Origin of the sequence: Aestuariivirga sp. (genome assembly GCF_047600585.1) — a bacterium.
In the GTDB taxonomy this organism is placed as follows: Bacteria; Pseudomonadota; Alphaproteobacteria; order Rhizobiales; family Aestuariivirgaceae; genus Aestuariivirga.
The window spans coordinates 1358177-1470676 of record NZ_JASGKP010000001.1 but is presented as its reverse complement, the minus strand read 5'-3'; the positions used below and the strand labels follow the sequence as shown (position 1 = coordinate 1470676).

Genomic DNA, 112500 nt, shown 5'->3' with positions numbered 1-112500 from the left:
CAGGCCGCCGCCGCGATAGCTGCCGTCGCCACCGAACAGCGAGGAGCAGGACGTCTTGCCGCTGTTCCACTTGTTCCAGGCGATGCACAGCTTCTGCCCCTGCACGCGCCACACGCCACTGTCCTGCTCGCCCTTGGCGATGCCGACAATGACGCCGTTCGGGCGCATGGAGACCGTCATGTTCACGAGGCCCATCACATTGACTGCGTAGCGTCCGGGCGCCAGCTGGCGCAGTTCGGACGGTGAAAGAGCTTCGCCTGCGAACGCAGCCGAGGAAAGGAGGCAGGCCGCTGCGGCCGCCAGGAGCGGTTTACGAAGATTCATGCTGACCTCTAAACTTTGAGCCGTACTATGCTGCGGCGCACAAACATGTCAATTGTGACGACAGTTTGACCCGGAATTCGGTGACAAAACTGGGGATTGTGGCAACAAAGTCACTCTTCCGGCAGGGCCTCGGGCTCGGCCAGAACCTTCCCGTCCCGGATGAGTGCGTAAGGATTGATCTTCTCGTCGGTTGTGGGGTCCACATCGTACTTCACCAGCACGAAGCGGCCGTCCTTGAACTGGTATTCGCCGCTCGACGCCGCATCGCCGATGCCCCGCCACTTGGAGAAGAAGCCGATGCTCTTGCTCTGGGCATCATATTCCGAGTTCACCAGCATCTCGTCCGACTCGAAGCCGTTCACGGCCATGGACTTGAGCTTGGTCTGCTCCTCGTCCTCATAGGCGATGTCGAGATGGGGTGCCGCAAAGGAGAGGCGGCGAATGCCCTCCACATCATCGAAACCGTAATAGACTTCGGCCGAGTTATAGGCCGCCATGCTGCAGGCAAAGGCGAAGAGCGTGAAGGTGCGCGGCGGTTCGTCCGCCCCGGCATCGGTTGCCTTGTATTCGATGGGGTAGACCTCGGGCGGGTTGGCGCCGCCTGCAGTATCCGCGGCCTTCTCGCAGGAGGCCGACATCTCGCGCACGAAGCGGGCGCTCACCTGCGCCAGCAAGGTGTCCGCATCGGGCGCGCCCTGTTCCGCCGTGCTCTCGCCGCCCTCGCCGCATGTGGGCAGGTTAGCTGCGCTGTAGTCTTCTTCCTTGGCAGGCTTCAGCTTGGCCGACTGGATCTGCAACGGACGTGACGGCGGATCCTGGATCGCTCCGTTCACTGCCTTGATGGTGTAGCAGCCGGCGAAATAGCTGGTGCCGCCCTTGCCCTTGGCGCGAATGGCGGTGGGAACAGTGTAATAGGTGGAACCGGCGGCACCATCGGCCTTCACCTCACCGGTCAGGACATCGACAAACTCGGTGTCCTCGTAGCCCTTCACATAGGCGTCGTAGGATTTGACCGGCGGGGTCACGAAGTAATCATAGGCGCGCGCATATTCATGCCTGTTCACGGCATTGTAGAGCGAGCGGACGAGTTGCGCCGCGTCCGAGCGGTCATCGAGATAGGCAGGATCGGCCTGTGCTGCAGATCCGCAGGCCGCAGCAACGATCAGTCCGGCGAGAATGCGCTTCATGGTTCGGATCTCCCAATTGCTTCGGCCATAAGCTGCGGCCGCTGAACCCCATATGAATAAGGCCCCGCCTTGCGGCGGGGCCACCCGGCACAGAGACGTGCCGATGAGATCAGAACGGAACCTCGTCATCAAGGTCGCGGGCGAAGCTCTGCTTGGCACCGCCACCACCGCGCGGACGCTCCATGGGCGAGGAGGCGCCGAAATCATCACCACCGCCGCCGAAGTTCCCGCCGGCGCTGTCACCGCTGCCCGGACGTCCGCCCAGCATGGTGAGTTCGCCGCGGTAGTTCTGCAGCACCACTTCGGTGGAATACTTCTCCTGCCCGGACTGGTCGGTGTACTTGCGCGTCTGGAGCTGGCCTTCGATGTAAACCGTAGACCCCTTTTTGAGGTACTGTTCGGCCACCTTGGCCAGCGCCTCGTTGAAGATCACCACGCGGTGCCACTCGGTCTTTTCCTTGCGCTCGCCGCTGTTGCGGTCGCGCCACGATTCGGAGGTGGCAATCGAGAGGTTGACGATCGGCTTGCCGTCCTGGGTGTGGCGCACCTCCGGGTCACGCCCCAGGTTGCCCACCAAAATCACCTTGTTCACCGATCCGGCCATCACACGTCTCCCTTTTCTGCGGCTGTCATAGTCCCGCGGCCCCTCTCAGGCACGGTCCAACTCACCGCCATCCACAACCCTTGTGTTCGCCATATGTTCCATTCAAGGACAAAAAACAAGACCCTGATTCGAAAACCAGGGTCTCACTTTGCTGCATATGCGAAGATGAGCAGTCCGTCCGGCTTATCCACGATGGAAAAGGCGGGCAATCTTGGCGATGGTCTTCGACTTGCGGGTGGCCGGCGCGTGGTGGCGGGCCTTGACGTCATGCATCATCGCGGTGCTGTAAACGTCGGAATATGTTTCAAGAATCCAGTTCATGTCGTTCTCCTGTGTTGCGGCTTCGGAACCGTTGTTCCGATATGTTTGATCTACATTCGCAACCGCAAAATCACAAACGGCGAAAAGTGACATGACGTGTTAGAAAAAGTTACATGCTTTGTGCTACGGTGCCTCCATGGCACGCCGACTCCCCTCCCTCAACGCCCTCAAGGCCTTTGAAGCCGCCGCCCGGAACGAGAGTTTCACGGATGCGGCGGGCGAACTTTTCGTCACCCACGCCGCCGTCAGCCGGCATATCCGGGAGCTCGAAGAATATCTGGGAACGGAACTGTTCACTCGCACCGGCCGCGGTGTCGAACTCACCGATGCAGGCCGCCTCTTCGGCCAGAAGCTGACCCCCCTCTTCGACCAGCTTGCCGATGCCGCCCGCGAAGCCGCCGCCGTGGGCGCCGCCCGCACCCTCAAGGTCTCGGTCGAACCCGCCATCGCCTCCCGCTGGCTTGTCGGCCGGCTCGGAAAGTTCAGCGAGCTTCACCCCGATATCGAACTCTCGATCGACGCCTCCAACCGGCTGGTCGACTTCCATGTCGAGGACTACGATCTCGGTATCCGCTACGGCCGGGGTGGCTGGGAAGATGTGGAGGCCTTCAAGCTTTCCGACGTGGTGATGTTTCCCATCTGTGCGCCGAAACTGCTGCGCGATCACAGCGCCATCCAGCCTGCCAACCTCGCCGACTTCACCCTGCTCCATGAAAGCCGCAAGGAATACTGGGCTGACTGGCTGAAGGAGGCGGGTGTGCAGGCCGAGATGGACTGGCGCGGCACCGTTTTCCAGAACCATCTGGCGATCGAGGCAGCGGAGGCGGGCCAGGGCTTTGCCCTCGGTGACCAGATCCTGTGCACCAACTCTCTTGTGGAAGGATGGCTTTTGCGCCCCTTCTCAATCGACATGAAGGATCACGGCAGCTATTGGATTGTGAGAAAGAAAGGGTCGAAGGAGCAGGCCACGGCGAGGGCTTTCCGTGAATGGCTGATGGGCGAGATGGTGGAAACCAACCGCCGCTTCCAGCTCATCAAGGCGAAGGACCAGAAGACCGTGGCAAAGACCGCTCCCGCAGCGTGAGGCACGATGGCAAAGACGAAGACGGCAAAAACCACGAACGGCGCAGCGAAGCCCCGCAAGAAGAAACTGAAGTACGACTGCCTGAAATGCCCGGGATACTGCTGCTCCTATCCCGTGATCGAGGTGAAGGACCGCGACGCTGCCCGCATCGCCAAGCACTTCGGCCTGTCGCTTCCTGCCGCAGAGAAAAAGTATTTCAAGGCCACCCACGGCTACAAGCGCATCATGCGCCGCAAAGCCGATCCGCACTTCGGCAAGATCTGCCAGTTCTTCGATACCGAGGCGCGCCGTTGCACCATCTATCACGCCCGCCCGTCGACCTGCCGCGAGTTTCCCGGTGACGACAATTGCGGTTATTATGATTTCCTGAAGTTCGAGCGCGAGACCCAAGAAGACGAAAGCTTCATCTCGTCGACCTGGAACATCGAAAATTGACGGCATGGGGGGCCTTGTTCAACGCCCCATTATCGTCAAATTAGGAGGCCAAGCGTTTCTGCCGCGACGGGACGAGTTTTCCGGCCGGCCGGAATTTGGACTGGATGATGGCACGCACACCGCTTCGACTGCTGATGACCTCCGGATTTGCTGCGCTGGCGCTTGGCCTTGCGGAGGCGTCAAGTGCGTCCGCCGGCAACCTTATCGAAATTTCCTACGTGGCTGACATCGCCGGAGCGACCGTACTGAAGGTCGACTACCGCGCGGAGATTGGAGCCGACCGCTTCGAGGCCAGCCTCTCGGGCAAGACTTCCGGCATGTCCAGCATGTTCAGCGGCTACAAGATGGACCTCTCGGCGAACGGCAAGATAGATCCCGGCGGCTTCCGCTCGGTACTCTACGAGAACGACCGGAAGAAATCCGGAAAGAAGAAAAAATCGACCGACATTCTCTGGCAGCCGGATGGCAGTGTGACGATCAGCCGGGAAGGCCAGAACGAAGCTGTGCCGCCTCATATCGCGTCGGCACTGGGCGATGCCGCGTCAGATCCTCTTACAGCGATCCTGAAGATGGCCAACAGCCAGCAGGGCAAGCCCTGCTCCGGCAAGTACCGTGCCTATGACGGCAAGGATGTCTTCGATCTCGCGCTCACCCTTGATGAGGCGCAGGACAACAAGATCAAGTGCAAGCTCACCTGGACGCCCGTCGCGGGCGATGCTGTCGAGAAGGGCGAAAAGGCTGAGAGCTACGGCCTTTCACTCGCCCCAGTGCAGCTCTCTTCAGGCCGCGTCCTGCATCTGCCGCTGCAGATCACGGGCCGCAGTAATGGACTGAAGGTCACGATCACCGCCTCGTCCGTCAACATTGACGGCCGCGAGATGACCAAGAGCCAGAACTGAAGCGGATCAGAAGCGGTAGCGGACGCCGGCCGTTATGAATGTCGAACCGCTGACCACACCATCAAACAGGCCGAACACGCCAGAGCGGTGATGGTAGCGGATCAGGAACTCGAGGTTCTTGTTGTCCGGATCGGCAAACGTGATTTCCGGTCCCATGTAGTGCAGGAATTCGGAGGCTTTGCCCTTCGAATCGCGGCTGCGCTCGAATTCGGAGATGTCGGTCAGCAGACTGACGCCGGTGTTCACGCCAATGGTGGTGTAGACGTAATCGTTCCAGGGCAGGTTGTCATAGCGGAGATAGGCTGCGGCCCACCCCTCGCCCAATTGCTCGTTACCGAAGCGACCGGAGATCCCAAGCTCGCCTTCGATGAACAGATGATCGCCGATGCCCGATGGAAGATTCCAGCCCGTGATTTCATTGACGGAGCCAAAACGATGAGAATAGGCCCCCGCGACCACGCCAATGTTACGCATATCCATCGTCCAGGGCGAATAAAGCGACTGGAGATAATTTGTGTAGGTCACCTGACCCGCGAAAATGGCGATAGAATCCTTGCCGGGTTCACTGTCGCCCGCGCGCGCTGGCATGAATGCAGCCATCAAAGCTGCAATTGCTATGAAGAGCCGGACAAGTGCCACGATGATTCCGCCAGAGGTTACCAGAAATTGTCTGTGAATCAGCTTTTAGGGTCTGCAGAGTGCGTTGCAAAGCGGATTTTTTGATGCGCGGATAAGCGGAAAGCCCCACGAAAGGTGGCGTGCCGGATGCATGAATTTCCGGCACGCCAAGGAGGAAAAAGGCTCAGGCTAGCGCCAGCCCCAGACGTCCACATAGGCCGCACCGTTGCCATTCAGCAGCTTGCCGTAGGTAAAGCTGACGTCCTGGATGAAACGGCGGTTGTAGCGCAGGTTGATGCGGCGGGAAGATGTACCTTGGGCGATCTTCAGGCGGGTATTGAAATGCTCGGCATTGCCGAAGCTGTAGTCCACCCGGACATCGAAGACAAACACGTCATTGCCGACGGCGTTGAAGGAAATGCGGCGGAACAGTCCCTGGCTGGCGCCGACATGCAGGCTGTCGTGATCCAGCGGCCGGACGCGGCGGCGGCCCAGATAGACGGGCGCAGACGCTTCGGCTTCGGGGGTTGTGACGGCGCCTGTGGCAAGCACAGCAGCACCGGAAAGGGCGGTCATCAGGAAATTGCGGCGGTCCATGTGTCATCTCCGTTTGGTGCCCACCTCGGAGTCATTCACCGGCTGGTGAATGAGACAACCATGACGGGCAGCGCCTGAACCACCCATGAACAGAGAGCGCCGCCCACAACTGGCACGACCCCGCTCCCCGCCCTGAACCTTGTCAAGCCACGGCCAATCGCCTAGGCCCGCGAAAACCCGATTTTCCGGCGGCCTCCCATGACTGCGCAAGATTCCCACAGCTCCAGCACGACCAAGGGCCTGCTCCTTGTGGGTGGTGCTGCCCTGACCTGGAGCTTCGGCGGCACCATCGCCCGCTTCCTCCATGTGGGTGACAGCTGGACGGTGGTGTTCTGGAGATCGGTCTTCGCCACCCTGTTCCTGCTCGGCTACATGATCGTGCGCCACGGCATCAGCGGTACGATCACCCACTTCCGCGCCATGGGCTGGCCCGGCGTTGCCGTCGGCGTCTGCTTTGCTATTGCCTCGACCGCGTTCGTCGTCGCCCTTGCCCATACCACGGTCGCCAACATCCTCCTGATGCAGGCCGGCGCGCCGCTCTTCGCTGCGCTGATCACCTACCTGCTCTTCGGCGAGTACATCAGCCGGGGCACATGGATCGCCATCGCCGCGGTGATTCTCGGCGTCGCGATCATGGTCTCGCAATCCTTCACCGGCGAGGTCTCGCTGATCGGCGACGGCCTCGCCCTCCTCATCACCATCGCCTTCTCGATCGCAACGGTCGTGGCGCGCCGCCACAACAACGTGGAGATGGTTCCTGCCGTCTGCCTCGGAGTGATGATCGCCGCCGCCTTCTCCGGCAGCATGGCCTCGCAGTTCATTGTCAGCACAATCGATTTCGGCTGGCTCGTTCTCTTCGGGGCCGTGAACCTGGGCTTCGGCCTTGCCATCTTCATTACCGGCGCCCGCATGGTGCCCGCGGCCCTTGCAGCCCTCATCAGCACGCTCGAGCCCGTGCTGGCCCCCATCTGGGTCTGGCTCATCCATGGTGAGATACCCACCATCACCACCATCATCGGCGGCAGCGTAGTATTCCTCGCCCTCCTCGGCCATGTGCTGATGCAGCTTGCCCCTGCGCGAAACGCGGATCGTAAACCGGCGGTCTGATCCCTATCATCTGTGGAAATCCCGAAGGCTGCTGACACCGTACTGCCAGTGACGGAGTAGAGTCGCGCTTCTTGTCTTTGTTCCTGTTTTATTCTAGTCGCAGATGTCATGGCCGAACAGAAACGTGTGATCTCCGTTCAGGGTGCCCGTGAGCACAACCTGAAGAACGTCTCCCTCGAAATTCCGCGGGACAAGCTCATCGTCTTCACGGGGCTTTCCGGCTCCGGGAAGTCGTCGCTTGCCTTCGACACCATCTATGCCGAGGGCCAGCGCCGCTATGTCGAGAGTCTGTCGGCCTACGCCCGGCAGTTCCTCGAGATGATGCAGAAGCCGGACGTCGACCAGATCGACGGCCTCTCACCAGCCATCTCCATCGAGCAGAAGACGACCTCGCGGAACCCGCGCTCCACCGTCGGCACAGTCACCGAAATCTATGACTACATGCGCCTGCTCTTTGCGCGCGTGGGCGTTCCCTATTCGCCGGCGACGGGCCTTCCCATCGAAGCGCAGACCGTCACCCAGATGGTTGACCGGGTGATGGCGCTGCCGGAAAACAGCCGCCTCTACATCCTTGCCCCCATCGTTCGCGGCCGCAAGGGCGAGTACAAGAAGGATCTGCAGGAACTGCAGAAGAAGGGCTTCCAGCGCGTCAAGGTGGACGGCGTCTTCCACGAGATCGACGCGGTTCCCGCCCTCGACAAGAAATACAAGCACGACATCGACGTGGTGGTGGACCGTATCGTCGTGCGCGACGACATCGCCACCCGCCTGGCCGATTCCTTCGAGACTGCTTTGAAGCTGGCCGATGGCCTCGCCATTGCCGAATTCGCCGACAAGCCGCTGCCCAAGTCCCAGACCTCCGAGGAAAGCGCCAACAAGAGCAAGAACGAGACGCATGAGCGGATCATCTTCTCGGAACGCTTCGCCTGCCCCGTCTCCGGCTTCACTATTGAAGAGATCGAGCCCCGGCTTTTCTCCTTCAACAATCCCTTTGGCGCCTGCCCGACTTGCGATGGACTTGGAACGGAACTGAAGTTCGAAGCCGAGCTTGTCGTTCCCGACAACACGCTGAGCCTCCGCGAAGGCGCCATTGCCCCTTGGGCCAAGACCGGCGCCACGTCGCCCTACTACATGCAGACGCTGGAAGCCCTGGCCAAGCATTTCAAGCAGTCCATGACCACGCCATGGAAGGAACTGCCCAAGAAGTTCCGTGACGCTGTGCTGAACGGCACGGGCGAGGAAGAAATCGCCATCACCTATGACGATGGCCTTCGCACCTACAAGACCAAGAAGGCCTTCGAGGGCGTGATCGGCAACATCGAACGGCGCTGGCGTGAAACCGATTCCGAATGGATGCGGGAAGAACTCTCCCGCTACCAGTCCGACCACCCCTGCCATGCCTGCAACGGCTTCCGGCTCAAGCCGCAGGCGCTCGCCGTCAAGATCGACAAGCTGCACATCGGCGAAGTCTCGCTCATGTCGATTGCCGATGCCGACCGCTGGTACACCGATCTCGACAGGAAGCTGACGCCCAAGCAGAAGGAAATCGCCGCCCGCATCCTCAAGGAGATCCGCGAGCGCCTGCGCTTCCTCGTCGATGTCGGCCTCAACTATCTGTCGCTCAACCGTGTCTCCGGCACGCTCTCGGGTGGAGAGAGCCAGCGCATCCGCCTCGCCTCACAGATCGGCTCCGGACTCACGGGCGTTCTCTACGTGCTGGACGAGCCATCAATCGGCCTCCACCAGCGTGACAACGACCGCCTGTTGAAGACCCTCCTCCATCTCCGCGACATCGGCAACACGGTGATCGTGGTGGAACACGACGAAGATGCCATCCGCCTGGCCGACTATGTGGTCGACATCGGCCCGGGTGCCGGCGTGAACGGCGGGCGCATCGTCGCCCAAGGCACACCCGAACAGGTGATGCAGTCGCCCGATAGCCTCACCGGCAAATACCTGATCGGCCTCGAACAGGTGCCTGTGCCGCGCAAGCGCCGGACTTGGGAAAAGGGCCGCTCCATCCGCGTCCATGGGGCACGCGCCAACAACCTCAAGAATGTCTCGGCGGAGATTCCGCTGGGCGTCTTCACCTGCATCACCGGTGTCTCGGGCGGCGGCAAGTCCACTCTGCTCATCGACACGGTCTACCGGGCGCTTGCCCGCAAGCTGATGGGCGCGCGTGAAGCGCCCTCTGAACATGACCGCATCGAGGGCATCGAACACCTCGACAAGATCATCGACATCGACCAGTCGCCCATCGGCCGCACGCCGCGCTCGAACCCGGCGACCTATACCGGCGCCTTCACGCCGATCCGTGACTGGTTTGCCGGCCTGCCGGAAGCAAAGGCGCGCGGCTATGAGCCGGGGCGCTTCTCCTTCAACGTCAAGGGCGGCCGCTGCGAAACCTGCCAGGGTGACGGCGTCATCAAGATCGAGATGCACTTCCTGCCCGACGTGTATGTGACGTGCGATGCCTGCCACGGCCATCGCTACAACCGCGAAACCCTCGAGATCCGCTTCAAGGACAAGTCGATCGCCGACGTGCTGGAAATGACGGTGGCGGAAGGCGCCGACTTCTTCAAGGCGGTGCCCGCCGTACGCAACACGCTGGAGACGCTGCAGCGCGTCGGGCTCGGCTACATCAAGATCGGCCAGCAGGCGACCACTCTTTCAGGCGGCGAGGCGCAGCGCGTCAAGCTCTCCAAGGAACTGTCACGCCGCTCCACCGGCCGGACGCTTTACCTGCTCGACGAGCCGACGACGGGCCTTCACTTCCATGACGTGAAGAAGCTGCTCGAGGTGCTCCATGAGCTTGTCGAACAGGGCAACAGTGTTGTGGTGATCGAGCACAATCTCGAAGTGATCAAGACGGCGGACTGGATCATCGACCTCGGCCCCGAGGGCGGTGACGGCGGCGGCGAGATCGTCGCCTGCGGCACGCCGGAGGATGTGGCCCGCGAGCCCCGCTCCTACACCGGCCATTACCTCAAGGACGTGCTGAAGCGCGGCCGCAAGGAAGCGGCGGAGTAATTGGTCCGCTATCCGGCATCGGGCATCCGTGCGGCCTTGCGAAAGGCCGCACATTGCGCCTCGGCGCTGGACTTGTCTTCGTGGGTTTCTCCCATGAACGGGATGCGCCTGCCCTTGACCCTGGCCCGCACGGAATAGCTGGTGCCGGAGGTGGTGGAGTATTGCTCGGCCACTACAACGCTCTCCAACCGGTCGAGCGGCAGCGTGTCGCTCCTCCGCCCGAGAATTCCATGGGTGACGACGCGCAGTTTTTCGCCGTCCGCTGAGAGGAATGTCGACGGCATGAAGACAAAAATGCCGATGACCAGAAGTCCGAAGAGGATGAAGCCGGTTCCGACGAGCATGGCTTTGGCATCGGCCGCGTCCGGAAAGCCGCCCTTGATGAAAGGGTAGGCAATGCAGGCACCCCCCAGCAGGCATCCCACGAGCCGTGTGCCCAAACTCATGCTGCTGCCCAGTATGATGGCCTGCCCGTCATCAGTCATGGCCGTTCTCCCAACCCCGTGATGCCATGCCCCGCAAATCGTTCTAGCGCGCGATGACCGGCGCGGCTACGGGGGACTCTTCCTACTGGTTGTTCACGTCAGCCTGCGTCACCTGATAGGTGGAACTGAAGGTCGCCGTTGCGGCAGGCGCCAATGTGGCAACGATCGGTGGCGCGGGCACGGGTGGCGATCCTGTGCCGCTGTGCACGTCCGCCACCGAGACGTTGCTCAGGGTCACGTTGCCGGTGTTGGTCACAGCATAGCTGTAGGTGATGACGTCCCCCACGTCGGCCTTGCCGGGCGTGCCGTTGTCGGTGGTGATCGCAAACGTCTTGTCCACGAAAATGTTCGGCGTACGGGTGATCGTCGTTGTGACGGTATTGGATGTCTTGGCAGGCACCTGCGCACAGGACCACGTCGCGACGTTGGTGAATGAGCCGCCACCGTCGATGTTTGCCTGCGTGACGCTATAGGTCACGGTGTAAAGCCAGGTCTCGGTGTCCTGCAGGATGCCGTCGGCGTTGGTGTCGCCGGAGGTGAGCGTGGGCCCGCTGGTGGGCGAAATCGGCGTGCCGTTGAGGCGGAGCGTATCGCCGATTACCGGTGCGGTGAGAACGGCCGTGCCGTTGTTGTCTACCGTGATCGTGTAGGTGAGCGTTCCGGGTGCGGCGATGCTGGGGGCACTCACCGCCTTGGCGATGGTAAAACTCGGGTTGTCGTTGTCGAAGAGGGTGAGCGTCGGCGGTGTGGCGGTGACACCGGCATAGCCCGTGCCCGCCGCCGTGATGCTGGCGGGAGCGCAGGAGTGCGTGCCTTCGGCTACCGCATCGTCAATCGCCGTCACGGTCACGGTTTGCGGCGTCGTGAAGTTGGCGGAGGTGAAGGTGAGCGTCGACGGCGAGAATGTGCACTGGGTGCTGGTACCGATTGTCACCGTGACAGCCGAACTGCCGGCGGGCGGGCTTGTGGGCCGCACGGTAAAGGAGGCGGTGTCGCCGCCTTCCGTCGCGGACGCATCGGTCACGGCTACGGTCAGTGCCGAAAGACCATAGCGAAGAACGAAGCTGCCCGTGGTGCTGCTCGCATAGGTATCGACCTGGAAACGGTAGGTCTGCCCCGCAACGGCGGTGAAGGTAAGGAAGCTGCCGTAGCTGGCGTTGACGGTGCTGTTGCAGCCCGTCGTGTCGTCATTGGTGCCGACGGCCACAAGCGCATTGACGGCATTGCCGGTGTAAGCCGCGAGCGTGGTGTCCGTGGCCGTCGTGGTTTCGCCCGTGAGATTGCAGGTGGCGATGGTGAAGCGGCCCGCGGCCGGCGCCGTCCAGGAATACCAGTCGGACGTCGTGGCGCCGCCGATGAAGTTGGGTTCGCCCACCTCACCCGTCATGCCGGTGGTGGTGCCCACCACCGTTCCGCTGCTGCCCGTCAGGACCGTGCCCGGAAAGGTGTCGGCCGCCCATGCGGCGGCGGCCGAGGCAGCAAGCCACAGCACCGTCACGCACAGCCAACGCACACACCGGACAACCATGGACCAACTGTCCTTAACTCAATCTGCTTCACTAACAGGTCCTTGGTTAAGAATCGGTAGGCGACTGCCCAAAACGAAAAAGCCGCCCCGAAGGACGGCTTTCCGAAGGTGTTGGCAGAAGCGGCTTAGCGCTTCGAGAACTGGAAGCGGCGGCGTGCCTTGGCACGGCCATACTTCTTGCGTTCCACCGAGCGGCTGTCGCGGGTGAGGTAGCCACCCTTCTTGAGGGCGGGGCGCAGTTCCGGCTCGAAGTAGGTGAGCGCACGGGCGAGGCCGTGACGGACGGCACCGGCCTGACCCGAGAGACCGCCACCGACGACGGTGCAGTCGATGTCGAGTTCCGAGAGGCGGTTCGCGGTCACCAGCGGCTGCTGCACGATCATGCGCAGAACCGGGCGGGCGAAGTACTGTTCGATCGCCTTGCCGTTGATGGTGATCTTGCCCTTGCCGCGCTTCACCCAGACGCGCGAGGTGGCGTCCTTGCGGCGGCCCGTGGCATAGGCGCGGCCCTGCTTGTCGAGCTTGGGCTTGGCGGGCGTTGCAGCGGCGGCAGCCGGCTGAGCGCCGAGGCCCATGGCCTGGCCCAGATTGGCGAGAGTGGTTGATTCAGCCATTGTCGGTTAGCCCCTTGCAGCGTTCTTGGCGTTCATGGCCTTCACATCGAGCTTCACGGGGTTCTGGGCCTCGTGCGGATGGGAAGCACCCTTGTAGATGCGGAGGTTGGTGAGCTGCTGGCGCTTCAGCGAAGCACCCGGCAGCATGCGGCGGACGGCGGCTTCGAGCACACGGTCAGGATGCTTGCCGTCGAGGTAGTCCTTGGCGACGCGCTCCTTGATGCCGCCGGGGAAGCCGGTGTGCCAGTAGTACTTCTTCTGGTCGCGCTTCTTGCCGGTGAGAAGAACCTTCTCGCAGTTGATGACGATGACGTTGTCACCGCAATCCATGGAGGGCGTGAAGGTGGTCTTGTGCTTGCCGCGGAGGCGGTTGGCGATGATGGTGGCGAGACGGCCCACAACAAGGCCTTCCGCGTCGATCAGCACCCACTGCTTCTGGATGTCCGCAGGCTTTGCGGTATAGGTTTTCATCTTTCGAACTCTCAAAAGTGGCCATAAAACAAGAAACGCCCGTCGGATGGGCGCCTGTTCGTGGCGGCTGATAAGCGAGCCCCCCTTCCCTGTCAATGAAAAGCAGCGGATTCGGCCATTCTTTTTGTGTGGTAAAATGATACCTCACATATGGCGTGAACGCCAGGCTCCCGAGACCGGCGGCAAACACCGGCGTGAAACTGCCGGAAAACCGCCTAACCCCTCTGGTACTGACGGATTTTGTCCATTAACCTGCCACAGACCCGAGGTAGGAGACAGGCTCATGCGTTCCGTGGGCTCAAAGGCTGGTCTGGCAGGTGTGACGCGGCTCTTGGCCGTGGGCCTTGCCATGGGCCTTGCGACAGGGCTGGCACTTCACCCCGCCGCGGCAAGCACCTCCGGCAACAACGAGCCCGACCGCTTCAAGGGCGACCACTGGAATTGGCCGACCCTGAACACAGAAGAGCTGGCCCAGCAGGACACCACGACACCACCGGCCGTTCCGCCTGCGGCGACGGCGCCTGCCACGCCTCCGGCCACCACGGCACCGGCGACAACGCCGCCCGCGACACCTCCGGCCACAACTGCACCAGCAACACCCGCGCCTCCTGCTCCCGCTGCCGGGACAACGGACGGCCAGACGCCGCCTGCCGGCGAGGCGCAGACTCCCGAGGAGGTGCTGCCGGACCTCACGCCCGACGGCCAGGGCCAGGGCCAAGACGATTTCAGCGTTGGCGAGATTCCCTCCGTCGAGGTCGTGGAGCTCACGCCCGACATGGCGAAGAAGGCCCTCGATGGCCTCGCCCTCGTGCACGAGAAGTACAAGGACTCGCCGCTCGAGAACTACGAGAACCTTCAGGACTTCGTCGACAAGGACCCGATGGGCAAGGGCTTCGAAGCCGATCTGCAGTCGTTCGGCTTCAAGACCGCCAATGAGTGGAACGTGGCCGTCACCACCATCGGCTTCGCCTACTCCAATTTACTCGACGACCAGACCGCCGACCTGAAGCAGCAGATCGACGAAGTGAAGAGCGACACCGAAATGGCGCAGGACATGCGCGACCGCATGATCCAGGCGCTGAGCGCCATGATCCCCTCCGACAACAATCGCAAGGTGGTGGAAGACCTGATGAAGGATCCCGCCTACACCGACAAGCTCAAGCTGCTCGAGACGGAAGAGGAATGAGCCAGCTCCTGCGCCGCACGCGCGAAGGCGCCGTGCTGCGACTGACCCTCGACGATGACCCCACGCGGAACTCGCTCTCCGAGGAAATGATGGCGGCCCTTCAGAATGCGCTGGACGAAGCCGCAGCGGACAAGACTGTTGGCGCCATCGTCATTGCCGCCGCGGGAAAGGTGTTCTCCTCCGGCCATAATCTGAAGCAGCTCACCGCCCGCCGCGCCGATGCCGACAAGGGTGAATCCTACTTCAGCGCCGTCTTCGCCCGCTGCACCAAACTCATGACCACCCTCGCCCGGCACCGCTGCGCCATCATCGCCGAGGTGGACGGTTTGGCAAGTGCCGCCGGCTGCCAGCTCGTGGCCACCGCCGATCTCGCCTATTGCTCGCCGCGCGCTTCTTTCTGCACGCCGGGAGTCTCGATCGGACTGTTCTGTTCCACGCCCATGGTGGCGCTCTCGCGCAACGTCTCCAGCAAGCACGCCATGGAAATGCTGCTGACGGGCGACGTGATCACCGCGGAGCACGCCGCCCGCATTGGCCTCGTCAATGCCGTCGTTCCGCAGAACGAACTCGCGGCGCATGTGTCGGCCCTGGCGGCGCGTATCGCGGGCAAATCCCAGGCAGCCATCACCTATGGCAAGCGCGCCTTCCTCGATCAAACGCACCTGCCGCTGGAAGAGGCCTATGCCCTCACAGCCGGAATCATGACGCGGAACATGCTGGATGGGGCAGCCTGCGAGGGCCTCGATGCCTTCATCAGCAAGCGCCAACCGAAGTGGCCCGGCCAGGCATGAGCGCGTCTCCTTCCCCCCGCATCAACTTCATCACGCTGGGCGTGCGCGATCTGGCCGTGTCGAAAGATTTCTACCAGCGGCTCGGCCTTGTCCCCCACGGCATGAGCAACGACAATGTCGCCTTCTTTGACGTGAATGGCACCGTGCTCTCCCTCTTCGGCCACGACGCGCTCGTAGCAGATGCCACACTCGCCGCAGATCCCCCACCTCGCTTCCGCGGCGTGAGCCTTGCCTGGAACGGAACAAGCGATGCGGAGGTCGATGCCATCATCGCACACGCGCGGGCCTGCGGCGCAACCATCGTCAAGGAGCCGCACAAGGTTTTCTGGGGCGGCTATTCCGGCTACTTCTCCGACCCCGATGGACATCTCTGGGAAGTGGCGCACAATCCTTTCATCACATTCGATTCCGACGGCCACGTCATCCTGCCTGCATCATGAACCACGACAGCTATTCTCCCGACTACATCCGCTCCGTGCTGCAGGACGTGAAGACGATCGCCCTTGTGGGGGCATCCGCCAACACGGTGCGGCCCTCGTATTTCGTGCTGAAGTACCTTCTGGACAAAGGCTACGACGTCCATCCCGTCAATCCCGGCCTTGCGGGACAGGAGCTTCTGGGGCGCACCGTCTATGGCACGCTCGCCGACATTCCGGGCGCGATCGACATGGTCGACATCTTCCGCAACAGCGAGGCGGCTGCCGAGATCGTCGATGAGGCACTCACCCTTCCGGTGAAGCCCAAGGTGATCTGGATGCAGTTGCAGGTCAGGAACGACGCCGCTGCGGCGAAGGCCGAAGCCGCCGGGCTGCGCGTCGTCATGAACCGGTGTCCGAAGATGGAGTATGGCAAGCTCTCCGGCGAATGGGGCTGGGTGGGCGGCAATGCCGGTGTCATCTCGTCGCGTCGTCAGCAGCTTCACGAAAGTGGCAGGATGCAAAGTCTGGGAATCGGACCACGCAAGACTTGAACCAGGGGAAAGACATGAGCACGACAACGGCTGCACAAGTCCAGAAATACAACAATGTCTCGATTGCACTGCACTGGATCATCGCCATCCTGATGATCTACATGCTCATCCTCGGTGAGGACCTGATCAAGGTGCCGCGCGGCGAAACGCTGTCGCTCAACGGTCCCACGCTGCACGCTTCGCTTGGCATCCTCGTCCTTGTGTTCTCGGTGCTGCGGATCATCTGGCGGATCATGAACCCGGCGCCGCCGCTGCCGCCCATGCCCGCCTGGCAGGTGAAGGCCACGGCAGCCCTCCATGGCCTGCTCTATGTGCTGATGCTGGCGATCCCGATCCTCGGGCTGCTTGCCATGGGCCCCTATGGCGCCGAGCGCGCCGATGCCGACTCCGTCAGCTTCTTCTGGCTCTTCTCCGTCAACGTCTTCCCGAACCTCGGAGACTGGGCCGGTGACGCCCATGAAATCACCGGCAACATCGCAAAAATCCTGATTGTGATTCACGTTCTTGCCGCGCTGAAGCATCAGTTCATCGACAAGGACAACCTGATCCGGCGCATGACCTTCCGCTGACTACGCCGCTGATCAAACGTTGCGCAAATCCCGGTGCCGTTCTAGCTTCATGATCCCTTTGGAGGATCAGGAACATGGCTGAGAAAAAACCGGGATTTGACACCCTTGCAATTCATGCGGGCGGCTCGCCCGACCCTGCAACCGGCGCCCGCGTCACGCCCATCTATCAAACCACGGCCTACGTCTTCAATGACGTGCAGCATGCCGCCGATCTCTTCGCACTGCGCGCCTTCGGCAACATCTACACCCGCATCATGAATCCCACGCAGGCGGTGCTGGAATCGAAGGTTGCGGCCCTCGAAGGCGGCACGGCAGCACTTGCGGTGGCCTCGGGCCACGCGGCCCAGCTGCTTGCCTTCCACACCATCATGCAGCCGGGCGACGAGTTCGTGGCGGCGCGCCAGCTCTACGGCGGCTCGATCAACCAGTTCAACCACTCCTTCAAGTCTTTCGGCTGGCATGTCGTATGGGCCGATGCGGAAGACCCGTCTTCGTTCGAGAAGGCGATCTCGCCCAAGACCAAGGCGATCTTCATCGAGTCCATCTGCAATCCCGGCGGCCGCATCACCGATATCGGGGCCATCGCCAAGGTGGCGCAGAAGGCGGGCGTTCCGCTGATCGTGGACAACACGCTGGCCACGCCCTACCTCTGCACGCCCATCGCCCACGGCGCCAACATCGTGCTGCACTCGCTCACCAAGTTCATGGGTGGTCACGGCAACTCCATGGGCGGCATCATCGTCGACGGCGGCAACTTCGATTGGGGCAAGAGCGGCAAGTATCCCCTGCTCTCCGAACCCAACGAGAGTTATCACGGCATGAAGCTCTACGAGACCTTCGGCAATATCGCCTTCGCCATTGCCTGCCGCGTGCTGGGGCTGCGTGACCTGGGACCGGCCATTGCGCCACTCAACGCCTTCCTCATCCTCACCGGCATGGAAACCCTGTCGCTCCGCATGCAGCGTCATTGCGACAATGCCCTCAAGGTGGCGGAATGGCTTTCCAGGCATCCGAAAGTGGCGTGGGTGAATTACGCCGGCTTGCCGTCCGACAAACAGCACGCACTTCAGAAGAAGTACGCGCCGCGCGGTGCGGGCGCCGTCTTCACTTTCGGCCTGCGCGGCGGCTATGACGCCGGCATCAAGCTCGTGTCATCGGTGAAACTCTGCTCGCATCTCGCCAACATCGGCGACACGCGCACGCTCATCATCCATCCCGCCTCGACCACGCACAGCCAGCTGAGCAAGGATCAGCTGGTGAAGGCGGGTGCAGGACCGGACGTCGTCCGCCTCTCGATCGGCATCGAGGACGTTGCCGACATCATCGCCGATCTGGATCAGGCGATGGCGTGAACCATGCCGGGGCTCACGGGCCTCAGCAGCAGACGATGAAGGTGCCACAGGGCGAGGGCGAGCAACACGAGCGCCCCGCCCTGGTGCACGAGGGCAACCGGCAGCGGCACGCCGAGCACGACCGTCATGATCCCCAGCGTGGCCTGGGCCAGCACCGCCGCCATCACCACCCAGGCGCTGCGGGGACCGCGAAGCGCCATCACCAGCACGTAGAGCACGATGGCATAGGCCAGCAGCCGGTGATTGAACTGCACGGTGAGAGCATTCTCGAAGATGTTCCGCCACGAGGGCTGTGCTGAGTAAAGCCCCGCCGGGATCCATTCGCCGTTCATGGTGGGCCAGGTGTTGGAGGCAAAGCCCGCATCAAGCCCGGCGACAAACCCTCCGGCCGCAATCTGCAGGAAGATGAGAGGGATCAGCAGCAATGCCATCACATTTTCCCCGGCGGATTGCCACACGCGGCGGGTGTGAATGCCAAGGGCCGTCCAGACCACGCCCGCAAACAGGGCGACGGCCAGAGACAGATGTGCCGCCAGCCGGTACTGGCTGACGTCGGTGCGTTCGCTGAGGCCCGAGGCCACCATGAACCAGCCGAGCGCCCCCTGGGCACCCCCCAGCACGAAGATCAGCGCAAGTCGTGGCCACAGCCGCCGCGGGATGGCCTTGGTGACGACGAAGTAGAGGAACGGCACGAAGAAGACGATGCCGATGGTGCGCCCCAGGAAGCGGTGCGACCATTCCCACCAGTAGATGAACTTGAAATCTTCCAGCGACATCCAGCGGTTCTGGATCTGATATTCCGGGATGAGCTTGTATTTCTCGAAGGCCTGCATCCAGTCCGCCTCGTTGAGCGGCGGGATGGCACCCAGCAAAGGTTGCCATTCCGTAATGGAGAGGCCGCTGTCGGTGAGGCGCGTGGCCCCGCCGACGATCACCATGCAGAAGATCATCGCCGCCACCACCCAGAGCCAGATGGAAACGGCGGCGGGAACGGGCCTGTTCTGATCGAGGGATTGCGCAGTCATGGCCGCCACATAGGCCTTCGCCACGGCCCCATCAAGACAGTCGGAACGCCGCAGCCCTGCCCCCTTCGCGAAGGGAAATCCGGGCCCTTCCGTGACACGTAGCGGAAGGCTAAGCAGTCGGCCATGACCATCCGCACCCGCAAATTCATCGGCACCTTCGCCATGTTCTTCTGGCTCGTCTTTTACGCCCTCGTCGTGATGGCGGTGGGCGGGCAATATGTTGTGGGGCACGGCATCCTGATCGAACTGCCGTTCTACATTCTCGCTGGCCTCGCCTGGCTGCCCGTGGCCATGATCATCATCCGCTGGATGTCGAAGCCAGATCCTGCGTAGGGGATCAACGCACGTTCAGCTTGCGGCCGAGATTGTTCATCCGGCCCGGCAATCCCGAGGCGAGAACCTTGAGCCAGCGCGGCTCGGCATACTTGCTCGACACCATGACACGCGGCAGCGCCTGCAGGTGCCGCACATGCTGGGGATACACGGTCCCCATGCGCGTGGTTACGGCTGTGGCATAGCCCGCTTCCGCCGCAAGCCGGAAATCCCGCACGCCGGCGTGAGCAACATTTCCATAGGGGTACGCGAAGTGACGAACCGGCCTGCCGAGTTCGCGTTCCAGCGCCTTGCCGGAGACGGTGATCTCGCGCCGCGCCTCCTCTTCCGGCAACCGCGATACGGCGAAATGATTGAGCGTATGCGCCCCGATGGTGGCGAGCGGATGGGCGGCCAGCTTGCGCACCTCGTTCCAGCTCATGATCAACTCCTGGCACAGCGCTGCAAGGTCGAAACCGAAACGCGCCGACGTCTCCCTGATCCATGTCCGCTGCTCGTGCTCCGGCATGCCCTGCACCACAGGCGAGAGGACCGACCAGGCCGCCCACTTCGACGCCGCAGACCCATCGAGAACGGCAGAGACGTTTCCAGCCTCGAGGCGGCCCGTTTCTTTGTCGATGATGCGCTCAAGCGCCAGCCACCACATTTCGGTCGAGGCTTCGACGAAACCCGGCGTCACGTAGACGACGAAGGGACAGGAATGCTTTTCAAAGACGGGCAAGGCGTGAACGAGATTGTCGCGGTATCCGTCATCGAGCGTGAACACGGCGAAGGGCTTCGCGCTCCGGCCCTCCTCGATGCGCAGCAGGGCATCGTCAAGCGAGATGAGATCATAGCCCGCCTGCCGCAGCATGGTGAGCGCGGCATCGAGAAACTCCGGCGTCGAGGTCAATCCCGCGTTGGGCGTGAAGCCGTCGGCGCTCGGCTTCTCCGGCTGCACGGAATGCATGCAGAAGATGACGCCGAGACCCTGACTCCATGGACGGAGAGCTGCCGCAACGCCGGAGCGATGCAGGGTCTCGAAGGTCAGACGCAGGAGTTTTGTGCCCGTGGACATGAGGGCCCGGACCACATCACAATGACGGTAAGATTGTCTTAACGGCTAGCCCGTGGCGCGCAGGTCCGCACCACCCTGGTCACGCGGGTTGATGCGGATGTACGACACGCGCTGCACGCCACGCGAGGTGAGCGAACGCGCTGCAATGGCGGCATCCTTGTGGCGCGCGGCAGAGGCCAGCAGCAGCACGGAAGAAACGCCCTGCACGGCATCCGGCGTTGCCGCCGAGGCTTCACCGGCATTGAGGATGACCACATCGTAGATGCCCGCAAGCGAGGTCAGGATCGCCGGCATGCGCTCACCCAGCACATGGGACGGATGGGTGGCCTGGCCAAGGCGGATCGCGTGCACCGTGCTCTTGGCATCGCGCACAAGAATTTTCGAGACATCGGCCGTGCCGGCGATGAGGTCCATCAGCCCCGGGCCTGCAGGATCACGCAACAGGTCCTGCACGGTGGGCCGCGCCGGGGTGACATCGATCACGGCGGTCTTCACCTTGTGCGACGAGAGCATGCGGGCCAGCGCAAGGCTGGTGAAGGCCGCATCGAAGGTGCCGCCGATGCTGGCGAAGGCGAATGTCTTTGCGCCCTTCGAGGCTGCTTCCGTCACGGCAGCGGCGATGCGGGTGAGCGGCTCGGACAGTTCCGGATGATCCGAGGCGCTGTCGAGCATCTTCAGCGCGGTCATGAGCTGGGGCACGGCGGGAAGCGAAGCCAGAAGCTGCGGCATCTGCTCCTGCGGTTGCGGCACGGGGGCAGCTGCAGCAGGCGGCGGCGAAGGAGGCGATGGCGGTTGCTCCACAATGGCAGGTGCCACCACAATCGGCGGAATGACGACGTTGCTGTTGCCCTGCGCCACATGCACGCGTTCCGGCTGCGGCGGCGTGGGCGCGGTCTGGCGTGTGGCAAGTTCGGCAATGCGGCCCGACTGCTTCACCACTTCGAACAGGAAGGCAAGGCCAAGACCCATGGCAAGGCCAGCGAGTGTCGTCAGCAGGAACGTCGGTCCCGCCTTCGGGAAGAAGGGAACGGCAGGCACGCTTGCCGTCTGGATGATACGGGCGTAGCCCGGCTGGAGGTTCAGGTCCTGCCGCGCATTGGCGTCGGCAAAGCGGGCCAGCATGGTTTCAAGAAGCTGGCGGTTCGCGGCGGCTTCGCGCTCAAGTTCCTTGAGCTTCACGTCGCTCTGCAACGCTTCACCTTCGCGGGTCTTCAATTCCTCAAGGCTCTGCTTCAGGCTCGCAGCGCGGGCTTCAGCGACCTTCGCCTGGCCCTGCAGCGAGTCCACGACCTTCAAAGCCTCACGTCGAAGCTGTTTCTCGATCCCCGTCAGTTCGCGGTTCGCCGCAATCATCTTGGGATGGTTGGGGAGATAGGTGGCGGAAAGCTCGGAAACCTTGCGCATGGCGGCAACCTGCTGCTCGCGCAGGCGCTGCACCACGGCATTGTTGATCACGTCGGCGGAGGTATCGACCGAGCCCTTGCTGGCGAGCATCTCCTGAATGGCATCGGCCTTGGCGCGGGCCTCGCTGCTTGCCGCCTCGGCGAGCGTGATCTGGGTATTGAGTTCGGAAATTTCCTGCGTGCCCAGCGTCGCGTTCTGCCCCTTGAGCAGGCCTGCATCGGCGCGGAACTTCTCTGCAGCGGCTTCCGACTCCGCCACCTTGGTGCGGAGGATGTCGATTTGGCCGCTCAGCCAGTCGCGGGCCCGGGCGTTGGTGCCGGATTCATTCTCGCGTGTGGAGAGCACGTACGTCTCGGCCAGCGCATTGGCCACGGTTGCGGCCGTCTTTCCATCAAGAGCCGTGTAGCGGACCACGATCACGTTCGACTGCGGCACCTGATAGATCGAGGCATTATCTTCGAGATGCAGGACGGCGCGCTGCTGCTTGTCCATCAGGCGCATGTCCGTGCCGAAGCCGAGAGCGAGCAGCTTCTGCTTGATCTTGCCCACGCCATTGCGGATGGGATCGAACTCGCCCTGTCCTTCCAGCTGCAGCTGCTTCACCACGCGCGTTGCCAGGTCTTCCGACTTCAGCACCGAAACCTGCGAGGCGACGAAACGGTCATCGATCGGATCCGCTTTCACGTCCTGTGCCCCGTTGGGCTGGTCGAAAGGTGTCGAGAGATTGCTGACGAGGATCTGCGCCTCGCTCGCATACTGCGGCTTGTTCACGGAGATGATGCCGAAGCCCGCCACGCCGCCCAGGATGAGGCAGGACAAGACCAACAGCGGCCGGCGCAGCATGCCGCGCGCGATATCCGCGATGCTGAGACCGGTCATCACTTGGGGAGGCTGCTGCATATCGTCCCTGAACACTCGTCACACGCAAGAATAGCGACTCGCCCCAAGGGCTTGTCTGCCGTTTGACCCACCTTTCGGGCCTTATGGTTTCCATTCCATTAACGCCTTCATAACCATGGCGTTTAAGTGATTGTTCACCATAACCGACGTATGCCTGTAGGCGTCGCGCGAGGGCTGACCTCGCGCACGGGTCTGTTTCAAGCGTGGTGTCAAATGCGTCTTCCTCTCCTCCTTCTCATGGCTGTCTCGCTGCAAGCCTGCGCCAGCACGTGGGAAACCGATGGGCCCACATCGCCCGCCGGCGGCACGGGAGTGACCGTGAATGACACCCTCGCCGAAGGCCCCGACGCCGTTTCCTCAATTTCACAATTGCCCACCCGCAATGCGGCAGGCGCCATCCCGCCCTATGCCGCGAAGGGCGAAGCGGCGGCCTATGAGTATGGTGCCGGCTACCGCGTTGGCGCCGGCGACCGCCTGAGCATCCGCGTCGCAGGCGAATCCGATCTCACGGGCGAATATGTTGTCGATCCCGCCGGCATTCTTTCCATGCCCTATGTGCAGTCGGTGTCCGTGGCCGGCATGACCAGCGCCCAGATCGAGAAGGTCATCGTCCAGCGCCTGCAGGCGGGCTACCTGCGGGATCCGCAGGTCTCGGTGCAGACCATCAATCTCCGCCCCTTCTACATCATGGGCGAAGTCACCGCCTCGGGCTCCTTCCCCTACCAGGGCGGGCTCACCATCCAGCAGGCCATCGCCACGGCAGGCGGTTACAGCCCGCGCGCCGATCAGGGGCCGGTGCTGCTCACCCGCCGCACCGCCGCCGGAACCAAGACCTACAAGGTCCCGGTCACCACGCAGGTTTACCCTGGTGACATCGTTTTCGTGCGTGAACGCTGGTTCTGACGCAAAGCCGCCCCATGCGCATTCTCCATGTCTTCCGCAGCCCCGTCGGCGGGTTGTTCCGTCATGTCCGCGATCTTGCCAAGGGCCAGCACGCGCTCGGCCATGAGATCGGCCTGTTCTGCGATTCCACGACCGGCGGGCCCTTGGCCGAAAAGACCCTCGCCGCCTGCGCCGCCTTCTGCACGGCGGGCATCACCACCGAAGCGATCAGCCGCCTGCCCGCGCCCTCCGATCTCTCCGCCATCCGCGAGGCTGGCGCCATGGCGAAGCAGGGCCGCTTCGACATCATCCACGGCCACGGCGCCAAGGGCGGCCTCATCGCCCGCGTGGTGGGCTGGCAACAGGGCATTCCCTCGCTCTACACGCCCCACGGCGGCAGTCTGCACTACCGCTGGCAAAGCCCCACGGGGGCGGCCTTCCTCTCCACTGAAAAGCTTCTTGCCCGCATGGGCTCGGGCTTCGTCTTCGTCTGCGATTTTGAGCGCAATGCCTTTGCCGGAAAGATCGGCCTGGCAGGCAAGCCGTCGGTCGTTGCGCAAAACGGCCTGTGGCCGGAGGAATTCGAACCAGCGCAGGCCAACCCGGATGCGACCGACCTTCTGTTCGTGGGCGAGGTCCGCCACTTGAAAGGCATCGACATTCTACTGAACGCCCTCACCACGCTGCGGGGCGTCAGCCTTACGATCGTCGGCGATGGGCCCGAACTTGCGGATTTCACCGCCCTCTCCCAGTCCCTGGGGCTCGCCGACCGGGTGCGCTTTGCGGGCCGCCTGCCGATCCATGAGGCGATGAAACTGGGCCGGGTCATGGTTGTGCCGTCCCGGAACGAATCCTTCCCCTATGTCGTGCTGGAAGCAGCGGCCGCCGCCCTCCCGCTCATCGCCACCCGCGTGGGCGGCATCCCCGAGGTCCTGCCCGCCGACAGGCTCTGTGCCCCCGATGCAGGCCAGATCGCGAGCCTTATCCGCAGTACGCTCGCCGACCCGGCGCTTGCGGCCCAAAAGGCCTCAGCCCTTGCCGACAGCATGCGCAGTTCGACCTCGGTTGAAGCCATGACCCAGACAATCACCAGCTTCTACACGGCCTTGCAGCGTTAACCAAAGGTTACGGCCGGGCCCTCGCCTTGCTCTGTGCACCACAGAACAGAACCCTCTGTTCCAAGTTGGTACACGGCGACACGGCAATGAATTATCTTCCTGGTCCTATCGAGAAGGCGACATCCGTCGACCTTTCGAACCTCACTGCAACCATTCCCCCCCGCGGCGAAGACGACAAGGGCGCGGCGAAGCCCTTTGTCTCCCCGCGCGTTGTCATCACGCTTCTGCGGCTCGCGGAAATGCTGGCGATTGCCACAGTGGCCATCGTGCAGCTGGCGATCTATCCCTCCCTCGCGCAGGCCAAGCCCGCTTCCATCTATGCGGCCATCATCCTGACCATGGCCGTGGGCGTGCCCGCCGTGGCTCAGATGATGGGGCTTTACCGCCTCGAGAACCTCCTCAATCCCTTGCGCAGCGCGCCGCGCCTTGCCGCCATCTGGGTGTGCTTCATCGGTGTCCTCGCCCTGGGCGCCTTTGCCACCCAGCTCGGCGAAAGCTTCTCGCGCGGCTGGTTCCTCACCTGGAGCGTCTCGGGCTTCGGCTGGCTGCTCGCAGCCCGCTTCGCCGCAGCCGCCGTGGTGCGCTATTTCAACGCCAACGGACAGCTCAACCGCCGCGCCGTGATCGTGGGCGGCGGCGAGGAAGCGGAGGCCGCCATTGCTGCCCTCCAGCACTCCCACAACACAGCCATCACCCTCGTCGGCATCTTCGATGATCGCAACGACGACCGCAGCCCGGCAGAAATGCGTGGCATCAAGAAGCTTGGCACCATCGCCGACCTCATCTCCTTCGTCCGCAGCTCGCGCGTCGATACCCTCATCGTGACGCTGCCTGTCAACGCCGAAAACCGCCTGATGCAGATCGTCTCGCGCCTCTGGGTGCTGCCGGTCGACATCCGCCTCAGCGCCGCCTCGCAGCGCCTGCGCTACCGGCCCCGCGCCTATTCCTACATCGGCAACCTCGCCCTGCTTGACGTCTTCGACAAGCCGCTCGGCGAATGGGGGCCGTTCTTCAAGGCAATTGAAGACCGCGTGATCGCCTCGCTCGCCCTTCTCCTGCTCTCCCCGGTGATGGCGCTTGTCGCACTTGCCGTGAAGCTCGACAGCAAGGGACCGGTGCTCTTCAAGCAGAAGCGCTACGGCTTCAACAACGAGCTGATCGAGGTCTACAAGTTCCGCTCCATGTACACCGACCAGGCGGACGTGGACGCCCGCAAGCTCGTGACCAAGGACGACCCCCGCGTCACCCGCGTGGGCCGCTTCATCCGCAAGACGACGCTCGATGAATTGCCGCAGCTGTTCAACGTGCTGAAGGGTGAACTCTCGCTCGTTGGTCCGCGCCCCCATGCCACCCGGGCGAGTGCCGCCGGCACGCTCTACGAGAACGCCGTTCAGGGCTACTTCGCCCGCCACCGGGTGAAGCCGGGCATGACCGGCTGGGCCCAGGTGAACGGCTGGCGCGGCGAGACCGACACGGAGGAGAAGATCCGCGCCCGCGTCGAGCACGATCTCCACTACATCGAAAACTGGTCGTTAACCTTCGATCTTTACATCTTGGCAAGAACTCCGCTGGCCCTGTTCAACACCAGCAACGCCTATTGAGGCGGCCTGCCCGCGGAGGGTCAGACGAGGATGTAAGATGCACGGGCAGATGGGGCGCGAATGGCCGCTTGTTGCGGGGTTTTCCGCCGAGCAGATCCGCAACGGCCTCGTCTGGCTCATGTTTGCCGTCTCGTTCGTCGTCTTCGTGGAGCCGGCGCCTGTCGATCTGATGTTCCTGCTGGTGCTGGTCGCCTTCTTCACGGGCCGCTTCAACCCCGCCATCACCATCATGCCGCTGATCATGATGCTGCTCCTCTACAACATCGGCGGTATCGGCAGTTTCTTTGCCGAGACACCTGACCCGAAGGCGGTGATGTTCGTCATTACCTCCTTCTACATGGCCTTCTCCGCCATGATCCTGGCGCTCTACATCTCCGAGGACACCGACCGCCGCTATGCCGTGATCCGCTCCGGCCTCATCGTCGGCGCCACGGTCGCGGCCTTCTTCGGCCTGGCCGACTATTTCCACATCGCCGGCATCATCAAGAACCCGGCGATGCCCGGCCGCGCCACAGGCCTCTTCAAGGACCCCAACGTCTTCTCCACCTATCTGATCCTGCCGGCAATGATGATCGTCCAGGGCCTCATCGCGGGCACGCTCCGCCGCCCTGTGCTTTGCCTGCTCTCCCTCTGCCTCATCGCCCTTGCCTTGTTCGTCAGCTTCTCGCGCGGCGCCTGGGTCAACTTCTTCGCCGCCGCCATGATCGTTGCGGGGTTGTCGTTCCTCTTTCCGCCTCGCCACGACTCCCGCATGCGGGTCATCTACTTCATCATCGGTGGCCTGTTCGTGGGCTTCATCGGCTTCTCGCTGGTGATGAGCATCCCCTCGACGCGCGCCATGTTCATCGAACGCTTTGCGCTCCTGCAGTCCTATGACGCTGGCGAGACCGGGCGCTTCGGCAACCAGCTGCGCAGCCTGCCGGTGCTGATGGTGAGCCCGCTCGGCTTCGGGCCGCTCAATTTCCACAAGCTCTTCGGCCAGGACCCCCACAACACCTTCATCAATGCCTTCGCCTCCTATGGCTGGCTCGGCGGCGTGAGCTACTTCACCCTTATCATCAGCACGCTCTATGCCGGCGTTCGCGCCGTGTGGATGAAAACGCCGTGGCAGGGGCAGGCCATTGCCGTCTTCGCGCCCACCCTCACCACCATCCTGCAGGGCATCCAGATCGACACCGATCACTGGCGGCATTTCTACTGGCTGATCGGCCTCACCTGGGGCTACTTCGCGCTCACCGCGACCGACACGCTCCGCTACCCGCAACACCTGCAGGCCGCGAGCGCGCAATGAACCCCGTTGCCCGCGTCAAGGCGCTCCTCGACGATCCCACCATCAAGGGTGTGCTCGGAAAAGGTCTCCTCGCCCTGGTCATCAAGGTGGGGGCGGCGGTCCTCAGCTTCCTCATGTTCGTGGTGATTGCCCGCGCTATGGATGAGGCCGAGTACGGCCGCTTCGCCATCGGCTTCAGCCTTGCCATCACGCTGTCGGTCTTCGCCAACCTCGGCCTCGGCACCGCCATCCTGCGCTTCTATGCGCAATACTCCTCCGCCGGACAAACCCGGCTGGCGCATGGCTTCGTCCGCGCTTCGGCCGCCGTGAACCTGCTCTTCCCGCTCGCGATGGGCGGGCTTGTGGCACTGGCCGCCTGGAGTTACGGGCTGGTCTATCCCGAACAGACCACGGGCTTCATCTACGCAGCCGCCATCCTGTTGCCGGTCGTCGCCTGGAGCGAATATGCGGCAAGCTCGCTCCGCGCCTTCGGCTACACGCTTCACTCCATGGCGCCACGCGACATCTACTGGCGCACGCTGCTGTGCCTCGTGATGCTCTATGTGATCACCCGCCACATCCGGCTGGATGCCACTGAGGTGCTGCTGCTCGCGGCCGGCATTCTGCTCGTCATCGTCTTTGCCCAGTTCATGCGCGCGGCACCGCAGTTCCTGCCGGCCTTCCGCGAGCCCTCGCCGCAGTATGACTATCCGCTCTGGATCAAGACCAGCATTCCCATGTGGGGCGCAATCACGCTCACCTCGGCGGCCCAGCAGTTCGACGTGGTGGTCCTCGGCTTCTTCATGTCACCCGCCGATGCGGGCCCCTACTTCGCCGCACTGCGCACCGCCAACATCCTCAGCCTGCTGCTGATCGCGGGCAATCTCATCAGCGCGCCGCTCATCGCCAAGTATCATCACAACGGTGATCATGCAGCACTCCGGCGGCTCGTCCGTCTGCTCACTGCGGCCATTGCCCTCCCGACCCTGCTCGGGCTTGGTATCCTTGCCCTCATCGGCAAGCCGCTGCTCGGGCTTTTCAATCCGGCCTTCGTCAGCGCCTATTCGGTGCTCTTGATCCTCGGCGTGGGCTTCACCTTCGATGCCATCGCGGGCCCCACGGGCTTCATGCTGCAGATGATCGGGCGCGAACGTTCCTACCTCAAGATCATGGCGGCGTCCTACGCCCTCACCATCGTGCTGCAGTGCCTGCTCATTCCGTGGTTCGGCGTCTATGGCGCCGCCGTGCCCAACACGCTGGGACTGATCTTCGCGAACCTGCTGATTGTGCGCACGGTGAAGGCCACGGCAGGTTTCGACCCGTCTCTGCTGGGATTGTTCGCCCGGAGAGCCTGAAGGCGCCATGGCGCGGGTGTTGGGGGAACCGGGGTGAAGGGGTAGAAAAATGGTCGGAGCGACTGGATTCGAACCAGCGACCCCTACCCCCCCAGAGTAGTGCGCTACCGGACTGCGCTACGCTCCGACTTGCGCCAGCGTGTAGCTTGGGGCCTTCGCCTTGTCCACCTTGAAATTCGCAGCCTCAGGACGCGTGGTTACTTCACCGCCTGCTGGGCATTCCGGGCCAGCCAGAGCAGGTCTGCCCGCCGCCCGCACAGGCTGTTGGCCTGGGCGGCCAGGAACAGCATCCAGGCCAATTCGGCTGCAATGACGGCATAGCCGATCCCGGTCAGCCCCAGCGCCGGAACCAGCACAATCGCTGCAACCAGCAGGATGGCGAGCGCCAGGACACAGGGCATGGCGGTGCGGATCTGGAAGCCGCCGATCGCCAGCAGGTTCTGGTTCATCCCGCCCATGGAGCGGATCGATTGCCCCACCAGCAACAGCACCAGCAGCAGGCTGCCTTGCTCATAGTGGCTGCCGAAGAAGGACAGGACGAAGCGCCCGAGCAACAGCGCCGCCACCAGCCCTGCGAGCGCAATGAGCAGTGTCAGGCTGTTCATCCGCCACAGCACGGTGTTGGCAGCAGCGGTATCCCGCCGCGTCATCGCCGCGGTGAAATCCGGAAGCACGAAGAGCTGCCCCGCCTGCAGCACGAATCCTGCGATCGCCGCAAGCCGCACCGCGACGCCGACCACGGCGGCATCCTCCGGGGCGTAGAGGAACCCCGCCAGCAGCATCACCACATCGGCAAAGGCGAAGGAGACGATGCTCACCAGCAGCAGGGCCACGCTGCGGGGCCGCAACACGCGGGCGTAGAGCGCGCGATAGCTGAACCAGTGCCGCAGCTTCAGGTCCTCGCCCTGCATCGAGGCCGCAAGGCCAATGGCCACGATCCACACCAGAACCGTGAAGGCGGCGAGCACGGCATAGACATTGTCGCCAAGACCGAGCGCGATGAAGATCGCAATCGCCGAAAGGAAGAGAACCGGCCGCACGATGAAGTCAGGGATGTAGGAGAGCGGGAACCAGCGGAGACTGTTGGCGATCATGGCGTTGTAGCGCATGAAGCCCGAGAACGGAGCGGTGACGAGCCCGACCGCAAGCGGCATCACCACCTCCGGCTTCAGCAGCCTCAACTGCCATACCGCAACGAGCAGCACCACCAGAACCGCGAAGACCACCACCATGTGCCGCAGCACCAGCCCGTGATAGGCGGCAACCGCCTTCCGTTCATTGCGGGCGAGCAGCTTGGGCAGATGCGTGCTGGCAAGCTGGGTCTCGCCACCACTCATCAGCAGCGAGAAGAACGCCGCCGCACTCATGGCGATGAAGACCTGCGTCACGTGCTCCGGAATGAGCGCCCGCGCCAGCACCACCTGGGTGAGAAGCCCGAGCCCCGCACCCAGGAAGCGCGCACCCACATAACCCGCAAGGGCGGCGATCATCTTCTTCAGGGTCATGTCGCCTCCCCTCGGGCAGCATGCGAGCCAACGGACTCATCCGAGTGCGTTTGCCCGGGCCGGGCGCGTCAGCGCGTGGTGGGGTCGAGAAGCTTGCGGGCGTCGGTAAGATCGCGCAGCGCCGCCTTCAGGGTGTCGGTCTGTCCGCCGGTCAGCTTGTGGATGACCTTCGGCGCCTCGCCGATGGGGCGGGCAAGCGGCGCGCGGCCCACGGGGGGCGCCACCGCCTTGACGATGCGGGGCGCGGCCTTTGCCATGCCGGGCGGCGGAGCCTTCTCGGCCAGAAGCTCGGGCTTCCGCGCCTTGGCTTCGCCGCGGCCGATGGCAACGATCGTCGCCGCGCCATCGTCCTTGAAGATCTTCTGCACGCCGCGGATGGTGTAGCCTTCACCATAAAGCAGTACGCGGATGCCGCGCACCAGGTCCACGTCGGCCGGGCGGTAATAACGCCGCCCGCCGGCCCGCTTCATGGGCTTGATCTGCGTGAAGCGGGTTTCCCAGAAACGCAGCACGTGCTGCGGAACGTTCAATTCATCCGCCACTTCGCTGATGGTGCGGAAGGCGTCCGGAGATTTTTCCACGAGTAAAGTTCCTTGCCGTCGTCAGGTCTCGTCGTCGGTGCCAGGCTCATGTCCGTTGATGATGTTCTTCATCACCTGGCTGGGCCGGAAGACCAGAACGCGGCGCGGGGTGATGGGCACCTCTTCGCCGGTCTTGGGGTTGCGGCCCATACGCTCACGCTTTGAACGCACAAGAAAGGTACCGAAGGAGGAGAGCTTCACGGAGTTCCCTTCCACCAGCGCCTGGGAAACAAGTTCCAGAACGTCATTGACCATTTCGGCTGATTCAGCTCGCGACAGGCCGATGTCCCGGTGAACGGTTTCCGCCAAGTCTGCCCGCGTCAGAGTCTTGTTGCCCATACGCATCCCTCCCTCAGGTTTGCACAAACTAGTGCGCTTTGCCTTGCCGGTCAATTGCCCGCGGGAACGAATGCGCCTTTTCTCAAGGGCTTAGATGCTGAACTTAAAGCCGGGCCAGGACCGCACCCCAGGTGAAGCCTCCGCCCATGGCTTCCATCAGCACGAGATCGCCGGTCTTGATTCGCCCATCCTTCACGGCGACGTCGAAGGCGAGCGGGATTGAGGCCGCCGAAGTATTGCCGTGGCGGTCGAGCGTCAGCACGATCCGTTCTTCGGAAATCCCCAGTTTGCGCGCTGTTCCCTCAAGGATGCGGCGGTTGGCCTGGTGCGGCACGAACCAGTCGATCTGGCCCGCCGGCACCTTGGCTTCGTCGAGAACCTCCTGCATCACCGCCGCGATGTTGACCACGGCATGCTTGAAGACTTCCTTTCCCTCCATGCGGAGGTGACCCACCGTCTGGGTTGAGGATGGCCCGCCATCGACATAGAGCTTGTCATTGTAGCGCCCATCGGAATGCAGCTTGCAGGCGAGAATGCCGCGATTGGCGCCGTCGCTCTCGGCGGTGAGCACGAAGGCGCCCGCCCCGTCGCCAAAGAGCACGCAGGTGGTCCGGTCTGTCCAGTCGAGAATGCGCGAGAAGGTCTCGGAGCCGATCACCAGCGCCGCCTTGGCCTGGCCCGCCTTGAGCAAGGCGTCAGCCGTGGTCAGCGCATAGACGAAGCCCGAGCAGACCGCCTGCACGTCAAATGCCATGCCGTGGCGGATGCCGAGGTCGGCCTGTACGGATGTTGCCGTAGCCGGGAAGGTCTGGTCGGGTGTGGAGGTTGCAACGATGATGAGGTCGATCTTCTCCACCTCCATCCCCGCCGCGGCCAGCGCATCCCGCGCGGCAGCCACGGCCAGCGTACGCGTGGTCTCGCCCTCGCCAGCAATGTGACGGGCGTGGATGCCGGTACGTTCCACGATCCATTCATGCGACGTATCGACGACCTTGCTCATGTCGTCGTTCGTCATGACGCGCTTCGGCAGGGCCGAGCCCACACCCCGGATGACACTGCGAACCATAAAACTCCTATTCCGCCGCCGTTGCGGCAGGCGAAGATGGGGTGAGCAGCGCATTCACCTGCGCCACGTCTTCGGCGATCTTGGCCACGAGGCCGTTTGCGTACATGTCGATGGCCACATCGATCGCGGTTGCAAAGCCGATGGCGTCCGTGCCGCCATGGCTCTTCACCACGATCCCGTTGAGGCCGAGGAAAACGCCGCCATTGTGCTTGCGCGGGTCGAGCCGGTCGCGGAAGGCGCGGAAGGCGCCCGAAGCCAGAAGCGCGCCAAGCTTGGCAGTGAGTGTCCGCGTGAGTGCCGACTTGAGAAAGCTGCTGATCTGCTTCGCCGTGCCTTCGGCGGCTTTCAGCGCCACATTGCCGGTGAAGCCTTCGGTGACAACCACGTCGACCGTGCCCTTGCCGATGTCGTCGCCTTCGACATAGCCGTGATAGTGCAGCGGCAAATTCATCTCGCGCAGGATGCGGCCCGCTTCCTTGACGGACTCATTGCCCTTGATCTCTTCCACGCCGATGTTGAGGAGGCCGACCGTGGGCTGCTGCAGGCCGAAGAGACAGCGCGCCATTGCCTCGCCCATCACCGCAAATTCGAGAAGCTGGCGGGCATCGGCACCTACCGTGGCGCCCACGTCGAGCACCACGCTGCGCCCGCGCATGGTGGGCCACACGGCGGCGATGGCGGGCCGCTCAATGCCTTCGACGGTGCGGAGGATAAAGCGCGCCATCGCCATCAGCGCGCCGGTGTTGCCGGCGGAGACGGCCACATGGGCCTCGCCCTGGCGCACCGCATCGATCGCCTGCCACATGCTGCTCTTGCCGCGCCCACGGCGCAGGGCCTGGCTCGGCTTGTCATCCATGGCCACGGCGACCTCGGTGTGACGCACCGTCGCCACCTTCTGCAGGCCGGGATGCCTTGCGAGAACGGGCCCGACCTTTGCCTGGTCGCCGAACAGCAGGAAGGAATAGCCCGGGTGCCGCTGGGCGGCGAGCGCCGCTCCCGGAATCACCATGTCGGGACCTTGGTCGCCCCCCATGGCGTCCAGCGCAACTGTCAGCTTCTCAGCCATTCATTCTCACACGAATCATGGACCCCGCCCCGGGGACCGTCAGGCCAAGCAAAATAGAGCCTTGTCCGCCCGAAACAACCCCGAAATTGGCAGGCGATTGCGGCCAGGCGGTGCCGGGATCAGCCGCCCTCTTTGTCGCGGTTTTTCAACACGGCGAAGGGCGACACCTTGGCCGGAGCGGGCTCTTCCTCGGCCTTGCCCTCGCCCGCCGGCGTCTCGAAGGCCTCACCAGGCTTCCGCGGATAGGGATCGAGTTCCAGGCCCAGGGTCTCGGCTGCCACCTCGCCCAGATCGATTTCGCCGTCTTCGATGACGTCGATATCCTCTTCGCTGTCGCCGCCCCCATGGGTCAGGAAATAGCGTTCCACAGGAAAGCGCACGGTGCTGCGGAAAGTCTCGAGGCTGATCACCGACACCTGGTCAATGTCGGCCTCCACCTCACCCGTCACCTTGTAGCCGCCGCCCCGCCAGGGCCGCACGTTCAGGTCGGCCGAGACGGCATGAACGGCCGGCACTTGCAGCCGGCGGGCAAGGGCCGTGCACTCCGGCGCCGTGGCGTTCAGCCGTTCACGGCTGCCCTGCGGCCCCACGCGGGCCACTTCGAGCGGACGGGAAAATTCGGGTCCCTGCTGCCTCATGGAAACGCCACCTTGCCCCGGACGATCTCCTCCGTGGCCTGCGCCTTGAGGTGCTCCCGGGCCTTCAGCACCCAGTCTGCAAGGCGCGTTGCCTCCGCCTCCGCCACACCGGCATAGACGTTACGGGCCAGGGCTTCGGTGAGCCCGCTCCCTTGCTGCAGGGCCTCGGCATAGGCCTTCACACGGCCATAGAAGGCCTCGGACATCTTCCGCACCTTCTTGCCCACCGAGAGGTCGCCTACGCCCATTTCTCGGAGCGAGCGATCCATGTCGGCGAAGAAGGTATCGGTGAGGCGCTGGCGGAAATCCTCCACCTCCGCGCCCTCGCCACGTAGCCGCTCCAGCACGAGGAACAGGTGCAGCGAGATCATGTCGAAGCGGCCATCGATCGTGTCCGGAACAGCCCATTCGGCATAGAAAAAAGGCCGCCGCGCCGCGGCCACAATCGCTTCGTAGAGGCTCTGGGCCGTATCCTCGGAGCGGGCAAAAAGGCGTTTCAGGAACATGTGCTTGTCCGGGTCAGTGGTTTCGGGCAAACGGGCGTGGAAAGAGTGACGAAGTCAGACATGCAGAATTCTACGGGCAAGCCATCGCGGCGGACCTTCATATGGCTGGGCGGGGCCGTGGCTGCAAGCCTTCTCGGAGGCTGCCAGCCCATGATCAACCGCCGTGGCTATTACGCCAAGCCCGGCGCCCTGAACCAGGTGCGCGAGGGCATGGCAAAGTCCGAGGTCGAGGCCATCATGGGTTCTCCCTCCACGACCGCGAGCATCAACCTGCAGGGCGACAGCTACTACTACATCACCAGCATCACTGCGCAGCGCTCTTTCCTCGACCCCTCCGAGCAGACCCGCGAGATCATCGCCATCCGCTTCGACAAGGGCGACCAGGTCGCCAGCGTTGCCCAGTATGGCCTCGAAGACGGCCGCGTCATCAACATGCTGGACCGCAAGACACCTGTCATCGGCCAGGAATTCAGTTTGGTGAAGGAACTTCTGGCCGGCAAGGGCGGCCCTGTCGGCGGTGTCATCGGAAAGTCACTCTGACGCCCGTTGCCGGTTGACGCGACGCCAGCGCTTTGGGAACCTGACGGCCTGACAACTCAAGCAAAAGTGCCTATGGATCTCATTCTCACGGGCGGCCGCGTGGTCGATCCCTCCCAATCCCTCGATGCCGTGACCGAGGTCGGCTTCGCCGCCGGCAAGGTTGCCGCACTCGGTCAATCCATCCCGCGCGGTCCGAATACGGTGGTTAAGGATGTCAGCGGCCTCCTCGTCACGCCCGGCCTCATCGACATGCACACCCACGTCTACTGGGGCGGTACGTCCCTCAGCATCGACGCGGAGGAATTCGCCCGCACCAGTGCCGTCACCACGGCCATCGACACGGGCTCCGCCGGGCCCGGCAACTTCGCAGGCTTCCGCAAGCATGTGATCGAGAAGTCGGAGACACGCATCCTCGCCTATCTCCATATATCGCATGCCGGCATCTACGCCTTCGGCCACGGCATCGAGGTCGGCGAGAGCGAAAACATGAAGCTCATGAACCCCGCCGCCGCGGTGGAGGTGGTCGAGGCCAACCGCGACGTAATCGTCGGCATGAAGGTACGCGTCGGCCGCTATTCCTCGGGCGACCAGGGAGCAGCCCCCCTCGACATCGCCATGCAGGTGGCCGACGCCACGGGCGTTCCCCTCATGGCGCACATCGACGAGCCGCCCCCCTCCTACGACGACGTGGTGAACCGGCTGCGCCCGGGCGACGTTCTCACCCATTGCTTTCGCCCCTTTCCCAACGTGCCCTACTCCGGACAGGGCAAGGTGAAGGCCTGCGTGGACGCGGCGCGAAAGCGCGGAGTCTTCTTCGATGTCGGCCATGGCGGCGGCTCCTTCGCCTTCAAGACGGCGCGCACCATGCTGGCAAACGGCTTCCTGCCTGATACGATCTCGTCGGACGTGCATGTGCTCTGCATCAATGGCCCGGCCTTCGATCAGGTCACCACGCTCTCCAAGTTTCTCTGCCTCGGCATGAGCCTGAGCGAGGTGATCGCGGCCTCCACCTGCAACGCGGCCTACGCGCTGAAGCGACCCGAACTTGGCTCACTCAAACCGGGCTCAGTGGGTGATGCCTCCATCCTCTCGCTGGATGAAGGGCGCTTCGACTATGTCGACGTGGTGGGCGAACACCTGATCGGCGACCGCAAGCTCAATGCCCGCGGCGTCGTCGTGGCAGGCACGTGGTGGCACCCGGCCTGAAGGCCGGGCGCCGTCACTCACACCTACTCACTGCTCCCGGTCGAACCTTCTCGTCAGAACTGCATGTTGGCGCCGACGCGGAAGATGTTGACGTTGCTGTCGAACGAATAGTCCTCGTTGTTGTCGCTGAGACCATCCACCTGGGCAAAATCGAGATGGAGGAATTCCGCCTTCACCGACCATGCCTGGCTCATGGCGTATTCAACGCCCACACCGAGTGCGAGACCGGCACGCAACCCGTTCTCCTTCGCGGTCTCGCCGGCCGTGTTGCCGATCGACGTGTCGTCGATCTGGGCGAAGGCCACGCCACCGGTGGCGTAGGCGAGCAGCCGGTCATTGAGGAGATAGCCGGCCCGGGCGCGGAGGGTGCCGAACAGCGGGCCGACATCGCTGCTCCAGTTGTGGCCATCGAACACCGTTGTCGTGCCCTTGTTCACGTTCATGATGCCGAGGTCAGCCTCGACGCCTCCGACGATGTGGTCGGTCATGCGCCAGTTGTAGCCACCGGTCAGCGTCATCGCGCCACCGGAGAGATCGAGATCGGCGACACCGTGATCACCGGCCCGGTCATAATGCTGGGTTGATGTGCCCCATCCGCCGCCCACGCTGGCACCGATGTAAAGTCCCTGCCAGGCGAAATCGCCGGGCCCGGATGCGGGCACGATCTGCATGCCCGGACCATCATCCTTCAAGACGCGATTGACGTTCTCGGCCTTCACGGCCGTAGCACAACTCACGCACACGGCTGCAACAACAGCCACTCCGCTCACAAACTTCTTCACGACGTACCCTCGACTCGAATGAGCCGTCCCTCGCCGTCCTTTCCTGTGTCGTGCCGGAATGGGACACCCGCTGGGCGTGAATCGGGCAACCCCGGTACCAAATCATGGTGATTACAAGAACGTGTAACACCACTGGCTACACAAGCGGGAAGGCGCAATGAGAACTGCCGAAGAGTCAGTCGCGCACAAAGAAAAAGGCCGGAACGGTTGCCCGCTCCGGCCCTGTCTAATGCATGTGACGATCGCTTAGTGAGCGGCCAGCACCGCGAGCAGCAGAAGCGCCACGATGTTGGTGATCTTGATCATCGGGTTCACGGCGGGGCCCGCCGTGTCCTTGTAGGGGTCGCCGACGGTATCACCCGTCACCGAAGCCTTGTGGGCATCGGAACCCTTCAGGTGCTTCACGCCCTTGGAGTCGACGAAGCCGTCCTCGAACGACTTCTTGGCGTTGTCCCAGGCACCGCCGCCTGCCGTCATCGAGATGGCGACGAAGATGCCGGTGACGATCACGCCCATGAGCATGGCGCCCACCGCAGAGAAGGCCTGCGCCTGTCCGGCAATCGCCTTGATCACGTAATAGACGATGATCGGCGAGAGCACGGGCATCAGCGACGGGATGATCATTTCCTTGATCGCGGCCTTGGTCAGAAGGTCGACGGCGCGGGCATAGTCCGGCTTCTCGGTGCCCTTCATGATGCCGGGCTTTTCCTTGAACTGGCGGCGCACTTCAACGACCACGGCCTGGGCCGCACGGCCCACCGCAGTCATTGACATGCCGCCGAACAGGTATGGCAGCAGGCCACCGAAGAGCAGACCCACCACGACGTAGGGCGACGACAGATCGAAGGTCACCGGCACGTCGGGGAAGAAGGTCTTGAGGTCCTGCGTATAGGCAGCGAAGAGCACCAGCGCGCCGAGACCGGCGGAACCGATGGCATAGCCCTTGGTCACGGCCTTGGTGGTGTTGCCCACGGCGTCGAGCGCGTCGGTGTTGTGACGCACTTCCTTGGGCAGGCCCGCCATTTCGGCGATGCCGCCGGCGTTGTCCGTCACCGGGCCGAAGGCGTCGAGCGCCACGATCATGCCGGCCAGCGCCAGCATGGTGGTGACAGCGACTGCCACGCCGAAGAGGCCGGCGAGGTTGAAGGTGACGAGGATGCCCGCCACGATCACGATCGCGGGAAGAGCGGTCGATTCCATCGAGACAGCGAGACCCTGGATCACGTTGGTGCCGTGACCGGTGATCGACGCTTCGGCGATGGAGTTGACCGGGCGCTTGCCCGTGCCGGTGTAGTATTCGGTGATCCAGATGATAGCGGCGGTGATGATGAGGCCCACCACGCCACACCAGAACAGCGACATCGGGGTGAAGCCACCGAGGTCAGCGCTCATGCTGCCGAAGACCAGCGAGATCACCGGATAGAGCACCACCAGCGAGAGAACGCCCGTCGTGATCACGCCCTTGTAGAGGGCGCCCATGATGTTGTTGCTGGACCCGAGCTTCACGAAGAAGGTGCCGATGATCGAGGTGATCACACAGGCGCCGCCGATCGCGAGCGGAAGCACCATGCCGGCGAGCTTCATCTCCTGCGGCAGCGCGATGGCTGCGAGCACCATGGTGGCGACAGTGGTCACCACATAGGTTTCGAACAGGTCAGCGGCCATGCCGGCGCAGTCGCCGACGTTGTCACCGACGTTGTCGGCGATGGTGGCGGGGTTGCGCGGATCGTCTTCCGGAATGCCGGCTTCGACCTTGCCCACCATGTCGCCGCCCACGTCGGCGCCCTTGGTGAAGATGCCGCCGCCGAGACGGGCGAAGATGGAGATCAACGAGGCGCCGAAGGAGAGCGCCACAAGCGCGTCGATCACCGGGCGGCTGGTCGGATCGAGGCCGAGCGAACCGGTGAGGAAGCCGAAGTACAGGACGACGCCGAGAAGGCCGAGGCCCGCGACGAGAAGGCCGGTCACCGCACCCGCCTTGAAGGCGAGGTCGAGGCCGCCCGCCAGCGACTTGGTCGCGGCCTGGGCGACACGCACGTTGGCGCGCACCGAGACGTTCATGCCGATGAAGCCGGCAACACCCGAGAGGATGGCGCCGATGGCGAAGCCGATCGCCGCATAGGTGCCGAGCAGGAACCAGGCGATGACGAAGATCACCACGCCGACGATGCCGATCGTCGTGTACTGGCGCTTGAGGTAGGCCGACGCGCCCTCGCGGACGGCAGCGGAAATTTCCTGCATGCGAGCGTTGCCAGCGTCGGCAGCCATCAGACTCTTGGTCGTGATGACGCCGTAAACGATGGACAGCAAGCCTGCCAGGACGATCAGCCAAAGTGCTGTGTTCATGGAAGGGAATCCTTGAGTTGTTGAGTTGCCCCTGCCCGACCGTTGGCCGCGGTCCCGGAACATCCATCGGGACTCACGCTTCCCTGCCAAAGGGCTTGGGTTGGCAGCGGTATGCCGCAATCCCGCCACAACTTCAATGGGGATAACTCAGCATTTCGTCGAGGAAAATGAGGGGCGTAACTCAGTCGGATGAGGCGTTTACGCCTTAAATCGCCAGAGCCTTTTTGGGGTGCCGCCACAGCCACAGGATGAGGGCAAGGCCGATGGCCGCAAGGGGCAGCACGGCCCAGTTGACGATGGACCATCCGGCACCTGCCATCAGCGCCCCGGCGGAGAGCGAGGTGAGTGTCGTGGTGCCGAACACGAGGAAATCGTTCAGGCCTTGCGCCTTGTTGCGTTCCAGCGGCTCGTAGGTGCTGGTGAGCAGCGTGGTGCCGCCGATGAAGCCGAAGTTCCAGCCGAGCCCAAGCAGGATCAAGCCCACGGCGAAGTTCTCGAAGCGGATTCCCGCAAGTCCGGAGAAAGCTGCCGCGATCAGCAGCGCCATGCCGGTGCTGGCCACCTTGCCCGCGCCAAAGCGGGTGATCAGCGCGCCTGTGAAGAAGCTCGGCACATACATGGCAAGGGCATGCCACTGGATGACCCAGCTTGAATCCTGCACCGTGAAGCCGCAGCCGAGCATGGCCACGGGCGTCGCCGTCATCACCAGGACCATGATGCCGTAACTCACCATGGAGACACCCGCCGCCACGATGAAGGAGGGCTGCGAGGCGATCTGGCTCAGGGGACGGCCGCTCGCCGTTATGGAGGGATCGAGCCGCGGAATGTCGACGAAGGCCAATACGCCCGTCGCAACGGCAGCGAGGCAGGCCATCGCCACCCAGGTGCCGGCGAAGGTCACGGGCGCGAAGAGGTCCACGGTCTTCATCACCATCACGCTGCCCAGCAGAGCCGCCACCACGCCGCCCGTCATCACCCAGGAGATGGCCTTGGGCCGGAAGGCCGGGCTTGCGAGATCGGCCGCGGCAAAGCGGTAGTAGGAGGACGAGGCCTGGTAGACGCCCACCATGAAGGAGCCGAGCAGCACGAGTTCGAAGTTGCGCAGGAAAATGCCGGTCGCGCCCGTGAGCCCGCCCAGCATGCCCACGAACGAGGCCAGCATGAACCCGGCCCGACGCCCGATCCGCCGCATGAGCAGCGAAGACGGATAGGTGGTGCTGGCGGAGCCGACGATCATCATCGTCATCGGCATGGTGGACCAGAACGGGCTGGGCGCAAGCTGCGTGCCGACAAGGCCTGCCGTCACCACCAGCGCCGTGGTCACTGCACCATAGAGCGCCTGCGCCACCGCAAGCACCATGGCATTGCGCTTCGCCTTTCGGTCATCGAAGGCGTGCGGGCTCACTTGGTGAATTCCGCGGGCCGCCGGTTGCGGGCGAGCGTGTTGAGGACGCCGTTGACGAAGCGCGGCTCGTCACCGCCATCGAAGAAGGCATCGGTCACATCGACATACTCCGACAGCGCCACGCGGGCTGGAACCTTGTCCATGAAGAAAAGCTCGAAGGCGGCGGCACGAAGAATGGCGCGTACGGTGGCATCGAGACGATGCAGCGGCCAGTCCTTGTCGAGAACCGCATCCAGCGCCGGATCGAGCAGCGCCTGCTCGCGCACCACACCCTCCACCACCTCGCGGAGGTGGCGGTAGTCGGCTTCGCCGCAATCGCCGTTGTCGAAGTTGTCGCCCTGGGCCCGGGAGGAGAATTGCGCCAGCGTCTCGCCCACGTCAGTGGCTGCAATGTCCATCTGGTAAAGGGCCTGCACTGCTCCCAGCCGGGCGGCAGATCGGGCAACAGGCGGGCGGCGCGGCGTGGTCATGATGGTCGTGGAGTCCCTGGTACTTTCAATCAGCAAACGATTTACCGCAACGGACGATCAAATCGGAACGATTTGAGAGAGGAAAGTTGCGCCACATATCTCTTGGCGCATCTTTCGCTTCGCAAGTGGCATCCACTTGCTCGCACGATGCGTTGAGCGCGTGATAGCGGGTTGCGCCGGGCTTCGCCAGTCCCGTCCTGCATGGCGGCCCCGCAGGCCATGACGGCGCCTGAGGACATTGGGTCGCAGGCGAGGCTTGTCCCTCCCCTGCCCTTGGCCTAATGCGGGCCTTCTTCTTAACCATGTGGGCGACACCAGTGACCACCGCAAACCTCAGCTCCAAGGCCCTGATGGGCGCCGTCTACATGGTGCTGGCCGGCATCAGCTTTGCAGGCATCAATGTCATCACCCAGATCGTGACCGGCAGCCCGGACTACGGCGGCTTCGGCTTCAAGCCCACTTCGGATGCCTTCTGGCAATACTTCTTCGCCTTCCTCTTCTCGCTCCCCTTCCTCATCCGGCAAGGTACGCGCGGCCTCTTCACCCGCCACCCGATGACGCACATCATCCGCGTGTTGCTCTCCGCGCTGGGCGTGCAGGCCTTCGTCTTCGGTCTCGCCCACGGTGTTCAGATCTGGCAGGTGATCGCGCTTGTCATGACCTCGCCCTTCTTCATCCTGCTGGGTGCGAAGTTCTTCCTCGGTGAAGAGGTGGGCGGCAACCGCTGGATCGCCGCGAGCCTTGGCTTTGCCGGTGCGCTCATCGTGCTGCAACCCTGGTCGTCGGGCTTCTCGGTTTGGTCATTGGCGCCCGTCGCCGCCGCCATCCTGTGGGGTGCTGCATCCCTGCTCACCAAGAAACTCACCGCCACCGAACAGCCCGAGACCATCACCATGTGGCTGCTGCTGCTGCTCTCGCCGATCAATTTCGCGCTCTCGGCCACCGCCGGCTTCGAATGGCCCTCGGGCGATGTGCTGTGGCTGGTCTTCGCGGCGGGCGCCATCCAGTTCGCGGCGCAGTACTTCCTCACCAAGGCCTATGCCGGTGCGGATGCCTCGTTCCTGCAGCCCTTCGACGACCTGCGGCTCCCCTTCAACATCATCGCGGGCTGGCTCGCCTTCAGCTACCTGCCGGAAGGCAATCTCTGGATCGGCATCGCCCTCATCCTTGCCGGCTCCGCCTATCTCGTGTGGAGCGAGAACCAGAAACGCGGTCGATTGAAGGCGGCGTAACGCGACGCAATCAATTGGTCTCCATGGCCGGGCTTGACCCCAAATAATCGTCACCCCCGCGAAGGCGGGGGCCCAGCTGCCTTGTTCATCATGCGCGATCTACCAAAGCTGGATTCCGGCTCGCGCGCGACATCTCGCGTGCGCTTGATCAAGGCGCGCGTCCGGAATGACGGTTGAGAGAGCGCGGGAGCGGCTAGTTACCCCTTCCGCTCGTCGTCGCCCGAAAGCGAGCCGATGATCTCGCCGAACTCCTTCGGGTCGCGGAAGTTCTTGTAGACGGAGGCAAAGCGCACATAGGCCACGTCGTCGAGGTTCTTCAGACCCTCCATGACGAGTTCGCCGATCTGCTCGGAGCGGATTTCGTTTTCACCCAGGCTCTCGAGCTGCCGCACGATGCCCGAAACCATGCGCTCCACCCGCTCCGTGTCGACAGGCCGCTTGCGGAGCGCGATCTGCACCGAGCGCATCAGCTTGTCACGGTCGAAAGGCGCCCGGCGGCCCGACTTCTTCACCACCATGAGTTCGCGGAGCTGGATGCGCTCGAAGGTGGTGAAGCGGCCGCCGCAATCCGGACAGGCGCGACGGCGCCGGATGGCGGAATTGTCTTCCGTCGCCCGGCTGTCCTTCACCTGTGTTTCGGCATTGCCGCAAAACGGGCAGCGCATGGGCTGGCCTCAGCCGTAGATCGGGAAGCGCTTGGTGAGGGCCAGAACCTTGCTCTTCACCGCGGCTTCCACCTTGCCGTTCTTCTCCTCGCCATTCCTGGCGAGGCCGTCCAGCACCTCGATGATAAGGTTGCCGACCAAGCGGAACTCCGACTCGCCGAAGCCGCGCGTCGTACCTGCGGGCGAACCAAGGCGGATGCCCGAGGTGATCATCGGCTTCTCGGTATCGAAGGGAATGCCGTTCTTGTTGCAGGTGATATAGGCGCGGCCGAGGGCAGCTTCGGCCGCCTTGCCGGTGAGGCCCTTCTTGCGGAGGTCAACAAGCATCAGATGCGTGTCGGTGCCGCCCGTGGTGATGTCGCAACCGCCGCCCACCAGCGTGTCCGCCAGCACCTGGGCGTTCTTCACGACCTGCGCCGCATACTTTTTGAAGCCGGGCTTGAGCGCCTCGCCGAAGGCCACGGCCTTTGCGGCGATCACATGCTCGAGCGGGCCGCCGATGATGCCGGGGAACACCGCCGAGTTGATCTTCTTGCCGAGGTCTTCGTCCTTCGAGAGGATCATGCCGCCGCGGGGTCCGCGGAGCGTCTTGTGGGTGGTGGTCGTCACCACGTGGGCATGCTCGACCGGATTGGGGTGGACGCCACCCGCCACGAGGCCGGCGAAGTGGGCCATGTCGACGAAGAGATAGGCGCCGACGCTGTCGGCGATCTCACGGAAGCGCTTGAAGTCGATGACGCGCGGATAGGCCGAGCCGCCGGCGATGATCAACTTCGGGCGAACCTCCAGCGCCTGCTTGGCGATGGCATCGTAGTCGAGCTGCAGGTTGTCCTCGCGCACCTTGTAGGAGGCGACCTTGAACCACTTGCCCGACTGGTTGACGGGCGAGCCGTGGGTCAGATGGCCGCCGCAGGCGAGATCGAGGCCCATGAAGGTATCACCCGGCTGCAGCAGCGCGAAAAACACGCCCTGGTTCGCGGTGGCGCCCGAGTGCGGCTGCACGTTCGCATAGTTGGCGTTGAAGAGCTGCTTGGCCCGGTCGATGGCAAGCTGTTCCGACTGGTCCACATACTGGCAGCCGCCATAGTAACGGCGGCCCGGATAGCCTTCCGCGTACTTGTTGGTCATCACCGAGCCCTGGGCTTCCAGCACCGCCTTGGAGACGATGTTCTCGGAGGCGATCAGCTCGATCTCGTGTTGCTGGCGCAGCAGTTCGGACTGGATGGCCTTTGCCACCTTGGGATCGGCCTTGGCCAGCTTGTCGGAGAAGAACCCCGGGAACAGCGGCTTGACCTTGCCCGGCTTTTTGGACTTGGAGGCCTTCTTCGCCGCGGGCTTTGCGGCCTTCTTCACAGACTTCTTCGCCATGACAGGAATCTCCACAGAAAGGATTGATGGGCCGCTCTATACAACCTCGCGGCGTTCACGCCACAGCGAATTGCGACGGAAAATCAGACGGCGCGACGCCCTGCCCCAGGACCGTCCGTGGGCAAGGCGGCAGGAAACGCGTTCAGTTGGCGGCGGTCGCTTCGTCGGGCGCCGTCTTCTTCTTTACAGCGGCGGTGGGGCAACCGGCAGGCAGCTTGCCATCGGCGCCCGGCTTGCAATCCGGCTTGGCGGCAGCGGGCTTCTTGGCGGTGGTATCCGGAACGGTCTTTTCCGTGGAGGCTACTTTCTTTTCGGTCGCCTTCTTGTCGGTTGCCGCAACCTTGGCATCTGCCGCCGTCTTGTCGGTGGCCTTGGCGGCGGTCTTGCTGTCGCCCGGCTTCTTCTTGGCCGCTGTCTTGCAGCTGTCAGGAAGCTTGGCACCCGCGGCGACCTTGCACTCCGGCTTCACATTCTTTGAGGCGACCTTGGACTTGGCGTCCTTCTTCTGGGCGGATGCCTGGTCCTTGCGGTAGGCATCCCAGTCGAACAGGCCCTTCTTCGGCTTGCCGCCGGTCTTGGATGAGACCGTCGTCTTGCTCGTGGTCACCGTCTTCTTGGTGTCCGGAGCATTGGACTTGATGAACACGGCGCTCGCCGGTGCACCATCGCCACCGTCGTCGTTGTTCGAGGTGCTGAAGATCGATGGCCGCTTCTCGCCGGGCTTGCCCGGCTTCTTGCGGAAGCCGAACAGGCCGCCGCTGGCGTTGTCGTCTTCAACTGACGCCACGAGGCGCGGCAGCGGCTTCAGCACGAAGCGCTGGCCGTCCGGGCTCGTTTCACCGACCGGCATCGGCTGGCCGGTGATGAATCCCGTGCCGTCGAGTTCGTAAATGTCGTTGCGGAAGGCAACCGTGCCGCCCGTGGTCGGCCAAGCCGTGAGATAGGCAAAGCGGAGCTGCGGCGGCGTCAGCAGCTTGACGTCCTTGCGCTCCAGCGTTTCCGCGAGTGTCGATATCTGCGCTTCGCCGATACCGTCCTGGCCGTTCAGCACCCAGTTCACCAGCAGCGGCATGTTCTGCACGCGCACGCAACCCGACGAGAAGAAACGGTTGGCGGAATTGAACATCTGCTTCTCCGGCGTGTCGTGCATGTAGACGCCGAAGGGGCTCGGGAAGTTGATCTTGGCCGTAGCCATGGCGTTGTGCGGGCCCGGCTCCTGACGGAAGTGATAATCGTCCGGAATCGCCGTGCGCCAGTTGACGGAATCCGGATCGATCTCGGGGCCGCCAAAACCCTTGAACACCTTGATGTTCATTTCGCGCAGGATGTCGTTGCCGCCGCGCATCTTCGGAATGAGGTCACGCTCGACGATCGAGACCGGCGCATTCCAGTAGGGATTGAAGTTGATGTCCGACAGCGCCGCCATCACCACGGGCGACGGGCGCTCAGGGCGGCCGACGATGGCATTGTGCTTCGAGTACACCAGGCCGTTCTGCACCGTTTCGATCTGCTGGGCCGGAATGTTCACGATGACATAGCGGTCACCGAGATTTTCGGCATAGGCCTCGAGGCGCGGAATGTTGGCCTGGATCGCCGCAAGGCGGCGCTGGGCGGGGACGTTCAGTGCATCGATGGTCGGGCCATCGACACGGCCGGTGACGGCAAGACCCATGTTCTCCTGGAAGCGGCGCACGCCGGCTTCCGTGGCGGAGGTGAAGATCGAGGCGTACTCGCCCTCAGTCGCTTCCGGCCGCACATAGCCTTCCACGAACAGGCGGCGGTTGAGCGCGACAACGGCCTGCCCTGTCGAGCCCTTCTTCAGGCTGCTGCGGGAGATCTTCGGGAAGCCGCCGTCGGCGATGATCTGGCGATAGCGCGCTTCGGCGGCACGGAGTTCCGTGGCACCATCGGGCGTCAGCATCGGGGCGATGTTCTGGTCGGCAACGACGGCTGTCTCTGTGGTGGCCTTGCCGCCGCCGACGTTCGTCTGTTCGCCGCTGTTTGCGTTGGTGACGACGTTCTTGTCACGCTTGCGCGCGCCCAAGCGCTGCATGAAGTCTTCAAAACCGCTTTCTGCGCGGGCCGGACCGGAGATATGCCCAACTACGGGGATAACGCACGCTGCAAGGAAAACAGCTGCCAAAACACGGCCAAGGGACCGCCGCTTCACCGAAAACTGAGCCATTCCGTATTGCCTACTTTCAATTCGCCACACCGTTTGTACGTCATTATCACCCGGGTGGGTCGCCGTCAAAACGCGACTGGAGAACGGCCAAAACAGGGCAGATTCGCGGCGAATGGGCCCTCTTCGGGCAAAATCCGGCGGGTTGAGCCGGGAAAGGCATCCCATTTCCACTGAAGTGATGCAGATCGGCAACACTGAAAAGGCCCCGCAGGGCGAAACCTGCGAGGCCTTTCAAGGATTTGCAACTTTGCGTATGCCCTGAATTACAGGCGATACAGGATCTGGTCCGTCCAGTAGCGCTCGAGACGGGTCAGGGCCTTGTTGATGCGCTCGAACTCGTCAACCGAGAGGCCGACCACTTCTTCCACAGCCTGGAGCTGGCGGTTGTAGAGGGCGTCCACGCGGCGGCGCACTTCCTGGCCCTTGTCGGTCAGGCTGATGCGCACCGAGCGCTTGTCGTTGGTCGAGCGTTCGTGGTTGACGTAGCCGGCTTCCACGAGCTTCTTGAGATTGTAGGAGACGTTCGAACCCTGGTAGTGCCCGCGGGTCTTCAGTTCGCCGGCCGTCAGTTCAGCATCCGAGATGTTGAACAGCAGCAGCGCCTGAACCGGGTTCACTTCCTTTTCACCGGTGCGTTCGAAGTCGTCCTTGATCACGTCGAGAAGACGGCGATGCAGACGCTCGATCAGGGTGAGCGATTCGAGATAACGGTTCTTGATGTTCTGACGCTTCGCCTCGACCGGCTGCAGGGCCAGATTCCCCATAACTTGAGTATTCATGTTGACCACCTATTTCCTGTTGGCAGGAGCGGCTTCTGTTTTTTGAATGTCCGCTTCCCGTATGTGGCCAAACTAACCCCGCCCGTTTAAGGCGGGCTGAACAGTCTCGGTAAATTTGGACTTACATTTTCTCTTTTGCGCATTGAATTAGCTGAGAGTTTACAGGGGCTTTTCAAACGATGTGAATCAAAGGTGACCAGGCTTTCAGGGAGCCGGAAGGCCCGAAAACCGCCCCGAACCTAGCAGGCGCCCCGTGCCGCCCGGGCTTCCGCCGCCTTCAGGAGCGCCTTGACAGCGGCCTTTCCGCCAGCCGCAACGGCCTGGCGGTGCTGGCGGAGAACCTTGGCATAAAGGGCGTTTACCGCCGGGAACGAACGGTTCCGGCAACGCAGTTCACGGTAATAGGCTTCAGCCGTCACGGCATAACCGGCCATCGCGCCAGAGGCGGGCTTGGGATCGGCTTTATCGACCGCTTTCACCTTGGGTGGCTTCGCCGCAGGTTTGGCCGGCGGTGGTTCGGTGGCCTGCGCCAGCATCGCGACTTCGGCAGTGGGTTCTGCAGTTTTCGTAACCGCCTTCCGCTCTTCGGTCTTGGGCGGCGCGGCGGCCGGCAACGGGGCCACCGGTGCCGGCGCCATGCCCGCCGTGGCCGACATGGCCACGCGCAGCGTATCACGCACCACCTGGGCGCTGGCCGGATCGCAGGCCGCCGATGTGCCGCTGGCCCGGCCCGTACGGATCGCCTTTCGGGCAGCCTCGACGGAGCGCAGTTGCGCCAGAGACAGTTCGGCCCGGGCAACGAAGCCAGTGAGCGCATCACGTTCGGTCTTGCTCAGAACATTACAGCGGTTGTCGACCATCCAGGCATGCGCCAGCATTTCCGCCGCGCGCTCCGGGCCGATGGCCTCGGCTTGCGCAGAAGCACTCCCCCACACCACAGCCAGCGCCGCGACAACAGCCACCCGTCTCATGCCGATCCCCACTCGAAGTCCCATCTCACTGTCATCCTGCCCGGACATGCTTAAGGTTTGCCCAATGCCTCTCGCCTGCAACCACGGCCTTGGTTAACAGGCGATTGCGCAGCAGTTGCCCTTGCAGCGGTTGTCAGCCAAGAATGCCGCCCATGGTTCTGCGTACCCTGCTCATCGCCGCCCTCTTTGCCGTGTGCCAGCCCGCGGCGGCGAGCGAGATCATCCTGCCCCGACTGAAGCCGACGAGCCCAGTGGCGAACCCCGTGCTGAAACCGGTGCTCAAGCCCGTTCTGAAACCTGCGCCTGAAGCGGACCCTCCCGCCGCGGAGGCCGATGCAGCGCCCCCCGCCAAACCGAAACCCGTCGCCATCCACTTTCCGGGCGGCAACGGCGGCTGGCCCGATGATGTCGTGAAGGCCGCCCAGGCCGATTGCCGGAGCCGCCTTGCCGGTCTCGACATCGACTTCGAGCCCATGGCCCCCATCGGCAGCGAGGGCGGTTGCGGCACGCCCGGCGCCATCCTGATCAAAGCCATCGACGGCGTGGAGATCGACCCGCCCGCCGAAGCCAACTGCGAACTCGCCGAAGCCCTGCATCACTGGATCGCCTGGTCGGTCAAGCCTGTCGCCAAGGCGAGCCTCGGCAAGCGGCTCACCGTTGTCCATAACGCCTCGGCCTACGCCTGCCGCTTTCGCAACAACGCCTCCTCCGGAAAGATCAGCGAGCACGCCAAGGCCAACGCCCTCGACATCTCCACCCTCGGCTTCAGCGACGACACCTCCACGAACATCAAGGGCGACTGGAGCGGCCTGAAGCGGCTCATCGGCACGGCGGGAGACTCCGACTTCCTCGCCCGCATCCGCCGCGATGCCTGCATCCGCTTCACCACGGTGCTGGGGCCGGGGTCCGATCCCTATCACGGCGACCACTTCCACATCGACCTTGCCCGACGAAAGAACGGCTACCGCATTTGCCAATAGCGGGGCACAACACGCCGCATTGGTATCACCCTCAAATCCTGTCTATAGCTTTGCCACCATGACCAGACCCTCTCCCGCCTACCCCGCCCTCCGCATGCGCCGGAACCGCAAGTCGCCCTGGGCCCGCGCCCTCGTGCAGGAAAACGTTCTCACCGTCGGCGACCTGATCTGGCCCATCTTCGTGATCGATGGGCAGGGCAAGGAAGAGAAGGTCTCCTCGATGCCGGGCGTGGTGCGCCAGTCGGTCGACATCGCAGTAAAGCGTGCCGAGGAAGCCGCGAAGCTCGGCATCCCGATGATCGCCCTCTTCCCCAACACAGATTCATCGCTCCGCACCGATGACGGCCGCGAAGCCTGTAATCCCGACAACCTCGTCTGCCGCACGGTGCGCGCCATCAAGAAGGCAGTGCCCGAGATCGGCATCATGTGCGACGTGGCGCTCGATCCCTACACCGCCCACGGTCACGATGGCCTGATGCAGGATGGCCGCATCGTCAACGACGAGACCATCGCCACGCTGATCCAGCAGTCGCTGGTGCAGGCGGATGCAGGCTGCGATGTCATGGCGCCCTCCGACATGATGGACGGCCGCATCGGCGCCATTCGCGAGGCGCTGGAAAAGAACGGCCACCAGGACGTTCAGATCATGGCCTATTCGGCCAAATATGCCTCGGGCTTCTACGGTCCCTTCCGCGATGCGGTGGGCTCGGGCGGCAAGCTCAAGGGCGACAAGCGCACCTACCAGATGGATCCCGCCAACACCGACGAGGCCTTGCGCGAAGTGGCGCTCGACCTCGCCGAGGGTGCCGACATGGTGATGGTGAAGCCGGGCATGCCCTATCTCGACATCGTCTCGCGGGTGAAGCGCGAGTTCGGCGTGCCGACCTTCGCCTATCAGGTCTCGGGTGAATACGCGATGCTGATGGCGGCGATCCAGAACGGCTGGCTCGATCCCGACAAGGTGATCACCGAATCCCTGATGGCCTTCAAGCGCGCCGGTGCCGACGGCATCCTCACATACTTCGCCATGGACGTGGCGAAGAGGTTGAAGGCAGCCTCGTAGATTTTCATTTCACTCCATGCCCGGCCTTGAGCCGGGCATCCAGCAATTGCGCGGCAAAAACTGGACGGCCGGGTCAAGCCCGGCCGTGGAGAGCAAATCAAACAGTTACTTCTGCAGCCGCGCGATCAGGCTCGAGGTATCCCAGCGCCTGCCGCCCATCTTCTGCACTTCCGAATAGAACTGGTCGACGAGTGCGGTGACCGGAAGATGCGCGCCGTTCCGCCGTGCCTCGTTCAGGCAGATGCCAAGGTCCTTGCGCATCCAGTCCACCGCGAAGCCGAAATCGAACTTGCCGGCGATCATGGTCTTGTGACGGTTTTCCATCTGCCACGATCCGGCAGCGCCCTTGGAGATCACCTCCACCACCTTCTCCATGTCGAGGCCCGCCTTCATGCCGAAGTGCACGCACTCGGCGAGGCCTTGCACGAGACCGGCAATGGCGATCTGATTGCACATCTTGGCAAGCTGTCCGGACCCGGAGGGACCCAGGAGCTTGCACATGCGCGCAAAATTCATGATCAGCGGTTCGGCCTTGGCATAGACATCGTCATCGCCGCCGCACATCACGGTGAGGACGCCGTTCTCCGCACCCGCCTGCCCGCCCGAGACCGGCGCATCGACGAAGCCGATGCCCTTCGCCTTGGCCGCGGCGTGAAGTTCGCGGGCCACATCGGCAGAGGCCGTGGTGTGATCGACGAAGATGCTGCCCGGCTTCATGGTGCTGAAGGCGCCGTCCTTGCCGATGGTGACGGAGCGGAGATCATCGTCGTTGCCCACACAGGCGAAGACGAAATCCGCGTCCTTCGCCGCGGCGGCAGGCGTCGGCGCCGAGGCGCCCTTGTGCTGGCCCACCCACTTCGCGGCCTTTTCGGATGTACGGTTGTAGACAGTGACTGTGGCCCCCGACTTCGCCATGAGATGACCCGCCATGGGAAATCCCATCACGCCAAGACCCAGCCATGCTGCCCGAACCGCCATCGCAATCTCCCCTTTGTTTCGTCTCAATACGGTGATCGAAGCGCCATAGAGCAGTGTTGACCCCAAGGCCAGAGGCCTTGCAGCTTTTCACGACACACGACATAGTAGCCGCCGAGGGACCAAGATTGACGATTGAACGCCGCAACTTTCCGCAGTTCTTCATCACTGCGCCAAGCCCCTGCCCCTACCTGCCCGACAGGATGGAGCGGAAGGTGTTCACGCATCTCGTCGGCCCCGATGCCCGCAGCCTCAATTCCCAGCTTTCCCACGGCGGTTTCCGCCGCAGCCAGAACATTGCCTACCGCCCGGCCTGCGACGGCTGCCAGGCCTGCGTCTCGGTTCGCGTTCCCGTCGAGAGCTTCAACTGGACCCGCAGCTTCCGCCGCGTGATGGCGAAGAACGCCGACCTGCGCTCCGCCGTGGTCAAGGCCGAGGCGACGAGCGAACAGTACTCCCTCTTCCGCGGCTACATCGATACCCGCCACGCCGAGGGCGGCATGGCCAACATGACGGTGCTCGACTTCGCCGCCATGGTGGACGACAACCTCGTTGACAGCCGCATGGTGGAATACCGCCTGCCGGCGGATCATCCCCACGCTCCCAACGAGCTCGTGGCGGCCGTTCTGCTCGATGTTCTGAGCGACGGCCTGTCGATGATCTACAGCTTCTACGAACCCACCCTGGAGGCCCGCAGCCTCGGCACCTACATTATCCTCGACAACATCCTGCGGGTGGGCCGCATGGGTCTGCCCTACGTCTACCTGGGCTACTACGTGCGCAGCTCCGACAAGATGGATTACAAGGCCCGCTTCCTGCCGCAGGAGCGCCTGACCAGCCACGGCTGGGAGCGGATCGAACGCGGCTGAGCCGCAACCGCACCCTAACCCAGCGTTGCAAGACTCTGACCTGACAGGTTAATTTCCACTCCTGCGTTAAACTTAACGGCCAAAATGGGTCGCTCCATGGCTTGAGACGCAGGGAAAAATTACGCAAAGTTCCTCCCATTGGGGAGACGTCATGAAGAAGTCTGGGTTGCCAAATCCCTTGGGTGCGGCGCGCGTAAGTGTCATGTTGGCGAACGAGCTCGCGGAAGCGGGCTTCACCTATCACACCTCCAGCGACATGAAGGCCTTCAACGACATGAAGTTGAAGTGCCGGGGCATTCCCGTCGCTCCCATGCACTACTACGAAACGGCGGTGTTCACCAATGAACGCGCCATGTGGACCAGCATCACCAATGCGGCGGGCGAAACCGTGGGGCTCCAGGCCTTCCGCTGCGACGAGATCGACACCAACCTCGCGGACTGGTGCGTCACCTACATGATCGGCGTCTACATGCGCCGTCAGGAACTGATGGTACCCACCCACGCCCTGCCGCCTGCCGGCAGCATTGCCGAACGGCTCACGGGCCGGCTCGTTTATCACGGTGAAATTTGGATCGACAAACAGATCAAGAACCGCAAGGTCTTCGAGCTCTTCGTCCGCCTCGGCCTCGTCCTCGCCCTGATCAAGTGGCGCCCCGAGGCGATCTGGGGCCTTGCGAGCGCCCAGATGGCCGGGCACGGCCATTTCACGCGCGTGGGCTACCCCGTGCTGGAGCGCGGCTTCCTGCGCTGGCAGTGGGCCTCCGAGGGCGTCGATCCGGTGGAATATCTGGTGGCAGTGGAGCGGTCATCGCTTGAGGCGATGGTCGAGGAGATCCTGTCTACAGGAGCTTTATGTCAACCGGGGCCAGATCCGAAATGACCTTCACCCGGCCCACGCCGTTCTGAACTTCGCCTTCCGGCAGGATGATGCGCTGGTAGCCGATCCAGCCCACCTCGCCGTCCGGCCGCACGAGAGCCGCCAGCACGTGGTCGTAGTGGGGCTTGCCCGATTGCAGCACGTCGAAATAGGACCGCGAGACGATGCGGTCGTAGTTGTGGCCGGTTTGGCACGGGAATGACACGGGCGAGACGCCCCAGATCTTGGCCACGAGCGAGTCGCGGCCGACGCTTTCCACCGTCACCAGCTCGCGGTTGGTGTCGATCACGCAGGTGATGGCAGAATCATCCGTACCCGGACCTTGTTCGAGGGCATTGCGCAGGCGCTCGCTCATGCCATCGGGCTTGGGATCGAAAGACGCGACATAGGCCCGCTCGGCGAAACGCACGTCGCTCTTGGCCAACAGTTCCTCGAGGCGGCGGCGGGCGTCGACAACGCTGTCCATGGTCTCTTCGAACCAGCCGGCGTTGAAATAGCGCAGCGTGACGGGCGGCACGCAGGTCGAGATGAATTCAGTGAGGAAGTAGAGCGAGGCCCAGTTGGCGCCGAACATCACCCAGCTGACGCTGGTGCCGCTGGGTCCTGTTTCCAGTTTGACCAGGCTGTGTTCGTGAAGGAGCTTGCGATCGGATATGAAACCGCCGTCAGGCCTTGTCGGCCTTTGACAGAACGTTCCCTTGTCGATCCACAATTCAAGATTGCTCATGAGTCCGCACGGCGAAGTGATTGCATCAGCGGTGACCCACCCAGAAAAAGGCCTCCTTTTCTGTTACTAATTGGCAAAGGGAAATAAGCGGTTAAAGTTTTGGCCGCATTTGTCGCAACTTGAGCGGCAGGGCTCGCCCCCGGATTGAGGCCGCTTCCGTCCTGCCCGCCGCCCCTTGCCATGGTTCAGCCGCCCACGAACTTGTTGTTCTTGGGGAAGCCCTTGGGCGGCAACCGGCCCGCCTGGGCCCGCTCGCCCTTCCACTCGCCCAAGTCGGTGACGTTGAACTCACGCCCCGAACTGTCGGACCAGGTCAGGCCTTCCTTCATCTTGAAGGCCCGCGCATCGCTCAGGCCGCCATCCTTGAACTTCTGCAGGCGGACACCCTTTCCGCGAGCCATTTCAGGTACTTCCGAGATTTTCAGGATGAGCATCTTGCGGTTCTCGCCGATCGTGGCGACGTGGTCGGAGCCCTCCGGCACCGGCACGCAGACCTGCGCCTCGACAGGTGCCTTCACGTTCAGCACCTGCTTGCCCTTGCGGGTGTTGGCCACGCACTCGTCTTCCGCCACGATGAAGCCGTCGGCCTCGCTCGAGGCAAGCAGCCGCTTTGCCCCGGGCTGGTAGACGAACAGCGCCACGATCTGGTCGGCGGCATCCACATCCGCGATGAGGCGCACCGGTTCGCCATGGCCGCGGCCGCCCGGCAGCTTCGAAGCATCGAGGGTGAAGAACTTGCCCGACGACGAGAGCAGCATGATCTTGTCGGTGGTCATGGCCTTCACCACGAACTTCTCGCGGTCGCCATCCTTGTAGGTGAGCCCCGATGTATCCTCGAGGTGGCCCTTCATGGCGCGGATCCAGGCCTTCTCTGAGCAGACCACGGTGATCGGCTCCTTCTCGGTCAGCATCTCCTCGAGATCGGCTTCCACGTCGGGGGCTTCCGCGAAGTCCGTGCGGCGGCGGCCGAGCGGCGTTTTCTTGGAGAACTTCTCCTTGATGCCCTTGATCTCCTCGCCGATCTTCGTCCACTGCAGCTCATCCGACTTGAGCAGGCCCTTGAGGCCCTTCTGCTCCTTGATGAGGGAGTCGTTCTCGCGGCGGATCTCCATCTCCTCGAGCTTGCGCAGGGCGCGGAGCCGCATGTTGAGGATCGCTTCCGCCTGCACGTCGGTCAGTTCGAAGCGCTTCATCAGCGCCGGTTTCGGCTCATCCTCCTCGCGGATGATGCGGATCACCTCGTCGAGGTTGAGATAGGCGATGAGATAGCCGCCGAGCACTTCCAGCCGCCGCGCGATTTCGGCGAGGCGGAAGTTGGTGCGGCGGACCAGCACCTCCTTGCGGTGATCCAGCCATTCGCGCAACACATCGCGCAGGCTCATCACCTTCGGCACCTTGCCGCCCGAGAGCACGTTCATGTTGAGCGGAATGCGCGACTCGAATTCGGTGTTGCGGAAAAGCTGCTCCATCAGCAGCGTGGCATCCACGTTCCGCGTCTTGGGTTCGATGACGATGCGGATGTCCTCGGCGGATTCATCGCGGATGTCGCCGATCAGCGGCAGCTTGCGATCCGTCATGAGTTCCGCGACGCGCTCGATCAGCTTCGACTTCTGCACCATGTACGGAATTTCAGTGACGACAATCTGCCAGCCGCCACGCCCCACGTCTTCCTGGCTCCAGCGGGCGCGCACGCGGAAGGCGCCCTTGCCCGTCTTGTAGGCCTCGATCACCGACTCCCGCGAGTCGATGACGATGCCGCCCGTGGGGAAATCGGGTCCGACGACAAACTGCGTCAGCTTCTCCACGCTGGCACCGGGCGTCTTGATCAGATGCAGGGCCGCATCGCACAGCTCGGCCGCGTTGTGGGGCGGTATCGACGTCGCCATGCCGACGGCGATGCCGGTGGCGCCATTTGCAAGAAGATTGGGGAATGCGCCGGGCAGCACCACGGGTTCCTGCACCGAGCCGTCGTAGTTCGGGCGGAAGTCCACCGTGTCTTCGTCGATGCCGTCGAGCAGCAGGCCCGCCACATCGGTCATGCGCGCTTCGGTGTAGCGGTAGGCCGCCGCACCATCGCCGTCGATGTTGCCGAAGTTGCCCTGCCCGTCCACCAGCGGATAGCGCGAGGAGAAATCCTGCGCGAGGCGCACGAGCGCGTCATAGATCGACTGGTCACCATGGGGGTGATAGCCGCCCATCACGTCGCCCACGATCTTCGCCGACTTCTTGAAGGCGGCGCTGGGGTCGAGCCGCAGAAGCCGCATGACGTGCAGCAGGCGGCGGTGCACCGGCTTCAGGCCGTCACGCACATCGGGCAGTGCCCGGTGCATGATGGTCGACAGGGCATATGCGAGGTAGCGCTCTTCAAGCGCCTGCTTCAGTTCCACGGGCTCGATGTCGGGGGCCCGGGGCGGGGGCGGAACGTGTTTGCTCATGATTCGCTGATTATAGCGCATCGTGCGGGCAAGAAGCTTCGCTCACGACGCAAAAGATGCGCAAAAACAAAGGAATGTCGGGGCATTTAAACCCGGACGACGATCACCTTCACGACCGGCTTCTTGCCCCACTGGGCCTCGGCAGCGCGGCGGATCGAGAGGCGCACCGTCTCCTCCACCGTCGGCGTATCCTTGCGGCGGGGCTTGGGCAGCGAGGTGTAGGCCTTCTCGGCGGCGACCATCAGCTCGTCCGACAATCCCTCCGGCACGCCATCGAGAATGATCGACACGTCATCGGCGAGGTCGAGGCGGTCATCCACCAGCACGGTTGCAATCACCATCCCGACGAAGGAGAGCTTGCGCCGCTGCTTGGCGGGGCCATCCACGCCGGGCACGATCAGGTTGCCATCCACGTGCAAGACGCCGGAGGGCGCCTCATCGATCAGCGCCGCGGGGCCGGGCGCCAGCCGCGCCACCTGCCCGTCCGCCACCACGAGCGTTTGCGCAATGCCCTTCTCGCTCCCGAACTTCGCATGGGCCCGCAAGTGCCGCGCTTCGCCATGCATGGGGATCAGCGCCTTGGGCTTCACCCAGCCATACATCTGTTCGAGTTCGCCCTGCCGGGGGTGGCCGGAGGAATGGATCGAGGGCACGTCCTCGCCGGTGATCACATCCACATCGAGGCGGGCGAGATTGTTGACGACGCTGCCCACCTCCTTCTCGTTTCCGGGAATGGTGCGGGCCGAGAAGATCACGAGGTCGCCCTTCTCGAGCGCGATGTTGGGATGGTTGTCCTCCGCGATGCGGGCAATGGCGGCGCGCGGCTCGCCCTGGCTTCCGGTGCAGAGCAGCATGATCTTGTCGGGCGGCAGGTAACCGAACTCACCCTCATCGAGGAAGGCGCCGGTGTTCTCGATCAGGCCACAGATGCGCGCCGCCTCGATCGTATTGCGCATGGCGCGGCCGGCGATCACCACCTCGCGGCCGTTGGCCCGCGCGGCGCGCACGGCGGAGGCGATGCGCTCCACATGCGAGGCGAAGGTCGTCACCGCCACGCGGCCCGGCGCATGGCGAATGATTTCAGCGAGCGTGGAAGACACTTCCGATTCCGAAATCGAGTTGCCCTCGCGCAGCACGTTGGTGGAATCGCAGATGAAGGCGTCCACGCCCTCCTTGCCGATCTCGATGAAGCGCTTCTCGTTGAAGGGCTTGCCCAGAACCGGCGTGCGGTCGATCTTCCAGTCGCCGGAGTGCAGCACCTTGCCGTGCTCGGTCTTGATGTAGAGGGCATGGGACTGCGGGATGGAGTGTGTGACCTCGACATACTCCACCGTGAAGGGCCCCGCCTTGAAGGGCTTGCCCGGCTGATGCACGATCACCGGCACCTCGCCATCGAGCCCGTGTTCCTTGAGCTTGAGCTTCAGCAGCTCTGCTGCAAATGGCGTGCAGTGGACGTCGCATTCGAGCTGTGGCCAGAGCCACGGCACCGCACCAATGTGGTCCTCATGGGCATGGGTGATCACAAGCCCGCAGAGATCGCGCTTGTTCGACGTGATGAAGCCCACATCCGGCAGGATCACGTCCACGCCCGGCTCGGCATCGCCACCGAACTTCACGCCGAGGTCGACCATCAGCCAGCTGCGTTCCTCTGCCGGCCCCACGCCATAGCAGTAGCAGTTCATGCCGATTTCGTTCGTGCCGCCGAGCGGCAGGAACACAAGTCCCTGGTCTTCTGATTTGCGGCGCTTTGCGCTCATGGGTCTGCCGTTGTGAAGGTTACATCGCCTGCATAGATGGTTTCTTGCCCGCCGTCTGCCGTTGTCACGATCAGGGCTCCGTCGCTGCCCAGCCCGCTGAAACGGCCAAGGATGGTGCGCGCCCCCTGCACCACCTGCACCGGCTGGTGCAGGCCATGGGCACGCTCGTTCCACGCCGCCATGATGGCGGCAAATCCGGCGCCCTCGCGCCACTGGGCAAGCCGTTCGGTGAGCGCCTTGGAATAGACCTCGAAGACAGCCGCCACATCCGCCGAGGGGGCAAAGCGCCCGAGGTGGGCCGTGCGGTAAGGCAATCCCTCCGGGCTGTGGGCCACGTTGATGCCGGTGCCGATCACCACCTGTCCGCCCTCTGCCGTTTCGCAGAGAATGCCCGAAACCTTGGCCCCCTGGAGCAGGCAGTCGTTCGGCCACTTCAGCCGCGCCGCATCCGCGCCGCAAAACGCCGCCACGGTGTCATGCACGGCAAGTGCCGTCACGAAGGAGACCTGCGGCACGGCGGCGGCGGATGCCGCAATCGGCAGCAGCAGCGAGGCATAGAGGTTGCCGGGCGCAGACACCCAGTTGCGTCCGAGGCGGCCCCTGCCCCCGGTCTGCTCATCGGACAGGACCCAGAGCGGCCCCCGCGTTCCGGCGGAGGCAAGGCGCTGGGCCTCGAGATTGGTGGAGTCGATCGTCGCGAAGCGGCGAACGGGAATGGTGCCGGTCACAGAGCCTCAGTGCAGCGACAGCGCGGCCGCCGCGGCGAGCGCCAGCAGCGGCTGGGCCACGACGACGAAGCCGAGCGAGAAGATGCCGGAGGCATAGGCCACCGTCTTCACCTCGCCATCCATGGCGTCAAAAGCCGGAGCGGGCTCGTCGAAGTAGATGGTCTTGACGATGCGCAGGTAATAGTAGGCGCCCACGACGCTGGCGATCACGCCGATGATGGCAAGGGCCCAGAGCCCCGCCTTCACCGCCGCCATGAAGACGAAGAGCTTGCCGAAGAAACCCGCCAGCGGCGGAATGCCGGCAAGCGAGAACATCAGCATGGAGAAGATGAAGGCCAGCCCCTTGTTGGTGCGGGCGAGGCCCGAAAGGTCCGAGATGGTTTCAACCGAACGTCCGTCGCGGCGCATGGCCAGCACGCAGGCGAACACGCCAACCGTGGTGAGCAGGTAGATCAGCATGTAGATCACAACGCCCTGCACGCCCTCGTCGCTGCCGGCGGCAAGGCCCACGAGCGCATAGCCCATGTGGCCGATCGAGGAATAGGCCAACAGGCGCTTGATGTTCGTCTGGCCGATGGCGGCGAAGGCACCCAGTACCATGGAGGCGAGCGAAACGAAGACAACGATCTGCTGCCAGTCCTTCACAATGGGCGCGAAGGGCCCGGTGAGAACTCGTATGAACAGCGCCATGGCCGCGATCTTGGGTGCCGCCGCAAAGAAGGCAGTGACCGGCGTGGGCGCGCCTTCATAGACGTCCGGCGTCCACATGTGGAAGGGCACCGCCGAGACCTTGAAGGCAAGGCCCGAGATGATGAACACGAGGCCGAAGATCACGCCGAGGCTCGAGCCCGTCTGGCCGAGCGCCGCGGCAATGGCGGTGAACTGGGTCGAACCGGTAAAGCCGTAGACGAGTGAGGCGCCATAGAGCAGCATGCCCGAGGAGAGCGCCCCCAGCACGAAGTACTTGAGGCCCGCTTCCGACGACTTGGAGTCGTCACGGTTGATGGCGGCGACCACGTAGAGGGCCAGCGACTGAAGCTCGAGGCCCATGTAGAGCGAGATCAGGTCACCCGCCGAAATCATCATCATCATGCCGGTGGTGGCAAGCAGGATGAGCACCGGATATTCGAAGCGCGCCATTCCGACCCGGCCGAGGAAGCGGCCGGAGAGGATGATGGCGATTGCCGAACCGCCCATGGCCAGCACCTTCATCAGGCGGGCGAAGTCGTCCACCACGAAGGAGCCACCGAAGGCCGTGACCTTGCCCGTGCCCGTGCCCCAGATCACCACCGACATCGATACGATGAGGGCAATCACGGCGCCGGAGGCCACCGTGCCGAAGGCCTCGCGGCGGCTGAACACGCCGAGCAACAGCAGCACCATCGCCAGCACGGCGAGCAGGATCTCCGGAGCAGCGGCGGCGGCATCAGCCTGTTGAAGGAAGGTCATCATGGGGTCACTTCATCGTAAGGGTGATGGTGTCGATGTGGGCGGCGGCCACCTGCACGGACTTGAGCAGGTTCTCGATCGAGGCCGCCACGGTGTCGAGGATCGGCGCCGGATAGACACCGAAGAAGAGCGTCAGCACCACGAGCGGCGCCAGCGTGGCAAGCTCGCGGGGTGTCATGTCGGGCATCCAGGTGAGCGAGCTCTTCTCAAGCTTGCCGAAGACCACGCGGCGGTAAAGCCACAGCGCATAGCCCGCCGAGAGGATCACACCCGTGGTGGCGAAGAAGGCCACCCAGGTATTGTTCTGGAAGGTGCCGAGCAGCGTCAGGAATTCGCCAACGAAGCCGGAGGAGCCCGGCAGGCCCACGTTCGCCATGGTGAAGAGCATGAACACAGCCGCATAGAGCGGCATGCGGTTCACAAGCCCGCCATAGGCGGCGATCTCGCGGGTGTGCATGCGGTCGTACACCACGCCCACGCAGAGGAACAGCGCGCCCGAAACGAGGCCGTGGCTGATCATCTGGAACATGGCGCCGTCGATGCCCTGACGGGTCAGCGAGAAGATGCCCATGGTGACGAAGCCCATGTGCGCCACCGACGAATAGGCGATGAGCTTCTTCATGTCCTCCTGCATGAGGGCGACGAGCGAAGTGTAGACGATCGCCACCACCGACAGCACATAGACGAAGTTCTGGAAGTAGAGGCTCGCATCCGGGAACATCGGCAGCGAGAAGCGCAGGAAGCCGTAGCCACCCATCTTCAGCAGGATCGCTGCCAGGATGACGGAGCCTGCCGTGGGCGCTTCCACGTGCGCATCGGGCAGCCAGGTGTGCACCGGCCACATCGGCATCTTCACCGCGAAGGATGCGAAGAAGGCGAGCCACAGCCACGTCTGCATTTCCGGCGGGAAGGCCTTGGGCGTTGCCAGCAGGGTTGCGATGTCGGTCGTGCCCGCATGCCAGTACATTGCGATGATGGCGAGCAGCATCAGCACCGAGCCGAGCAGCGTGTAGAGGAAGAACTTGAACGAGGCATAGACGCGCCGCGGCCCGCCCCAGATGCCGATGATCAGGAACATCGGGATGAGGCCCGCTTCGAACAGCACGTAGAACAGCACCAGGTCGAGCGCCACGAAGACGCCGATCATCAGCGTTTCCAGCACGAGGAAGGCGATCATGTATTCGCGCACCCGCTTCTCGACGTGCCACGAGGCAAGGATGCAGATCGGCATCAGGAAGGTGGTGAGCATGACGAGCGGCATGGAAATGCCGTCGACGCCGAGCTTGTAGGTGGCAAGGCCGCCCATCCAGGCATGGGTTTCAACAAGCTGGAAGCCGTGGTCCGCCATGGTGAAGTTGAGCGGAATGAGGATCGACACCGCGAAGGTGATGAGCGTCGTCCACAGCGCCGTGTAGCGGGCGCGGCGGGCGGTCGCCTCCTCGTCGGAACCGGTGAAGAGCAGCGTCAGCGCGCCGACCAGCGGCAGGAAGGTGACGACCGTAAGCAAGGGCCAGTTCATTTAGTGTGCGCCCCCAAATGAGAACCAGGAAACGAGTGCGGCCACGCCGATCAGCATGGCGAAGGCGTAGTGGTAGACATAGCCTGTCTGCAGGCGGACAACCCTGTTGGTGACATCGATGACCCGCGCCGAGACGCCATCGGGGCCGAGGCCGTCGATGACGGCGCCATCGCCCTTCTTCCACAGGAAGCGGCCAAGCCACATGGCCGGGCGCACGAAGATGAGGTCATAGAGCTCGTCGAAATACCACTTGTTGAGCAGGAACTGGTAGACCGGCTGGTGCATCGCCGCGATCTTCTTCGGCAATTCGGTGTTCCACAGATAGAACAGCGAGGCGAAGCACAGGCCGGAGAGCATGGCGATCGTGGCCGACCACTTCACGAGGATGGGCACCTCATGGATCTGGTGAACGATCTCGTTCTCCGTGGACCGGAAGATCGACTTGCCCCAGAACACCGCCTCCTCATGTCCCATGAAGTAGTGCTCGAACGCGAAGCCCGCCACCACGGCGCCAAGCGCCAGCACATAGAGCGGGATCAGCATCACGTTGCTGCTCTCGTGCACGTGGTCCATCGTCTCCTTGTCGGCGCGAGGCGCGCCGTTGAAGGTCATGAAGGCCAGGCGCCAGGAATAGAACGAGGTGAAGAAGGCGGCGATCACCAGAAGGCCGAAGGCAAAGAGGTGGGGCGCTGCCTGTGAGGCATAGGCCGTCTCGATGATGGCGTCCTTGGAGTGGAAGCCGGCAAAGCCGAAGAAACCGGGAATGCCCACGCCGGTAAGCGCGAAGGTGCCGATCAGCATCATCGCCCAGGTGATGCGGATGTGCGGGGCAAGGCCGCCCATCTTGCGCATGTCCTGCTCGCCCGACATGGCATGGATCACCGAACCGGCGCCGAGGAACAGCAGCGCCTTGAAGAAGGCGTGGGTGAAGAGGTGGAAGATGCCGATGCCATAGGCCCCTGCTCCCATTGCCACGAACATGTAGCCGAGTTGCGAACAGGTGGAATAGGCGATGACGCGCTTGATGTCGTTCTGAACGAGGCCGACCGAGGCGGCGAAGAAGGCGGTGATCGCACCCACCACCATCACGACGTCACGCGCGGTGGGTGCCAGTTCGAAGAGCGGCGAAAGGCGGGCCACGAGGAACACGCCCGCGGTCACCATGGTGGCGGCGTGGATGAGGGCGGAAACCGGCGTCGGGCCTTCCATGGCGTCCGGCAGCCAGGTGTGCAGCAGGAACTGCGCCGACTTGCCCATGGCGCCCATGAACAGCAGCAGGCAGAGCACGGTCAGCGTGTCGAGGTCCCATGAGAGGAAGTGCATGGTCTTGCCCACGGCCTGCGGGGCGGCAGCGAAGATCGCATCGAATTCCACCGAGCCATAGACCATGAAGACGCCGAAGATACCGAGCGCGAAGCCGAAGTCACCGACGCGGTTCACCACGAAGGCCTTGATGGCGGCAGCATTGGCCGAGGGCCGCGTGTACCAGAAGCCGATGAGGAGATAGGAGGCAAGGCCCACACCTTCCCAGCCGAAGAACATCTGGATCAGGTTGTCGCTCGTCACCAGCATGAGCATGGCGAAGGTGAAGAGCGAGAGATAGGCGAAGAAGCGCGGCTGGTGCTCGTCGTGGCTCATGTAGCCCAGCGAATAGAGGTGCACGAGCGCCGACACCGTGTTCACCACCACCAGCATCACAGACGTCAGCGTGTCGATGCGGAGCGACCACGAGGACTGCAGGGTACCGGAGGTGATCCAGCGCAGCACTTCCACCTTGGTGTCGTGGCCCTCATGGAGGAAGCCCCAGAAGTTCACCCAGGAGAGGATCGCCGCCACGAAGAGGAACGCCGTGGTGAGATACATGGGCCACATCGGCCCGTGATAGTGCCCGCCATGGCCGTGGTCGTCATGGTCGTGCCCGTGGTCGCCATGGCCGTCGTGGCCATGCGCATCATGGCCGTGGCCGCCGTAGACGGCACTGTCGGACCCCATGTTGCGGAACAGCGAGGTGCCGAAGAGCCCTGCGATGATCGCGCCCAGAAGCGGAAGGAAGACGATTGCCTGATACATGATGCGTCCCGTCAGCCCTTCATGAGTGTGATGTCGTCAACGGCGATGGAGCCGCGATTGCGGAAATAGGTGACGAGGATGGCAAGGCCGATGGCAGCCTCGGCGGCGGCCACCGTGAGAACGAGAAGCGCGAAGACCTGGCCCACCAGATCGTTGAGCGCCGTCGAGAAGGCCACAAGGTTGATGTTAACGGCGAGCAGGATCAGCTCCACCGACATCATGATGATGATGACGTTCTTGCGGTTCAGGAAGATGCCGAAAATGCCGATCGTGAAGAGGATGGCGGCGACGGTGAGGTAGTGTGAAAGACCGATCATCTCAGATCCCCTGCCCCGGTTCGACTTTGCGGATCTCGATGGCGGTCGCCGGGTTGCGGGCCACCTGTGCGGCAATGTTCTGGCGCTTCACGCCTTCCTTGTGACGGAGCGTGAGCACGATGGCACCCACCATGGCGACGAGTAGCACAAGGCCGGACGCCTGGAACCAGTAGACATATTTCGTGTAGAGGATTTCGCCGATCGCCGCGGTGTTGGAGACGCCGGCCGCCGGTGCGGGCGCGCCCGCAGCCTTCAGCGCCTCGGGTGAGATCGTCCATGTGCCGAAGACGAGTGCCAGTTCCACGAGCACGATGAGGCCGATGACGCCGCCCACCGGCAGATAGTTCGCCATGCCTTCGCGCAGCTTCACGAAGTCCACATCCAGCATCATCACCACGAAGAGGAAGAGCACGGCAACGGCGCCGACGTAGACCACCACCAGAATCATGGCGAGGAACTCCGCCCCCATCAGGATGAAGAGGCCGGCGGCGTTGAAGAAGCAGAGGATCAGGAACAGCACGGAGTGAACCGGGTTCCGCGATGATATCACCATCACGGCGGAGGCCACCGAGAGGGCTGCGAAGAGATAGAAGAAGAAGGTTGCGGCCATGGGACTGTCCTCAGCGGTATGGCGCGTCGAGCGCCATGTTGCGGGCGATCTCCCGCTCCCAGCGGTCGCCGTTGGCGAGGAGCTTGTCCTTGTTGTAGAGCAGCTCTTCACGGGTTTCGGTGGCCCACTCGAAGTTGGGGCCTTCGACGATGGCATCAACCGGGCAGGCTTCCTGGCAGAAGCCGCAGTAGATGCACTTCACCATGTCGATGTCGTAGCGGGTGGTGCGGCGGGTGCCGTCATTGCGGCGCGGACCAGCTTCAATGGTGATCGCCTGTGCCGGGCAGATCGCTTCGCACAGCTTGCAGGCGATGCAGCGTTCCTCGCCATTGGGATAGCGCCGCAAGGCATGTTCGCCACGGAAGCGCGGAGAGAGAATGCCCTTCTCGTGCGGGTAGTTCAGCGTCGCCTTGGGCGCCACAAGATACTTGAGGGCAAGCCAGAAGGCGGAGGCGAACTCCAGCAGGAAAAGTGAGCGGGCAGCGGCGGCAAGGCGCATCTTAGTGGGCTCCCGGAGTGAAGAATTGCGCGCCCACGAGGTAGCCGAGAACCGGCAACACGACGAGCGCCTGCAGGCGGACGATGAGGTTGATGAGGGCCGGGCTGCGGCCCTGGCTGTAGGTCACCTTCGCCAGTTCGTGGCGATGGCTGAGCACGGGATAGACGGCGCGCGCGAACACCCACACTTCCACCAGCCCCAGGGCGAGGAAGACGAGCGCGAAGGCGATGCCGTGGAGACTGAGCGTCATGTCGGCAGCCATCCCATGGTCACGAGAACGCCGGCGGTCAGCGCCACCCAGAACAGCGAGATGGGCAGGAACACCTTCCAGCCCAGCCGCATCAGCTGGTCATATCGGTAGCGCGGCACGATGGTCTTCACCATGGCGAACATGAAGAAGACGAAGACGAGCTTGAGCACGAACCACACGACACCCGGCACCCAGGCGAGGAAGGGCACATCGACGATCGGCAGCCAGCCGCCGAGGAAGAGGATCGTGGTCATGGCGCACATGAGCGTGATCGCCACGTATTCGCCGAGCATGAACAACAGGTACGGTGTCGAGGAATACTCCACCATGTGGCCGGCGACGAGTTCCGATTCCGCTTCCACGAGATCGAAGGGCGGACGGTTCGTTTCGGCGAGCGCCGAGATGAAGAAGATCACGAACATCGGCAACAGCGGCAGCCAGTACCAGTCGAGGAAGGAGTTCGGCAGCCCGAGCATGGTGCCAAGCCCCGTCTTCTGCGAGAGCACGATCTGGCTGAGGTTCAGCGAACCGGCGCAGAGCAGCACGGTGATGATGACGAAGCCGATCGAGACTTCATAAGAGACCATCTGAGCGGCAGAGCGGAGTGCCGCGAGGAAGGGATATTTCGAGTTCGAGGCCCAGCCGCCCATGATCACGCCATAGACGCCGAGCGACGAGAGCGCGAAGAGATAGAGCACGCCAACGTTGATGTCGGCGATGGCCCAGCCCTCGTTGAGCGGGATCACCGCCCAGGCGGCGAGTGCCAGCACCGCCGTCACGATGGGGGCGATGATGAACACGCCCTTGTTGGCGCTGTCCGGAATGACCACTTCCTTGAAGACGAACTTCAGCAGGTCAGCGAAGGATTGCAGAATGCCCCAGGGGCCCACCACGTTGGGGCCGCGGCGCATCATCACTGCCGCCCAGACCTTGCGGTCGAAGTAGATGAGCAGCGAGACGGTGATCAGCAGCGCGATGAGGAGCGCCACGCTTTGCAGCGCGATCAGGCCGATCAGGGTGACAAGTTCCATCATGGGCTTACTCCGCCGCCTTCATCTTGCGGCCCGACTTGAGAGCCGAGCAGTCGCCCATGATGCGCGAGGCGCGGGCAATCGGGTTGGTGAGGTAGAAATCGCGGATGGGCGAGGCGAAGCCGGCCTTGTCGGTGCGGCCCTCGCCTGCCGAAAGCTCCGAGAGCTGGTCGGCATTGGCTTTGGTCACGCGGTTGAGGGCGGCAAGCTGCGGCGCAACCTTGTACATGGCGGCGCGCAGTTCCTCGATGGTGGTCCAGCCGAGGCCCGCACCCAGTTCATCCGACAGCGCCTTGATGATGGCCCAGTCCTCACGCGCGTCTCCCGGCGGGAAGGCGGCACGAAGGGCAAGCTGCGGCCGGCCCTCGGTGTTGACGTAGGTTCCGGTCTTTTCGGTATAGGCGGCACCCGGCAAGATCACGTCGGCGCGGTGTGCGCCGGCATCACCGTGGCTTCCCATGTAGACGACGAAGGTGGTGCCGAGGCCCTGCATGTCGATCTCGTCGACACCCGCCAGGAACACCACGTCGAGATTGCCCTTGCCCGCAGCAGCGATGATGCCGCCGGTGGCGAGGCCACCCTCGCCCGGCAGCGCGCAGACGTCGAGCGCGCCGACGCGGCCAGCAGCGGTGTGAAGCACGTTGAAGCCGTTCCAGTCACCGCGCACGACGCCCATGGCGGCTGCGGACTTGGCAGCGAGTGCCAGCACGGCCGCACCGTCGCCGCGCGAGAGAGCCCCCTGCCCGATGATGATCATCGGCTTCTGGGCCTTGTCGGGCAACAGTTCGGCAAGGCGGGTCAGCGTTTCGGTGCCGGCGCCCAAGTGATTGTACTTGTAGGTGAGGTCGGCCTTTTCGCCGATCACGCCCACGAAGCAGCCGCCGCGCGCCGCGCGCTTGCGGATGCGCGCATTCAGCACCGGCGCTTCGAGACGCGGGTTGGTGCCCACGAGGATGATGGCGTCGGCCTCTTCGATGCCGGCGATAGTCGAGTTGAAGATGTAGCCGGCACGGCCGCCATGCTCGCCCAGCGGCGAACCATCCTGGCGGCAGTCGATGTTGTTGACGCCGAGCCTCATCGCCAGTTCCTTGAGCGAGAAGGCTTCCTCGGCGGAGACGAGATCACCCAGCAGGATCGCGGTGCGCGACGGCCCGGCGGCCTTCATCTTCTGGGCGACGCGCGACAGCGCTTCCGTCCACGATGCCGGGCGGAGCTTGCCCATCTCGCGCACATAGGGCTGGTCGAGGCGCTGGGTGCGCAGGCCGTCCCAGACGAAGCGGCTCTTGTCGGAGATCCACTCCTCGTTCACGTCCTCATGGGTGCGCGGCAGGATACGCAGCACTTCGCGGCCACGCACGTCCACGCGGATGTTGGAGCCCACGGCGTCCATCACGTCGACGGTTTCGGTCTTGCGCAGTTCCCACGGACGGGCCTTGAACTCGTAAGGCTTGGAGGTGAGCGCGCCCACCGGGCACAGGTCGATGATGTTGCCCTGCAGTTCCGAGGTGATGATGCGGTCGAGATAGGTGGTGATCTCCACGTCCTCGCCGCGGCCGATGAGGCCCATGTCGGTGATGCCCGCCACTTCGGTGGTGAAGCGCACGCAGCGGGTGCACTGGATGCAGCGGTTCATCTGCGTCTTCACCAGCGGACCGAAATCCTTGTCCTCCACCGCGCGCTTGTTCTCGTGGAAGCGGTTCTTGGAAATGCCATAGGCCATGGCCTGGTCCTGCAGGTCGCACTCGCCGCCCTGATCGCAGATCGGGCAATCCAGCGGGTGGTTGATCAGCAGGAATTCCATCACGCCCTCGCGGGCCTTCTTCACCATCGGCGTGTTGGTGAACACCTCCGGCGGCTCGCCGTTGGGGCCGGGGCGGAGATCGTTTACCGACATGGCGCAGGAGGCCTGCGGCTTGGGCGGGCCGCCCTTCACTTCGATCAGGCACATGCGGCAGTTGCCCGCCACCGAAAGGCGCTCGTGATAGCAGAAGCGCGGCACTTCCTTGCCCATCTGCTCGCAGGCCTGCAGCAGGGTCATGCCGTTCTCGAAATCGCCTTCGACGCCGTCAATCTTGATCTTTGGCATTATGCACACCTCAAGGAGCGCATGCGCTCCACATCCATCACTTCCGCCCAGCCGAAGGCGTGCTCGGAAGGTCCATTCTGTTCATAGTGCTGCAGGCGGGCCCAGGCCTCGTCCAGCGTCGGCTGATGCCCTTCGGGCACATGCCAGAACACCATGTGCGGCTTGTCCATCAGGTCAAACCACTCCTGCTTGCGCCGGTAGAACTGCGCATGCACGGTCTTGAAAACATAGTTCTCGAGGGACTTGGCGTCGGTCCACACCGAGAGGTTCACCGCCATGTCGTCGCCGACACGGAAATCGGTGGCGTTGTTGTTGTCGCCCTTGAGCCGCCAGACGAAGCCCGGCGAACGCTCGGCAAGCGCGTTCACACGGTCCAGGTTCTCCATGAACCCGGCCATGCGGGCATCCGTTGTCGGATACCTGAACTTGCCGATGTTGAGCTCCGCCAGGTGCATCAGGTCACTCCGCTGCGTGGCGCACCGCGCCATCCTTGTCGGACCGGTAGGAGTATTCGTCGATGCGCTGCTCGATCACCGGGCGGAAGTGGTTGATCAGGCCCTGGATCGGCCAGGCCGCGGCATCGCCCAATGCACAGATGGTGTGGCCTTCGATCTGCTTGGTCACGTCGAACAGCATGTCGATCTCGCGCTTCTCGGCGCGGCCTTCGCTCATGCGGGTGAGAACGCGCCACATCCAGCCCGTGCCTTCGCGGCAGGGCGTGCACTGGCCGCAGGACTCGTGCTTATAGAAATACGAGAGGCGGGCAATGGTGCGGATGAGGTCGGTCGACTTGTCCATGACGATCACCGCCGCCGTGCCGAGGCCCGAGCGCAGCTTCATCAGGCTGTCGAAATCCATCGGCGTGTCGATGATCTGTTCGGCCGGCACCATGCGCACCGACGAACCGCCGGGGATCACCGCCAGCAGGTTGTCCCAGCCGCCGCGCACGCCGCCGCAATGCTTGTCGATCAGTTCGCGGAAGGTGATGCCCATTTCCTCTTCCACGTTGCAGGGCTTGTTCACGTGGCCCGAGATGCAGAAGAGCTTGGTGCCCACGTTGTTGGGGCGGCCGATGGAATTGAACCAGGTGGCACCGCGGCGCAGGATCGTGCCGGCAACGGCAATCGACTCCACGTTGTTCACCGTGGTGGGCGCGCCATAGAGGCCGACGTTCGCCGGGAACGGCGGCTTCATGCGCGGCTGGCCCTTCTTGCCCTCGAGGCTTTCGAGCATCGCGGTTTCTTCGCCGCAGATGTACGCACCGGCACCGTGGTGGACGACGATGTCCATGTCCCAGCCGTGGATGTTGTTCTTGCCGATGAGGCGCGCCTCGTAGGCCTGGTCGACGGCGGCCTGCAGGCGCTCGCGTTCGCGGATGTATTCGCCGCGCACGTAGATGAAGGTGGTGTTGCAGCCCATGGCCATGCCGGCCAGCAGGCAGCCTTCCACGAGAAGGTGCGGATCATGCCGCATGATCTCGCGGTCCTTGCAGGTGCCCGGTTCGGATTCGTCGGCGTTGACGACAAGGTAGTGCGGGCGCTCGCCCACCACCTTCGGCATGAACGACCACTTGAGGCCGGTGGGGAAGCCGGCGCCGCCACGGCCGCGAAGACCGGAGGCCTTCACTTCGTTGACGATCCAGTCCCTGCCCTTGTCGATGAACGACTTGGTGTCGACCCAGCAGCCGCGCTGCTTGGCGCCTTCCAGGCCCCAGTCATGAAGGCCGTAGAGGTTGGTGAAGATGCGGTCCTTGTCAGCGAGCATGGCTTACTTCTTCCCCGGCTTCTGGCCCACGTCCGAGTCCGGACGCCAGCCCTTCGCCAGCTTCTTGGCTTGCTTGATCCACTCGTCGCGCTTGGCGCGGCCCTTGAAGCCTTCCAGCTTCTCGTCCACCCAGGCGAGTTCCTTGGCCGACCATGAGGCGATCTGGTCGAAGTGCCAGACACCGATCTTGTTCAGCAGCTTTTCCAGCGCCGGTCCCACGCCCCAGATGAGCTTGAGATCATCAGCGGCGCCACGCGGCTTCGAGAGAAGCTCGGGGCGGCCCTCGATTTCCTTGGCAGCGGACTTGATCACGCCCTTGTCGGGTGCCGGTGCCTTGGCGGCGGGAGCCTCTTCCTTCGGCGTCCTGGTGGCGGCCTTCACAACCTTGTCCGGCGTGGTGCGCACGATGCCGGTTTCGGCCTGCGCCTTCTCGGATGCGACGGTGCCCGGCGCGGACGACACGGCTTCCTTGCTGACAGCGGCGTCGCGCTGGGCATTGGCCGCCTTGGCGGCGAGCGTCACCGGGCGGATCTCTTCCGGCTTGGGCTTGGTCTCGGCCGGGGCCGGAATGGGTTGCGCCGTGGCGGGTGCCGGTGCGGCGGCGGCAGGAGCCGGAGCAGCAGGTGCTGCCGGGGCGGCGGCAGGCGCCGGTGCCGGAGCCGCGGCGGCGGGTGCAGCTGGTGCAGCGGCCGGAGGCGGCGGCGGCGGGGCCTCGACGCGCTTGAAGGTGCGCTGGCCCTTGTAGAGATTCTTGTCGATGAGCGCCGTCGGGCCGCCTTCCGGGGCCGAGTGCTGGCGCTCGATCTGCGTGCCCACCTTCACCCTGCGGCCGATCGCGAGATCGTCGATCAGTTGCGACAGGGACTCCGGTGTCAGGTCTTCATAGGTGTCCTTGAACACCTGCACCATCGGCGCGTTCACACAGGAGCCGAGGCATTCCACCTCTTCCCACGAGAGATTGCCGTCGGCGGTCACGTGATGCGGTTCGGGATGGATCTTGTTCTTGCAGACCTTGATCAGGTCTTCGGCGCCACGCAGCTGGCAGGCGATCGTGCCGCAGACCTGGATGTGGGCGCGCTTTCCCACCGGCGAGAGCTGGAACATCGTGTAGAAGGTCGCCACCTCGAGCACGCGGGTGTAGGCCATGCCCAGCATCTCGGCCACGTATTCGATGGCGGCGCGGGTGGTCCAGCCTTCCTGTTCCTGGGCCCGCCAGAGCAGCGGGATCACCGCCGAGGCCTGCTTGCCGGGCGGATATTTTGCGATGGTCTGCTTCGCCCACACCAGATTGTCCGGCGTGAAGACGAAAGTGTCGGGCTGTTCGGGATCGAGACGACGGACGCTCACCGGTCCACCTCACCAAAAACGATATCAATGGAGCCGAGAACGGCGGAAATGTCGGCCAGCATGTGGCCGCGGCAGAGGAAGTCCATCGCCTGCAGATGGGCGAAGCCCGGCGCGCGGATGCGGCAGCGGTACGGCTTGTTGGTGCCGTCGGACACGAGATAGACGCCGAACTCGCCCTTCGGCGCTTCCACGGCGGCATAGACCTCGCCTTCCGGAACCTTGTAGCCTTCGGTGTAGAGCTTGAAGTGATGGATCAGTGCTTCCATCGACTTCTTCATTTCGCCGCGCTTGGGCGGAACAACCTTGCCGTCGGTGGACGACACAGGCCCCTGCCCCGCGGACGACGACAGCAGCTCCACGCACTGCTTCATGATCTTGGTGGCTTCGCGCATTTCCTGCATGCGCATCAGATAGCGGTCGAAGTTGTCGCCGTTCTTGCCGACCGGAATGTCGAAGTCGAGTTCGGAATAGCACTCGTAGGGCTGGGCGCGGCGCAAGTCCCACGCCACGCCGCAGCTGCGCAGGTTCACGCCGCTGAAGCCGCGGGCCAGCGCGTCTTCCAGCGAGATGATGCCGATGTCGACATTGCGCTGCTTGAAGATGCGGTTGCCGGTCAGCAGCGTTTCGATGTCGTCGAGCACCTTGGGATGGGTCTCGCAGAAATGGCCGATGTCATCGATCAGCTTCTGCGGCAGGTCCTGGTGCACGCCACCCGGACGGATATAGGCCGCATGCATGCGGCTTCCGCTGGCGCGCTCATAGAACACCATGAGCTTTTCGCGTTCCTCGAAGCCCCAGAGCGGCGGCGTCAGCGCGCCCACGTCGAGGGCCTGCGTCGTCACGTTGATCATGTGGGCGAGGATGCGGCCGATCTCGGAATAGAGAACGCGGATCAGCTGGCCGCGCTTCGGCACGGTGATGCCCAGAAGTTTTTCGGTGGCCAGCGCGAAGGCGTGTTCCTGGTTCATCGGCGCCACGTAGTCGAGGCGGTCGAAATAGGGCACGGCTTGGAGATAGGTCTTCTGTTCGATCAGCTTTTCGGTGCCGCGATGCAAGAGGCCGATGTGCGGATCGACGCGGGTAACGACTTCGCCGTCGAGGTCGAGCACCATGCGCAGCACGCCGTGCGCGGCCGGATGCTGCGGGCCGAAGTTGAGGGAGAAATTGCGGGTGGTGACTTCGCTCATTACTTCGCCTTCTCATCACCGGGCAGCACGTACTTCCCGCCTTCCCAGGGCGAGAGGTAATCGAACTGCCTGAATTCCTGGACGAGCTTCACGGGCTCGTAGACGACCCGCTTCTGCTCTTCGTCGTAGCGCACTTCCACATAGCCGGTGGTCGGGAAGTCCTTGCGCAGGGGGTGCCCCTGGAAGCCGTAGTCCGAGAGCATGCGGCGGAGGTCCGGGTGGCCGGAGAAGACAATGCCGAACATGTCGTAGACTTCGCGCTCGAACCAGTTGGCGCCGGGGAAGACATCGACGATCGACGGCACGTCGTCCGCCTCACCCGCCTCCAGCTTGATGCGGATGCGCGTGTTCTTGTAGGGGCTCAGCAGGTGATAGACGACCTCGAAGCGCTTCTCGCGGTCCGGGTAGTCCACCGCCGTCACGTCGATGAAGCTGACGAAGCGGCATTCCGGATCATCGCGCAGGAAGGTGAGCAACGGCACGATGTTGGCCGCGTCGGTGAGAACGGTGAGTTCCCCGTAGGCGATCTTCGTGCCCAGAACCGCGTCACCCAGCCGGGCTTTCGCATGTTCTGCGATCGCTGCAAGTTTTTCTGTCATCTCAACGCTCGATCGTTCCGGTACGGCGGATCTTCTTCTGCAACATCAGCACGCCATACAGCAGGGCTTCTGCGGTGGGCGGGCAACCGGGAATGTAGATGTCAACGGGCACGATACGGTCGCAGCCGCGCACCACCGAGTAGGAATAGTGGTAGTAGCCGCCGCCATTGGCGCAGGAGCCCATGGAAATGACGTAGCGCGGCTCCGGCATCTGGTCGTAGACCTTGCGGAGTGCGGGCGCCATCTTGTTGGTCAGCGTGCCGGCGACGATCATTACGTCCGACTGGCGCGGCGAGGCGCGCGGCGCAAAGCCGAAGCGCTCCACGTCATAGCGCGGCATCGAGGTGTGCATCATTTCGACGGCGCAGCAGGCGAGGCCGAAGGTCATCCACATCAGCGAGCCGGTGCGGGCCCAGTTGATGAGGTCGTCGGAAGTGGTGACGAGAAAGCCCTTGTCGGCGAGTTCAGCGTTGATTTCGGTGAAATACTCGCGCTGCTCGGGCGTTGCGCGCTCGATCAATCCCATTCGAGTGCTCCTTTGCGCCATTCATAGATGAAGCCGATGGTCAAAACGGCGAGGAAGATCATCATCGACCAGAAGCCGAAGAGGCCGATCTTCCCGAGGCTCACCGCCCAGGGGAACAGGAAGGCCACTTCCAGGTCGAAGATGATGAAGAGAATGGAGACGAGATAGAACCGCACGTCGAATTTCATGCGGGCATCGTCAAAGGCGTTGAAACCGCATTCGTAAGCGGAGAGTTTCTCGGCGTCCGGCTTGCGGTAGGCGATCAGCATCGGCGCGATCATCAGCGCCAGGGCAATGAACGTGGCGACGCCCATGAATATGGCGATTGGCAAATAGGCTTGCAGAAGTTCTGGCATGACCCCTCGACTCCGGAAGCCATTGGACTCGCTTCGCGGATTGGGGGCTTGGTAGCGCAGCAACCCGTCATCCGCAAGCATGACAAATGGTCCCGGGAATGGCTGAAAACTCATGCCAGCCATAGCGGGGAGTCGGAGGTGGGGGATGATTTTGCCCAGCAAACGGGCACAGTCCCAGCCCCTGCCCTGCTCGCTACACCTTCAAAGGGGCCCGGAACCTACCGACGCGTGTAATTCTTGCGGCTGCAGCATGGCGACACCAGCAACTAGGGCGCCATTGGAACACTGAGGAATTCGGCGGCCTCAGTCAAAAAAGAAGGGGCAGCAAATGCTGCCCCTTCCGACTGCTGGAGAGCAGTTCTTCAGCAATTGCTGCCGGCACAGGCCGAAGCGCCACCCGAAGCCGAGGCCGAAGCGCCGAACCAGGATTCGCTGGCCTTCGCCCGGCCATGGGCGTCGGCGCCTGCAGTGGTCTTGCCCGAAGTGTCGGCGTTCGCCTTGTTGACCACTTCCGCACGAAGGCCGCGGCCTACGCTGGCTTCCGACTTGTTGAAACCAGAAGCGCTGGCGGTCTTGCCGGCTTCGGCAGTTCCGACCATTGCAAAAAGGGCAACGCCGGCGACCATCGTGTACACAAACTTCTTCATTTTACTAACTCCTGTTGTCACTCTATAGAGGCCCCCACTGAACTCTAACACAACTCACCAATAAAAGCAAGCAAAAAGCAGGTAGTTCAATCATTTTGAGAAGCTTTTACTTGCTGCCTAGTGCCGAAAAACCGCTACTCAGTCATTCAACTTGAGTTTTGCTTTCGAGGCACGCTTCAACGCGGAGACCTTGATGGTCTTCCGCTTGAATTTACATTCCTCCCAACGCCAGTTCTTGTTCTCTTCGGCACCCTGGCATCGACCCACGGACAGCACTGCCTTGGGCGTGTATGTCGCTTGGGCATATGCGTAGGAATAACCGGACGACGACGCGTAGCTATGCGCCGACTGGGCATAGCCGCCAGCCTCCGCATAGGCGCGGGACCAGGCCGTCGTACGATCAGCATAGGCCTCTGCAAACATCGACGACCGCATGATTGCCCCCACCCGGCCGGAGGCCAAGGCGACAACATTCTCTGTACTACCCGTCACGGCGTAAGCGGACTTGCCCTTCACGACTGCCATGCTGAATGAGCCGACGCTGGTGTAGGAGACGGAGTATTGCGTGCGGCCCTTGTTGCCAGTGTATGTCATGCCCTCGGGCACGGCACTTGAGACGCTGGACATTCCGCGGCCGCTGTAGGCAAGCGCAAACGCACCATTTGACACAGTGGCATAGGCGATCAACTCTTTGGCTGAACTCTTGGCATAGGCCTTGCCGTAGTTACCGCTCAGCCCTGCAGCCACGGCACCGTTTCCAACAGCACCTGAGGCCGTGAGCGCTCCGGCCTGAGCCAGCGCTTCACGTGCCTTCCGCGAGGCTTTTGCCTCAGCCTTCGCAAATGTGCGAGTGAGCGATCCGGCGCCGGCACTATTAACTGCACCGCTTTCCGATGAGCCGGAACTTGAAGCTTGCGAACCCTTCTTGCCGTGCTGAGCGGATGCCGAATTCGTGGTTTCGGACTTTCCACCGGATTTACCCGGTCCACCCGCAGATGCTTCACCTCCGGAGCCCGAAGAGGCTGAAGCCCCATCTGCCAAAACTGGCAGGGAAGTTGATGTTACAACGACGGAGACGGCCAAAGCCGCCAATGCGCCGGAGGCAATCCGGCAACGCCACTTACCCACAAACATAACGCACGCTCCATACTCACATGACAAAGCAACGAAGTGGCCTCCGTAACCTTCGAAGTAAGTCGAGCCGCCCCCAAAGTAAGGGGCAAAACATCAAAAGTTGCAACCAATTTTAGGTTGCTAATTTACCCCTCTTTAACCCCACATGCAACCTTAGATAGCAGTTTTGAACATAAATTAGCCACCGTTGAACGCCGGTCAAAGAACCGTGCAAAGTGGAATTGAATAAATGCGCCCAACACACTTTATGCTGCATTCTCAGAGCCTTGCCCTACTCACATTCCTCAGAAATTATCAGGGAGAATTGACGGCAAAGGAGCATGAAACTTTTCCGCCAACTGCGATGCCTTAACCACGCCACAAAATACACACGCTATAATTGTGGCATTTTGTCCTGCTTTGGGACAGCTGTTTTCCCCCTCGAGAGGGCACGTTCAACCCGGACGAGCAATGCGCTTGCACTCATACTACACGCTGGCCATTTCCGCATGCTGCGTCCAGACCGCGAGGCCTCCAGCTGCGCAGGAATGATCACCACAAATTATCGAGACATAACAAGGCTTGAAGATCCAGATGGTGTTCCGTCCCCCGGGATGAGACGGGATGAGGACGGCATTCTTCACGAGATTATCTCATGTCAGCAGGTTTTCCCGCCAGCCTGCACGATCCTTGCTGTGAGCACTCCGGGTGGCGCGCGCCACCTGTCTGTTTGTCAATTGGAGTACTCACATGAACAAGCTGCTCGCTGCCACGGCCCTGCTCGCCGTGATGGCTGCACCGGCTTCGGCCCACAAATTGAAGCCTGGCTGCAATGAAGCCCGTCAGAACTGGCTGAACGGGTCCCAGACCACCTGCCCGGTGAGGATGGGCGAGGCCCGCACTCCGCTCGTCGGGGGCCCGGGCAAGGACACCGGATGCGACTGGGAATATGAAGGGGACGGCTGGGGGGAGTGGGGCAGCAAGTCCCGCAAGGGCGGCGGCTGATCCTCTTCGCCGCTCACGGCATCAACTGAAAAAGCGACAGCAGGCGATCCAAAGGGTCGCCTGTTTCATGAATTGAGCTCTTTGGAAGTCCCAGCGGAGATGCACACTTCGAAAAGTGGCGCGAGTGACGGGGCTCGAACCCGCGACCTTCGGCGTGACAGGCCGACGCTCTAACCAACTGAGCTACACCCGCTGAGGTGGGGCGGGGAATAGAGGGGCGAATCCGGGCTGTCAAGCAACTTCGGTCTGGCTTTCAACCGCCTGAGCCCACCGCAGCCAAGGCGGGCCAGCAGCTCAAACAGGGGAGCCGTCTTTTCGCACGAACTTGTACTTTCCGCCCTCCGGCACCGCCATCATGTCGATGTCGCTGTAGTGGGCGCGTTCGCCCTCCTTGCGTGACCCGACCTCGAGATAGACCGCCTTCTTGTCGGTGCGATTTTGCAGGCAGTGGCCGTTGCCGTTCCCGGCCTTGAAGCCGGCGCACATTCCGGGCGTCAGCAGATGCTCGCCGGCATCATCCACCAGCACCAGCTCGCCTTCGAGCACATAGACGAACTCGTCTTCCTTCTCGTGCCAGTGCCGCTGCGAGGACCACGAGCCCGGTTCGATCACCGCGAGATTGACGCCGAACTGATCAAGCCCGAACTGGTCGCCGAGCACATACTTTGCGCGGCCGATGCAGGGTGCATTGTGATGTGCGGGGTAGCGCGAGCCGCGCCGGGGCTCACCTGTCATGGCGACAGCGGTGGATGGAACCTTGCTCATGCCGGCACCTTTGCTTTCGCTTCGATCTGCGTGATGGCATCGACAACCGCATCGAAGGTGAGCAGCGTCGAGGCGTGGCGCGCCTTGAAGTCGCGAACCGGCAGCAGCGCTTCGCAATCGGCAAAGCGTCCGGTGGGCGGCGGGCCCTCTTCCTTCAGCATCTTGTGCATGGTCTCGCGCAGCACTTTCAATTCGTCTGCGCTGGCGCCGATCACATGCCGCGCCATGATGGAGGATGACGCCTGTCCCAGCGCGCAGGCTTTCACGTCGTGTCCGAAATCGGTCACCACACCATCGCGCATTTTCAGGTCAACCGTCACCTTCGAGCCGCACAGCTTGGAGTGCGCGACAGCCGTGGCGTCTGCGTCGGGAAGGCGGCGCAAGTGAGGAATATCGGCCGCGAGGCCCAGAATCTTTTTGTTGTAAACGTCGTTGATCATGGTCATATCGGTTGCTGCGGGCACCTTGCCGCATGGTCGCTTGGGAACATCTTAGACCATGATATGGGAAGCGAGAATGCTTTCTGAAACAGGGCACCCCTGATCCACGGGCGGCGCGAAGCCGTAGTGTGGCTAACCATTACCGGAAACAATACACGCAAGGTAAACGCCCATGGACGTGAAAGTTCTTCAGAAGCCCGTCGTCAAGCCCATTGTGCGCCCCACGCAGGAGGAAGCGGAAGCCGCTGTCCGCACCCTGCTCGCCTGGGCGGGCGACAATCCCAACCGTGAAGGCCTGCAGGATACGCCGCGCCGCGTGGCCAAGGCCTATCGCGAGTATTTCGCGGGATACGAGCAGGATCCTGCCGACATCCTCAACCGCGTCTTCGAGGAAGTGAGCGGCTATGACGACATCGTCATGCTGCGCGCCATTCCCTTCACCTCCCATTGCGAGCATCACATCGCGCCGTTCCATGGTCATGTGCACATTGCATATCTGCCAAACGGTGGCGTGGTCGGCATTTCGAAGCTCGCCCGCGTGGTCGAGGTCTATGCCCGCCGCCTGCAGACGCAGGAAACCATGACAGCGCAGATCACCCAGGCCGTGCACGAGCATCTCGCTGCCCGCGGTGTCGCCGTCATGATCGAGGCCGTGCACACCTGCATGTCGTCGCGCGGCGTCGGCAAGCCGGACGTGACCACCGTCACCACGCAGTTCGCCGGTGAGCTGAAGACCAACCCGGTGCTTCAGGCCCGCTTCATGCAACAGGTCCGGGGCTGATCCCAGCCCCCTTCCCCGCCTTTCTCCGGGACGTTGCCTCGCTTTGTCTTTGGTGACAAAAGCCGGGTATGTCACACGCCCTTGATGAAACCAGCACCTTCACTCCGGCCTTCGACGGCGCGGGCCTGATCGGCGCAATCGTGCAGGATGCCGCGGATGGCACCGTGCTGATGTTCGCCCACATGAATGCAGAAGCGCTGGATCTCACCCGCCGCACCGGACTCGTGCATTTCTGGAGCCGCTCCCGCGGCAAGCTGTGGCTCAAGGGCGAAACCTCTGGCGAGACCTTCAAGGTCGTGAGCCTGCATGTCGACTGCGACCAGGACTGTCTGCTCGTGCGCGTGACGCCGCAAGGCAAGGGCAACGCCTGCCACACCGGGCGCAGGTCGTGCTTCTACCGCCGCGTGACCGGCACCGGCCTCGCCTTCGAAAGCTGATCTCAGCCTGCCGTGGCGATGTAGGCCTTCATCTCTTCGGCTTCGCGCTCGATCGCCTCGATGCGGTGCTTCACCACGTCGCCGATCGAGATCATGCCCGAGAGCTTGCCCTCATGCGTGACCGGCAGATGGCGGATGCGGTGCGCCGTCATCAGCGACATGAGTTCGGCTTCGGTATCAGCCTCTCGCGCGGTTCTCACCGCCCGCGTCATGATCGCCGAAACCGGCAGATCCAGCGCGGAAGCGCCATCCTTGCCGATGTGGCGGACCACGTCGCGTTCGGAGACGATGCCCTCGATCCGTCCGCCGGCGCCGGTGATGACAACGGCACCGATGCGGCGCTCCGAAAGGATGCGGGCAACGTCAGAGACTTTCGCGGTGGGTGCGGCCGTAATCACGTCACGGCCCTTGGCCTGAAGGATATGGGAGACAGTCATGTGTCACCTCCCTGTTTTGACAGCAGGGTGAGGCTAACACATCCGTCAGGCTTGTGAAGCCTTTCGTGCCGCCAGCACATAGAACATCACGAGACCCGCAGCGAAGCCGCCAAGGTGCGCCTCCCACGCCACAACACCCTCTGATATCAACGCGGTGCCCATGGTCGCCTCGCTTGCGCCGGTGAGAAGCTGCAGTGCAAAAAACACCGCCGCAAAAATGAGTGCATTGCGGTTGCGCAGCAATTCCCCGACGCTGAGCGCGCGCGGCATCTCTCCGCCACTCGCCACGCGCGAGAATCCCGGCGCGTACATGATCGGCATGGCCGCGGCCATCGCACCCGACACGGCGGCCGAAGCACCCACCAGAATGATGAAGTCACCCCAGTAGGGGATGAGCATCGCCGCGGCACCCGCCACCGCCGAGACCGCCATCAGCACCAGCGCCTTGAGGTTGCCGAGATAGCGCACGACAGGCGTGCCGAAGACGAGCAGCCACATGCAGTTCGAGAGCACGTGAAACCAGCCACCGTGGAAGAAGGCATAGGTGACGAAGCTCCACACCTGCGCGCCATAGGGCGTGGCCAGCGCATTCTCCAGCAGCCGCTTCGGGATGAAGGAGAAGGCATAGAGGGTCCAGATCTGGAAATCCTCGCCCATCCAGCTTTCAACGCCCTGGATGAGGAGGAGCAGCACCACGAGCCCCACCACGAGCGGCGGCGCATTGAACATGGGGGCGGCAGCCGGGGGCGTTACCGGTGGCATGCTCGCCTGTGGATGATGGGGAAGATCGTCGTTTGGGGGTGTATCTGGCACGGTGGATGCAGCTTCTACAGCAATTCGTGCAGGATTGGGACAGCCCTTTCGCCCCCCTGCATTAACGATTGCAGGAGCCTGAGATGAACATCGCTGAAAATTCCGGAAACGAGACATCCGGCAGCCAGAATTCTTCACCCCGGAAGCAGGAAGCTGTTCTGCTACTGGGAGGCTCTCCGTGCCGAACGTCCCTGCCCCACCCGCGAGGAATTCGACCTGGGCGAGGTCCGCACCTTTGCTCCGGACCTTGTCATTCTGGAACGCGATCACATCCGCGGCAGCTTCCGCTTGCGCCTTGCCGGCTCGCACGTCTGCGACCTCTTCAAAACCAACCTCACCGGCATGGATGTGCTGGCCGGATGGGACAGTTTCGAGGCCGACGTCATCCACAAGCACCTCATCCAGTCGCTCACCAGCTTCCAGCCGACGCTCTTCCGCAGCAGGCTGACCACCGACAACCGCCAGCAGGTGGCGGTGGAGGCGATCGCACTCCCCATCCGCATGCGGGGCTCAGAGCGCGTCCAGCTGATCGGAGGCTATTTCTCCTTCCGCCCGGCCAACGAGCTCTTCCACGATCGCATCGTCGACCAGGAACTGCTGGCCATCCGTTCGGTCTGGACCGAGTACCAGAGCCTGATGGCGGGTGCTCCGGCCACCGCCAATGCCGACCGCCGTTTCAAAGTGATCGCCGGTGGCCGCACTGTGTGATTTCAGGACATTTTCCCTTGGGGGAGATGTTGCCCCCGGGGTCCGAAATTAACGGCGTTTTTACCCTCAATTATTAACCTCCCTGAATCTGCCGGTCCGACGGCGGCGCCGGCTATTGGGCTGCGGCGCCTGAAGTTGAGGGAACAATGGTTAGCGCTGTGGCCACCGAACCGAACGTCGATCACATCACCAACAAGATGGGATCGACCATCATTTTCGGCCGCTTCATGTTGCCCGACATGACCGAGCATGCCTGCCAGGTCCTCGACATCACCCAGCAGGGCGCCATCTTCATCACCGCCACCCTGCCCGCCACCAATTCCAGCATCGTCGCCTATCTCGAAGAACTGGGCCGCGTGGAAGTCATTGCCGGTGAGCAGGTCGCGGGCGGTTTCCGCGTCCGCTACGCCGCCACGGGCTCGCGCCTCGAGCGCCTGCAGCAGCGCATCGAATGGCTCCGCCAGAAGCACGAGGGCGCGGCAGAAGCCCGCCGCCACCCCCGCTTCGAACCCAAGGACAAGCACTCCTCGATCACGCTGCCCGACGGCCGCGTCTACAATTGCGAAGTGATCGACATTTCCATTTCCGGCGCCGGCATCAGGACCGACATCCTGCCGGCGATCGGCACCTTCGTCATGCTCGGCAAGATGAAGGGCAAGGTCGTACGCTATCTCGAGAATGGCGTCGCCATCGAGTTCATGAAGCAGCTCGAGAAGTCAGACCTCACCCAGGGCGCCGCCTGAGACGTTTACAACTCCTGAACGTCGAGCACGCCCTGAACGGCCTTGAGCGCGCCGCGAATCTGCGGCGTCACAACGAACCTGTCACCCAGTGAGATGTTGATCTCCCGGCCCGTGTCCTCGATCACGGTGAGGCGGACCGGCGCGCGGCCACCCACCTGCAGGCGTTTCGCAATCGACTCCACCGGCTTCTGGTCACGGATGAAGATCTGGATGCCGGAGACGGCCTGCGCTGCCGCCCGCTCAAGGCTCTCCACGCCCAGCAGCCGCAGCTTGATGTCCTCGCCTTCCGTATCGGCCTCGATGCGCGCGATCACTGATGTGCCGGGTTCGAGAAGATCACGCGCTGCCTGCAGCGTGTCTGAGAAACAGATCGCCTCGAACTGCCCGGTCGGATCCGAGAAGCCGATGAAGGCGAAGCGGTTGCCCGCCTTGGAGCGGCGCTCCTGCTTGCTGGTGATGGTGCCTGCCAGCTTTGCCGCCGAAGCACCCCGCGCCTGCACCTTCTCGACGAAGCTCGCATAGCTTTCCACGCCCATGCGGTTCAGCACCTTCGCGTATTCGTCGAGCGGGTGGCCGGAGAGATAGAAGCCCACCGCCTCGAATTCCTGCGCCAGCCGCTCCATGGGCAGCCAGCCGTCGCGCGCCGGGAGGATGAGTTCCTCCGCACCCTTGGCCGCACCACCGCCAAAGAGATCGTTCTGCCCCGCGGCCTGTTCGCTGGCCGCGCGGTTGGAGAGGCTGATGATGCCGTCGATGGCATGGAACACCTGTGCCCGGTGCGGATTGATGCAGTCGAGTGCGCCTGCCTTCACCAGGCTTTCCAGCGAGCGCTTGTTCAGCACCTTGGTGTCGAGACGCTTGGCGAAGTCGCTCAGCGAGCGGAACGGACCGCCCTCCTCGCGCACCTTCACCAGTTCGTGGATGGCGCCGGAGCCCACGTTCTTGAGGGCCGCCAGCGAATAGAGGATCTCGCGGCCCCGCACCGCGAAGTCGACGCCGCTGTCGTTGACCGAGGGCGACACCACGCGGATGCCGTTGCGGATCGCTTCCTCGCGGAAGATCATCAGCTTGTCGGTGTTGCCCATGTCGAGGGTCATCGAGGCGGCGAGGAATTCGACCGGATGGTTCGCCTTCAGATAGGCCGTCTGGTAGCTGATGTAGGCGTAAGGCGCGGAGTGCGACTTGTTGAAGCCGTATTCGGCGAACTTGGCGCAGGCATCGAACACCGCATTCGCAAGCTCTTCCGTGTAGCCGCGCTCGATGGCGCCCTTGATGAAGACGGCGCGCTGCGCGTCCATCTCCGCCTTGATCTTCTTGCCCATGGCGCGGCGCAGAAGGTCGGCTTGGGCCAGGCTGTAACCCGCCATGTCGCGCGCCACCTGCTGCACCTGCTCCTGATAGGTGATGATGCCGAAGGTTTCCTTCAGGATCGGCTCCAGCACCGGGTGCATGTATTCCACCGGCTCCTTGCCCAGCTTGCGGGCGCAGTAGGTCGGGATGTTCGCCATCGGGCCCGGGCGGTACAGGGCGACGAGCGCGATCAGGTCCTCGAAGCGGTCGGCCCGCATGGCGCGCACGGCATCGCGCATGCCCGCACTTTCCAGCTGGAACACACCCACCGTCTCGCCCTGCGCCAGCATCTCGTAGGTCGCCTTGTCGTCGAGCGGAATCTTGCTGATGTCGAAGTCCGGCAGGCGCTTGCGGATGAGCTTCTGCGCCTTGTCGATGACGGTCAGCGTCTTGAGGCCGAGGAAGTCGAACTTCACCAGCCCGGCCTTCTCGACATACTTCATGTTGAACTGTGTGGCGGGGAGGCCCGAACGCGGATCGCGGTAGAGCGCCACCAGCTGCTCCAGCGGCCGGTCGCCGATCACCACGCCGGCGGCGTGCGTGGAGGCGTTGCGATAAAGCCCTTCCAGCTTGAGCGCGATGTCGAAGAGCTGCGATACCAGCGGGTCCTTGTCGCGCTCCTCCTGCAGACGCGGCTCCAGTTCGATCGCCTTACCCAGCGTGATCGGGTTCGCCGGATTGTTGGGGATCATCTTGGAGAGGCGGTCCACCTGCCCGTAGGGCATCTGCAGCACGCGGCCCACGTCGCGTGTCACCATGCGCGCCTGCAGTTTGCCGAAGGTGATGATCTGCGCCACGTTGTCCTTGCCGTAGCGCTGCTGCACGTAGGTGATCACCTCGTCGCGGCGGTCCTGGCAGAAGTCCACGTCGAAGTCGGGCATGGACACGCGGTCCGGGTTGAGGAAGCGCTCGAACAGCAGGTTGAAGCGCAAGGGATCGAGGTCGGTGATCATCAGGCTGTAGGCGACGAGCGAACCCGCACCCGAACCACGGCCCGGCCCCACCGGAATGCTTTGCGCCTTCGCCCACTTGATGAAGTCGGAGACGATCAGGAAGTAGCCGGCGTACTGCATCTTGATGATGACGCCGAGTTCGAAGGCAAGACGGTCGAGATAATCCTGCCGCGACATGCCCGGCGCCATGCCCGCTTCAAGCCGGCGCTCCAGCCCTTCCGCCGCCTGCCGCCGCAGTTCCTCCACCTCGTCGCCTTCGCCAAAGCGCGGCAGGATGGGCTTCCTGCCCTTCACGCGGAAGGCGCAGCGCATCGCCACTTCGACGGTGTTCTCGATCGCTTCCGGCACGTCGGCGAAGAGCGCCGCCATCTCGTCCTGTGACTTGAAGTAATGCTCAGGCGTCAAGCGGCGGCGGTCCTCGGTGGCGATCACCTCACCCTCCGAAATGCAGATCAGCGCATCATGCGCGGCGAAGTCGCCGGGTGTGGCGAAATACGGCTGGTTCGTCGCCACCAGCGGAATGCCATGGGCATAGGCCAGTTCGATCAGGCCCGGTTCCGCGGCGCGCTCCTCCGGCAGGTTGTGGCGCTGCAGCTCGATGTAGAAGCGGTCGCCGAACAGCGCCTTCAGGCGCAGCGTCAGGTCGGTTGCGTGCTGCGACTGCCCCTGCACCAGTTCCTGGTTGAGCGGACCCTGCGGCCCGCCCGACAGACAGATCAGCCCCTCGGCGGAACGCTCCAGCATCGCCCACGTCACATGCGGCTCGTCGGTGTCGGCGACATCGAGGAAGTTCCGGCTCGCAAGCCGCATCAGGTTGGTGTAGCCCGTCTCGTCCTTGGCGAGCAGCACGAGGGATGGCCGCGACTTCAAACCGCCCTGCGGCTTTCCCTGTGGTTCGGCCGTGCCGAATTCCACCTTGAGGGTGATGCCGATGATCGGCTGCACGCCCTTTTCGGCGAGTGCATCCGAGAATTCCAGCGCCCCGAAGAGATTGCCGGTGTCGGCGATGGCGAGTGCCGGCATCTGGTGCTTCACCGCTAGCGAGGCCATCTGCTTGATCGGCAGCGCTCCTTCCGAGAGCGAATAGGCGGAATGGGCGCGGAGATGGATGAAACGGGGTGCGGGCATCAGGTCTTTTCTGTTTTCCCTCCCCCTTGCGGGGAGGGATCAAGGGTGGGGGTTGCGCTGAAGCATGACCACAAGGTCACGGTACAGCTGCGACGTTTCCCGACCCCCACCCCGGCCCTCCCCGCAAGGGGGAGGGAGAATGAGAGTCGGCCTCAAAAGACACTAACGCGACCTTGGGAAAGACGCCAATGATGAGCACCAGTCTTCAACATCTTCCCTCCCCGCAAGGGGGAGGTGGAAGGCGAACATGCATCAACGGCTTTTCATCACCCGGCAGGGGATGCCCGCTGTGCCCAGCTTCGCGCAGACCGTATCGGCGTCGGCCCGGCTGTCAGCCCCCACCATCACCAGCGCCATGGCCCGCGAGCCCCGGGACAGGTTGCGCTTGCGGATCACCATGGGCTCCACGTTGGCGAGGATCTGCGGCGCCCGCACCTTCAGGCGGCGGTACATGGCGAGCGCCTGCCCCTGGCTGAAATTCTGCGCCACGAGTACGCCCCAGGGCCGACGCTTGCCAAGCTGCACCGGCGAACTCGGCGGCGTCTGCTGCCGCATGGCAAGCTGGATGCAATCCTCGATCACGGTCTTGCCCTTCCCCGCCGAAGGAATGGGATGCGCCGCGGAAGCCTCGCGCCACGCCTCCACCTCGCGGCCCGTGATGAAGGCCACGTAGTCCTGCGTTTCCGCGGGCATGCCGCTCCGGCCCGCCTGCCAGCGCCGCACCCGGTCTTCACCCGCATTGTAAGCAGCGGCCGCCAAGCCCATGTTCCCGAACTCTTTCTTGAGGTCGGCGAGATAGCTCGCGGAGGCCGCAACGGCGGCCAGCGGATCGAAGGGATCGGCGAGGCCACGGCGGTCTGCGGTGTCGGGCATGAATTGCGCCAAGCCTTGCGCGCCCTTCGGGCTCACCGCATTGGGATCGAACATGCTCTCCTTCCAGAGCAGGCGGACGAGGAAATGCGGATCAAGCCCGTTCTCGGTCGCGCGCGCTTCCGCCGCCTGGCACACGCTCTGGGCAAAGGCCTCGCGCGACGGCTTGGAAGGTGTTGCCGCATACGGCTGCACGGCTCCGGCCAGAAGCGCCACCGCGAGAGCAATGCCCCGCGCGGGCGCCATGTCAGGCATCCAGAAGCTGGCCGCCGGAGAGATGCACCATCCGGGTCATGCGGCGGCCAAGCTCGATGTTGTGGGTGGCAATGAGGGCGCCCAGCCCCTCCTCGTGGATCAGCCGCATGAACTCGTGATGGACGAGTTCCGCCGTTTCCGGATCGAGGTTGCCGGTGGGCTCGTCCGCCAGCAGCAGCAGCGGACGGTTGGCGAGCGCGCGGGCAATCGCCACGCGCTGCTGTTCGCCGCCGGACATTTCCGCCGGGCGGTGATGCATGCGGTGGTTCAATCCGAGGCGGCCGAGAAGATCGGTCGCGCGCGCTTTCGCCTGCTTCTCCGAAGCACCCGCGATGAGCTGCGGCATGGTCACGTTCTCGAGCGCCGAGAATTCCGGCAGCAGGTGGTGGAACTGGTAGACGAAGCCGATGCCGATGCGCCGCACCCGCGTGCGGGCGGCATCGTCCATCTTCGTGCAGTTCTGCCCGGCGATCAGCACCTCGCCGGTGGACGGCCGTTCGAGCAGCCCCGCCATGTGGAGGAGCGACGACTTGCCGGAGCCGGACTGGCCGATCAGCGCCACCACTTCGCCCGCGCGGATCGTCAGTGACTGATCGCGGAACACGGTGAGCGCGGTCTCACCCTTGCCATAGGTGCGGGTGACGTTGCGCAGTTCGAGGGCGGGCTTCAGGCTCATTCGTAGCGCAGCGCCTCCACCGGATCGAGCTTGGCCGCCTTCCACGAGGGATAGAGCGTGGCCAAGAACGACAACCCGATCGACATCAGCACGATCCAAAAAGTCTGGTTGAAGTCAATCTCGCTCGGCAGCTTGCTGAGATAGTAGAGGTCGGGGTTGAATGGATCGACGCCCGAGAGCCACTGGAAGCCGCGGCGGATGGGCTCGGCATAGTACGAGATCACCATGCCGAGGAGCACGCCGCCGATCGTACCGATCACGCCGATCGCGGCACCCGTGATGAAGAAGACGCGCTGGATCGCACCGGATGTGGCCCCCATCGTGCGCAGGATGGCGATGTCGCGGCCCTTGTCCTTCACCAGCATGATCAGGCCCGAGATGATGTTGAGCGCCGCCACCAGGATGATCATGGTCAGCACCATGAACAGCATGTTCCGCTCCACCGTCAACGCGGTGAAGAAGGCCTGGTTCCGGTCCTTCCACGTCTGCACCATCAGGCCGGGGCCGGCCGCCTTGGCGATTTCGCCCACCATGGAGGCGATGGTGTCGGGCCGTTCCACGGTGAGTTCGACGCCGGAGACGCCGGTGTCGGTGGAGAAAAAGTCCTGCGCTTCCGAAAGCGGCAGATAAGCCACGCCCTCATCATACTCCGACATGCCCATCTTGAAGATCGCCACCACCTGATAGTCGCGGATGCGCGGCGTCGAACCGATCACCGTCTCGGGACCGTTGGGCGCGATGAGCGTGATCGTGCCGCCCAGGCCCACCTGGTGCTTCCAGGCCATGCGCTCACCGATGGCGATGCCGCCTGCCTTGTCGAAGCCCTTCCACGAGGGCACGGCATCCATCACGCCGGGCTGGCCCAGCGCCGTCTGCAAACTCGAATTGTTGAGGCTGGGGAGCTTCTCGATATCCGCCTCGCTCACGCCACGGATAAGAGCGCCCGAGGCGTTCTTGATCGACGACACCATCACCTGTCCTTCCACGATGGGAACGGCAGAGGTGATGCCCGGCACGGCCATCAGCCGTCCCTTCATCGCGTCGTAGTCCTCGATGGGGGTCAGGTCCGGCTGGTAGATCGAGGCATGGCCGGAGAAGCCCAGCACACGGTTCAAGAGTTCGTTATGGAAGCCGTTGAAGATCGACATCACCACGATCAGCGTCGCCACCCCCAGCATGATGCCGAGGAAGGAGAACAGCGAGATCACGCTGATGAAGCCCTCCTTGCGCCGCGCCCTGAGATAGCGGAGCGCCAGCTTCCACTCGAAGGCGGCAAAGGGCTTTGTGTCCGGCAGGGCTTGGCTCATCCGGCCAGGCGCTCCACGACCTTGTCGAGGGCGACGTTTTCGCGCGCCCCCGTCTTGCGGTTCTTGATCTCAGCCACGCCATCCTTCAGGCCGCGCGGCCCGATGATCACCTGCCAAGGCAGGCCGATCAGGTCCATGGTGGCGAACTTGGCGCCGCCGGGCTGGCTGCGGTCGTCATAGAGCACGTCCTTGCCCTTGGCGGTGAGGCCTGCATAGATCTTCTCGCAGGCCGCATCAGCCTCCGCGTCACCAGTCTTGATGTTGATCAGGCCGATGTCGAAGGGCGCCACGCTTTCCGGCCAGATGATGCCGTCCTTGTCGTGGCTCGCCTCGATGATGCCGCCCACGAGGCGCGACACGCCGATGCCGTAGGAGCCCGACTGCAACACCACCATCTTGCCGTCCGGTCCCTGCACCTGGCAGCCCAGCGGTTCGGAATACTTGGTGCCGAAGAAGAAGATGTGGCCCACCTCGATGCCGCGGCCCGTTACCCGGCGGTCGGCCGGCACGCGCTTCTCGTAGTCGGCGGCGTCGTGCATTTCCGAGGTCGCGGCATACTTGGAGGTGAACTCGTCCACCACCTTGGCCACCGCCTCCACGTTGTCGTAGTCGATCTCGAAGGCGCTCCAGTCCATGTCGTGGAAGCCCTTGTCGAAGAACACCTCGCTCTCGCCCGTCTCGGCGAGGATGAGGAACTCGTGGCTGTCCTTGCCGCCAATGGGGCCCGTTTCGGCGCGCATCGGCACGGCCTTCAGGCCCATGCGGGCGAAGGTCTTGAGGTAGCTCACGAACATCTTGTTGTAGCTGTGCTGGCCCGCCTCGCGGGTGAGGTCGAAGGAATAGGCATCCTTCATCAGGAACTCGCGGCCGCGCATCACGCCGAAGCGCGGGCGCACCTCGTCACGGAACTTCCACTGGATGTGGTAGAGGTTCCGCGGCACGTCCTTGTAGCTCTGCACCCCGGCGCGGAAGATGTCGGTGATCATCTCCTCGTTGGTGGGGCCGAACAGCATCTCGCGGTCGCCGCGGTCCTTGATGCGCAGCATCTCCTTGCCATAGGCGTCGTAGCGGCCGGACTTGCGCCACAGGTCTGCCGACTGGATGGTCGGCATCAGCACCTCGATGGCCCCTGCCCGGTCCTGCTCCTCGCGGACGATCTGCTCGATCTTCTTCAGCACGCGGAAGCCCATGGGCAGCCAGGAATAGCTGCCGGCCGCTTCCTGGCGGATCATGCCGGCCCGCAGCATCAGCTTGTGGGAGACGATTTCCGCCTCCTTCGGGTCGTCGCGAAGGATCGGCATGAAATAGCGGGAAAGGCGCATTGGGGAGAATCCACTGTCAGATCTGGGGTCCGCGCCCTTTTACGCAAAAGCCGGGTGGAAACAAGGCGGCCAACCGAATTCTGCAACCCAAGGCTGTTTCGCTCTTTTTTTTGCTTGGCGGCCTCACGCAAATGTGTCTAGTCTGCGCAGCAATCAAAAAAGGGCCGCATGTCAGATCGCATGACATGACCCAGGTCTGGGGAGGGCGGGTCGCAAAAGATCAGGAATGATCTTTGTACATCCGGACAAGCGCCAACAGGGCGCATTAAAAAACAAAAGATACTAGCAGGGGGCGAAAGCCCCCTTTTTCTTTGCGCAGGTGCCTTGCCTCGGGCGATCAGCCTTTGAAGATGGTGACTTCGATCTCGATCTTCATGCGAGGGTCGGCCAGTGCTGCTTGATACGCGGTGGCCGCCGGGCGGATCTCGCCCAGGTACTTTTTCAGGACCGGGAAGGTCTTCTCGAAGTCGCTGATGTCGGGCAGCAGGTAATGCACGCGGACCGTGTCCGCCAGGCTGAAGCCCTCGGGCGTGATCGCCTTCACGATGTTCTTGAAGGTCTGTTCCGCCTGCTCCGCCACATCCGCGGAAATGGTCATGGTGTCGTAGTTGAAGCCGGTCGTGCCCGAGACGAAGCACCAGTTCCCCACAACCACGGCGCGGGAATAACCGATCTCGCCTTCGAACTTCGAACCGGATGAAATGAGCTTGCGGGTCATGGGAACGTGCCTTTCGATTGTCTCGCCGCGGCTTAGGGTCTGTTTGGCACGGGAGTCAAATCAGGCGCGTGTTGGAGCATCTCACACGCCTATCTCTCACCCGTCATTCCATGCGAGCGATGCGGAACGCGTCGCGAGACATGGAACCCCGCTTTCCCTTGGCTCAGCAAAGCTGGGTTCCATCTCGCGCGGCACTGCCGTGCCGCTTGGATGGAATGACGATTTAGGGTGTGCGAAAGACGAGAATGCTCCCCCTCACCCCGCCGGCATCGTGATCCCCGCCCCCTTCAGCGCATCCCAGATGCGGAAGCGGATATCCGAGATGAAGCGGTTCTTGCCCTCGTCGATGCCCGTCACCCAGAAGCCCACGGCGAAGACCGCCCCCTTCTCGCCGAACTCGCGCAACTCCACGAGGGGCACTTCCGGCACGGCGAGCACTTGCGGATGCTCCGCCACAGCCTTGCCAATGAGCGGCGGCACGGCGTGGAGGTCGGTGGCATAGGTGACCGTAAACACCACCTCGTAGCGCTGGCGCGGGTCCTCGTGCGTCCAGTTGGTGAAGCGCTCGGTGATGAACTTGTCGTTCGGCACCATGATCTCCTTGCCGTCGAAGGTGGCGAGGATCGAGGAACGCATGTTCATCTGCTTCAGCGTGCCGGCCTTGCCGTCATCGAGTTCGATGTAGTCGCCGATCTTGAGCGACCGCTCGAGCAGCAGGATGATGCCGGAGATGAAGTTCGATGCGATCTGTTGCAGGCCGAAGCCGAGGCCCACGCCAAGCGCGCCACCGAACACAGCGAGCGCCGTGAGATCGAGCCCGAGGATGTTGAGCAGCAGCAGCCCCACCACGGCGAAGACCGCTACCTCCAGCGCCTTCGCCGCCAGCTCGCGGGTCTGGATGTCGATCGCTTCCTGGTCGCGGATCACCTTCTGACCGGTGGTAGACGAGACGCGCCCGAGCCAGAACAGAATGCCGCCGAACACTGCCGCCTTGGCGATGGCAAGCAGCGAGATCCCGGACATTGCCCGCCTGCAGCGCCAGCCCGTCCAGCCAGGCGGTGAAATCGCCGAAGTAGCCCAGCGCTGCAATGGCCGCGACCGGAAGCCCGATCCAGCGCGCTGCCGCATTGATCACCGGATGGGTGAGGAAGCGCATGATCACCGCATGCAGGAGCCTGATCAGCGCCAGGCTCTGGGCGATGCGGATCAGCCACGACGATCCCAGCGCCGCATCGGCAATCGCCGTCGCCACCATCATGAAGACGACAAAGAGCGCGGGCTCGATCAGGCCAAGGCAGGAGAAGGCCAGACGCTGGTAGCGCAGGAAGCGGCCCTCGCTCGGCTCTTCGCGGAGCAACGGCAAGCGCCCTGTGATCTGCCGCGCCGCAAGCTTGGCCAGCACCCAAGCCGCTATGATGGCGGCCACCTGGGCATAGAACTGTGGCGTCGCCAGCCAGCTCTCGAGAATGGCAAGCCAGTCCCGGAATTTGTCCTGAAGAGAAGCGATGGTCATGGCGCTGCTTTAAGCGGGAACACTCCGGCGATTGCAAGGCAGGCGTGTGACGGACGTCATGGTGTCCAGCGGTCGCCCCAGGAGACTTTCTTCGCCTGCTTGTAGCGTGCCTTGTCGCGGGCCGGCACCGTCACGTCCGAAAGCCCTGTCTCCGCACAGAGCCGCAGCGCGACACCGGTCTTGTTCACCACGGGCGGCGCCAGCACGCGCGCCCCGCCCGCGGCTTCGCCATCGCGCGCCACGACGAGATAGCTGTAGGCCTCGTCTTCGAAGGGAACGCTCGCGCCCTTGGCATGCATGTGCGCCCGCGAGCGCTGCACCCGTTCCTTGAAATGGCACCAGTCCCCGCCCACCATCGGGCACGCTGCGTGATGGGTGCAGGGCGCCACGATCACCACGCCTGCCGCCAGAAGCTGCCGCCGCGCGATGGCAATGCGCTTGAAGCCCTCCGGCGTGCCGGGCTCGATGAGTACCAGCATGCCGCCCGCCGCGCCCCACAGTTTCGCCACAGCATCGGCGATGCCCGTCATCGGCATCTCCGCCAGCACATAAGAGGCGAGAACGAGGTCATGCCGCCCGCCCGTCCATTGCACCAGCGCCTGCTCACGCACGTTCGCCTCCACCAGCGCAGGCAATCCGCTCGCCGCATTCATCTCCTTGAGCAGGCCGGCGAAGGCGGGCGTTGCCTCCACCTGTTCGACCCCTGCGATCTCCGGCCATTGCGCCACTGCGGCCCACCCTGCCGTGCCGGGGCCTGCCCCGATATCGGCGAGCGAACGCGGCGCAAAGCCCGGCCGCCGGTGCGCGACCTCGGCCAGCACCCGGGCATTGACCGCGAAGGTGGCCGGCAGGCGCGTGGTGAGATAGGCCGCAAGGTCGATCCCGGCCGAGCCCTGCCCCGCCCGGTAGCGGGCGGACATGGCGGCATTCGCGGCGGCAAGTCCCTGCCCCCGGCCTTCGAGCCAGGTGCGGACCGCCCCGTCAAGCTCACCCGGGTAAGACATCGCCCAAAAATCTCCTAACAATCTCGTCAGTTGCCCGCGAGGCTTGTGCCCGCCTATGGTCCCCGCCAGTCGTTCCGGCAACAGAAAGATTCGCCTGATGTTCAAATCCTTCTTCCCGAACCCCAAGCCGTTTTTCCTTTCGGCGGCGGTCTACGCGCTTGCAGCGGTGCTGTTCTGGTTCTTCGTATGGAAGGGCTTCGGCGTGGCGATCGGCTGGGGCCTTCAGCCGGGCGAACAGGCCATGATCGGCGTCTCGGTTTTCTGGTCGAAGCCGTTCCTCTGGTTCTATCTCTACTACATCATCGTCACGGCCATCTTCGCCACCGTCTGGTGGTTCATCCACCCGCACAAATATTTCCTGTGGTCGGTGCTGGGCTCGGCCCTCATCATCTTCACCACCTACTATCAGGTGGAGGTGAGCGTTGCGATCAACGCCTGGTACGGCCCCTTCTATGACCTGATCCAGGCCTCGGCGGCCAAGTCCCGCCCCACGCCCATGTCGGAATATCTCGAGCAACTCTGGATCTTCATGACCATCGCCTGCATGGCGGTAGTCATTGGCACGCTGACGCGCTTCTTCGTCAGCCATTATAACTTCCGCTGGCGCCAGGCGATGAACGACTTCTATATCGAGCACTGGCAACGCCTGCGCGGGGTGGAAGGCGCTTCCCAGCGTGTGCAGGACGACACCATGCGCTTCACCTCCACGCTGGAGGGTCTGGGCGTGTCCTTCATCGACGCCATCATGACGCTGATTGCCTTCCTGCCGGTGCTGCATGCGCTGGAAAGCAACATCACCGACCTGCCGATCATCGGCGCCATCCCCTATCCGCTGGTCACCGCGGCAATCCTCTGGTCGCTGTTCGGCACTGGGCTGATGGCTGCAATCGGCATCAAGCTGCCGGGCCTCGAGTTCCGCAACCAGCGTGTGGAAGCCACCTACCGCAAGGAGCTCGTCTACGGCGAGGACGATCCCAACCGCGCCCAGCCGCCCACCGTGGCCGAGCTTTTCCAGCAGGTACGCAAGAACTATTTCACGCTCTATTTCCACTACGTCTATTTCAACATCGGCCGCATCCTCTACCTGCAGACCGACAACATATTCCCGATCATCGTGCTCCTGCCCACGCTGGTGGCGCAGAAGATCACGCTCGGCCCCATGACGCAGATCCAGAACTCGTTTGACCAGGTGCGCTCGTCGTTCCAGTTCCTGATCAATTCCTGGCCGACGATCATTTCGCTCATCTCGATCTACAAGCGTCTCCGCGCCTTCGAAGCCACGCTGGAGGGCAAGGACCTCGGCGCCATCGAACATGAGGCCGTCACCGAGGCGACGGGCTGAGGCGGAGGATCGCGCGACGCATCACAACGGCCGGGACCAGCGTTCCAGCCGTTTTGCTTTCAGGAGCGGGGAGAAAGCCGAGGCTTGAATCCGATGCTTGAATCCGGGGGGCCACTGGCCTATCACGCGGGCCTTCCGGACGGGGCCTGCGGCCTCACCGTCCCGGGGGCGATTAGCTCAGTTGGTAGAGCGCTTCGTTTACACCGAAGATGTCGGGAGTTCGAGTCTCTCATCGCCCACCATTCCCCCACGCAGCTCCACAAACAAAATGCCCCACACGTTTCTGAGGGCGTGCGGGGCTGATGTGAGTTTGTTGTCTCGATGTGTTGCTTGGTCCCCTGCGCGTGTCCCCCCGCCGTTGCCGAAGCCCCGGAGGACAACGTTGCGCTAGCTGTTCACGGCCTCCTTCAAAAGTTTCCCAGGTTTGAACCGGGCCCTTTTGGAGGCCGGCATCTTGATGACTTTTCCGGTCTTGGGATTGCGTGCCTCGCCCCCCTTGCGGCGCGACACGGTGAACACGCCGAATCCCATCAGGCGCACGTCGTCGCCCCCCTTCAGCGCTTCAATGATGTTCTCGATGGTCGCTTCCACGACTTCTTCGGCTTCCCCGCGCGTCAGCTTGGTGTCGTGGGCAACCTTGGCAATGAGTTCGCTCTTGTTCATGAGCGCAGCACTCCAGTAGAAGGGTGGAACGCAACAAACCTTGCCGTGGCCTCACCTTGAATTGGATTGCGGGAGATTCGCAAGTTTTCCCTGCGCTTCAGACGCGGCTTTCAGAAAATTCCACAAGGCACTGTTTTTCATGACTTTTCTTCCGGACCTGACGACCTTCCTGACCTACTCTCTGGCCTCCATGCTACTCTTCATCACGCCGGGTCCGGACATGAGCCTGTGGCTCTCGCGCACCATCGTTTCAGGCCGCAGGGCGGGCATCGCGGCGATGGCGGGCACGCAGATCGGCTGCGTCGTGCACACGGCTCTTGCGGCCTTCGGTGTCTCGGCGCTGATTGCGGCCTCGCCCACCGCCTTCACTGCACTCAAGATCGTCGGCGCACTCTATCTGCTCTGGCTTGCGGTCGATGCCATCCGCAACGGCTCGTCGCTGAACGTCCGTACCGAGAACCAGCCCAAGGCCACGGCGCTGTCGAGCTTCATCCTTGGCGTCACCGTCAATCTCACCAATCCCAAGGTGGTGCTGTTCTTCATCACCTTCCTGCCGCAGTTCGTTTCGGCGAGCGACCCGCACGTCACCGGAAAGCTCCTCTTCCTCGGCCTCTACTTCGTCGCCATCAACACGCCGCTCGCCGCCCTGCTCATCTGGGGCGCGGAAAAAGTCGTGACATGGCTCAAAGCCCGGCCCCTCGTGCTACGCGGCGTCGACTACAGCTTCGCAGGCGTCTTCGCCTTCTTCGCCTTCCGCATCGCGATGACGCAAGGAAGATGAGCGAGGGACGGTGACACCTCATCACCGTTTGCGCTGGATCAATGCCCGGCTGCCACCGATCGGCGATCACTCCTAATATATTAGGAGTAACGAATATGCAGAATGACTGGCCGGCCTATCTCGCGGGCGTCTCCGCCCGCATCAAGGAAATGCGCACCGAGCAGCCGGATGTGATGAAGGCCTTTTCCGGCCTCGCCCAGGCCGCGCTGAAGCCGCAGGCCCTCGACGCCAAGACCAAGGAACTGATCGCACTGGGCATCTCGGTTGCCGTGCGCTGTGATGATTGCATCGGCTTCCACGTGGAGGCCGCCCTCGCCCACGGCGCCAGCCGTGCCGACATCATGGAGACGCTCGCCATGGCGGTCTACATGGGGGCCGGTCCCTCGGTCATGTATGCGAGCCACGCGCTCGACGCCTACGCGCAGATGGCGGAGACTAAGGTGTGAACTCTCAAACTCTAAAGAGTTTCGCGTACGCGCTCTTCATTTCATGTCCAGCCGATAAAGTGTGAACAGGGCCTTTTCTACTGCAAGAGGTCCACTGGATGAGTTGTCATCGGCAGGTCCAACCAGAATAGAAAGGTAATTTGCGGCATATATGTCCGAGCAACCCTTGCTGGTGGGCGAGTAGTCATCTTTGATGATGCCATCCTCATCGTGACGTTTATTTGCAAGGGACGGATCGACAATAAGTCGCGCCCAGCCAATGTCATAAGCGGGCAGATTGCGCCGTTCCAAGCTCTCCACACAGAGTCGATAGAACTCACGCTTCTTCGACTTTGTGCGATGGAGATTGATGACGCATTCCATCTTCGAGTAGTGCCCCACTACAACAGACGGCACATTTTTTATCTTCGAACACTTTGCACTATGAACAGAGAGCTTCTTTGGACGAACGCCGCCCTTTGGGCCGCATGAGGTAGCAGGTCTAAATGCCTCAAATGTCCCTTCGGCATGAGCATTGTAAACCTGCCCTACTTGCAACCGAACAAAAGCCGGCTTGAACAAACAAAGACTGCACTTGCCAGCATCAACGCTTTCTTGCCCCGATGGGGTTGTGACTGTGACGGCGCTTTGAGAGGAATGACTATTGCATATTTGATAGTCCGCCAAACCATCACTCGGAACGCTGCCAAGTCTACCGGGACGGACGGCAAGAAATTTATCGCCAGCTGTAGCCAGATTGGTCCAATGGCCAAGGGACGTTCCGGGCATTCCATCCGCCCACGCCCCACTGATTGTCACCAGCCACAACACAAAGCCCAATGCGTATTTCATGATGTCCTCCCCTCATTCCCCGGCCTCAAGCTGGCATCGCGGCTGGGATCGGACAACAAAAAAGGGAGCAGTCCGAAGACTGCTCCCACTGGAAAGATTTCCCGTTCTGGCGGGTTAGTGAACGGCGCCCTCGCCATCGGCCGGGGCCGACTTGGCGCGGGCCGCGGCGGCGGCTTCTTCCGCCTCCTCGTCCCACACGATGGGCGTCGGCTGGCGGACAAGCGCGTGCTTCAGCACTTCATCCACATGCGACACGGGCACCAGCTCCAGCCCGGACTTCACGTTGTCCGGAATGTCGGCCAGGTCCTTCACGTTCTCCTGCGGGATCAGCACCTTGGTGATGCCGCCACGCAGTGCCGCGAGAAGCTTTTCCTTCAGGCCGCCGATGGGCAGCACGCGCCCACGCAGCGTCACTTCGCCGGTCATGGCCACGTTCCTGCTCACGGGAATGCCCGTCAGCACGGAGACGATGGCGGTTGCCATGGCGATGCCGGCCGAGGGGCCATCCTTCGGTGTCGCGCCTTCCGGCACGTGCACGTGGATGTCCTTGCGGTCGAACAGCGGCGGCTTCACGCCGATCGAAGGCGCCCTGCTCTTCACGTAGGACGAGGCAGCCGAGATCGACTCCTTCATCACGTCGCGCAGGTTGCCGGTGACCGTCATGCGGCCCTTGCCGGGCATCATCAGGGCTTCGATGGTCAGCAGTTCGCCGCCCACCTCGGTCCAGGCAAGACCCGTCACCACGCCGACCTGGTCCTCGCGCTCGGCTTCGCCGAAGCGGAACTTGGGAACGCCAAGATAGTCGTGAACCACCTCTTCGGTGACCTTCACCTTCTTCTTCTTGGCGATCATCAGGTCCTTCACCGCCTTGCGGGCAAGCGTGCTCATCTCGCGTTCGAGATTACGCACACCGGCTTCGCGGGTGTAGCGGCGGATGATCTCGCGGACGGCTTCGTCCGTCACCTCGAACTCCTTCTTCTCGAGGCCGTGGTGTTCCATGGCCTTGGGGATCAGGTGGCGGCGGGCAATCTCGGCCTTCTCATCTTCCGTGTAACCGGCGATGCGGATGATTTCCATGCGGTCCAGAAGGGCCGGCGGAATGTTCAGCGTGTTCGACGTGGTCACGAACATCACGTTCGAGAGGTCGTATTCCACCTCGAGGTAATGGTCCATGAAGGTGGCGTTCTGTTCGGGATCGAGCACCTCGAGCAGGGCCGCCGACGGGTCGCCGCGGAAGTCCATGCCCATCTTGTCGATCTCGTCGAGCAGGAAGAGCGGGTTGGACTTCTTCGCCTTCTTCATCGACTGGATGACCTTGCCGGGCATCGAGCCGATGTAGGTGCGGCGGTGACCGCGGATTTCGGCTTCATCACGCACGCCGCCCAGCGACATGCGGATGAATTCGCGGCCGGTGGCCTTGGCGATCGACTTTCCGAGCGAGGTCTTGCCGACGCCGGGCGGGCCGACGAGGCAGAGGATCGGGCCCTTCAGCTTGTTGGTGCGGGCCTGCACGGCGAGATACTCGACGATGCGTTCCTTCACCTTGTCGAGGCCGTAGTGATCGGCATCGAGCACGTTCTGGGCAAATTCCAGATCGGCCTTCACCTTGCTCTTCACGCCCCACGGGATCGAGAGCAGCCAGTCCAGGTAGTTGCGCACCACGGTGGCTTCGGCCGACATGGGCGACATCTGGCGGAGCTTCTTCACTTCCGCATCGGCGCGCTCGCGCGCTTCCTTGGACAGCTTGGTGTCCTTGATGCGCTTCTCGAGTTCGCCGAGTTCGTCCTTGCCTTCCTCGCCGTCGCCGAGTTCCTTCTGGATGGCCTTCATCTGCTCATTCAGATAGTACTCGCGCTGCGTCTTCTCCATCTGGCGCTTGACGCGGCTGCGGATGCGCTTCTCCACCTGGAGAACCGAGATCTCGCCTTCCATCAGCGCGTAGGCCTTCTCCAGCCGTTCATCGACGGTTTCGAGTTCGAGGAGCGCCTGCTTGTCGGGGATCTTCACCGCAAGGTGCGCGGCAATCGTGTCAGCGAGCTTGGCAAAGTCGGTGATGCTCGACAGGTTGGCCAGCACTTCCTGCGGCACCTTCTTGTTGAGCTTCACGTAGCTTTCGAACTGCGCTGCGGTCGAACGCGCCAGGCCTTCCGTTTCCTTCTCGGTCACGGGCGGATGCGGCATCACGGAGATTTCGGCTTCGAAGAAATCCGTGCGTTCGGTGAACTTCTGGATGCGGGCGCGCTCAAGGCCCTCCACCAGCACCTTCACGGTGCCGTCGGGAAGCTTGAGGAGCTGCATCACCTGGGCAAGCGTGCCCACTTCGTAGATTGCGTCCTGCGCCGGATCATCGTCTGCCGGGTTGCGCTGTGCCACGAGCACGATGCGCTTTTCCTCGCGCATCACCTCTTCCAGCGCCTTGATCGACTTTTCCCGCCCGACAAAGAGCGGCACGATCATGTGCGGGAAGACGACGATGTCGCGAAGCGGCAGAACCGGAAGAACTTCGACCGGATTTTCCGCGGAGGACTTTTCTGTTGTCTTCTTGGCCATTTTCATTCCCTGCTGCAGGCTGCGCGCCTGCTCATGCGGCCGGGCAACTCATCAGCCCGGCACTCAACTTCGGAAGCGGATGTGGCGTCTGGTTAAGGGTTCTTCAAGACCCACTTCCAGACGCGCGCATTCGTCAGGCGGTGGCGTTGGCCACCTTCGCCGCGGGCTGCTTCTCGCGGTCGGAATAGATGAGCAGCGGCTTGGCATCGCCTTCCACGACTTCGCGCGAGATCACCACTTCCTCCACACCGGTCATGCCGGGGAGGTCGTACATGGTATCGAGCAGGATGCCTTCCATGATGGAGCGGAGGCCGCGGGCGCCGGTCTTGCGTTCGATGGCGCGGCGGGCGATGGCGCGCAGCGCCTCGTCCGGGATCGTGAGCTTCACGCCTTCCATCTCGAACAGGCGCTGGTACTGCTTGACGAGCGCGTTCTTCGGCTCGGCAAGGATCTGCACCAGGGCGGCTTCATCGAGGTCTTCCAGTGTCGCGGTCACCGGCAGGCGGCCGACGAATTCCGGAATGAGGCCAAAGCGCAGGAGGTCTTCCGGCTCCAGCTCGCGCAGCACCGCACCGGTGCGGCGGTCGTCGGGGGCGCGCACCGTGGCAGCAAAGCCGATGCCGGTACCCTTCGAACGCTGGTTGATGATGCGCTCGAGGCCGGCGAAGGCGCCGCCGCAGATGAACAGGATGTTGGTGGTGTCGACCTGCAGGAATTCCTGCTGCGGATGCTTGCGGCCCCCCTGCGGAGGAACCGAGGCCACCGTGCCTTCCATGATCTTCAGCAAGGCCTGCTGCACGCCCTCGCCCGAGACGTCACGGGTGATCGAGGGGTTGTCGGACTTGCGGCTGATCTTGTCGATTTCGTCGATGTAGACGATGCCGCGCTGGGCCCGCTCGACATTGTAGTCGGAGGCCTGCAGCAGCTTGAGGATGATGTTCTCCACGTCCTCGCCTACGTAGCCCGCTTCGGTGAGCGTCGTGGCGTCGGCCATTGTGAAGGGCACGTCGAGGATGCGCGCCAGCGTCTGGGCCAGCAGCGTCTTGCCCGAGCCCGTGGGGCCGACGAGCAGGATGTTCGACTTCGCCAGTTCCACGTCGTTGCCCTTCTGGCCGTGGTTCAGGCGCTTGTAGTGGTTGTGAACGGCGACCGAGAGGACGCGCTTGGCGTGGTCCTGGCCGATGACGTAGTCGTCCAGCACCTTGCGGATTTCCTGCGGGGTGGGAACGCCATCCTTGGACTTCACCAGTGCCGACTTGTTCTCTTCACGGATGATGTCCATGCAGAGCTCGACGCACTCGTCGCAAATGAACACGGTTGGCCCGGCAATCAGCTTGCGCACCTCGTGCTGGCTCTTTCCGCAGAAAGAGCAGTAGAGCGTGTTCTTGTTGTCGCCGGAAGCTGCCTTGCTCATGTCTTGTTCCTTGTCTTACCGCCGGGTGTGCGCCCGGTCGGGGGTCGACCACCTCTTCATACGCAGAAAGTGGCCCAAAAGTGTCTCATAATAGACCAAATGTCCGACTCAAATCCAGCATGCCGCCCCGGAGGTTAATCATTCCTTGCCGCATCCCGCCATGCACAAGAAGGATGGCTTGGAAATGTGGATAACGGCAGGGTTCCCGCAAGGTTGCCCGCAAGGCTGATGGTGCGAGACCGGCGCTTGCGCGCGGAGGCTGCGGGGCCGGTCTCGAGTGTATTCTCAAGACCCGCCCCCAAGATGCTGTTATGCGGACGGTTTCCCAGTTCGCGCGCCTTACTTCTGGTCCTCGGGAAGCTGGCGCTGCGCCTTCACCTCGTCGATGAGGCCGAACTTCACGGCCTCCTCGGCGCTCATGAAGTTGTCGCGCTCGAGGGCATCCTCGATTTCCTTCACCGTGCGGCCGGTGTGCTTCACGTAGATTTCATTGAGCCGCTTGCGGAGGTTTTCCACGTTGCGGGCATGGATGAGGATGTCCGTCACCTGGCCCTGGAAACCGCCCGAGGGCTGGTGGACCATGATCGAGGCGTGCGGCAGGGCGAAGCGCATGCCCTTCTCGCCGGCGCAGGAGAGGAGCGAGCCCATCGAGGCCGCCTGCCCCATGACGATGGTCGAGACCGGGCAGCGGATGAACTGCATGGTGTCGTAGATCGACAGGCCCGACGTGACGACGCCACCCGGCGAGTTGATGTACATGGCGATTTCCTTCTTCGGGTTCTCGGCCTCGAGGAAGAGAAGCTGCATGCAGATCGAGGCGGCCATGGTGTCTTCCACCTGGCCGGTCACGAAGATGATGCGCTCGCGCAAGAGGCGCGAGGGAAGATCGTACACGCGCTCGCCCCGGGCTTCCTGCTGAATGACGGAAGGCCAGAATGCGGCAGTGGGGGCAAGCGGATCAAAGGTAGCCATGGAGTCTCCGGGCATCGGTTGGGAATCAATCGTGTGTCTCGAACACATAGATAGGTGAGGCCCAAACAAATCGCAAATTCAGCGGATTCCCACGGTTAAGCAACGCCTTGGCGGACGCGCGCCTTGGACCGAACCGCGCCTTAACGCTTGCCTGCTAAGGGTTTGCTCCATGACGGCGTTCAATCCCCTGCTTCAGCTTGTCTGGGTGATCCCGGTGGCGATCGTGCTCGGCACGATCCGCCAGGCCGTGCGCGCCAAGCGCCGGGGTGCGGGTCCGCGCTGGGCCGATCTCGGCACCCTGCAACAAATGGGCGTCGTCGCCGGCCTTGCCGCCACCGCCCTCCTCGCCCTTCTCGCAGGCCAGATCCGGACGAGCCAGCACGAAGGCATCCTTCGCCAGCAGTTCCACATTCCGCAGGAGGTGGCGCTGGAGCACTTCAGCAGCCAGAACAAGATGAGCTACCGCCCGCGGCTTGAAGCCGTCGTCCGCTTCGATGACGCAGCCTATGCGGCCTACGCCACGAGCCTCGGCAATGCCGCCCTGTGGTCACCCGTGCCGTTCCGCTATGCGGGCGGCGGCGACATCACGCCCGCCGTACGCGGCAGCGGCTTCATGTGGTACGGGCTTCCCTACCCCGGCTGGGCCGGCGACATCACCATGCGCTGGGGCTCGAACGCCATGGACGCAGCGCAATACGTGCGGAACGGCCGCTACTTCTGCACCGCCATCATCGCCGAACACTCCGCCACGCCCGATCAGCCGAAGCGCTTCACCGCGAAGGCCTGCCGTGATGTTCCACGCGGCCGCATCGCCGTTGCCGCCGTCCTGCTGGCCGTGCTCGATGCCGACAGCAAATCCCTCTACGCCACCATCTACTGAACAATAATCAGGCACTGCGGGCGGCTGATCCGCGCCGCGCGCCGCCACGGCCTTGCCGTTCAGCACTTTGAAACCAAGGAGACATATGTCTCCTTGCATGAGGTGGTTGAGAGCGATTGCGGCCGTGGCGGCCATCGCCCTGCCGGTGGCGTTTGCCCCGGCGGCGGTGGCGGCGCCCAATTGCACCGGCACCGTGCTCAACACCAACGGCAGCTTCGAGACGCCAAACAAGGGTGCGGCCGTGAACTGGTATTCCGAACCCGCGGCCAACGTGCCGGGCTGGACCACGAGCAGCACCGCCTTCGAGATCTGGGCCAACAGCTTCAACGGCGTCGTTCCCTACCAGGGCACGCAGCTGAACGAGATGAACTGGAACGCCGCGGACACGCTGACCACCACTGCATTCACCGTCCAGCCCCGCGCCGAACTTCGCGTCTACTGGGCCCACCGCGGCCGCTCCACCACCGAGACGGCCAACCTGCAGATCAACACGGCGGGCGGCGCCACTCTCCTCAACTACGGCGACTTCAGCACTGCCACCGGCGCCTGGGTGCTGCGCAATGCGACGACCGTGATGGGCACCAGCGCCACCAGCGTGGTGCTGCGCTTCCAGGCGATCACGCCCGGCAGCATCGGCAACCTCTTCGACAGCGTCGAGGCCTGCCAGACCTACATCACCCTGACCAAGACCCTGTTCAGCAAGGTGGACAGCAACGCTGACGGCCGCGACAGTGCCGGCGACACCCTCACCTACCAGTTCGCCATTTCCAATCCCGCCGGCAACGACCGCAGCCTCTCCGCCGTGCAGGTGGTGGACGACCGCATCGGCACGGTGACCGCCGCCACCTACCGCGTCTCGGGCGATACCACCGCCAACAACCAGCTCGATCCCGGCGAGACCTGGATCGTGCGCGTGCCCTACACCGTGACGCTTGCCAACATGGATGCAGGCAGCGTCACCAACACCGCCTATGCGCAAGGCAACACGGGCGCCAACATCATCCGCTCGCCCGATGCGGTGCTGACGACGCCGCTCACCCGCGTGCCGGGGATCTCGCTGGCCAAGACGGCGTGGCGCGGCGGCGTGCAATTGTTTCCGGGAACGCGCGTCGCTGTGGGCGATGCCATCGAATTCCGCTTCCAGGTCACCAATACGGGCAACACCACGGTGAACGGCATCGCCGTCGCCGAAACCGCCTTCAACGGCAACGGCCCCGCGCCCGTGCCCACCCTCGTCTCGGGCAGCACCACGCTCACACCCGGACAGAGCGCGCAATACGCCGGCAGCTACACCGTCACCCAGCGCGACATCGACACGCGCCAGTAGCCGGATCAGTCGAGGTCGCGGCGCACCGCGCCCTTGGCGGCAGAGGTGGTCATCGCGGCATAAGCCTTGAGCGCGTTCGTCACGTTGCGCTTGCGCTTTTCGGTCGGCTTGAAGCCCTTGGCCTCCTGCGCCTTGCGCCGCGCCGCCAGCACATCGGCGGGAACCGCGAGATTGATGGTGCGGTTGGGAATGTCGATCTCGATCGTATCGCCCTTCTCCACAAGCGCGATCAGGCCGCCCTCCGCCGCTTCCGGCGAGACGTGGCCGATGGAAAGGCCGCTGGTGCCGCCGGAGAAGCGGCCATCGGTCAGGAGCGCGCAGGCCTTGCCCAGGCCCTTCGACTTCAGATAGCTCGTCGGATAGAGCATTTCCTGCATGCCCGGGCCGCCGATCGGGCCCTCGTAGCGGATCACCACCACTTCGCCCGCCTTCACCTCGCTGTTGAGGATGCCGAGCACCGCCGCGTCCTGGCTTTCGAACACATGGGCCTTGCCGGTGAACTTCAGGATCGAGTCATCCACGCCCGCCGTCTTCACGATGCAGCCCTGCTCGGCGATGTTGCCGTAGAGCACGGCGAGGCCGCCGTCCTTCGAGAACGGCGTCTCGGTGGAACGGATCACGCCCGTGGCGCGGTCGAGGTCGAGGTCATCCCAGCGGCGGTCCTGCGAGAAGGCCACCTGGGTGGGCACGCCACCCGGAGCCGCAAGATAGAACTCGCGCACCGACTTCGAGTTGGTGCGGCGGATGTCCCAGCGGTTGATCGCTTCGCCCAAGGTGGGCGTGTGCACGGTATGGCACTGGGTATTGAGCAGGCCGCCCCGCTCCAGTTCGCCAAGGATGCCGAAGATGCCGCCGGCGCGATGCACGTCCTCGATATGGACGTCGCTCTTGGCGGGCGCCACCTTGCACAGCACCGGCACGCGGCGCGACAGGCGGTCGATGTCGGACATGGTGAAGTCCACGCCGCCCTCATGCGCCGCCGCCAGGATGTGCAGCACCGTGTTGGTGGAGCCGCCCATGGCGATGTCGAGGGTCATGGCGTTTTCGAAGGCCTGCTTGGTGGCGATGTTGCGCGGCAGCACGCTGGCATCATTCTGCTCGTAATAGCGCTTGGCGATGTCGACCACGAGGTGGCCCGCTTCCAGGAACAGGCGCTTGCGGTCGGCGTGCGTGGCCAGCGTCGAGCCGTTGCCCGGCAGCGAGAAGCCCAGCGCCTCGGTCAGGCAGTTCATCGAGTTGGCGGTGAACATGCCGGAGCACGAGCCGCAGGTCGGGCAGGCCGAGCGTTCGATCGTCGCCACTTCCTCGTCGGAATATTTCTCGTCCGCCGCCGCCACCATGGCGTCAACGAGGTCGAGCGCCACGGTCTTGCCCGAGGGCGCCACATACTTGCCGGCTTCCATGGGCCCGCCCGAGACGAACACGGCGGGAATGTTCAGCCGCATGGTGGCCATCAGCATGCCGGGGGTGATCTTGTCGCAATTGGAGATGCACACCATGGCGTCCGCGCAGTGGGCGTTGACCATGTATTCCACGCTGTCGGCGATGATCTCGCGCGAGGGCAGCGAATAGAGCATGCCGTCGTGGCCCATGGCGATGCCGTCATCGACGGCGATGGTGTTGAACTCCTTGGCCACGCCGCCGGCGGCCTCGATCTCGCGGGCCACCATCTGGCCGAGGTCCTTGAGGTGCACGTGGCCGGGCACGAACTGGGTGAAGGAGTTGACGACGGCGATGATCGGCTTGCCGAAGTCGCCATCCTTCATGCCGGTGGCGCGCCACAGGCCGCGGGCGCCCGCCATGTTGCGGCCATGGGTGGTGGTGCGGGAACGGTACTGCGGCATGGGGTCGATCCTGACTGATGTTTCAGCGGGCGTTTAGCATTGGGACAGCGGCGAGGCAAAGCCCCTCGCCCACCCTCAATGCACGCCCCGCCCATGCACCTTACGCAACGGGGTGGTGGGGCGGTTCAGGTGGGGGACACCGGGGGGAGCAGGCAATAGGCTATTTCGAAGGTATGATGTGTGAGGCTTGGGAGGCCCCAATTGCTAAGCGAGCAGGACCACAGGATTGCAGTCGCTATCCTTAACATCAAACCACGGCCCCGCGAAACAATTGGCTAGCTCCGCAAGTTACTCGAGAGCTTCAATGTCAACGAAAAGCAATATCTCTTGTTTGGTTTTGCGGCTGCGGCGGTATTTAATTGACACCAATTGGTTCACCATTGGCCCAATCAAGTCATCTACAACGTCACCGGTCTCAAAAATCTTGAGGTTTGTTTCAGCGGTTTGGACCACGATAAAATCTCTGTCCAAATCCAAACCCCTCAAAATTCCTTGAGCTGTAAAAACCTCATCTTGCAAAGAAGCCTTAGAGGTTGCGATTTCAGTTTGCACCACCTTTGCAATCTGATCTCGATTTTCTGCAGAAAGAACAACGGGAGGCACCCTTCCCATGGGTGATGAAATTTCGATCTGTTCAAACCTCCTGCCGTTTGGAGCAATGTTCCGAGCCATTTTCAAAAAGACATCACGATACTGCGAATCCGGCACCACAGCTGCCATGTCCTCATCTGGGGAAGCAGCCGCAGTACGTATTATCTCCAAAAGTTTAGAAGAGATGTCCTCGGCATCAATCGACCGCTTGAAGAGATCTGGCTGACGTTTCTCTTGTATAGCTACAATGAATTGGTAGCTGCCCGGTACAGTTTGAAATAGCCAAGGCACACACTGTTCAGCGATTTCATGTATCGGTTTGCCTCGACGTCTGAATGGAGTGTTAGAGACAAACTCAGCAGTTCTAATCACCAGGTTGGAGATTTCCTGAACTTTCTTGACGATTAGGTCTAGAGGAGCTCCGCCGCGCAAAACTTCCCCACCTCGCACTGAAACGAGAATGTTGCCCGGCGCAAAAGTAACAGACGACTTCACTTGTTCTTGCTTCTGCCAAATCAAGTAAAGGAGCGATTTCAATTCTTCATTTGCAAATTCGGGTAAGCGCAAATCAGCACAGAAACGATGCGCATAGTTTTCTGCCTCAGCTAATTCGTTTGCCTTATAAAACAACGAAACGACGCTCACTGCCGTTATGCCTAGTGTGCGAATTTTTTCCGGTGAAAGCGCGTTGTATGCGTCAAGCTCAAACTGCGCAGCCATTTTGAAACATTCTTCGGCAGCCTTAGCGTCTCCACGCCTAAGATTTACGTGGGCCATATCGGCCCAGCGTTGGCTCTCACCGTGGTTAGCGGCCCAAGTCATCAGGGAACATCCTCTATTGCTACCAAGAGCGCGGAGAACGATACCACGCTTGCAATAGCAGGCAGATTACTTTTTCCGTTGACGGCCTGCTGAACTTTCACTCTCAGCCTTCCTTTAACCGCCGCTTTGTTTCCTCGATTTATTCCAGAAACCTCAAGTCGAATGCAGTCCTCAAGATCTGCAGCGGTAGTGCCGGGCTCGGCCAAATAATAGTCTGCCCCCGTACCTGTTTCGGCTCGTGCCACCGCAACTAAATTCCGGACTTTGTTTATGGCAGCTATACAGATGGCATAGGCTCCGGCTTCAGTTGCATCAATTTCATTTGCATGCGCGGCCTTGAATGTGGAACTCGAAGGCCACTTGAGGCTAGCCAATTTGATCTGCCCCAAATTTTCAATATGAATAGTTTCAGGAGATGTGTGATGTCTGTCCAAACAGACACACAGAGCTTCACAGTAAAAATCAGCTACAGCTCTACTGATACCAGGGTTATCTCTGGATAAGTTTTTGATTTTGACCATGATACCGACTTCTCGTTCACCGACTACGATATATGATTGTTGAATTCTGTCTACCCTCACCAACCCGATAGTATTGACATCATAATCACTATAGACATATATTCCTCTCCGACAGTTCCGGAAAGGAGGGACAGTGTCGAAAGTGTCTCCACATTGCCGGACCTGTGCGCAGCGCCTGCGGAGGAGAGGTCACGACACACCTCCCCTTCCCGGGAGCCGGAAGGATGACCCTTGGAGACTACGCTCCAAGCGCGGATATCCGCCCGCTACGCCTCGACCGCGGCCTGGCCTTCGGGCCCTGGAGCGCCGCAACAGGGGAACAGTGGCAAGTGCAGACTTTGCAGGCCAAAATCGCTGCGTTTCCAAACGCCGCTGCGGCCCGTTGAACGCGGGCGCGAGTTTTTCGCACCGCGTCCCGGCGGGTTTCAGGGGCAGAACGGCTTTGCGCCGAACACACCACCACTCCCATTCATTGCATGCAGGCGCGAGGCCGGACGGGGAACATACCCTCCTCCTTCCCTTTTTCCGGTGCCGCCCATGAGATGAGGCGGCGCCCCCCTCGTTGATCCCGTCATGCCCGCGAAGGCGGGTACCTCGGGGTGCGGGTGTTTTGTAACCCTCATGCTGAGGTGCATGGCAAAGCCATGCCTCGAAGCATGCGCAACCGGCAGGCCCTTCGAGGCTCGCTCGCGCTCGCACCTCAGGGTGAGGTCTTTTCTTGAAAAGCAGCGACGGAATTCCGCCCCCTCCTCCGTCTTCACCTCGCAACACACCCACGCGCCGCGACAGCCCGCGCACAAGAGACCATCATGCCTGACATCCTGAACCGCTATGCCACGCCCTTCGTCACGGGCTTCTTCCTCATTTCCCTCATCTCGGGCGTCGCCCTCTTCTTCCACGTCGGCACCTCCGCCTTCCGCGAGATGCACGAGATCCTCAGCCTGGTGCTGATCCTCCCCTTCGTGCTGCACGTCTGGAAGAACTGGCGCTCGCTGCTCAACTATTTCCGCCGCACGCCCTTCTGGATCGGCTCCGCCGTCTCGCTGGTGGCCGCACTTGCCTTCGCCTGGCCCGCCCTCACCGGCAGTGCTGCAGGCACCGCCGGCGGCCCGCCGCCCTTCGCCCTCTCCAATGCCGTGCTGAAGGCCCCGGTGGCCGAGGTTGCCCCCGTGCTCAACACCACGCCGGATGATCTTCTTGCCGGCCTCAAGGCCAAGGGCTTCACCGTGACCACCACGGACGAGGCTCTCTCCGACATCGGCACGAAGTCCGGCAAGGACACCATGGAACTGGCCGCCGCCCTCGTCGCGCTGGCCAAGTGATCACCAACACCCGCACAAAAAAGAACCGCCCCGCATGATCATCATGGGGGCGGCATTTTATTCGTCGCGCGATGGCGAGGCGGGGATCAGCCCTCGTCCTCGAGGTCCTCTTCCACCATCTTCTGCAGGTCTTCGCGGCTCGTTTCCTTGTCGGTCACGCTGGCCTTGCCCACGATCAGGTCCACCACCTTCTGTTCGAAGATCGGGCCGCGCAGCTCGATCAGCGCCGAGGGGTTCTTGCGGTAATAGTCATAGACCTGCTTTTCCTGGCCGGGGAACTGGCGCACGCGGGCGATCAGCGCCTGCTGCAGTTCCTGCTCGTTCACCTGGATGTTTTCCTTTTCGCCAAGGGTGCCCAGCACCAGGCCCAGGCGCACGCGGCGCTCGGCGATGGCGCGGTATTCCTTGCGGGCCTCGTCTTCCGTGGTGTTCTCGTCGGCGAAGCTCTTGCCGGCGCGCTGCATTTCATTCTGGAGTGCATTCCAGATGCCGTTGAACTCGGCCTCCACCAGCTTCTGCGGCAGCTCGAAGGTGTATTCCTTGTCGAGCGCGTCCAGCACGTCGCGCTTCAGCTTCATGCTGGTCATGCGGCCGAACTCGCGCTCGATGCCGCCCTTCAGCATGTCGCGGAGCGCCGCGAGCGATTCAAAGCCCATGCGCTTGGCGAACTCGTCGTCCACGGTGGCGGCCTTGGGCGCGTCGATGGAGGCAACCTTGGTTTCGAATTCGGCGGGCTTGCCGGCAAGCTCAGGAACGCCATACGACTCGGGGAAGGTCACCTTCACCACAACCTCGTCGCCGGTCTTCTTGCCGATGAGCTGGTCCTCGAAGCCGGGGATGAACTGGTTGGAGCCAAGCTCGAGTGGAATGTTCTCGCCCGTGCCGCCGTCAAAGGCCTTGCCGTCGATCTTGCCGACGAAGGAAATGGTCACGCGGTCGCCCTTCTCGGCCTTGGCCTTGGCGTCCTTCGATTCCCAGCTCTTGGAGCCGGAGGCGAGGCGCTCCACGGCTTCGTCGAGGTGGGCGTCGGTCACGCTGACGACATGCTTGGTGAGCGCGAGGCCGGCATGATCCTTCACCTGGAATTCGGGGATCACCTCGGCCGAGACGTCGAAGGAGAGGTCCTTCTTGCCGTCCATGATCTGCTCCACCTCGTCGGCGGCTTCCGGCAGCTTCACTTCCGGCTGGTAGGCGGGCTTCAGGTTGCGGTCGGCAAAGACGGTGCGGGCGCCGTCGTCGATCGCCTTCTGCACCACTTCGGCCATGACCGACTTGCCATAGAGGCGCTTCAGGTGCGCCACCGGCACCTTGCCGGGACGGAAGCCCTTGATCTGGGCCTTGGGCGCCATTTCGGCCAGGCGCTCCTCGGCCTGCTGGGCCAGCGTGGCGGCATTCACCACCACCTTGAATTCGCGCTTCAGGCCTTGGCTTGCGGTCTCGGTCACGTTCATGGGTCTGCTCTCTGGTTCAGGCCCCCTGTGTCGATACGGCATTCTGCCAAGCGCGTCTGGTGCGGGCGGAGGGACTTGAACCCCCACGGGTTTCCCCACAGGAACCTAAATCCTGCGTGTCTGCCAATTTCACCACGCCCGCGCATGCCAGCGGCCAATCAAGCCAAGGGGCGATTAGGTCGGCGCGGCTATAGCAGAGCGTTTCCCGGGGTGCCAGCAGGAAATGGGGCAAAATCGCCGTGCGCCGTCACGGGGTTGGCGGGCCTCCGGAATTATAATCCATGAATAGGATTATTTTGCTTGCTGTTTCCGGAAAGCCGTTCTAAGGGCGAAGTCAGGGTGCGCGGAACACATGAACCGCGTAGCCATCCCGGAGTTTCCGCAGGAACGTGTGGAACAGGAAACCGGGAATGGAAATGGCGCCGAAGGCCCGCGCCCGGCCGATGATCGAGATGCGCTGTTCCAGCGCATAACGTTCATCGAAGGCCAGGCTCTTCGGGTCCTGCGGCTGGGGCACGAAGTCGGTGCCGAGTTTCCGCAGCACCTTGCGGAAGGGCAGCGCCACCTTCTCCGCGAAGTGCGCCGTCATCAGGTCACAGATCAGCGTGTGTCCCGGCAGCGCCTCCTGCAGCGTGGCGAAGAGATCGCGCTTCTGGTCGTCGTTCAGATACATGGTGACGCCTTCGAGGATCACCAGCGCATCGCGCGTGCCGGCGTGCAGCACCAGCTTGTTGGCCAGGTGCTCGCGCACGAAGTCGACACCCGTCCGCAACAGCGGCATCGGGCAGTCGGAGACGGGCAGCAGCTTGTTCTTCACCGCCAGCAGCGCCGGCTGGTCGAACTCCACCCAGTCGCCGCCGCCCAGCCTGTAGGGCCTGGTGTCGAAGCCTGCGCCCACCATAAAGATCTTCTGACGCGGATTGCGCTTCAATCTCTCCCGCACCAGATCGTCGATGATCCGCGCCCGCGT

Annotated in this window: 109 protein-coding genes, 4 tRNA genes and 1 pseudogene (2 of these 114 only partly in view); 37 read left to right on the top strand and 77 right to left on the bottom strand. The window is 63.1% G+C overall.

What is annotated here, in order from left to right:
- The 4 genes from QM801_RS07170 to QM801_RS07155 form a co-directional block, all read right to left on the bottom strand.
- A protein-coding gene (locus QM801_RS07170; protein WP_415018520.1) for a hypothetical protein crosses the window boundary here: on the bottom strand, positions 1–324 show its 5' portion. 18 nt of this gene lie to the left of the window's left edge; the window shows 324 of its 342 coding nt (coding positions 1–324); it begins with the start codon at positions 322–324; its stop codon lies off the left edge, out of view.
- Positions 325–434: 110 nt separating this feature from the next.
- Positions 435–1511 (bottom strand): DUF1176 domain-containing protein, encoded by a 1077-nt coding sequence (locus tag QM801_RS07165; RefSeq protein ID WP_415018519.1) that lies wholly within the window; start codon positions 1509–1511, stop codon positions 435–437.
- Between the two features lie 109 nt (positions 1512–1620).
- The gene (locus QM801_RS07160) at positions 1621–2115 is read right to left on the bottom strand and encodes a single-stranded DNA-binding protein (RefSeq protein ID WP_415018518.1); all 495 of its coding nucleotides are present in this window, start codon (positions 2113–2115) and stop codon (positions 1621–1623) included.
- Between the two features lie 183 nt (positions 2116–2298).
- On the bottom strand, positions 2299–2436 hold the full coding sequence (locus QM801_RS07155; RefSeq protein ID WP_415018517.1) for a hypothetical protein: 138 nt from the start codon (positions 2434–2436) through the stop codon (positions 2299–2301).
- Positions 2437–2572: 136 nt separating this feature from the next.
- Here QM801_RS07155 and gcvA point away from each other — a divergent pair, with 136 nt between their 5' ends.
- The 3 genes from gcvA (at position 2573) to QM801_RS07140 (ending at position 4854) form a co-directional block, all read left to right on the top strand.
- A complete protein-coding gene (gene gcvA / locus QM801_RS07150; protein ID WP_415018516.1) occupies positions 2573–3520 on the top strand; it encodes a transcriptional regulator GcvA in 948 nt (315 codons plus the stop codon).
- A gap of 6 nt (positions 3521–3526) precedes the next feature.
- Positions 3527–3955: a YkgJ family cysteine cluster protein gene (locus QM801_RS07145; protein ID WP_415018515.1), complete on the top strand. Its 429-nt coding sequence runs from the start codon at positions 3527–3529 to the stop codon at positions 3953–3955.
- Between the two features lie 104 nt (positions 3956–4059).
- Positions 4060–4854, top strand: coding sequence for a DUF3108 domain-containing protein (locus QM801_RS07140; RefSeq protein WP_415018514.1), 795 nt, complete (start codon positions 4060–4062; stop codon positions 4852–4854).
- A 6-nt stretch (positions 4855–4860) separates the two neighbouring features.
- On the opposite strand, the gene QM801_RS07135 is transcribed toward QM801_RS07140, so the two are convergent.
- Positions 4861–5493, bottom strand: a complete 633-nt coding sequence (locus tag QM801_RS07135; RefSeq protein WP_415018513.1) for a hypothetical protein — start codon at positions 5491–5493, stop codon at positions 4861–4863.
- 168 nt (positions 5494–5661) lie between these two features.
- Positions 5662–6069, bottom strand: coding sequence for a hypothetical protein (locus QM801_RS07130; protein ID WP_415018512.1), 408 nt, complete (start codon positions 6067–6069; stop codon positions 5662–5664).
- A 198-nt stretch (positions 6070–6267) separates the two neighbouring features.
- On the opposite strand from QM801_RS07130, the gene QM801_RS07125 reads away from it, so the two are divergent.
- Complete coding sequence (locus tag QM801_RS07125) at positions 6268–7176, top strand: DMT family transporter (protein ID WP_415018511.1); 909 nt, start codon at positions 6268–6270, stop codon at positions 7174–7176.
- Between the two features lie 108 nt (positions 7177–7284).
- Positions 7285–10206, top strand: coding sequence for an excinuclease ABC subunit UvrA (gene uvrA, locus QM801_RS07120; protein ID WP_415018510.1), 2922 nt, complete (start codon positions 7285–7287; stop codon positions 10204–10206).
- 8 nt (positions 10207–10214) lie between these two features.
- Here uvrA and QM801_RS07115 read toward each other — a convergent pair whose 3' ends face one another.
- The 4 genes from QM801_RS07115 to rplM form a co-directional block, all read right to left on the bottom strand.
- Positions 10215–10691, bottom strand: a complete 477-nt coding sequence (locus tag QM801_RS07115; protein WP_415018509.1) for a hypothetical protein — start codon at positions 10689–10691, stop codon at positions 10215–10217.
- An 82-nt stretch (positions 10692–10773) separates the two neighbouring features.
- The gene (locus tag QM801_RS07110; protein ID WP_415018508.1) at positions 10774–12219 is read right to left on the bottom strand and encodes a hypothetical protein; all 1446 of its coding nucleotides are present in this window, start codon (positions 12217–12219) and stop codon (positions 10774–10776) included.
- A gap of 125 nt (positions 12220–12344) precedes the next feature.
- Complete coding sequence (gene rpsI / locus QM801_RS07105; RefSeq protein WP_415020904.1) at positions 12345–12794, bottom strand: 30S ribosomal protein S9; 450 nt, start codon at positions 12792–12794, stop codon at positions 12345–12347.
- 45 nt (positions 12795–12839) lie between these two features.
- A complete protein-coding gene (gene rplM, locus QM801_RS07100) occupies positions 12840–13304 on the bottom strand; it encodes a 50S ribosomal protein L13 (protein ID WP_415018507.1) in 465 nt (154 codons plus the stop codon).
- A gap of 283 nt (positions 13305–13587) precedes the next feature.
- On the opposite strand from rplM, the gene QM801_RS07095 reads away from it, so the two are divergent.
- From QM801_RS07095 to QM801_RS07070, 6 genes are all read left to right on the top strand, one after another.
- Positions 13588–14490, top strand: a complete 903-nt coding sequence (locus QM801_RS07095; protein WP_415018506.1) for a hypothetical protein — start codon at positions 13588–13590, stop codon at positions 14488–14490.
- Positions 14487–15281 carry an enoyl-CoA hydratase gene (locus QM801_RS07090; RefSeq protein WP_415018505.1) on the top strand — a complete coding sequence of 265 codons (795 nt, stop codon included), beginning with the start codon at positions 14487–14489 and terminating at the stop codon, positions 15279–15281. The genes QM801_RS07095 and QM801_RS07090 overlap by 4 nt, the downstream gene beginning before the upstream one ends.
- Entirely contained in the window at positions 15278–15721 is a 444-nt protein-coding gene (locus tag QM801_RS07085; protein ID WP_415018504.1) for a VOC family protein, read from the top strand. Before QM801_RS07090 ends, QM801_RS07085 begins: the two co-directional genes overlap by 4 nt.
- A complete protein-coding gene (locus QM801_RS07080; protein WP_415018503.1) occupies positions 15718–16251 on the top strand; it encodes a CoA-binding protein in 534 nt (177 codons plus the stop codon). Before QM801_RS07085 ends, QM801_RS07080 begins: the two co-directional genes overlap by 4 nt.
- 14 nt (positions 16252–16265) lie before the next feature.
- Positions 16266–16820: a cytochrome b gene (locus tag QM801_RS07075; protein WP_415018502.1), complete on the top strand. Its 555-nt coding sequence runs from the start codon at positions 16266–16268 to the stop codon at positions 16818–16820.
- A 74-nt stretch (positions 16821–16894) separates the two neighbouring features.
- Positions 16895–18172, top strand: a complete 1278-nt coding sequence (locus QM801_RS07070; RefSeq protein WP_415018501.1) for an O-acetylhomoserine aminocarboxypropyltransferase — start codon at positions 16895–16897, stop codon at positions 18170–18172.
- On the opposite strand, the gene QM801_RS07065 is transcribed toward QM801_RS07070, so the two are convergent.
- The gene (locus QM801_RS07065; protein ID WP_415018500.1) at positions 18157–19221 is read right to left on the bottom strand and encodes a COX15/CtaA family protein; all 1065 of its coding nucleotides are present in this window, start codon (positions 19219–19221) and stop codon (positions 18157–18159) included. The two genes, QM801_RS07070 and QM801_RS07065, sit on opposite strands and share 16 nt — an antisense overlap.
- 99 nt (positions 19222–19320) lie before the next feature.
- On the opposite strand from QM801_RS07065, the gene QM801_RS07060 reads away from it, so the two are divergent.
- Positions 19321–19530, top strand: a complete 210-nt coding sequence (locus tag QM801_RS07060; protein ID WP_415018499.1) for a DUF2842 domain-containing protein — start codon at positions 19321–19323, stop codon at positions 19528–19530.
- 4 nt (positions 19531–19534) lie between these two features.
- Here QM801_RS07060 and QM801_RS07055 read toward each other — a convergent pair whose 3' ends face one another.
- Complete coding sequence (locus tag QM801_RS07055; protein WP_415018498.1) at positions 19535–20587, bottom strand: polysaccharide deacetylase family protein; 1053 nt, start codon at positions 20585–20587, stop codon at positions 19535–19537.
- A 45-nt stretch (positions 20588–20632) separates the two neighbouring features.
- On the bottom strand, positions 20633–22870 hold the full coding sequence (locus QM801_RS07050) for an exopolysaccharide transport family protein (protein WP_415018497.1): 2238 nt from the start codon (positions 22868–22870) through the stop codon (positions 20633–20635).
- 234 nt (positions 22871–23104) lie between these two features.
- Here QM801_RS07050 and QM801_RS07045 point away from each other — a divergent pair, with 234 nt between their 5' ends.
- The 5 genes from QM801_RS07045 (at position 23105) to QM801_RS07025 (ending at position 29117) form a co-directional block, all read left to right on the top strand.
- Positions 23105–23794: a polysaccharide biosynthesis/export family protein gene (locus QM801_RS07045; RefSeq protein ID WP_415018496.1), complete on the top strand. Its 690-nt coding sequence runs from the start codon at positions 23105–23107 to the stop codon at positions 23792–23794.
- Between the two features lie 14 nt (positions 23795–23808).
- On the top strand, positions 23809–24891 hold the full coding sequence (locus tag QM801_RS07040; protein WP_415018495.1) for a glycosyltransferase family 4 protein: 1083 nt from the start codon (positions 23809–23811) through the stop codon (positions 24889–24891).
- Between the two features lie 86 nt (positions 24892–24977).
- Positions 24978–26492, top strand: a complete 1515-nt coding sequence (locus tag QM801_RS07035) for an undecaprenyl-phosphate glucose phosphotransferase (protein ID WP_415018494.1) — start codon at positions 24978–24980, stop codon at positions 26490–26492.
- A gap of 37 nt (positions 26493–26529) precedes the next feature.
- A complete protein-coding gene (locus QM801_RS07030) occupies positions 26530–27783 on the top strand; it encodes an O-antigen ligase family protein (RefSeq protein WP_415018493.1) in 1254 nt (417 codons plus the stop codon).
- A complete protein-coding gene (locus QM801_RS07025; RefSeq protein ID WP_415018492.1) occupies positions 27780–29117 on the top strand; it encodes a lipopolysaccharide biosynthesis protein in 1338 nt (445 codons plus the stop codon). The genes QM801_RS07030 and QM801_RS07025 overlap by 4 nt, the downstream gene beginning before the upstream one ends.
- Positions 29118–29167: 50 nt before the next feature.
- On the opposite strand, the gene QM801_RS07020 is transcribed toward QM801_RS07025, so the two are convergent.
- The 8 genes from QM801_RS07020 to QM801_RS06985 form a co-directional block, all read right to left on the bottom strand.
- Positions 29168–29244, bottom strand: a tRNA-Pro gene (locus QM801_RS07020).
- A gap of 70 nt (positions 29245–29314) precedes the next feature.
- Entirely contained in the window at positions 29315–30622 is a 1308-nt protein-coding gene (locus tag QM801_RS07015; RefSeq protein WP_415018491.1) for a lipopolysaccharide biosynthesis protein, read from the bottom strand.
- Positions 30623–30690: 68 nt separating this feature from the next.
- Entirely contained in the window at positions 30691–31203 is a 513-nt protein-coding gene (locus QM801_RS07010; protein WP_415018490.1) for a MerR family transcriptional regulator, read from the bottom strand.
- 21 nt (positions 31204–31224) lie between these two features.
- Entirely contained in the window at positions 31225–31542 is a 318-nt protein-coding gene (locus QM801_RS07005; RefSeq protein WP_415018489.1) for an integration host factor subunit alpha, read from the bottom strand.
- Positions 31543–31645: 103 nt separating this feature from the next.
- Positions 31646–32608, bottom strand: a complete 963-nt coding sequence (locus tag QM801_RS07000; RefSeq protein ID WP_415018488.1) for a beta-ketoacyl-ACP synthase III — start codon at positions 32606–32608, stop codon at positions 31646–31648.
- 7 nt (positions 32609–32615) lie between these two features.
- Positions 32616–33674, bottom strand: a complete 1059-nt coding sequence (gene plsX / locus QM801_RS06995; protein WP_415018487.1) for a phosphate acyltransferase PlsX — start codon at positions 33672–33674, stop codon at positions 32616–32618.
- Positions 33675–33793: 119 nt separating this feature from the next.
- Positions 33794–34312 (bottom strand): YceD family protein, encoded by a 519-nt coding sequence (locus QM801_RS06990; RefSeq protein ID WP_415018486.1) that lies wholly within the window; start codon positions 34310–34312, stop codon positions 33794–33796.
- The gene (locus tag QM801_RS06985) at positions 34309–34818 is read right to left on the bottom strand and encodes a ubiquinol-cytochrome C chaperone family protein (protein WP_415018485.1); all 510 of its coding nucleotides are present in this window, start codon (positions 34816–34818) and stop codon (positions 34309–34311) included. The genes QM801_RS06990 and QM801_RS06985 overlap by 4 nt, the downstream gene beginning before the upstream one ends.
- A 60-nt stretch (positions 34819–34878) precedes the next feature.
- On the opposite strand from QM801_RS06985, the gene QM801_RS06980 reads away from it, so the two are divergent.
- A complete protein-coding gene (locus QM801_RS06980) occupies positions 34879–35358 on the top strand; it encodes an outer membrane protein assembly factor BamE (RefSeq protein WP_415018484.1) in 480 nt (159 codons plus the stop codon).
- A 66-nt stretch (positions 35359–35424) separates the two neighbouring features.
- Positions 35425–36564: an amidohydrolase/deacetylase family metallohydrolase gene (locus QM801_RS06975; protein ID WP_415018483.1), complete on the top strand. Its 1140-nt coding sequence runs from the start codon at positions 35425–35427 to the stop codon at positions 36562–36564.
- Between the two features lie 53 nt (positions 36565–36617).
- Here the strand turns inward: QM801_RS06975 and QM801_RS06970 are convergent, their stop codons facing one another.
- The 4 genes from QM801_RS06970 to nusB all read right to left on the bottom strand — a co-directional run bounded on the left by QM801_RS06970 (position 36618) and on the right by nusB (position 41567).
- Positions 36618–37301 carry an outer membrane protein gene (locus QM801_RS06970; RefSeq protein ID WP_415018482.1) on the bottom strand — a complete coding sequence of 228 codons (684 nt, stop codon included), beginning with the start codon at positions 37299–37301 and terminating at the stop codon, positions 36618–36620.
- A 291-nt stretch (positions 37302–37592) separates the two neighbouring features.
- Positions 37593–39692, bottom strand: a complete 2100-nt coding sequence (locus QM801_RS06965) for a sodium-translocating pyrophosphatase (RefSeq protein ID WP_415018481.1) — start codon at positions 39690–39692, stop codon at positions 37593–37595.
- Between the two features lie 205 nt (positions 39693–39897).
- Entirely contained in the window at positions 39898–41097 is a 1200-nt protein-coding gene (locus QM801_RS06960; RefSeq protein WP_415018480.1) for an MFS transporter, read from the bottom strand.
- Positions 41094–41567, bottom strand: a complete 474-nt coding sequence (nusB, locus tag QM801_RS06955; RefSeq protein ID WP_415018479.1) for a transcription antitermination factor NusB — start codon at positions 41565–41567, stop codon at positions 41094–41096. The genes QM801_RS06960 and nusB overlap by 4 nt, the downstream gene beginning before the upstream one ends.
- Before the next feature lie 350 nt (positions 41568–41917).
- Between nusB and QM801_RS06950 the strand changes: the two genes are divergently transcribed.
- Positions 41918–42799 carry a DMT family transporter gene (locus QM801_RS06950; RefSeq protein WP_415020903.1) on the top strand — a complete coding sequence of 294 codons (882 nt, stop codon included), beginning with the start codon at positions 41918–41920 and terminating at the stop codon, positions 42797–42799.
- Between the two features lie 197 nt (positions 42800–42996).
- Here the strand turns inward: QM801_RS06950 and nrdR are convergent, their stop codons facing one another.
- The 5 genes from nrdR to QM801_RS06925 all read right to left on the bottom strand — a co-directional run bounded on the left by nrdR (position 42997) and on the right by QM801_RS06925 (position 48791).
- Complete coding sequence (gene nrdR, locus QM801_RS06945; protein ID WP_415018478.1) at positions 42997–43464, bottom strand: transcriptional regulator NrdR; 468 nt, start codon at positions 43462–43464, stop codon at positions 42997–42999.
- A gap of 9 nt (positions 43465–43473) precedes the next feature.
- A complete protein-coding gene (gene glyA, locus QM801_RS06940) occupies positions 43474–44832 on the bottom strand; it encodes a serine hydroxymethyltransferase (RefSeq protein WP_415018477.1) in 1359 nt (452 codons plus the stop codon).
- Between the two features lie 142 nt (positions 44833–44974).
- A complete protein-coding gene (locus QM801_RS06935; RefSeq protein WP_415018476.1) occupies positions 44975–46885 on the bottom strand; it encodes a L,D-transpeptidase family protein in 1911 nt (636 codons plus the stop codon).
- Positions 46886–47280: 395 nt separating this feature from the next.
- A complete protein-coding gene (ldtR, locus tag QM801_RS06930; RefSeq protein WP_415020902.1) occupies positions 47281–47781 on the bottom strand; it encodes a transcriptional regulator LdtR in 501 nt (166 codons plus the stop codon).
- Positions 47782–48035: 254 nt separating this feature from the next.
- Entirely contained in the window at positions 48036–48791 is a 756-nt protein-coding gene (locus tag QM801_RS06925; protein ID WP_415018475.1) for a hypothetical protein, read from the bottom strand.
- A gap of 128 nt (positions 48792–48919) precedes the next feature.
- Between QM801_RS06925 and QM801_RS06920 the strand changes: the two genes are divergently transcribed.
- Positions 48920–49747 carry an extensin family protein gene (locus QM801_RS06920; protein WP_415018474.1) on the top strand — a complete coding sequence of 276 codons (828 nt, stop codon included), beginning with the start codon at positions 48920–48922 and terminating at the stop codon, positions 49745–49747.
- 58 nt (positions 49748–49805) lie between these two features.
- Positions 49806–50810 (top strand): porphobilinogen synthase, encoded by a 1005-nt coding sequence (gene hemB, locus QM801_RS06915; RefSeq protein WP_415018473.1) that lies wholly within the window; start codon positions 49806–49808, stop codon positions 50808–50810.
- Positions 50811–50915: 105 nt separating this feature from the next.
- On the opposite strand, the gene QM801_RS06910 is transcribed toward hemB, so the two are convergent.
- Positions 50916–51788 (bottom strand): NAD(P)-dependent oxidoreductase, encoded by an 873-nt coding sequence (locus QM801_RS06910; RefSeq protein ID WP_415018472.1) that lies wholly within the window; start codon positions 51786–51788, stop codon positions 50916–50918.
- 125 nt (positions 51789–51913) lie between these two features.
- Between QM801_RS06910 and QM801_RS06905 the strand changes: the two genes are divergently transcribed.
- Positions 51914–52654, top strand: a complete 741-nt coding sequence (locus QM801_RS06905; protein ID WP_415018471.1) for an arginyltransferase — start codon at positions 51914–51916, stop codon at positions 52652–52654.
- 202 nt (positions 52655–52856) lie between these two features.
- Positions 52857–53534 carry a hypothetical protein gene (locus tag QM801_RS06900; protein ID WP_415018470.1) on the top strand — a complete coding sequence of 226 codons (678 nt, stop codon included), beginning with the start codon at positions 52857–52859 and terminating at the stop codon, positions 53532–53534.
- Here the strand turns inward: QM801_RS06900 and QM801_RS06895 are convergent.
- The 22 genes and pseudogenes from QM801_RS06895 to QM801_RS06790 form a co-directional block, all read right to left on the bottom strand.
- Positions 53494–54258: a hypothetical protein gene (locus QM801_RS06895; protein ID WP_415018469.1), complete on the bottom strand. Its 765-nt coding sequence runs from the start codon at positions 54256–54258 to the stop codon at positions 53494–53496. The genes QM801_RS06900 and QM801_RS06895 overlap by 41 nt on opposite strands.
- A gap of 185 nt (positions 54259–54443) precedes the next feature.
- A complete protein-coding gene (parC, locus tag QM801_RS06890) occupies positions 54444–56693 on the bottom strand; it encodes a DNA topoisomerase IV subunit A (RefSeq protein WP_415018468.1) in 2250 nt (749 codons plus the stop codon).
- Between the two features lie 86 nt (positions 56694–56779).
- On the bottom strand, positions 56780–58450 hold the full coding sequence (locus tag QM801_RS06885; RefSeq protein ID WP_415018467.1) for a ribonuclease J: 1671 nt from the start codon (positions 58448–58450) through the stop codon (positions 56780–56782).
- The gene (locus QM801_RS06880; protein WP_415018466.1) at positions 58447–59178 is read right to left on the bottom strand and encodes a biotin--[acetyl-CoA-carboxylase] ligase; all 732 of its coding nucleotides are present in this window, start codon (positions 59176–59178) and stop codon (positions 58447–58449) included. Before QM801_RS06880 ends, QM801_RS06885 begins: the two co-directional genes overlap by 4 nt.
- A gap of 6 nt (positions 59179–59184) precedes the next feature.
- Entirely contained in the window at positions 59185–60630 is a 1446-nt protein-coding gene (gene nuoN / locus QM801_RS06875; RefSeq protein WP_415018465.1) for an NADH-quinone oxidoreductase subunit NuoN, read from the bottom strand.
- Positions 60631–60634: 4 nt separating this feature from the next.
- Positions 60635–62146, bottom strand: coding sequence for an NADH-quinone oxidoreductase subunit M (locus QM801_RS06870; protein ID WP_415018464.1), 1512 nt, complete (start codon positions 62144–62146; stop codon positions 60635–60637).
- A complete protein-coding gene (gene nuoL, locus QM801_RS06865; protein ID WP_415018463.1) occupies positions 62147–64216 on the bottom strand; it encodes an NADH-quinone oxidoreductase subunit L in 2070 nt (689 codons plus the stop codon). It lies immediately after the preceding gene.
- An 11-nt stretch (positions 64217–64227) separates the two neighbouring features.
- The gene (nuoK, locus tag QM801_RS06860) at positions 64228–64533 is read right to left on the bottom strand and encodes an NADH-quinone oxidoreductase subunit NuoK (protein ID WP_415018462.1); all 306 of its coding nucleotides are present in this window, start codon (positions 64531–64533) and stop codon (positions 64228–64230) included.
- A 1-nt stretch (position 64534) separates the two neighbouring features.
- Complete coding sequence (locus QM801_RS06855) at positions 64535–65143, bottom strand: NADH-quinone oxidoreductase subunit J (RefSeq protein ID WP_415018461.1); 609 nt, start codon at positions 65141–65143, stop codon at positions 64535–64537.
- A gap of 10 nt (positions 65144–65153) precedes the next feature.
- Positions 65154–65642 carry an NADH-quinone oxidoreductase subunit NuoI gene (nuoI, locus tag QM801_RS06850; RefSeq protein WP_415018460.1) on the bottom strand — a complete coding sequence of 163 codons (489 nt, stop codon included), beginning with the start codon at positions 65640–65642 and terminating at the stop codon, positions 65154–65156.
- Between the two features lies 1 nt (position 65643).
- Positions 65644–65892, bottom strand: coding sequence for a hypothetical protein (locus tag QM801_RS06845; protein ID WP_415018459.1), 249 nt, complete (start codon positions 65890–65892; stop codon positions 65644–65646).
- Complete coding sequence (gene nuoH, locus QM801_RS06840) at positions 65889–66926, bottom strand: NADH-quinone oxidoreductase subunit NuoH (RefSeq protein WP_415018458.1); 1038 nt, start codon at positions 66924–66926, stop codon at positions 65889–65891. Before nuoH ends, QM801_RS06845 begins: the two co-directional genes overlap by 4 nt.
- Positions 66927–66930: 4 nt before the next feature.
- A complete protein-coding gene (gene nuoG / locus QM801_RS06835; RefSeq protein ID WP_415018457.1) occupies positions 66931–69009 on the bottom strand; it encodes an NADH-quinone oxidoreductase subunit NuoG in 2079 nt (692 codons plus the stop codon).
- The gene (locus QM801_RS06830; protein ID WP_415018456.1) at positions 69009–69464 is read right to left on the bottom strand and encodes a DUF3291 domain-containing protein; all 456 of its coding nucleotides are present in this window, start codon (positions 69462–69464) and stop codon (positions 69009–69011) included. Before QM801_RS06830 ends, nuoG begins: the two co-directional genes overlap by 1 nt.
- Positions 69465–69468: 4 nt before the next feature.
- On the bottom strand, positions 69469–70773 hold the full coding sequence (gene nuoF / locus QM801_RS06825) for an NADH-quinone oxidoreductase subunit NuoF (protein WP_415018455.1): 1305 nt from the start codon (positions 70771–70773) through the stop codon (positions 69469–69471).
- Positions 70774–70776: 3 nt separating this feature from the next.
- A complete protein-coding gene (gene nuoE, locus QM801_RS06820; protein WP_415018454.1) occupies positions 70777–72120 on the bottom strand; it encodes an NADH-quinone oxidoreductase subunit NuoE in 1344 nt (447 codons plus the stop codon).
- A complete protein-coding gene (locus tag QM801_RS06815) occupies positions 72117–73307 on the bottom strand; it encodes an NADH-quinone oxidoreductase subunit D (RefSeq protein ID WP_415018453.1) in 1191 nt (396 codons plus the stop codon). The genes nuoE and QM801_RS06815 overlap by 4 nt, the downstream gene beginning before the upstream one ends.
- Complete coding sequence (locus QM801_RS06810) at positions 73307–73906, bottom strand: NADH-quinone oxidoreductase subunit C (protein WP_415018452.1); 600 nt, start codon at positions 73904–73906, stop codon at positions 73307–73309. Before QM801_RS06810 ends, QM801_RS06815 begins: the two co-directional genes overlap by 1 nt.
- A 1-nt stretch (position 73907) precedes the next feature.
- A pseudogene (locus tag QM801_RS06805) lies at positions 73908–74393 on the bottom strand (NuoB/complex I 20 kDa subunit family protein); the annotation flags it as partial.
- A 29-nt stretch (positions 74394–74422) separates the two neighbouring features.
- On the bottom strand, positions 74423–74788 hold the full coding sequence (locus tag QM801_RS06800; protein ID WP_415018451.1) for an NADH-quinone oxidoreductase subunit A: 366 nt from the start codon (positions 74786–74788) through the stop codon (positions 74423–74425).
- 362 nt (positions 74789–75150) lie between these two features.
- Positions 75151–75435 (bottom strand): hypothetical protein, encoded by a 285-nt coding sequence (locus QM801_RS06795; protein WP_415018450.1) that lies wholly within the window; start codon positions 75433–75435, stop codon positions 75151–75153.
- A 138-nt stretch (positions 75436–75573) separates the two neighbouring features.
- A complete protein-coding gene (locus QM801_RS06790) occupies positions 75574–76569 on the bottom strand; it encodes a hypothetical protein (RefSeq protein ID WP_415018449.1) in 996 nt (331 codons plus the stop codon).
- 729 nt (positions 76570–77298) lie between these two features.
- On the opposite strand from QM801_RS06790, the gene QM801_RS06785 reads away from it, so the two are divergent.
- Positions 77299–77553: a hypothetical protein gene (locus QM801_RS06785; RefSeq protein ID WP_415018448.1), complete on the top strand. Its 255-nt coding sequence runs from the start codon at positions 77299–77301 to the stop codon at positions 77551–77553.
- A gap of 116 nt (positions 77554–77669) precedes the next feature.
- On the opposite strand, the gene QM801_RS06780 is transcribed toward QM801_RS06785, so the two are convergent.
- From QM801_RS06780 to QM801_RS06770, 3 genes are all read right to left on the bottom strand, one after another.
- Positions 77670–77746: transfer RNA gene (locus QM801_RS06780), tRNA-Asp, on the bottom strand.
- A 101-nt stretch (positions 77747–77847) separates the two neighbouring features.
- Positions 77848–78318 (bottom strand): cupin domain-containing protein, encoded by a 471-nt coding sequence (locus tag QM801_RS06775; RefSeq protein ID WP_415018447.1) that lies wholly within the window; start codon positions 78316–78318, stop codon positions 77848–77850.
- A complete protein-coding gene (locus tag QM801_RS06770) occupies positions 78315–78758 on the bottom strand; it encodes an iron-sulfur cluster assembly scaffold protein (RefSeq protein ID WP_415018446.1) in 444 nt (147 codons plus the stop codon). Before QM801_RS06770 ends, QM801_RS06775 begins: the two co-directional genes overlap by 4 nt.
- A 172-nt stretch (positions 78759–78930) precedes the next feature.
- Between QM801_RS06770 and folE the strand changes: the two genes are divergently transcribed.
- Complete coding sequence (gene folE / locus QM801_RS06765; RefSeq protein ID WP_415018445.1) at positions 78931–79539, top strand: GTP cyclohydrolase I FolE; 609 nt, start codon at positions 78931–78933, stop codon at positions 79537–79539.
- 68 nt (positions 79540–79607) lie between these two features.
- Positions 79608–79976 carry a phosphoribosyl-AMP cyclohydrolase gene (gene hisI, locus QM801_RS06760; RefSeq protein ID WP_415018444.1) on the top strand — a complete coding sequence of 123 codons (369 nt, stop codon included), beginning with the start codon at positions 79608–79610 and terminating at the stop codon, positions 79974–79976.
- A gap of 2 nt (positions 79977–79978) precedes the next feature.
- On the opposite strand, the gene QM801_RS06755 is transcribed toward hisI, so the two are convergent.
- Both QM801_RS06755 and QM801_RS06750 read right to left on the bottom strand, forming a co-directional pair.
- Positions 79979–80413 (bottom strand): CBS domain-containing protein, encoded by a 435-nt coding sequence (locus tag QM801_RS06755; RefSeq protein ID WP_415018443.1) that lies wholly within the window; start codon positions 80411–80413, stop codon positions 79979–79981.
- 45 nt (positions 80414–80458) lie between these two features.
- Positions 80459–81175: a rhomboid family intramembrane serine protease gene (locus QM801_RS06750; protein ID WP_415018442.1), complete on the bottom strand. Its 717-nt coding sequence runs from the start codon at positions 81173–81175 to the stop codon at positions 80459–80461.
- Between the two features lie 144 nt (positions 81176–81319).
- On the opposite strand from QM801_RS06750, the gene QM801_RS06745 reads away from it, so the two are divergent.
- Both QM801_RS06745 and QM801_RS06740 read left to right on the top strand, forming a co-directional pair.
- Positions 81320–81934, top strand: a complete 615-nt coding sequence (locus QM801_RS06745; protein WP_415020901.1) for a PAS domain-containing protein — start codon at positions 81320–81322, stop codon at positions 81932–81934.
- A gap of 146 nt (positions 81935–82080) precedes the next feature.
- On the top strand, positions 82081–82677 hold the full coding sequence (locus QM801_RS06740) for a PilZ domain-containing protein (RefSeq protein ID WP_415018441.1): 597 nt from the start codon (positions 82081–82083) through the stop codon (positions 82675–82677).
- A 5-nt stretch (positions 82678–82682) separates the two neighbouring features.
- Here QM801_RS06740 and dnaE read toward each other — a convergent pair whose 3' ends face one another.
- From dnaE to QM801_RS06705, 7 genes are all read right to left on the bottom strand, one after another.
- Entirely contained in the window at positions 82683–86108 is a 3426-nt protein-coding gene (gene dnaE / locus QM801_RS06735; RefSeq protein WP_415018440.1) for a DNA polymerase III subunit alpha, read from the bottom strand.
- A 252-nt stretch (positions 86109–86360) separates the two neighbouring features.
- Entirely contained in the window at positions 86361–87224 is an 864-nt protein-coding gene (locus QM801_RS06730; RefSeq protein ID WP_415018439.1) for a lytic transglycosylase domain-containing protein, read from the bottom strand.
- Position 87225: 1 nt separating this feature from the next.
- Complete coding sequence (locus QM801_RS06725; RefSeq protein ID WP_415018438.1) at positions 87226–87909, bottom strand: ABC transporter ATP-binding protein; 684 nt, start codon at positions 87907–87909, stop codon at positions 87226–87228.
- The gene (locus QM801_RS06720) at positions 87906–89216 is read right to left on the bottom strand and encodes a lipoprotein-releasing ABC transporter permease subunit (RefSeq protein WP_415018437.1); all 1311 of its coding nucleotides are present in this window, start codon (positions 89214–89216) and stop codon (positions 87906–87908) included. Before QM801_RS06720 ends, QM801_RS06725 begins: the two co-directional genes overlap by 4 nt.
- Complete coding sequence (gene proS, locus QM801_RS06715) at positions 89213–90538, bottom strand: proline--tRNA ligase (protein WP_415018436.1); 1326 nt, start codon at positions 90536–90538, stop codon at positions 89213–89215. Before proS ends, QM801_RS06720 begins: the two co-directional genes overlap by 4 nt.
- A gap of 337 nt (positions 90539–90875) precedes the next feature.
- The gene (locus tag QM801_RS06710; protein WP_415018435.1) at positions 90876–91256 is read right to left on the bottom strand and encodes a RidA family protein; all 381 of its coding nucleotides are present in this window, start codon (positions 91254–91256) and stop codon (positions 90876–90878) included.
- 255 nt (positions 91257–91511) lie between these two features.
- Positions 91512–92279: a mechanosensitive ion channel family protein gene (locus QM801_RS06705; RefSeq protein WP_415018434.1), complete on the bottom strand. Its 768-nt coding sequence runs from the start codon at positions 92277–92279 to the stop codon at positions 91512–91514.
- Between QM801_RS06705 and QM801_RS06700 the strand changes: the two genes are divergently transcribed.
- Entirely contained in the window at positions 92248–92874 is a 627-nt protein-coding gene (locus QM801_RS06700) for a hypothetical protein (RefSeq protein ID WP_415018433.1), read from the top strand. The genes QM801_RS06705 and QM801_RS06700 overlap by 32 nt on opposite strands.
- On the opposite strand, the gene QM801_RS06695 is transcribed toward QM801_RS06700, so the two are convergent.
- Entirely contained in the window at positions 92826–93773 is a 948-nt protein-coding gene (locus QM801_RS06695; RefSeq protein WP_415018432.1) for a small ribosomal subunit Rsm22 family protein, read from the bottom strand. The genes QM801_RS06700 and QM801_RS06695 overlap by 49 nt on opposite strands.
- Positions 93774–93870: 97 nt before the next feature.
- On the opposite strand from QM801_RS06695, the gene sbmA reads away from it, so the two are divergent.
- Positions 93871–95115 carry a peptide antibiotic transporter SbmA gene (sbmA, locus tag QM801_RS06690; RefSeq protein WP_415018431.1) on the top strand — a complete coding sequence of 415 codons (1245 nt, stop codon included), beginning with the start codon at positions 93871–93873 and terminating at the stop codon, positions 95113–95115.
- Between the two features lie 166 nt (positions 95116–95281).
- Positions 95282–95357: transfer RNA gene (locus tag QM801_RS06685), tRNA-Val, on the top strand.
- A gap of 145 nt (positions 95358–95502) precedes the next feature.
- Here QM801_RS06685 and QM801_RS06680 read toward each other — a convergent pair.
- A complete protein-coding gene (locus tag QM801_RS06680; protein ID WP_415018430.1) occupies positions 95503–95778 on the bottom strand; it encodes an HU family DNA-binding protein in 276 nt (91 codons plus the stop codon).
- Positions 95779–95917: 139 nt separating this feature from the next.
- Here QM801_RS06680 and QM801_RS06675 point away from each other — a divergent pair, with 139 nt between their 5' ends.
- Both QM801_RS06675 and QM801_RS06670 read left to right on the top strand, forming a co-directional pair.
- Complete coding sequence (locus tag QM801_RS06675) at positions 95918–96559, top strand: LysE family translocator (RefSeq protein WP_415018429.1); 642 nt, start codon at positions 95918–95920, stop codon at positions 96557–96559.
- Between the two features lie 95 nt (positions 96560–96654).
- Positions 96655–97005: a carboxymuconolactone decarboxylase family protein gene (locus tag QM801_RS06670; protein ID WP_415018428.1), complete on the top strand. Its 351-nt coding sequence runs from the start codon at positions 96655–96657 to the stop codon at positions 97003–97005.
- Between the two features lie 36 nt (positions 97006–97041).
- Here QM801_RS06670 and QM801_RS06665 read toward each other — a convergent pair whose 3' ends face one another.
- The 4 genes from QM801_RS06665 to QM801_RS06650 form a co-directional block, all read right to left on the bottom strand.
- Positions 97042–97836, bottom strand: coding sequence for a hypothetical protein (locus QM801_RS06665; protein ID WP_415018427.1), 795 nt, complete (start codon positions 97834–97836; stop codon positions 97042–97044).
- Positions 97837–97950: 114 nt separating this feature from the next.
- Positions 97951–100386 carry an endopeptidase La gene (gene lon / locus QM801_RS06660; RefSeq protein WP_415018426.1) on the bottom strand — a complete coding sequence of 812 codons (2436 nt, stop codon included), beginning with the start codon at positions 100384–100386 and terminating at the stop codon, positions 97951–97953.
- 133 nt (positions 100387–100519) lie between these two features.
- Positions 100520–101800: an ATP-dependent Clp protease ATP-binding subunit ClpX gene (gene clpX, locus QM801_RS06655; protein WP_415018425.1), complete on the bottom strand. Its 1281-nt coding sequence runs from the start codon at positions 101798–101800 to the stop codon at positions 100520–100522.
- A gap of 339 nt (positions 101801–102139) precedes the next feature.
- Positions 102140–102772 (bottom strand): ATP-dependent Clp protease proteolytic subunit, encoded by a 633-nt coding sequence (locus QM801_RS06650; protein WP_415018424.1) that lies wholly within the window; start codon positions 102770–102772, stop codon positions 102140–102142.
- Positions 102773–102941: 169 nt separating this feature from the next.
- Here QM801_RS06650 and QM801_RS06645 point away from each other — a divergent pair, with 169 nt between their 5' ends.
- Both QM801_RS06645 and QM801_RS06640 read left to right on the top strand, forming a co-directional pair.
- Complete coding sequence (locus tag QM801_RS06645; protein ID WP_415018423.1) at positions 102942–103652, top strand: hypothetical protein; 711 nt, start codon at positions 102942–102944, stop codon at positions 103650–103652.
- 97 nt (positions 103653–103749) lie between these two features.
- Positions 103750–104979, top strand: a complete 1230-nt coding sequence (locus QM801_RS06640; protein WP_415018422.1) for a hypothetical protein — start codon at positions 103750–103752, stop codon at positions 104977–104979.
- 5 nt (positions 104980–104984) lie between these two features.
- On the opposite strand, the gene ilvD is transcribed toward QM801_RS06640, so the two are convergent.
- The 3 genes from ilvD to QM801_RS06625 all read right to left on the bottom strand — a co-directional run bounded on the left by ilvD (position 104985) and on the right by QM801_RS06625 (position 108757).
- The gene (ilvD, locus tag QM801_RS06635) at positions 104985–106823 is read right to left on the bottom strand and encodes a dihydroxy-acid dehydratase (protein ID WP_415018421.1); all 1839 of its coding nucleotides are present in this window, start codon (positions 106821–106823) and stop codon (positions 104985–104987) included.
- Between the two features lie 288 nt (positions 106824–107111).
- A complete protein-coding gene (locus tag QM801_RS06630; RefSeq protein ID WP_415018420.1) occupies positions 107112–108236 on the bottom strand; it encodes a hypothetical protein in 1125 nt (374 codons plus the stop codon).
- Positions 108236–108757, bottom strand: a complete 522-nt coding sequence (locus QM801_RS06625; RefSeq protein ID WP_415018419.1) for a hypothetical protein — start codon at positions 108755–108757, stop codon at positions 108236–108238. Before QM801_RS06625 ends, QM801_RS06630 begins: the two co-directional genes overlap by 1 nt.
- A gap of 809 nt (positions 108758–109566) precedes the next feature.
- Here QM801_RS06625 and QM801_RS06620 point away from each other — a divergent pair.
- Positions 109567–110079, top strand: coding sequence for a DUF4405 domain-containing protein (locus QM801_RS06620; protein WP_415018418.1), 513 nt, complete (start codon positions 109567–109569; stop codon positions 110077–110079).
- A gap of 86 nt (positions 110080–110165) precedes the next feature.
- Here the strand turns inward: QM801_RS06620 and tig are convergent, their stop codons facing one another.
- From tig to QM801_RS06605, 3 genes are all read right to left on the bottom strand, one after another.
- Positions 110166–111530: a trigger factor gene (gene tig / locus QM801_RS06615; RefSeq protein WP_415018417.1), complete on the bottom strand. Its 1365-nt coding sequence runs from the start codon at positions 111528–111530 to the stop codon at positions 110166–110168.
- A gap of 57 nt (positions 111531–111587) precedes the next feature.
- A tRNA-Leu gene (locus QM801_RS06610) sits at positions 111588–111672 on the bottom strand.
- Between the two features lie 192 nt (positions 111673–111864).
- Positions 111865–112500 carry the 3' portion of a class I SAM-dependent methyltransferase gene (locus tag QM801_RS06605; protein ID WP_415018416.1) on the bottom strand. Its footprint extends 171 nt past the window's final position, so only the last 636 of its 807 coding nucleotides appear in the window; the start codon falls outside the window, past its right edge; it ends in the stop codon at positions 111865–111867.

Excerpts from the sequence above, each read along its gene's own strand:
- QM801_RS06910 (WP_415018472.1), bottom strand. The coding sequence starts at position 51,788 with ATGGCGGTTCGGGCAGCATGGCTGGGTCTTGGCGTGATGGGATTTCCC.
- QM801_RS06750 (WP_415018442.1), bottom strand. The coding sequence starts at position 81,175 with ATGCCACCGGTAACGCCCCCGGCTGCCGCCCCCATGTTCAATGCGCCG.
- QM801_RS06675 (WP_415018429.1), top strand. The coding sequence starts at position 95,918 with ATGACTTTTCTTCCGGACCTGACGACCTTCCTGACCTACTCTCTGGCC.
- QM801_RS07025 (WP_415018492.1), top strand. The coding sequence starts at position 27,780 with ATGAACCCCGTTGCCCGCGTCAAGGCGCTCCTCGACGATCCCACCATC.
- QM801_RS06695 (WP_415018432.1), bottom strand. The coding sequence starts at position 93,773 with ATGTCTTACCCGGGTGAGCTTGACGGGGCGGTCCGCACCTGGCTCGAA.
- nuoF (WP_415018455.1), bottom strand. The coding sequence starts at position 70,773 with ATGCTCGCTGACAAGGACCGCATCTTCACCAACCTCTACGGCCTTCAT.
- QM801_RS07090 (WP_415018505.1), top strand. The coding sequence starts at position 14,487 with ATGAGCCAGCTCCTGCGCCGCACGCGCGAAGGCGCCGTGCTGCGACTG.
- nuoH (WP_415018458.1), bottom strand. The coding sequence starts at position 66,926 with ATGATGGAACTTGTCACCCTGATCGGCCTGATCGCGCTGCAAAGCGTG.
- QM801_RS07155 (WP_415018517.1), bottom strand. The coding sequence starts at position 2,436 with ATGAACTGGATTCTTGAAACATATTCCGACGTTTACAGCACCGCGATG.
- QM801_RS06800 (WP_415018451.1), bottom strand. The coding sequence starts at position 74,788 with ATGCCAGAACTTCTGCAAGCCTATTTGCCAATCGCCATATTCATGGGC.
- QM801_RS07045 (WP_415018496.1), top strand. The coding sequence starts at position 23,105 with ATGCGTCTTCCTCTCCTCCTTCTCATGGCTGTCTCGCTGCAAGCCTGC.
- QM801_RS07050 (WP_415018497.1), bottom strand. The coding sequence starts at position 22,870 with ATGACCGGTCTCAGCATCGCGGATATCGCGCGCGGCATGCTGCGCCGG.
- parC (WP_415018468.1), bottom strand. The coding sequence starts at position 56,693 with ATGAGCAAACACGTTCCGCCCCCGCCCCGGGCCCCCGACATCGAGCCC.
- uvrA (WP_415018510.1), top strand. The coding sequence starts at position 7,285 with ATGGCCGAACAGAAACGTGTGATCTCCGTTCAGGGTGCCCGTGAGCAC.
- QM801_RS06775 (WP_415018447.1), bottom strand. The coding sequence starts at position 78,318 with ATGAGCAAGGTTCCATCCACCGCTGTCGCCATGACAGGTGAGCCCCGG.
- QM801_RS06670 (WP_415018428.1), top strand. The coding sequence starts at position 96,655 with ATGCAGAATGACTGGCCGGCCTATCTCGCGGGCGTCTCCGCCCGCATC.
- QM801_RS06985 (WP_415018485.1), bottom strand. The coding sequence starts at position 34,818 with ATGTTCCTGAAACGCCTTTTTGCCCGCTCCGAGGATACGGCCCAGAGC.
- QM801_RS06965 (WP_415018481.1), bottom strand. The coding sequence starts at position 39,692 with ATGAACACAGCACTTTGGCTGATCGTCCTGGCAGGCTTGCTGTCCATC.
- nuoL (WP_415018463.1), bottom strand. The coding sequence starts at position 64,216 with ATGTATCAGGCAATCGTCTTCCTTCCGCTTCTGGGCGCGATCATCGCA.
- gcvA (WP_415018516.1), top strand. The coding sequence starts at position 2,573 with ATGGCACGCCGACTCCCCTCCCTCAACGCCCTCAAGGCCTTTGAAGCC.
- QM801_RS06990 (WP_415018486.1), bottom strand. The coding sequence starts at position 34,312 with ATGAGGCAGCAGGGACCCGAATTTTCCCGTCCGCTCGAAGTGGCCCGC.
- ldtR (WP_415020902.1), bottom strand. The coding sequence starts at position 47,781 with ATGGGGAATCTGGCCCTGCAGCCGGTCGAGGCGAAGCGTCAGAACATC.
- QM801_RS06755 (WP_415018443.1), bottom strand. The coding sequence starts at position 80,413 with ATGACTGTCTCCCATATCCTTCAGGCCAAGGGCCGTGACGTGATTACG.
- nuoK (WP_415018462.1), bottom strand. The coding sequence starts at position 64,533 with ATGATCGGTCTTTCACACTACCTCACCGTCGCCGCCATCCTCTTCACG.
- QM801_RS07165 (WP_415018519.1), bottom strand. The coding sequence starts at position 1,511 with ATGAAGCGCATTCTCGCCGGACTGATCGTTGCTGCGGCCTGCGGATCT.
- QM801_RS06730 (WP_415018439.1), bottom strand. The coding sequence starts at position 87,224 with ATGGCGCCCGCGCGGGGCATTGCTCTCGCGGTGGCGCTTCTGGCCGGA.
- QM801_RS06920 (WP_415018474.1), top strand. The coding sequence starts at position 48,920 with ATGGTTCTGCGTACCCTGCTCATCGCCGCCCTCTTTGCCGTGTGCCAG.
- hemB (WP_415018473.1), top strand. The coding sequence starts at position 49,806 with ATGACCAGACCCTCTCCCGCCTACCCCGCCCTCCGCATGCGCCGGAAC.
- nuoG (WP_415018457.1), bottom strand. The coding sequence starts at position 69,009 with ATGCCAAAGATCAAGATTGACGGCGTCGAAGGCGATTTCGAGAACGGC.
- QM801_RS06645 (WP_415018423.1), top strand. The coding sequence starts at position 102,942 with ATGACGGCGTTCAATCCCCTGCTTCAGCTTGTCTGGGTGATCCCGGTG.
- QM801_RS06870 (WP_415018464.1), bottom strand. The coding sequence starts at position 62,146 with ATGAACTGGCCCTTGCTTACGGTCGTCACCTTCCTGCCGCTGGTCGGC.
- QM801_RS06795 (WP_415018450.1), bottom strand. The coding sequence starts at position 75,435 with ATGAAGAAGTTTGTGTACACGATGGTCGCCGGCGTTGCCCTTTTTGCA.
- nrdR (WP_415018478.1), bottom strand. The coding sequence starts at position 43,464 with ATGCGCTGCCCGTTTTGCGGCAATGCCGAAACACAGGTGAAGGACAGC.
- QM801_RS06790 (WP_415018449.1), bottom strand. The coding sequence starts at position 76,569 with ATGTTTGTGGGTAAGTGGCGTTGCCGGATTGCCTCCGGCGCATTGGCG.
- QM801_RS07125 (WP_415018511.1), top strand. The coding sequence starts at position 6,268 with ATGACTGCGCAAGATTCCCACAGCTCCAGCACGACCAAGGGCCTGCTC.
- ilvD (WP_415018421.1), bottom strand. The coding sequence starts at position 106,823 with ATGCCGCAGTACCGTTCCCGCACCACCACCCATGGCCGCAACATGGCG.
- QM801_RS06705 (WP_415018434.1), bottom strand. The coding sequence starts at position 92,279 with ATGTCCGGGATCTCGCTGCTTGCCATCGCCAAGGCGGCAGTGTTCGGC.
- QM801_RS06980 (WP_415018484.1), top strand. The coding sequence starts at position 34,879 with ATGCAGAATTCTACGGGCAAGCCATCGCGGCGGACCTTCATATGGCTG.
- QM801_RS07040 (WP_415018495.1), top strand. The coding sequence starts at position 23,809 with ATGCGCATTCTCCATGTCTTCCGCAGCCCCGTCGGCGGGTTGTTCCGT.
- QM801_RS07060 (WP_415018499.1), top strand. The coding sequence starts at position 19,321 with ATGACCATCCGCACCCGCAAATTCATCGGCACCTTCGCCATGTTCTTC.
- QM801_RS07140 (WP_415018514.1), top strand. The coding sequence starts at position 4,060 with ATGATGGCACGCACACCGCTTCGACTGCTGATGACCTCCGGATTTGCT.
- QM801_RS07000 (WP_415018488.1), bottom strand. The coding sequence starts at position 32,608 with ATGGTTCGCAGTGTCATCCGGGGTGTGGGCTCGGCCCTGCCGAAGCGC.
- QM801_RS07075 (WP_415018502.1), top strand. The coding sequence starts at position 16,266 with ATGAGCACGACAACGGCTGCACAAGTCCAGAAATACAACAATGTCTCG.
- QM801_RS06740 (WP_415018441.1), top strand. The coding sequence starts at position 82,081 with ATGGTTAGCGCTGTGGCCACCGAACCGAACGTCGATCACATCACCAAC.
- QM801_RS07095 (WP_415018506.1), top strand. The coding sequence starts at position 13,588 with ATGCGTTCCGTGGGCTCAAAGGCTGGTCTGGCAGGTGTGACGCGGCTC.
- QM801_RS06625 (WP_415018419.1), bottom strand. The coding sequence starts at position 108,757 with ATGGTCAAAATCAAAAACTTATCCAGAGATAACCCTGGTATCAGTAGA.
- QM801_RS06620 (WP_415018418.1), top strand. The coding sequence starts at position 109,567 with ATGCCTGACATCCTGAACCGCTATGCCACGCCCTTCGTCACGGGCTTC.
- QM801_RS07145 (WP_415018515.1), top strand. The coding sequence starts at position 3,527 with ATGGCAAAGACGAAGACGGCAAAAACCACGAACGGCGCAGCGAAGCCC.
- QM801_RS06925 (WP_415018475.1), bottom strand. The coding sequence starts at position 48,791 with ATGGGACTTCGAGTGGGGATCGGCATGAGACGGGTGGCTGTTGTCGCG.
- QM801_RS07085 (WP_415018504.1), top strand. The coding sequence starts at position 15,278 with ATGAGCGCGTCTCCTTCCCCCCGCATCAACTTCATCACGCTGGGCGTG.
- QM801_RS07015 (WP_415018491.1), bottom strand. The coding sequence starts at position 30,622 with ATGACCCTGAAGAAGATGATCGCCGCCCTTGCGGGTTATGTGGGTGCG.
- QM801_RS07005 (WP_415018489.1), bottom strand. The coding sequence starts at position 31,542 with ATGGGCAACAAGACTCTGACGCGGGCAGACTTGGCGGAAACCGTTCAC.
- QM801_RS07070 (WP_415018501.1), top strand. The coding sequence starts at position 16,895 with ATGGCTGAGAAAAAACCGGGATTTGACACCCTTGCAATTCATGCGGGC.
- QM801_RS06810 (WP_415018452.1), bottom strand. The coding sequence starts at position 73,906 with ATGACAGAAAAACTTGCAGCGATCGCAGAACATGCGAAAGCCCGGCTG.
- QM801_RS06935 (WP_415018476.1), bottom strand. The coding sequence starts at position 46,885 with ATGCAGCGCTTGGGCGCGCGCAAGCGTGACAAGAACGTCGTCACCAAC.
- QM801_RS06815 (WP_415018453.1), bottom strand. The coding sequence starts at position 73,307 with ATGAGCGAAGTCACCACCCGCAATTTCTCCCTCAACTTCGGCCCGCAG.
- QM801_RS06770 (WP_415018446.1), bottom strand. The coding sequence starts at position 78,758 with ATGATCAACGACGTTTACAACAAAAAGATTCTGGGCCTCGCGGCCGAT.
- QM801_RS06630 (WP_415018420.1), bottom strand. The coding sequence starts at position 108,236 with ATGACTTGGGCCGCTAACCACGGTGAGAGCCAACGCTGGGCCGATATG.
- QM801_RS07160 (WP_415018518.1), bottom strand. The coding sequence starts at position 2,115 with ATGGCCGGATCGGTGAACAAGGTGATTTTGGTGGGCAACCTGGGGCGT.
- QM801_RS07035 (WP_415018494.1), top strand. The coding sequence starts at position 24,978 with ATGAATTATCTTCCTGGTCCTATCGAGAAGGCGACATCCGTCGACCTT.
- dnaE (WP_415018440.1), bottom strand. The coding sequence starts at position 86,108 with ATGCCCGCACCCCGTTTCATCCATCTCCGCGCCCATTCCGCCTATTCG.
- QM801_RS06845 (WP_415018459.1), bottom strand. The coding sequence starts at position 65,892 with ATGACGCTCAGTCTCCACGGCATCGCCTTCGCGCTCGTCTTCCTCGCC.
- QM801_RS06950 (WP_415020903.1), top strand. The coding sequence starts at position 41,918 with ATGGGCGCCGTCTACATGGTGCTGGCCGGCATCAGCTTTGCAGGCATC.
- QM801_RS06680 (WP_415018430.1), bottom strand. The coding sequence starts at position 95,778 with ATGAACAAGAGCGAACTCATTGCCAAGGTTGCCCACGACACCAAGCTG.
- nusB (WP_415018479.1), bottom strand. The coding sequence starts at position 41,567 with ATGACCACGCCGCGCCGCCCGCCTGTTGCCCGATCTGCCGCCCGGCTG.
- tig (WP_415018417.1), bottom strand. The coding sequence starts at position 111,530 with ATGAACGTGACCGAGACCGCAAGCCAAGGCCTGAAGCGCGAATTCAAG.
- QM801_RS06710 (WP_415018435.1), bottom strand. The coding sequence starts at position 91,256 with ATGACCCGCAAGCTCATTTCATCCGGTTCGAAGTTCGAAGGCGAGATC.
- QM801_RS06650 (WP_415018424.1), bottom strand. The coding sequence starts at position 102,772 with ATGGCTACCTTTGATCCGCTTGCCCCCACTGCCGCATTCTGGCCTTCC.
- QM801_RS07110 (WP_415018508.1), bottom strand. The coding sequence starts at position 12,219 with ATGGTTGTCCGGTGTGTGCGTTGGCTGTGCGTGACGGTGCTGTGGCTT.
- rpsI (WP_415020904.1), bottom strand. The coding sequence starts at position 12,794 with ATGGGCCTCGGCGCTCAGCCGGCTGCCGCCGCTGCAACGCCCGCCAAG.
- rplM (WP_415018507.1), bottom strand. The coding sequence starts at position 13,304 with ATGAAAACCTATACCGCAAAGCCTGCGGACATCCAGAAGCAGTGGGTG.
- QM801_RS06830 (WP_415018456.1), bottom strand. The coding sequence starts at position 69,464 with ATGCACCTGGCGGAGCTCAACATCGGCAAGTTCAGGTATCCGACAACG.
- QM801_RS06785 (WP_415018448.1), top strand. The coding sequence starts at position 77,299 with ATGAACAAGCTGCTCGCTGCCACGGCCCTGCTCGCCGTGATGGCTGCA.
- QM801_RS07055 (WP_415018498.1), bottom strand. The coding sequence starts at position 20,587 with ATGTCCACGGGCACAAAACTCCTGCGTCTGACCTTCGAGACCCTGCAT.
- plsX (WP_415018487.1), bottom strand. The coding sequence starts at position 33,674 with ATGGCTGAGAAGCTGACAGTTGCGCTGGACGCCATGGGGGGCGACCAA.
- nuoN (WP_415018465.1), bottom strand. The coding sequence starts at position 60,630 with ATGATGACCTTCCTTCAACAGGCTGATGCCGCCGCCGCTGCTCCGGAG.
- clpX (WP_415018425.1), bottom strand. The coding sequence starts at position 101,800 with ATGAGCAAGGCAGCTTCCGGCGACAACAAGAACACGCTCTACTGCTCT.
- glyA (WP_415018477.1), bottom strand. The coding sequence starts at position 44,832 with ATGGCGAAGAAGTCTGTGAAGAAGGCCGCAAAGCCCGCGGCGAAGAAG.
- QM801_RS07130 (WP_415018512.1), bottom strand. The coding sequence starts at position 6,069 with ATGGACCGCCGCAATTTCCTGATGACCGCCCTTTCCGGTGCTGCTGTG.
- QM801_RS06900 (WP_415018470.1), top strand. The coding sequence starts at position 52,857 with ATGTTGGCGAACGAGCTCGCGGAAGCGGGCTTCACCTATCACACCTCC.
- QM801_RS06665 (WP_415018427.1), bottom strand. The coding sequence starts at position 97,836 with ATGAAATACGCATTGGGCTTTGTGTTGTGGCTGGTGACAATCAGTGGG.
- sbmA (WP_415018431.1), top strand. The coding sequence starts at position 93,871 with ATGTTCAAATCCTTCTTCCCGAACCCCAAGCCGTTTTTCCTTTCGGCG.
- nuoI (WP_415018460.1), bottom strand. The coding sequence starts at position 65,642 with ATGCGCCTTGCCGCCGCTGCCCGCTCACTTTTCCTGCTGGAGTTCGCC.
- QM801_RS06725 (WP_415018438.1), bottom strand. The coding sequence starts at position 87,909 with ATGAGCCTGAAGCCCGCCCTCGAACTGCGCAACGTCACCCGCACCTAT.
- QM801_RS06855 (WP_415018461.1), bottom strand. The coding sequence starts at position 65,143 with ATGGCCGCAACCTTCTTCTTCTATCTCTTCGCAGCCCTCTCGGTGGCC.
- lon (WP_415018426.1), bottom strand. The coding sequence starts at position 100,386 with ATGGCCAAGAAGACAACAGAAAAGTCCTCCGCGGAAAATCCGGTCGAA.
- QM801_RS06885 (WP_415018467.1), bottom strand. The coding sequence starts at position 58,450 with ATGAGCGCAAAGCGCCGCAAATCAGAAGACCAGGGACTTGTGTTCCTG.
- QM801_RS06895 (WP_415018469.1), bottom strand. The coding sequence starts at position 54,258 with ATGAGCAATCTTGAATTGTGGATCGACAAGGGAACGTTCTGTCAAAGG.
- QM801_RS07115 (WP_415018509.1), bottom strand. The coding sequence starts at position 10,691 with ATGACTGATGACGGGCAGGCCATCATACTGGGCAGCAGCATGAGTTTG.
- QM801_RS07030 (WP_415018493.1), top strand. The coding sequence starts at position 26,530 with ATGCACGGGCAGATGGGGCGCGAATGGCCGCTTGTTGCGGGGTTTTCC.
- proS (WP_415018436.1), bottom strand. The coding sequence starts at position 90,538 with ATGCGCCTTTCCCGCTATTTCATGCCGATCCTTCGCGACGACCCGAAG.
- folE (WP_415018445.1), top strand. The coding sequence starts at position 78,931 with ATGGACGTGAAAGTTCTTCAGAAGCCCGTCGTCAAGCCCATTGTGCGC.
- QM801_RS06720 (WP_415018437.1), bottom strand. The coding sequence starts at position 89,216 with ATGAGCCAAGCCCTGCCGGACACAAAGCCCTTTGCCGCCTTCGAGTGG.
- QM801_RS06640 (WP_415018422.1), top strand. The coding sequence starts at position 103,750 with ATGAGGTGGTTGAGAGCGATTGCGGCCGTGGCGGCCATCGCCCTGCCG.
- QM801_RS07080 (WP_415018503.1), top strand. The coding sequence starts at position 15,718 with ATGAACCACGACAGCTATTCTCCCGACTACATCCGCTCCGTGCTGCAG.
- hisI (WP_415018444.1), top strand. The coding sequence starts at position 79,608 with ATGTCACACGCCCTTGATGAAACCAGCACCTTCACTCCGGCCTTCGAC.